The organism is Algoriphagus iocasae (assembly GCF_014206875.1).
Lineage (GTDB): Bacteria > Bacteroidota > Bacteroidia > Cytophagales > Cyclobacteriaceae > Algoriphagus > Algoriphagus iocasae.
This window is the reverse complement of record NZ_JACIJO010000003.1, coordinates 935,674-1,051,016: the sequence shown is the minus strand read 5'-3', so window position 1 is coordinate 1,051,016 and position 115,343 is coordinate 935,674. Positions and strand designations below refer to the sequence as shown.

Below are 115,343 nucleotides of genomic sequence, written 5' to 3'. Positions count from 1 at the left end.
AAACTAAACGAATAATTTTCTTCCGTTTTAAACTTAACGCCTAAAATCATATGAAACCATTAACTAGAGCAGAAGAAGAGATCATGCAGATCTTGTGGGAAATCGAAAGAGGATTTGTGAAGGACATCCTTGCAGCAATGACTGAACCAAAACCTGCTTACAACACTGTTTCGACAATTGTAAGAATTCTGGAAAGAAAGGGATTTGTAAGTCATAAATCTTATGGAAAAAGTCACGAGTATTTTCCGATTGTTTCTAAAGATGAATACAGAACCTTTATCATCAAAAAAATGCTTGAAGGTTACTTCGAAAATTCTTTTGGAAAACTTACTTCTTTCTTCAAAAATGATGAGACTTTAAATACAAAGGATTATCAGTAAGAAAATAAGCCTCAAAAAAAACCTGACCATGGAAATGGTCAGGTTTTTTATTGAATAAGAGTTTTAAAAACTCATCCCAGACACCAGTTTATTTTTGGACATCTTTCATTAACTCTTCAATTGCCTTTTCTAATTGCTGATCTACCCCTTGATCGATTTTCCCAGGCATATTTTTTACAATAAATTGAGGTCTGGTTTCATTGTTTTCTAACCACTCTCCTGCTTTATTCTTGGCAGAGATCGGTACAGCTCCCCATCGTCCTCCATCAGGCAAACCTTCCCATCCTGCAAATGAACAAGTACCTGGAGTTGGCATCCCCACTGTTTTTCCAATTTCTAAATCTGTATAGCCACAAGCAAAACAGTGTCCGTCAGAATAATTGGCTTCATTAAACATCGCCAAGGTAGGTTTTGTCCATCTAGCTGTTGGTTCGTAACCCACTTCTTTTGCTTCTGTCGCATAGGTCAGAAACTTTTCTCCGGTAAAGAACATCGCCAAATCTGCAACCAAATCTCCCCCACCGTTAAAACGAGTATCCACGATTACTCCTTCAGTATCGTGATACTTACCCATCATTTCTTCATAAACATTTCTATAAGGCCCATCGCTCATACCCGGAATATGAACATAGCCCAATTTGCCATTGCTTAAGCTATCTACCTCAACTTGGTTTTTCTTCACCCAACGCTTGTATAAAAGCTGATTTTCTGCACCTAAAGTAATTGGCTTAACAGTGATTTGTTTAGAATCTCCATTTCCAGGATTTAGGATATCCAGCAATGTGAATTTGTCTGCTTTTCGATTGAGGAATTTGGCAAAATCCTGATCTGCTGAAACAGGTATTCCGTCAATTTTCTGAATCACCATTCCTGGTTCAATCTCTAAATCTGCTTTGTCCAAAGGACCTCCGGCAATTATTTCCTTTATTTTGATGCCTTCACCATCGTATCCATAATCCCAGAAAATCCCTAAAGAAGATGTAGCATCAGCCATTGGAATACTTCTGGAATATCTAGCTCCAGCATGGGAAACATTAAGTTCACCGATCATTTCTGAAATCATCTCAGCAAACTCATAGCTATTTCCGATACTAGGAAGATACTTTTCATAAGCAACCTTTGCTGCTTCCCAATCCACTCCATGCATATCCGGGGTATAAAAAATCCCTTTTGTCCTCAGCCAGATATGTTCAAACATGTATTCTCTTTCTGCAATGGCATCAAAAGTCATTTCACCAGAAATCTGAACATTCTCCTTTTTCATGGATTCTGGGTTGATTTTTGAAATACTCCCGTTGGAAAGCAAAAAGAGGTTTTTCATATCCTTATCCCAAGCCAAACTCCCATAATTCGCTCCAAGAGCAATTTCCTGTTTCGTTTCTTTGGTTCTAAGATTGGTACTCCAAAGGTTCATTCCTTTCTCAAAGCTGGTCAAATAATACAGCTTCTCACCGTCCTTTGACAACACAGCATCACCTAAATTTGAAGAATGGATCGTCAATCGAGCTTTTCTTTCATCGATTCCATCCCAGTCAAACTGAAGTAGTTTAACCTCTTTTTTCTCATCCTTTTTATCGGTTTTAGACTTATCTTCTTCCTCTTTTTTATTCGACTTTTCGATCTCTTTCATCAAATCAAAGTCTTCTTTAGAAAGTCTGAATTTATCCCAAGCTTCTTTGTCAAAAAACAAAGTGTAAACATCATCTTGGCTTTGTCCGCTAGTCGCGTAACTTCTCAAACCATCACGATTAGAAAACCATAGCATTTGTTTCCCATCATTCACCCAAACGGCCTGATTGTCTCCGTACCCACTTTTTGTCAAATTTCTCATAGGCAGTTTTCCAGAAGCATCCAATAATACCACTTCAGAATTTGCCATGGTTGGTCTATATGTTGCTAAAAGCCATTTGCTATCCGGTGACCAAGTAAAATATTGATCTCCATCTCTCATGTGGAAAAGCTCGTCTGGAGTCAACAGTGTTATTGTTTCCTTACTGGCAACATCCAAGATTTTCACTGATCTTCTATTTTCTATATAGGCTATTTTCTTTCCGTCAGGAGAATATTTACCCACATAAGCATCGACATCTAAAGATATCAATGGCTTTTCCTCTACCAGAGTAGCTGCAAAGAAAAATGGCTCCTCTTCCCTTACTATGGAAGATTCATAAATACTCCACTTTCCATTTCTTTCACTGGAATAAATCACGGATTTGCCATCAGGGGCAAATTCCACGAAACTTTCTTGCTCAGGGGTGTTGGTGATTCTTTTGGTAAGTGATCCATCCACTGAAGTAACAAAGACCTCTCCCCTTGCTATAAATGCAATTTCCTTTCCATTTGGGGAAATAGCCATCTCTCTAACACCTCCATTAATTGCAATAAACGAGTCAGAATTACTGATTGCCTGAGTCTGAATACTTACTTCTAATTTCTTTGGAGTTTCACCTTTTCTTAAGGTGTAAAGTTCTCCATCATAACCAAAGCTCATCAATCCGTCTTTTGAAATGGTTAAAAACCTTACAGGAAAACCTTCAAAATTGGTCAAAGCAGTCGTCTGTTTAGGATTGGAAACAGGCATTGAGAACACATTAAAACTTCCATTTTGCTCGCTCAAATAATAAATCTCATTCTCATCCGGTGAAAAAACAGGGTTTCTATCTTCTCCATAAAACTCTGTCAGCATGGTATGGGAATTATTTTGGGCATCATAGATCCAGATATCTCTAGCAATACCCGATTGGTGATGCTTTCTCCATTCGTTTTCACCACCTTTTTTATCATGGTAAATGATCTTACTACCATCTTTGCTTGTCTGAACGTATTCAGCAGGAATCGTCCAAACCTGATCTACACGGCCAACTTTCCTTGGAACTTGATACAACTCAGGTTGAGATCCTGTCGGGTATTGTCTATGCTCCGCAATATCCATTCTCGTAGCTCCAAAAATGACTTGCTGATCATCCGCTGAGAAATCAAAAGGCTGTTCATCATTAGAATGGTAAGTCAATCTAGTTGCAGGACCTCCAGTAGCATCCATTATGAACACATCAAAATTCCCATATCTATCAGAAGCAAAAGCTATCTGATTCCCATCCTTACTCCAGACAGGCTTGTAATCATGTGCCTCATGAAAAGTGATTTGTTTTGCATTTCCTCCAGCACTGGAAACTAAATAAAGATCACCTTTGAAGGTAAAAGCAATCTGAGACCCATCCGGGGAAATCGCTGGGTAACGCAACCATTTTGGTGTGGTCTGCGCAGAAGTTTGAATTCCTAAGGTTACCATTAGGAAAAGGGATAAAGAATAAAATATTGATCTCATAGAAGATGAATTGATTTCCCATAAAGTAAATAAATTTTTCACTGTCATTTCAGTAGGAAATTTTGAATGGAGAAAGTTTTGTTTGGTCGTACAAATATTTATTACCTGAAAAAATCTGGATTCGATTCTCCTTTTTTTCCTCGCTTCGATCAGGAAAGCTATATTTGCCACTCGAAAAAATCAGAAGACTTAGATGAAACCATTTATAGAGGAATTGCGCTGGAGAGGAATGCTCCAAGATATGACTCCAGAATTAGAAGAACATTTGGCAAAAGGAATGGCTTCTGCATATCTGGGATTTGACCCGACAGCCGACTCTTTACACATTGGTCACTTGGTAGGTGTAATGACTCTTTTGCACTTCCAAAGAGCTGGACATAAGCCATTTGCTTTAGTGGGTGGAGCTACCGGAATGATAGGCGACCCTTCCTTCAAATCAGCCGAAAGAAACCTTTTAAATAAGGAAACGCTGGATCATAATGTGGCTTGCATTCAGTCTCAACTATCAAAATTTTTGGATTTCAGCGGCGACGGCGGAAATAAAGCTGAATTGGTAAATAACTATGACTGGATGTCTCAATTCAGTTTCTTGGAGTTTATCAGAGATGTTGGAAAGCATATCACGGTCAACTACATGATGTCCAAAGATTCTGTCAAAAGAAGATTGGAAGATGGAAATGGCCTTTCATTCACTGAATTCAGTTATCAATTAATTCAAGGCTACGATTTCTACCATCTTTGGAAAAATGAAAATTGCTCGATCCAGTTAGGTGGTTCTGATCAATGGGGTAACATCGTGACTGGAACTGAATTAATCCGAAGAATGGGTGGCGGAAGTGCTTATGCCTTAACCGTTCCTCTCATCACAAAAGCTGATGGAACTAAATTCGGTAAAACTGAAGGTGGTTCTGTATGGCTGGATCCAGAGAAAACTTCCCCATATGCTTTTTATCAGTTTTGGTTGAATGTATCCGATGAAGATGCATCAAAATACATCCGCATTTTCACTGTTTTGGATCAAGAAACAATCGAGAAATTAGAAGCAGAACATGCCGAAGCTCCACATTTGAGAGTTCTTCAAAAAGAGATTGCCAAAAATGTAACCATCATGGTCCATAGCCAGGAAGATTATGAAATGGCAGTGAAAGCTTCTTCAATTTTATTTGGCAAATCCTCTACAGAAGATCTAGCTGCTTTGGACGAAAGAACTTTCCTTCAGGTATTTGATGGAGTTCCTCAAGTTCAGATAAGCCAATCTGAATATCCAAGCTTTGAAACAGTTTTGGATATTTTCGGAGAAGCTAGCCAAGGAGTAATTTTCTCTTCAAAAGGTGAAGCTAGAAAAATGATCCAAGGTGGTGGAGTAAGTATCAACAAGGAAAAGTTAACTGATCCAAACGCAGGTATTTCATTCGAATTATTGCAAGGAAAATATTTGCTGGTGCAGAAAGGAAAGAAAAATTACTACATCATAGAAATCAAGTAGTTGAACAAAATTCAAACTTTAAAAAGGCCTTAATTTTAAAATTGAGGCCTTTTTTTTATTTTTTCTCTAGAATAATAAATTCCTTTTCCTCATACTTTGACCGAAGTTTAATATCTTTGAGTATTAAGAAACGAACTCAAAATATTAATGGCCGGAGAAAAAAATAACAAGGAAAAATTGATTCTGGATTCCGCTGTTGCACTTTTTACAAGCAAAGGATTCCAGGCGACGAGAATGGAAGATGTGGCAAAAAATGCCGGAATCAGTAAAGGTCTGACCTACTTTTATTATAAGAATAAAGAAGATCTTTTTATGGCTTTGACAAAGAAAGCTTTTGATCAATTTAAGGATGAATTCAGGGAAGTGTATCGTAGCAAAGGAAAAAATGGCCTAGAAATGCTAAGTGAATTGGTCATTAAAATCCCTGCATTTGCCAAAGCAAATCAAGTCTATTACGATTCGATTCTTAACTTTTTGGACCTGATGAAAAAGTATAATAATCCAGAAACCAGAGATCAGATCAATCCTTTGATTTTAGAATCAACTCATTTTCAAAAATTATTAGAGATCCATCATGAGCCTGCTAAAATTGGTGTAATGATGGTGAGTCAAGGAATAAAAGACGGAAGTATACGAACTGAACTTCAGCCTGAAATCACATTCTACACGGTTTGGAGTATGATCATCGGCTATGAAAAAATGATGGGGCCAATCGAGTATGAAGGAAAGGAAATCAAGATCAATCCTTCCAATTGGCAACCTGGCTTCCAAAAATTACTTCAGGACATGTTACGGGGAACCATCCAAGCGGTGAAACCTGTCAACGTTCAAGGATCCCTTTTCTGATGAAAAAACTACTTTATATCTGTTTCGCAGCTTTTCTTCTTAGCTCCTGTCAAAAGAAAGAAACGGTTGACATATTGATTTCAGATGTTTCTGTCATCAATCTCACAGACGGGAAAGTGATTCCCAACCAATATGTCGCAATAAAAGGAAATTCAATTCTTGATGTGGGTGATGCCTCACTATTGGAAATCTTTCAAAGTAACTCTGAAGTGGATGGTAAAGGTAAATTCCTTATGCCAGGACTTTGGGATAATCATGTGCATTTTGGAGGTGCTGAATACATAGATGAAAACGAACAATTGCTTCCACTTTATCTGGCATTCGGTGTGACCACAGTCAGAGATGCGGCTGGAGATATTAGCTTAGAAGTCCTAAAATGGAGAGATGAAATCAATTCTGGAAAAAGATTGGGTCCAAAGATTCTCACTTCCGGACCAAAGCTAGAAGGAATTGAATCAATCTGGCCAGGAGATCTGGAAATCGGTACAAAGGAAGAACTCGAATTATCACTTGATTCTTTAGAGAAACTTAAAGTTGATTTTATTAAAATCACTGATAATACTCTAAAACCAGAGCTATTTCTGGAAGCAGTAAAAAGGGCACATGAACGAGGCTGGAGCGTTTCAGGACATATTCCTGCTGCATTAACTATCGATCAGGTTTCAGTCGCCGGTCAAAAAACAGTGGAACATCTTAGCTATCTCATGAGAATGACCACTCCAATGGAGGAAGAAATCAGCGCAGGAAGAGGAAATGGAACAATGACAGCAGCAGAAGCATCACAACTTCAAGCTGAAACCAGAGATGATTCTTTGACATTGGTAAAATTTAAAAAGCTGGTTGCCCAAGGTACAGGTGTAGTCCCTACCCTTTTGATTAGCTCCAACATTGCATACCTGGAAGAAGATAATTTTAAAGAGGATACCATTTTGAATTATTTGGGACCTAAGTTGAAAGAAAGTTATCAATGGAGAATTCAGAGAATGGCGAATGATACTCCTGAGGATAAAGAAAATAGAAAAAAGAGCTTTGAGGCCACGGCCAACTTAATTCCATTAGTAAAAGAATCAGGAATGAAAATCTATGCTGGGACAGATGCTGGGTATTTAAATACTTATGATTTTCCAGGATTGGCAATTCATTTAGAGCTTCAAAAACTAGTGAAATATGGCTTGACTCCCCGCGAAGCATTAAAGGCCTCAGTGATCAATGGCCCTGAATATTTTGGGCTTGAAAAGGAATACGGATCTGTAGATAAAGGCAAGCGCGCCAACCTTGTTCTTCTTAATGAAAATCCATTAGATCACATTGAGGCAACTTTAAGTATTCAAGATGTCATCATTGATGGTCAATTATTAGATCGCCAGAAACTAAATCAAATGCTTTCTGACATAAAAAATTGGGTGGCAGAAAAGGAAAAGCAATAAAAAAGGGAAGTCAGTTTTGACTTCCCTTTTTTATTTTATTCAATTTTTTGATTAATGAACTTCGCCCATCATCTTTCTGATTATTGGCTTCAATAAGAAAAGAAGCACTGCAGAACCAACGACAGTGTAGACAATCAACATGTATTGATCTGGCATTTGTAACAAAGCTTCTTCTGTACCACCACTGGCCTCTCCTGCAATCAGCCCAGCGATTAGATTTCCTAGGGCAACAGAAAGGAACCATATACCCATCATTTGTCCACCATAGCCATTTGGAGCCAATTTGGTCACTAAGCTCAATCCTACTGGGGATAAGCTCAATTCACCGAAGGTGTGCAGCATGTAAGTTAGAATCAACCACGTTGGCGCAGCCAATTCTCCTGAAGCAGCAATTTTCGCTGCGAAATACATCACAAAGAAACCCAGACCCAACAGCAACAAACCAAAAGTAAATTTCAATGGAGAGCTAGGCTCAAGATTTCTTCTACCTAGCCATACCCAAAGAGCACCAAAGAATGGAGCAAAAATGATAATGAATAATGAATTGATGGACTGGAAATAACTTGCTGGAATTTCCCAACCCAAAACTGTTCTATCTGTAAATCTTTCTCCGAAAAGGTTCAACGTAGAACCCGCCTGTTCAAAACCTGACCAGAACATCGCTGAGAATAAAAACAAAATTGCGATTACTCCTACTTTATTTTTATCTGACTTGCTCAAACCTCCAAAAGCTATCACATAGCCTAAATAACCAAAGGCCACTAATGCAATCACAGTTCCTGAAGCGCCGGCAATAGCAGAAACATTAATAGGTATAAACCCCATAAAAAGTACTGTGATAATTGCTATCAAACCAACCCCAATCCAGGATACAGAGGATTTAAGTTTCTTTTGACTTTCGATTTCAGTAGGAGTTTCTACTACTGGAGGTTCACCATATCCATCGATATTCTTTGCTGTTAATTTGTATTGAATCAAGCCTAAAAGCATCCCGAATCCAGCTAAACCAAATCCCAAGTGCATATCATAAGTAGCTAGAGTACCACAGGCAATTGGTGCAATAAAACCACCTAAGTTGATTCCCATATAGAAAATAGAGAAACCTGCATCACGTTTTGTACTTCCTTTCGGATATAATTGACCAACGATTGAACTGATATTTGGCTTTAATAATCCTGTACCAATAACAATCAAAATCAAACCTAAGAAGAACGTGCTGGTATCTAATGTTGAAAGTTCTGTTTTCGGGCCATGATTTCCTTCTACTATAGCCATCACTCCTGGAACGGCCATCATGAAGTGCCCAATCGCAATGATTATCCCTCCATACCAAACAGATTTTTTCAATCCAAAAAGTCTATCTGCAAGCCATCCTCCTGGTAATGCTAGTAAATAAACACCCATAGTATATAAACCATAGATCGCTCCAGAGGTAGTATCATCAAACCCTAAACCTCCATCTGCAATTGTTTTTGTCATGAATAAGATCAGCAAAGCACGCATGCCATAGTAGCTGAACCGTTCCCACATTTCTGTAAAAAACAAGGTCATCAGACCTTTTGGATGACCAAAAACGGTAGGTCCATCAAATTCCGGAGTAAGTTGTTTTTCCAAGGAGTTAATTATTTGGGTGAATATTTAATTTACAATGATAATCGTTTTTAGGACTTTATGCCAAGAATCTTTGATTTATGGAGAGAATCATAATTCTGAATTTTTAAGGAAAATCTACTTTTACGATACTGAATTTCAAGTCAAAGAAACAACCGCCAAATAAACTACTGTTTTTTCTTCGTAATCGATTGAAAAGCCAAAAAACGCACATTTTATGGTTTTTTATCTAAGCTTTTTCTTAATTTTGAGCAGACTTATTTCAGTTTGTAAACCCAATATTTTATGCAGAACAGCGTTCTGGAAAACCCAAATTCCTCTGAAGGGCTTATGGATATAAGAACTTCAGGAAATGTCTATCTCAATTTACCACCAGCTTCACTAGTTGAACAATCTTTAGAACGAAGTGAGGGATTTCTCACTTCGACTGGTGCATTGATGGCCGATACCGGCAAATTCACAGGAAGATCCCCACAGGATCGATTCATTGTTTTAGATTATAAAACAAGAGAAAGTGTGTGGTGGGGAGACATCAACATTCCTTTTGATTCAGACAAATTTGATTTGCTGGAGCAAAAAATGATGTATTTCCTAAGTGAAAAAGATCTATTTGTCAGAGATGCTTTTGCCGGTGCAGATGAAAATCACAGATTAAAATTGAGAGTCTACAATACCTTGGCTTGGCACAATCTATTTTGCCACAACATGTTTTTGAGACCAGGAAAAGAGGAATTGGAGAATTTTGTTCCTGATTTTAAAATCATCTGTGCACCGGATTTTGAAGCAAATCCAGAAACTGACGGCACTAAAAATCCGAATTTTGCTATCCTAAACTTGAGCAAACGAACCATTTTAATCGGGGGAACTGCTTATGCAGGAGAAATGAAAAAAGGGATATTCTCTGTGCTGAACTTCCTACTTCCACATGATAAAGGCATACTTTCCATGCATTGCTCTGCAAACATTGGTAAAAAGGGTGATACAGCCATTTTCTTCGGACTATCCGGTACTGGAAAGACTACTTTGTCAGCAGATCCAAATAGAAATCTCATTGGAGATGATGAGCATGGATGGACGGATAATACTGTTTTCAATTTTGAAGGAGGTTGCTACGCTAAAGTGGTAGATCTGAGTAGAGAAAAAGAACCTGAAATCTGGGACGCGATTAAGTTCGGGTCAATAGTAGAGAATACCAGATTCATTCCTGGAACCCGAGAGGTAGATTATTCAAATATTGAAGTCACTCAAAACACAAGAACTGCTTATCCTATCCATTACATTCCAAATGCACAGAAGCCATCTATAGGAGGAATTCCTAAAAACATTTTCTTCCTGACAGCGGATGCTTTTGGAGTCATCCCTCCTATTTCGAGATTAAATAAAAGTCAGGCGATGTACCATTTTATTTCTGGATATACAGCAAAAGTTGCCGGAACAGAAATGGGGGTCACAGAGCCAAAGTTGACTTTTTCTGCATGCTTTGGAGCTGCTTTCCTTCCCCTACACCCAACAGCATACGCACAACTATTTGGGGAGAAAATGGAAAAACATGAGGTGAATGTTTGGCTTATTAATACTGGCTGGACTGGAGGACCTTATGGTGTTGGTTCACGAATGAAACTTCCTTATACAAGGGCAATGATAACAGCTGCACTTGAAAACAAGCTAGATCAAGTAAGTTTCATCAAACATGAGGTGTTCGGATTTGAAGTACCTCAATCCTGTGAAGGAGTTCCATCAGAAATTCTAAACCCTAAAAGCACCTGGAAAAACCCAGATGATTATACCATTCAGGCAAAGAAGCTGGCAATAGCGTTTGTAGATAATTTCAAAAAGTTTGAATCTTTTGCAAATCAGGACATTATGAACGGAGCGCCTGAGATATGTTAAGATTGATAGGGAGTATATACTCCCTATCATTTTTTCACGAAATTATTCAATTAATCTACTATTTTTGCATTATAATTTTTAATAAAACAAAGCGCAATACCTTTCTATTTATCTTAAAAAAATGAGAACAGCGGAAATTATTACTGAAAAAGGAACTATGAAGGTGGAATTCTATGAGAAGGATGCTCCTATTGCAGTTCAAAATTTTATTGATTTATCTAATAAAGGCTTTTACGATGGTCTGACTTTCCATAGAGTTATCCCCAACTTTGTAATCCAAGGTGGATGCCCAATTGGAAATGGCGCTGGAGGTCCTGGATATAAAATCAAATGTGAACTGGACGGAGACAATCAATATCATGACAGAGGAGTTTTATCCATGGCCCATGCAGGAAGAAATACCGGTGGATCACAATTTTTCATTTGTCATAGCAGAGATAATACCGCACATTTAGACAGAAACCACACTTGTTTTGGAAAGGTGGTTGAAGGTCTCGATGTCATTGACTTAATCAGAGCCGGAGACAAAATTGAAAAAATTGTCGTAAGCGAATAAAATTCAATGCCTTTCAATTCTGGAAGGCATTTTTTTTACACTTTTTTAAAGATTTAAGAATTGGAATAATTCTTGGACAAAGGCACATCCATTAAAAAGCCTTTACATGAGATTCAAGTTTTATTCAATTCCAATCATTTGTTTTTTGCTTCTAATATCCAATTCGATTTTCGCACAGAAATATGGGAATGCTGTCGGTATCAGACTTGGCAACAACCAAATCAGTAGACAATTTGGAGTAACTTTTCAGCAGAGAATCATGGAAAGAACAAGTATAGAAGGGATTCTACAGACAGACTTTTCCAGAAATTCCAGCTTGAGTGTTTTGCTAGAAAAGCACAAACCAATTATCTCAAAACGCCTTAATTATTACCTAGGTGCAGGAGTCGCTTTTGGAAATGAAGAGAGTTTTAGAAAAAATGAAATAGAAAAAGAGATCGTTCAGACTTATGGCAATAAGACCATGGGAATTGAAGCTATTGGAGGAATAGAATTTACAATAGCCAGCACTGTTTTGTCTTTGGATTATAAGCCGAATTTCAACATCGCCGGCCGTGAAGAGTTTTTTAGAGGCCAAGTTGGTTTTTCAGCAAGGACTGTTCTAACCAAAAGCAAGGATCAAAAGAAAAGACAAAGGCAAAGAAAAAGGTCAAAAAGAAAATCCGAACAGGTTCCTTTTGGAGAAAAAGTAAAATCGCTTTTCTCTAAGAATTAAAGTCTAACTCACTTCAATCCTTGATAAAACGCCTTCTCATGAATATCTGAGTTTTTAACTACAGATTTATACCATTGCAGTTTCAAGACACTTTTTTCCTCATCTGCCAAATAAAAATCTGGTATGTTCTCGGTCTCTGCCGATTGAATCAAATGATGCAAAAATAAAGAGGCTGCAACTGAAATATTGAAACTTTCGGTAAATCCATGCATAGGAATATGTACCAATCCATCAGCATTCTCAATGACTTCCTGACTGACTCCTTCATGCTCATTTCCAAAAACCAGAGCGATTTTTTCGTTTGGATTAAGCTCTGAAATCGAAATGGAATCATCCACTGGACTTGTTGCAAAGATTTTGTACCCTTTACTTTTAAGTGTTGAAAAACAATCTTGGACACCAGATCCGTCTGGATTATGGTATTTATAAAGATCAACCCACTGAGAAGCTCCTCTTGTTACAAAAGGGTTCACTTTATACTCTTTTGTTTTCTCGATCACATGGACATCCTGAATCCCAAAACAGTCGCAGGTTCGCAAGACAGCACTTGCATTGTGTGGTTTAAAAATGTCTTCTAAAACCACTGTAAAAAATCGTGTTCTTTGGGACAACACACGCTCCATCACTGACTTTTTGTGTTGAGTAATGTATTGCCCCAAATAGTTAATTAGATTTTGGTCAACAGTATTTAATGGGTTTTCTTCCATTCAGGTTTTCTAAAATAATCCCAACTGCTCCTCATCATCTTTCTTTACAGAAAGATCAATCGTTTTTCCAACTTCTATCTGCTCGTCATCTTCTGCTTCTTCTTCAGAATCAACTGTTTCCTCTTGACTAGATTTTTTTGATTGAATCAAAGTGATTTCCTTAACCTCATGTGAGCTGAGCTTATTTCCAATAGCTTTCCAACCCTTCACATCAATCAACATATCCATGTCATATTCCATCACTTCCTCTTCTTTTCCTTTGAGGATTTTCACTGAAATCTGAGGTTGCTTTTCCGTAGAAACAACTTTTAAATAGGACTGCTTATGATCTGTGATAAAATTGAATTTCTTATTGAGTGTTGTAGTCTCAATCTGGAAACGCTTGACATAGAAGGTTTTGGTCCCTCCATCGAAATGAATTGCAGAAATGACCTTATCCTCATCAAATTTTTCTATCAATAATACATTGGAAGGTTCATAACGGTTTGTCAACTCAAAAGAGGTTAACTCATACTCTCCAGTTTTGTAGCAAACCAATACCTTATCATCACCCAGGAAATTCCCGATCAATTCACCTCTTTGATCTGTATTCAATCTTCCGACAATCGGATCGTAGTAGATATCCAAACCTCCCAAAGTGGAAACACCTTCCATTTTTAATTGGATTTTCCTTACTGGATATCTGGTCAGAATATTTCCTCCTGCTCCCCTACCTTTGATTTCAATCGTTGAAAAGTCAAAGTCAAACACTTTCACTCTTGCTTTTGCTCCTTGAGTGAGGTAAACCGTTACAATTTCAGCTTCACCATTTGAATTGGCAGTGAGATAAAGAGTTTTAGAGCCTTTTGTTCCTTTGGTTAGATCATATTCTTTATCTCTAGTAACAGCTAGAACCTGGAATCTTTTGACCATGACTCTTCCTGATCCACCATCAAGATAAATCAGGTTATAAACCATTCGCTCATCCCCTTTCCTGAAAACAGCAACATGTAGAATGTCCTTGCCCATGAAGTTCTTTTCCTGGATTTTAGACACCATACATTTACCGTCTTTTCGTATCACGATGATGTCGTCTAGATCAGAACAGTCACAAACAAATTCGTCCTTCTTTAACCCTGTTCCAACAAAACCATCGGCTCTGTTCACATAAAGTTTGGCATTATTTGCAGCAACCACAGAGGCTTCAATGGTATCAAATGCACGAATCTCCGTTTTACGCTCTCTGCCTTTTCCGTATTTGGCCAGCAGGTTTTCATAGTACTTGATTGCAAAATCAGTCAGATGACGAAGATTATAATTCACTTCTTTCAATTCATCCTGAAGGCGTTTCATCAATTCATCCGCTTTGAAAGCATCGAATTTTGAAATCCTCTTGATTCTGATTTCAGTAAGTTTAATTAAATCCTCTTGTACAATCTCTCTATAAAAATCAGGCTTGTATGGATCCAATCCACGATCGATCGCCTCTAGAACAGCTTCCCAAGTGGTACACTCTTCGATATCTCTATATATTCTATTTTCGATGAAAATCTTTTCTAATGAAGAGAAAAGCAATTTTTCCATCAGTTCAGCTTTACGAATCTCCAACTCTCGCTTCAAAAGAGCTTTGGTTTGCTTCGTATTGTAAGCTAAAATATCATTGACATTCAGGAAAACCGGCTTATCATCAATGATCACGCAGGCATTTGGAGAGATGGAAACCTCACAATCTGTAAATGCATATAAAGCATCAATCGTCACATCCGGAGAAACTCCAGGTGCTAGTTGAACAGCTATTTCTACATCCTTAGCAGTATTGTCTACTACCTTTTTGATCTTGATTTTCCCCTTGTCATTCGCTTTCAGAATGGAGTCAATCAATGAATCCGTAGTAGTACCATAAGGAATTTCTTTGATCAGAATAGTCTTACTATCTTCCTCCTCGATCTTGGCTCGGACTTTAACCTTTCCACCTCTTTGACCTCCATTGTATTCTGAGAAGTCAGCTAAACCACCTGTAATGAAATCAGGAAGTACATTCGTAGGATTACCTTTAAGAATCTCAATTGAACCTTCGATCAGTTCACAGAAATTATGTGGGAGAATCTTCGTTGAAAGTCCTACTGCAATCCCTTCTACCCCTTGAGCCAAAAGCAAAGGAAACTTCACTGGTAGGGTTACAGGCTCTCTCTTTCTACCATCGTAGGAAAGTTGCCATTCTGTAGTTTGAGGGTTAAAAACGACTTCAAGTGCAAATTTTGAAAGTCTTGCTTCAATATATCTGGCAGCCGCAGCTCTATCACCTGTACGGATATCGCCCCAGTTACCTTGAGTTTCTATTAAAAGTTCTTTTTGTCCAAGATTGACAATGGCATCACCAATGGAAGCATCTCCGTGTGGGTGATATTGCATGGATTGGCCGATGATATTCGCTACTTTATTGAATCGTCCATCATCCATTTCCTTCATGGCATGAAGGATCCTACGCTGCACAGGCTTTAGACCATCTTCAATAGCAGGAACGGCACGTTCGAGAATTACATAAGAAGCATAATCAAGAAACCATTCCTTATACATCCCGGTAACCGGAACAGAATCATGAAGGCTTCCGTCTTTTGTCAAATCATTTTCTTCACTCATGAAATAATCTTGGTTATTAGTCTAGCTAGCTGTGTTTAACCAGCGAGCTTTGACATGACTTTCTTAAAAGAAAGATTTAAGTTTTACTCATTTTATTAAACAGATCAGGCAGCCTCCTCCTCGCTGACACTTTCTGCTTTTGGATCTTCTAGTGCTAAATCTTTTTCGATCTTGAGGTTATCAATGATAAAATTCTGGCGAGTTGGAGTGTTTTTCCCCATATAGAAACCAAGCAAATCTGCAATCTTAGTCTCTTTGTTCAAAATAATAGGTTCCAATCGAATATCCTCTCCGATAAAGGTTCCAAATTCCTCAGGAGATATTTCCCCCAAGCCCTTAAATCGTGTGATTTCAGGTTTTGAACCTAATTTATGAATCGCCAATTGACGCTCCTCATCAGTGTAGCAGTAGATCGTTTCCTTCTTATTTCTCACTCTAAACAAAGGCGTGTCAAGAATAAATAAGTGACCATTTTTCACCAAATCTGGGAAAAACTGAAGGAAATAAGTCATAATCAACAATCGGATATGCATACCATCAACATCCGCATCTGTAGCAATCACGATCTTTCTGTATCGAAGATTTTCAATGCCATCTTCAATATTCAGTGCATGCTGCAAAAGATTAAACTCTTCATTTTCATACACCACTTTTTTGGTCATACCGAAGCAGTTCAGAGGCTTTCCTCTCAAAGAAAATACTGCCTGAGTCTGCACATCACGGGATTTTGTTATAGATCCAGAAGCTGAATCTCCTTCCGTAATGAAAAGCATGGTGTTATTTTTTTGATCTTCATTTGCCTTTGGATCATCGTAATGAACTCGGCAATCACGAAGCTTTTTATTATGCAAATTGGCTTTTTTAGCACGCTCATTCGCTAATTTCTTAATCCCTGAGATTTCCTTTCTCTCCCGCTCAGATTGCAAAATTCTCTTAAGAAGAGCATCTGCGACAGCAGGATTTTTATGTAGGAAATTATCTAACTCGGTTTTAATAAAGTCATTTACAAAAGTCCTCAACGTCGGTCCATCTGGCCCTACAGATTGCGAACCTAATTTGGTTTTGGTCTGAGATTCAAAAACAGGTTCTTGAACTCTCACTGCAATTGAAGCAACTACACTTTGACGGATATCAGAAGCATCGTAGTCTTTTTTGAAAAACTCCCGAATCGTCTTCACAATCGCCTCCCTAAAGGCTGCCAAGTGAGTTCCACCTTGAGTGGTATACTGGCCATTTACGAAAGAATAATATTCCTCACCGTATTGACTGGTGTGAGTAATAGCCACTTCAATATCGTTCCCCTTTAAATGAATAATCGGGTATCGAAGGCTTTCCTCATCTACTTTATTGGACAAAAGATCATAAAGTCCTTTATCTGAGAAGTACTTTTTCCCGTTAAAGTTGATCGTTAATCCAGCGTTTAGATAAGCGTAGTTCCAAATCTGGTTTTCCAGATATTCAGGAATAAAATGGTAATTTTTGAAAATGCTGGAATCAGGAGAGAAAACGACTTTCGTGCCATTTCTGTCCGAAGTTTTGGTGATCGGAGCGTCATTGGTCAAAATTCCTTTTTCAAATTCTGCAACTTTGGTCTCTCCATCTCGATATGCCTGAACTTTAAAAAAATCGGAAAGTGCATTCACAGCTTTTGTACCGACACCATTCAATCCAACAGATTTTTGAAAGGCTCCTGAATCGTATTTACCTCCGGTATTTATTTTAGAAACACAGTCGATCACTTTCCCCAAAGGAATGCCTCTTCCGTAATCTCTTACTTCTACTTTATGCTCAGAAATTTTCACTTCGATGGTCCTTCCATAGCCCATCATGTGCTCATCTATTGAGTTGTCAAGAACTTCTTTTACCAAGACATAAATACCGTCATCCTGGGCACTACCATCGCCTAGTTTCCCGATATACATCCCGGGTCTAAGTCTGATATGCTCTCTCCAATCAAGAGATCGAATACTGTCTTCGGTATATTTAACTGGTTCTGCCATAATTTACTTTGTGATAAAACCGCTTAAGATTTATTTTGAACTTGCTTGAATTTACCCACCATAATAGCGAATAATCCTATGATCCAAACGACAAAAAGCACAGGGATCACATAAAATAGGAAATCAAACTGCTGGGGAGCATCATCATCCATGTTATTGACTGCATGGGTATAGAAAATAAATAGTGCTAGACTGACATTGAGTATCCCTCCAAAGGAGTAAAACCATCCCAGATAGTAATCACGAAACTTATCCCCTACAGGAAATAATCTCACCAATCCTCGGTGGTTTTTGGTTTCCAATAATTTCGGAGGAAGTAGAACAATTGCATTAAAGAGAATAAAAACTCCAATCATTCCATAAAAAAATGATCCTCGGCTCATCTCTTTTAGAAGATTTCCTGATTCATCCTGACTAAAACTGATTTGCTCAGGCATCGCAGAATAGAAGTACAACAAATAAAAGACAAAGAAGAGGATACTTAGGAAATAGAAGGCTTTACCAAAGCGATAGTACATAATCTTGTAGAATTGAATGTGCTAATATAAAGGATTTGATCAAACTGATTTGACCAAATCGATGTTCATTTTATGTTTATATTTGACAAGTACAGTCCCAAAAAAGCCCAAATAAATGAACCTCAGTCCAGTAGTCATTGCCATCCCCATGTATTTCATATTGATGGCACTTGAGATGATCGTTCTCCGATTTCAAAAACACCCTGGTTATCGACTCAATGATGCCATTACCAATATCAACTGTGGAGTAATTTCTCAGGTTACCGGAGTTTTTATTAAGATACTATCGATTGGGATTTACACTTGGATCTTCCAGAATTTTTCAATTTTCACAGTCCCTAATAATGTTTGGACTTTCCTGCTTCTGTTTTTCCTATATGATTTCTGCTACTATTGGGCACATCGAATGAGTCATGAAATCAATTTGTTTTGGGGAGGCCATGTCGTTCATCATTCCAGCGAAGAATACAACTTATCCGTAGCCCTTCGCCAAAGTAGCACTCAGACTATCTGGACCTTCTTCTTTTATTTTCCTTTGGCAATTTTAGGATTTGATCCAGTAATGCTGGTTCTCGCCTCCGGATTGAATTTATTATATCAGTTTTGGATCCATACAGAAGTGATTGGCAAAATGGGATTTCTAGAAAAGTTCATGAATACGCCTTCCCATCATCGGGTTCATCATGGTAGAAATCCAAAATACATTGATAAGAATCATGGCGGAACATTTATCCTCTTCGATAAATGGTTTGGAACATTTCAGGAAGAAGAAGAAACTCCTACTTATGGAATCACTACTCCTGTGAGAAGTTGGAATCCATTTTGGGTAAATTTAGCTCATTATGCCACCATGAAAGAAGAGATCAAACAAATCAGATCATTTCCTGACAAATTAAAATACCTATTCAATAAACCAGGATGGCTCCCCGCTTACTTGGGAGGTTATCGTGCACCAAAAGAAATAGAAGCCGATTACCAAAAGTTTGAAACCGTAGTTCCTTCCACTATGAACTGGTATATTTTTGTTCAATATATCTTATTGCTTGTATTGACCGGGTTTTTCCTTTTTCAAGTAGAGCAATTTGATTGGTTCACAAAAACAGCAATCAGTCTTTTAATAATTTGGACCACAGTGAGTTTTTCGGGAATCTTTGAAAAGAGAAAGTGGTATTTTCCTCAGGAGTTTTTGAGGGTCCTAGTATTTTCATTGAGTATATACACGCTCTTCGAAATAAACATTTCTCAGGCTTTTCTGCTTTCTATCCTTGGAGTTTATACTTTTGCATCTTTCTTCTGGCTTTGGAAAAACCAAAAGCTCACATCTGAAATACCGAAAGTCTCCCTTTAAAGCTATGCGAAAGCATTTTCTACAATTCATTCCAGTCTTCTTACTGATTCTTTCCGCTTGCGGTGGGAAACTTGAAACAGGAAATATCAACATCGAAAACTGGAAAGCAGACAGATATGGCTGCAAGGGATTGCGAATCCAGGATTTAGACGAATTGGAAAAAATCAAAAACTCGTTTTTAGGAGAAAACAATCAATCCATCATTAAAACATTTGGAAGACCAGACCGAGTGGAATTAGTAGATAAAAGCCAAAGCTTTTTCTTTTACTTTTTAGAGCCTAGCCAAGATTGTGACGGTGTAAAACCAGAAAAAGAACCCCTTAGAGTTCTTTTTCGAATGAATGCGATCAGTAAAGTTTCAGAGGTGACTATTACAACCCTGAACCCATAAAACATAATGCAGCAGCTCCTAAAGTTCCTGCATTGTTTTCCAAAGTCGCTTTTTTAAGTTTTAAGTCTTTGACATAATAATGTGTCAAATATTGTCTGATGGTATGATCCAAAGATGGCATCATAAACTCCAAACCTGCGGAAATTCCTCCTCCAAAATAGACTTCAGTTACATCCAGAACACGAATCGTTGATACGATGGCTTCTCCGAGAATAGTCCCTACTTCTTTGAAAACCATTAAAGAAACTTCATTTCCAGCTTTAGCTGTATTTACCAATAAATGGGTTCCCAATTCCTTATTCACTAAGTCTCCGGCTTTTTCAGGATAAGCAGCAATCATTCTCTCCATAATTTTGAGAATTCCATCTCTACCCACCAAAGTTTCCAGTCTTGCATTTCCTCTGGAAAGCATATGCCCCATCTCCATGGCATTTCCCCTCGAACCTTTGAAAACCTCTCCGTCCAATACTAGAGCACTACCAATTCCAGTTCCCATGGTTACAAACAAGAAATTGGCACTGGGATCATCTTTTCCAAAGTAAAATTCACCGATGCCTGCAGCAGCTGCGTCATTTTCAAGGAAAAACTCATAGTCAGGATATGCAGTTTCGAGTCCGCCCTTTAAATTAAAGTCATTTAAACCGGGAATTGCCGGAATTTCCAGCGTCGTATTTCTGTCTTTGGAAATCAATCCTGGAAGTCCAATACCTACTTTTTTAACAGTTGGATACTTCTCAAGATATTTCCCAATTCCACTGATGAAACAGGGTCCAAAGCCATCAGGATGGTCACGAAAAGGAGTTGTATCTTCTTTCTGGAAGTCGATTATCTCTCCTTGCCGATCAATTAGTCCAATTTTTAAGTGAGTTCCCCCCACGTCCACTCCTAAAAAGTGTGTATCCTGATTATTCATGTTTATTGTTATAGGTTTGTCCTTCAAAAAAAAGCAAAAGAAATGGATTACTTTCTATATTCTTTGCCAATCTCTGAGAAAATTTTGAAAACTGCAGGGCAAACTAGAGTATTTCTGAGACTTAAATTTAATATTCCATGCATATTTTTTCTGTTGGTATGAGGATACTCTCTGCATGCTTTTGGTCTGGATTCGTAAACTAGACATTTGTTATCCTCATTCAAAAATGGACATGGCGATGAATTTAAAACAAAGTCCCCTTCCTCATCCCTGTGTAAATACTCATCGATAAATTGACTGCTTTTCATCCGAAATACCTTCGCCAGCCGATCGATATCTGTTTGTATAAAAATCGGGCTTGCCGTTTTACAGCAATTGGCACATTGTAAACAATCAGTCTCCTGGAAAACAGCTTCATGGGTGGACTCAAATTTCTGATCCAACTCTTTTGGTTTGACTTTCCTGAGCCTTTCTTTCAATTTTTTATTGGCAGGAAACTCAGATTTACTTTCTGATTGAAAACTTTTCAGGTCAATTTCCACTCTATTTTTTCTTTTTCAAGATTTAAATTTTCCAAAAATAATTTCATAAAATATAGATTATCAGTATATTATATAACAATAAATCCAAAATCCTATGAAAATGCACCCTTCAGAACTTTATTTCTATCATAGCCCTGACCAGGTGATAGATAAGCAGACTTTAGCATATGCCCACAGCGTAGCAAAGTTTATCAATCAAATCGATGTGGTCAAAGAAAGGATCACTACAACTCAATGGAATAGCATGCTTTTAAAATTAAATCTTCGGGCAAAAGATCTATTGAATAAAGCTCATCCTGAGTACCAGTTGAAGATCGCAGGAAAGAATTGGGATGAAGAAAGTTGGTTGAATATCCTGGTTAGAAATCCTCACCTCATCAAATCTCCCATTGCTATTTTAAGAAACAAGGCAATTTTATGTAAGACCCCAAGCGATATCTTTAAACTCAATTAGTAGAGTTTATAGAAATCCCATTTTCTAAAATCTGGATTTTACCAGCTTTATAAAGTTGACCAATACATTGCTTAAAATGCTTTTTACTCATTCCCAGCTCCCTCTGGATTTCTTCCGGAGCTGATTTGTCATGCAGTGGCAAAAAGCTTTTTTCCTCTAAAAGTGACAAAATCAATTCGGCTCCTTCATCGTACTTCACCCTGCCTACCGGTAAAAGCTGAAGATCGACTTTCCCATCATCCCTTCTTTTCTTCACAAAGAATTTGCGAAGGTCACCAACTTCCAAAGGTTGAAATACCTCATTTGCAAAAACCAATCCTTCGTATTTATCCTCAATCAAGACTTTGTATCCAAGGTCAGTTTTATCGAATACCAAACCGGAAACCTCTGTTCCGGGAACATAGCTAATGGGCGCTTCAGATATAAAATCTCTGTATTTATTTACTCCGATCAGTCGATTGGTCTGATAATCAATGCAGACTTTGATCAGATATTTCTTTCCTGGAACCATATTTTGGCCCATTTCGGCTTTGGGAACCAACAAATCCTTTGGTAAACCCCAATCCATAAATGCACCAAATGGCGCTATTTCCTTGGCTTCTAAAACAGCAAACTCATCCAATAAGGCTTTGGGACTTTCTGTAACAGCTACAGGTCTATCCTCACTATCTGTGTAGACAAATACGGCAATCTCCTCTCCCTCTTTTTCATCGCCGAGCAAATACCCTTTGGGTAAAAGCACTTCCTCACCTGAGCTCAAAGCTAAATATGCTCCGAAATCAGTAAATCGATTGATGGGAAGTGTACTTATCAAACCTAGTTCTTTCATGCTTCAAAGGTAGGCATTAATCCTATTTTGAAAGAGAAGAATTTATGACATTGAGAGTCAGAGTTGGAATTAAAAAAAATTGGAATTAGAAAGTGAGGGAACTAGTTTTGGATAATCCTCCAACTTAAGGATCGATCGTAAACCCAATACTAACTTAAAAATTACAGAGAAATGAAAAATATAGCTGTTATTGGATCTGGAACCATGGGAAATGGCATCGCACATGTTTTTGCTCAGCATGGCTACCAGGTATCATTGATAGACATCAAGCAGGAATTTTTAGATAAAGCGATTTCTACCATTCAAAAGAATTTAGATAGACAAGTCGCTAAAGAGTTGATTACCGAAAGCGACAAAACCACTGCTCTATCAAATATTTCAACCTTTACTGAATTATCAAAAGGGGTAGAATCTGCAGATTTGGTAATTGAGGCAGCAATTGAAAACATGAATATCAAATTGGATATTTTTCGCCAATTAGATGAATTATGTCCATCACATACGATTTTGGCTTCTAACACATCCTCTATCTCCATCACAAAAATTGCCGCTGCCACCAAGCGTCCTCATCAGGTAATTGGAATGCACTTCATGAATCCTGTTCCCGTGATGAAGCTTATTGAAGTAATCCGTGGATATGCAACCTCTGATGAAACTACCTCACTGATCATGGATCTTTCCAGAAAACTGTCAAAAGTACCAGTCGAGGTAAATGATTATCCAGGTTTCGTAGCGAATAGAATTTTGATGCCAATGATCAATGAAGCGATTTATACCTTATATGAGAATGTGGCCGGAGTCAATGAGATTGACACAGTAATGAAATTGGGAATGGCACATCCAATGGGACCCTTACAGTTAGCAGATTTTATAGGATTGGATGTTTGCCTTTCGATTTTAAGAGTGCTTCATGAAGGATTTGGTAACCCAAAATATGCTCCATGTCCCTTATTGGTAAACATGGTAGAAGCTGGCTTTAAAGGAGTCAAAACCGGCGAAGGTTTCTATCAATACACCAAGGGAAGTAAAGATTTGGTCGTTTCTCCAAGATTTTCCAATTAATCCTAATTCAAATGCACATCGCAGTTTCCGGAAATATTGGAAGCGGGAAGACGACGCTTACTGAAAAGCTTGCTAAACATTATGGTTGGAAAGCTGAATATGAAGCAGTAGACAACAATCCGTATTTGCCTGATTTTTATGCAGATATGAAACGATGGGCTTTCCATTTACAGGTTTATTTCCTGAATTCCAGATTTAATCAGATCAAGAAGATCCAAGAAAATGAGTATGATTTCATTCAGGATCGTACCATCTATGAGGATGCATACATCTTTGCGGCAAACCTGCATAAAAGCGGTTTAATGACTGATCGCGATTATGAAAACTATCAGAGTTTATTTGAAAGTATGATCGCACACGTCAAAGCTCCAGATTTGTTGATTTATTTAAGAGCAGATATCCCTAAGCTAGTCGGGCAGATTGAAAAACGAGGTAGAAGTTATGAAACGACCATGCGGATTGATTACCTCAAAAACCTAAATCAACATTACGAAGAGTGGATCAAAAACTATCAGGAAGGAAAGCTTTTGATCATTGATGTAAATCACTTGGATTTTGTTGAAAATCCGGCTGATTTCTCATTTGTGGTAGAAAAAGTAAACAGGGAAATTTTCGGCCTTTTCAGTTAATCAAGGTTATTCCAATTTTCTTAAAAACCAGTTGAGCAGCACTTTTCGCTGCTCTTCTTTTGGATTCATTAGCAATTGATCCAGCCTTTTTAAAGAGCCTCCTGTCATCAAGGTTTCATAAGGAGTCAGACGAATCAGTTTGTAGCCGTGAATTCTTGTCTGAATATCAATCTGGGCATCATTATAAGCCAATAATTTCCAACCTGAAGCACCATTGCCTGAAAAGTCTCCAGGTTCATTTGATTCACCAAAACTATGCTTGGCAACAGGAGGTCCATTCCAAACTCTTAATTGCATTCCGGCTTTCAGGCAATCTTTTTCATAAGTTCGGCATAATCTCTTCTGTGTCTCAAGAAACGGAACATTATTTTCTCTATAAAAATCTGACCTAAAGGAAATTAATCGATATCTATTAAAGTGTAACTCGTCATCGTATTGAACCAAAGTTCTATTGATTTTGAAATCAAACTTCAGTTTTTTCAGCAATGGAGATTCATTTAAGCCACTTAAATCTGAATAGATTTCCTCTAACCAGGTTTTTCCTTTCGCATCAAGAAATTTAGGGTTTAATTCCAGTTCAAAGTCTCTTTCGAACTCTAATTCCGCTTCTTTTAAAATAGATTCAAGTTGGCGGGTAATCAGATTATCCATCTGTTGATTTATTTTCTTGGACTATATCCCAAGTATGATCTGCTAATAATTTTACTTCGGCTAAAAACTTTGCAAAGCCTTTTTTTCTCCCCCATTCGTTTGGAGAAATCATGCTCAAAAAATCTGTTCCATCCTCTTTCTGATATAAAAAGTAATGATGATTAATTAGTGGTTCGAAAGAAACCTGAGCTTGATAAATCCGCTCGGAATACTGAACTCTAGATTGAATGGCCTTTGCTTGCTCAGCCAATAATTGCATTTGCTGGTAAATCTGAGACATCTGTATATCCGTTTGGCTTTGCATAGCTGCCAAAGCTCTCCCAGTTATTTTGCCTTGATCCTCGGGTTTTACGATGGCACTCCCTGTGTGATGGGCATATGGAAGAGTACCTGGATTTTCAGAAATTTTCTCTTTCATTTCATCCAGGTCGAGATTCTCAATATTTATCTTTTTACCAGCTTTCATTTTTCAGTTCCTTCTCCTGTTGTAATTCTCTCCTTCAAATTCCCCTTAGATCCGGGAAATGTTGTACGGGTAGAAATATCATAACCAATCCATGCGATAATTAACATGAAGATTATAAATAACACCAGAAAGATCTTCTTGTTCCGATTCATGATGAAGCAATCCTTTTTTTCAGGCTCAAAATTAGGGATTGTAAGGTAAGAAGCCATAATAAATCATAAGAGTTATCCTGACTTCAAACATTGAAAGGGTCAATAATTCTAAGAAAAATTATAAATTCAGGGAAAAGCATTTGTTTAGAAAGCAACAAATTGAAAATTGTTTTTAATTTTAAGCAGCGTGTACCAAACGAAGTTTTTTCAATTTATACCCTTTTAATTCCGACTATGTATCAAATCATAAATGAGCAATCTATTTATCAGTATTTTGGGGAAGATGACCCTGAAATGACGAGGGAGATGATTCAAATCATTTTGGATACAAATATCAAGGATTTAAAAGAACTGGATAAGTTTTATGAGCAAAAGGATTTTGCCACGATCAAAAAGAGATGTCATAAAGCTAAACCGACCATGAGCTATATCGGAGCTCTGAAAAGCAGAAAATTACTGGAAGAAATCGAAGCAAATTTAGAATCCTCTGAAAATTTGAATAAGTCATTGCAAGGCCATCTGAACCTGATCATCGAAGAGCTAAATGACTTCTTGATTTCATTAAAATAAATTTTAAAACCAACCTTCTATTTACTATGCAGCGAAAACTTCTTTTTCTGCCCCTCTTGTTTATTGCCCTATTTGAACTTCATGCTCAAAGCAGTTTATCTGTGGAGTATATTATGAGAGATCCGAAGTGGATGGGGACTTTTCCTTCTTCAGTAAGATGGGATGATGCAAGTCAGCAAGTGTATTTCAAGTACAACCTGGAAGGAGATCCTGCAGATTCATTATATAAAATCTCACTTTCGTCTCCCTCTGAAATAGTTAAAGTTCATTGGCCAGAGGAAAATTCTTTGAGAAAAAGCTCCTCTTCTTATAACAGTACCAAAACCCAACAACTTTATTTAGAAGATCAGAAAATTATCGTTGAAGACTTGGCAAAAAAATCTAAAACAGTGGTTTTAGAATGGTATCAGAACCTTTCCAATCCGAATTTCTTGGCGGATGAAAACTTGATTTCATTCGTTTCTGATGGAAATATCTTCATTGTAAATAGAACCACGAAAGAAGTAGAGAAAGTCACAAACATTAATTCCGGATCAAAACCTGCTGAAAAAAAATCAAATAATGGATCGGAAAATCTAGATTTTCTCGAAAAAGATAATCTCGACCTTCTTCAAGTAGTAAGAGAGCGAAAAGAGGCTCAAAAAGCCAGTAGAGCTTATCGGGAATCAATTTCTGATCAATCCGAAAAGGAGTTTACTTATTATACGAATGGAAAAAACCCTGTGAGCCTTTCACTTTCTCCTGATGCTAAATATGCCACTTTTGCCTATTACAACAGAGGATCAAGTAAAAACACCAAAGTTCCAGATTATGTAGATGCTTCTGGTTATACCACTGATTTGAATGCGCGATCAAAAGTGGGAAATGAACCAACGACTGTAGAAATAGGAATCTATGATTTAACGAGAGATACTGTTTATTTCATTAGTACTTCCGAACTACCAGGAATCAAAGATCTTCCAGATTATGTGAAAGATTACCCTGAGAAAACCTGGGAAGAAAAAGAAAGATCGGTGATTTTATCACAGCCTTATTTTTCTCAAGATGGCTCTAAAGCAGTTATTAATATCCGATCTAATGACAATAAAGACAGATGGATTTCTTTGATTGACCTAAAAACCGGTGAATTAAAAACACTTGACAGACAAAGAGATGAAGCATGGATTGCTGGTCCAGGTATTGGATGGTCTTTTTCAGGAGGAACACTTGGATGGCTTCCAGACAATAAACACATTTACTTCCAATCAGAAGAAACTGGTTATTCACATCTATACCTTATGGATGTAGAGTCAGGTAAAAAAACCGCCTTGACTTCAGGAAAATACGAGGTGTTTGATCCATTCATTTCTAAAGATCAGAAATCATGGTACTTGACCACTTCAGAAGTTGATCCAGGTGAAAGACATTTTTATAAAATGCCTCTCATGGGTGGGAAAATGGAGAAGCTTACATCCATGACTGGAAACAACGAGGTAACTCTTTCTCCAGATGAGAAGAAACTTGCGATTTTGTATTCCTATAGTAACAAGCCAACAGAACTTTATATTCAGGACAATAAAGTTGGAGCAAAACCAACCCAATTAACTTCTGGACAATCTGAGGAATTCAAATCCTATAACTGGAGAGATCCTGAAATTGTAAAATTCACTGCAGAAGACGGGGCTCAGGTACCGGCTAGATTGTATAGCCCAGATCCTTCTAAGAAAAATGGAGCTGCTGTCATTTTCGTACACGGAGCTGGATACCTTCAGAATGTGCATAAATGGTGGAGCAGCTATTTCAGAGAATACATGTTCCATAATTTATTAACTGATCTAGGTTACACCGTTTTGGATATTGACTACCGAGCAAGTGCTGGATATGGTAGAGACTGGAGAACAGGAATCTACCGTCATATGGGAGGAAAAGACCTTTCTGATCAGGTAGATGGTGCTAAATATCTTGTTTCTACTCAAGGTGTTGATGCAGACAGAATCGGTATTTATGGAGGAAGTTATGGTGGATTTATCACTTTGATGGCTCTATTTAACGCGCCAGATGTGTTTAAATCAGGAGCTGCATTAAGATCTGTAACTGACTGGGCACATTATAACCATGGATACACTTCCAATATTTTGAATACACCTGAAGAAGATCCTATTGCCTATAGAAGATCTGGTCCAATCTATTTCGCAGAAGGACTAAAAGGAAATCTGTTAATGGCACATGGAATGGTCGATGTTAATGTCCATTTTCAGGATGTTGTCAGACTTTCTCAAAGATTGATAGAGCTTGGGAAAGACAATTGGGAAATGGCGATTTATCCGGTAGAAGATCATGGATTTGTAGAGCCAAGTTCCTGGACTGACGAATACAAACGAATTCTAAAATTATTCAACACCACCCTACTTGAAGAATAATGATTAAATCAGTACGAGTGGCATCCGCTTTTTTAGCAGGTGCCACTTTTTTTATTGCAACAATCTCCTGTCAGGAGAAAAAAGAGACTTCTCCAAAAATCACTGGAACTATTGCAGAAAATGCAATGGTGGTATCTGCTCGGGAAGAGGCATCTAAAATTGGCTTGGACATCATCAAAAAAGGAGGAAATGCTTTTGATGCGATGATGGCAACAGAGATGGCACTTGCGGTCATTTACCCATTTGCAGGGAATCTTGGTGGTGGCGGATTTATGATATATAGAATGGCAGATGGAGAAACCGGGTCATTGGATTACCGTGAAAAAGCACCTGCTGCAGCATTTGCTGATATGTATCTGGATGAAAACGGAGATGTGATTCCTGGCTTAAGTACGAAAGGAGCTTTGGCTTCTGGTGTTCCCGGAACCATTGCAGGGATTTTTACCGCACAAAAGAAATTCGGGAAACTGAATCCTGAAGAAGTATTGGCTCCAGTCATCGAACTTGCTGAGAATGGTTATGTCACGACAGCTAACCAAGCGAATAGACTCCAAAGATTAAGAGAAACATTCATTGAGGTAAATGGACCGGAAACTTACTTTGCCAAAGAAGTGAATGAAGGTGACACCTTGAAATTCCCTGTTTTGGCTGAAACATTAAAAAGGATAGCCAAAGGAGGAATGGATGAGTTTTACAAAGGTGAAACAGCAAAAATCCTTTCAAAACATATCCAGGAAATGGGCGGGATTATTACTGAAGAGGATTTGGCAAGCTATCAAGCAGCATGGAGAGAACCGATAATTTTCAATTATAAAGATCTGAAAATCATATCCATGGCTCCTCCTAGTTCAGGCGGAATTACCTTGGCTCAGATATTCGGAATGATCGAACCGTATCCTGTGAATGAGTTTGGTCACCATAGTGCGGAGCATATCCAGCTTTTGGTAGAAGCAGAAAGAAGAGCTTATGCAGATCGTAATTATTTCTTAGGAGACCCTGATTTTGTTGATATTCCAAAAGCAGAATTAATGGATTCATCATATTTGAAATCCAGAATGGAAACATTCTCTTTTGATCAGGCTACCAAGTCAGAGGATATTGCTGAAGGTAAAATTGCTTTTGCAGAAAGTATGGAAACCACTCATTATTCCATCATCGATGCCGAGGGAAATGCAGTTTCGGTTACGACCACTCTCAATGGTGCCTATGGTTCAAAAGTCTACATCGACGAGCTTGGCTTTTTCATGAATAATGAAATGGACGATTTCAGCTCCAAACCAGGCGTACCAAACATGTTTGGCTTAATCGGTGCAGAGGCAAATAGCATTCAGGCAGGAAAGAGAATGTTGAGCAGCATGACACCTACTTTGGTCGAAAGAGATGGAAAACTATGGATGGTAGTCGGTACTCCTGGTGGATCTACGATTATCACTTCAGTTTTACAGACAATTTTGAATGTCTATGAATTTGATATGGGAATGCAAGAAGCGGTAGAATCGGCCCGTTTCCATCATCAATGGCTTCCAGATGTAGTCAGTTTCGAACCGGATTCTTTTGACACCACTTTATTGAATAATCTTAAATCTAAGGGATATATCATCCTTGAAAACAATAATCCAATCATAGGAAAAGTCGATGCAATTCTGGTTTTGCCTGACGGAAAATTGGAAGGTGGAGCGGATCCTAGAGGAGACGATAAAGCTGTAGGGTTTTAAAAACTTAAAATTCAAGACTAGAAGGGAAAATGAATTCTTACCTAACAAGAAAACATTTTCCCTTTTTCATTTTCCTATTCCTTAACTTTGCCCGAAGAGAACCAATTTGTTTCAATTGAAGTTTTCTAATCATCTGTAACCTAATGGACCTTGAATCCATTAATTATTACAACACATGAAAACAAAACCTAGAGTAGTCGTCGGCCTTTCAGGAGGTGTCGACAGTTCCGTAGCCGCTCATCTCCTACTCGAGCAAGGCTATGAAGTCATCGGGATGTTTATGAAAAACTGGCACGATGAGTCCGTTACCATTTCGAATGAATGTCCATGGATGGAAGATTCCACTGATGCCATGCTTGTGGCTGAGAAGTTAGGAATACCTTTTCAGGCGATCGATCTGAGTGAGGAATACCGAGAACGAATCGTAGACTACATGTTTGGAGAATACGAAGCAGGAAGAACTCCAAATCCAGACATTCTCTGTAACCGTGAAATCAAATTTGATATTTTCTTAAAAGCTGCGCAAAAGCTAAAAGCGGACTTTGTCGCCACGGGACATTATTGTCAAAAAGGTGAAATTGAGGTAGATGGAAAGCCAGTGTATCAGCTATTGGCAGGTGCCGATCCTAATAAGGATCAAAGCTATTTTCTATGCCAATTAAACCAAGAGCAATTGAGCAAAGCGCTTTTCCCTATAGGTCATTTGCAAAAACCTGAGGTTAGGAAAATTGCGAAAGAGTTGGATTTGATCACCGCAGATAAAAAGGATTCTCAAGGTTTATGTTTCATTGGCAAAGTGAGACTTCCTGATTTTCTTCAACAGCAATTGAAGCCTAAAAAGGGCAAAATCATTCAAATCCCTGAGAATCTAGAAGTATATGAGTCCCAAAAAATTCCTGCAGGAATTCCAGCAGAAGATTGGGATAAAGAAACTTTGGATGCGATCTCCATGCCTATTCATTACTCACAAGACCAAGGTAAAATCCTTGGAGAGCACAATGGAGCCCATTATTTCACTGTAGGTCAAAGAAAAGGCCTTCAAGTGGGAGGAACAGGAAAGCCCCTATTTGTGATCGGAACAGACACAAAGGAGAATGTTATTTACACCGGTTTGGGAGAAACTCATCCAGGTTTATTGAAATATGGGTTGTTTGTCAAAGAAGATCAAATCCATTGGATTCGAGAAGATTTAGCTTTAGGAATTGGTGAAAGTGCCCGGTACAAATCAAGAATCAGATATAGACAACCATTATCCTGGGCAACTTTGATCCGGAAAGAAAATGGTCTTTATGTGATTTTTGATGAACCTCAAAAAGGTGTTGCCTCCGGACAATTTGTAGCTTGGTACAACGAAGAAGAGTCAATCGGTTCGGGAACAATATTTTAATAACAAGTAATAAAGAGCCGACCGTATTCGGCTCTTTTCTTATCAACCAGATGGAATTAGAAATCCTTTTTGAAGATGAATACCTCATCGCAATCAATAAACCATCTGGTTTATTAGTCCATCGAACCTCTATCGCTGCACAGGAAACAGTTTTTGCCTTACAACTATTGCGGGACCAGATTGGCCAGCATGTATATCCTGTACATAGATTAGACCGACCAACAAGTGGAGTTTTGCTTTTTGCAAAGCAAGAAAAAGTCTTACCAGCTTTAAAAAACCTCTTTTCTGATAGAGAAATGGAGAAAATCTATCTCACCATTGTCAGGGGAATTCCTGCGATTCTGCAAGGTACAATCGATCATCCCTTAAAAAGTGAGCGATCAGGAAGATTGCAGGAAGCAAAGACAAATTATCAGGTTCTTTCAGAATCAGAAATGCCTTTTAACAGCACAGGAAGGTATCCGACCAGCCGTTATAGTCTTTTAGAAGTAAAACCCGAAACTGGAAGGACACATCAGATAAGGCGTCATATGGCTCATATTCGGCATTATATACTTGGAGACAAAAAACATGGCGATAACAAGCAGAATATTTTTTTAGAACGAGAATTTGGCTTACAAAACTTGATGCTACATGCGCAGAGCCTTTCGTTTACACATCCTGTAGGTGGTCAGCCAGTAAAGTTGACTTGTATGCCTCCATCTCATTTTCAAAGAACCTTACGTGATTTAAACCTTCAACTTTCCAAAAATTGAAGTATTAGAATTCATTTGGGGAAATTATTTTACTTTAGAAGAGCAAAAAATCCCCTTATGAAAAAATTAGCATTGAGCCTTGGACTGCTCTTATCACTTTCTTCCTTGACTTACGCGCAGGTAGAAGATGTTGAAAAGAAATTCAATAGAGAAGAAGCAATTTCTCATTTCACCTATTTAGCTTCGGATGAGTTAAAAGGACGCGATCCAATCCGACCTGAAATAGAAATGGCTGCAAAATATATTGCTTCAGAATTTGAAAAATATGGAGCCAAGCAACTTCCAGGTGCATCAGGTTATTTCCAGATCATCCCATTTATGATGTCTACTCCACCGAAAACAGGGGAAATCGTCATTTCAGGAGAAGCTTTTACACAAGGAGAAACTTTGTTGGTTCTAAGTGGAAATGATTTAGAAGGAACTTACGAACTAGTAGATGTTGGATTCGGAATGGAAGAAGATTACGAAGGAAAAGATCTGAATGGAAAAATCGCGGTAACCAGTGTTGGTGCTCCTGATCAAATGAGTCCAGGCGCTTTATTTTCTCTTGGCGCTCAAAAGACAAAAATCGCTCAGGAGAAAGGAGCTGTCGCAATTGTAGAAATGTTTAATATTCCATCTGTTCCTTGGCAGCTTGTTTCACGATACCTGAACAGAACTCAATTAGCTGTAGATCAAGGAACAGCAAGTGATCTTCCTTATATCTGGATAAAAGACCCAAAGAACAAAATCAAGTCAAATATGTCAAAAGCTTCTAGCACAGAAGCTAGATTCAAGATTGAGAAAAAGATAAATAAAGCGATAGAAGGAAAAAATGTAGTGGCTTGGATAGAAGGAACAGATCCTGAATTAAAAAATGAATATGTCATGCTTTCTGCACATTATGATCATGTGGGAGTTGGTGAACCAGATGCAAATGGGGATTCTATTTTTAACGGTGCGAGAGACAATGCTGTGGGCACAGTAGCTGTGATTAATGCTGCAAAATACTTTGCAGAAAATCCACCAAAAAGATCCATCCTTTTAGCTGCTTGGACTGCAGAAGAAAAGGGTTTGTTAGGAAGCGCTTACTTTGCTTCTCACCCATTGGTTCCAATCAAGGATATAATCTTCAATCTCAACATTGATAATGGAGGATATAACAATACATCTATTATCACGGTAATTGGTTTGGGAAGAACTTCGGGAGATCAGTTGATTACTGAAGCTGTTGAAGAAATCGGATTAAAAGCCATATCAGACCCTTCTCCAGAGCAGGGTTTATACGATCGTTCTGACAATGTAAATTTTGCCAAATTAGGTGTTCCCGCTCCTACTTTCAGTTTAGGGTTTACAGCATTTGATGATGAAATCAATAAATATTACCACAAGCAAGCAGATGGAGTTGAATCTTTCGACTTGGATTATGCAGTGAAATATTGGAAAGCATACATCTTATCCGCCCAAAAAATTGCCAATATGGCTGAAAAACCATTTTGGTTTGAAGGCGATAAATATGAAAGTGTAGGAAAAGAATTATATGGAATCAACTAATTTATCCGAATAACATTCCGGCAATCGTAGCAGTCATTAAACAGGCTAAAGAAGCCGCAAATAGAGACCTGAGTCCCAAACGGCTCAGGTTTCCTTGTTGATTAGGGGCTATGATGCTTATTCCTCCCAACTGAATTGCGATCGAACTGAAATTTGAAAATCCACAAAGTGCATAAGTCGAAATCACGATTGATTTGGCACTTAATGAACCTAACTCTTTCATTTCTGATAAACTCAAATAAGCTACGAATTCGTTGATCACTGTTTTCTGACCTAGCAAGCTTCCCACTTGAAGTGTATCAGCCCATTCCACTCCTATCACCCAGGCAAAAACTCTAAAAACCTGTCCAAATAGATATTCCAAAGAGAAACCTTGAAACTGTCCTCCAGTACTAGAAACCACAAAGGAATTCAATCCAGTATATTCTCCAATCAATCCACTCAAAACATAATTAACGGCAGCGATAACAGCTATAAATGCCAATAACATTGCTCCTACATTTAAAGCAAGTTTTAATCCCTCAGAAGCTCCTATAGACATCGCATCAATTAAATTGACGCCCATTGCTTCTTCATTCACCTCCAATTTATCTTGCTTGACTTCTTTTTCAGCTTCTGGAACAAACATTTTGGACATCACAATTGCCGCTGGTGCATTCATAATACTTGCACCAAGAAGATAAGCTGCAAACTTACTTTGCTCTTCTAAACTATCACCTCCCAAAAAGGCCACATAACCAGCCAAAACCCCTCCTGCTATCGTTGCCATTCCTCCTGTCATCAAACACATCAATTCAGATTTACTCATTTGAGGTATAAATGGACGCACCAAAAGTGGAGCTTCAGTTTGACCCAAGAATATATTTCCTGCTGCAGAAAGGCTCTCTGGGCCTGAAAGACGCATGGTTCTTGCCATAACCCAGGCGATGCCAAATACAATCTTTTGAAGTATTCCTAAATAATACAAACCAGCAGAAACTGTGGAGAAGAAGATAATTGTTGGAAGTACCTGAAAAGCGAAAATAAATCCGAAACTGTCACCGGCTAAATCGCCAAAAATAAACGCGGCTCCATCACGACTAAAACTCAGGAATTTCACAAATGCCTGACTCAATATTGAAAACCCTTCAGCGACTATTGGGACTTTGGTGATTAAGAACCCAAATACTAATTGTAAGATGATACCAATCCCGACTAATCTCCAGTCAATCTTTCTTTTGTTACTAGAAAAAAGAAAAGCTATCAAAACAATGACAGCAAGTCCTAAGATCCCTCTTAAGTAATCCATGAATCGCGGTTTAATAGAAAGCCAAAAATAGGCAAGTGAGCGTCAATAAAAAAGCCTGGAATGATCCAGGCTTATCGAGGATTAATTTCTCTTATTAATTTCATCTCTGATTCTGGCAGCTTTCTCGTAATCTTCATTACTGATCGCCTTATCCAGCATCTGATTTAATTTGTCAAGTGTGAAATCTTTCAGTGAATTCTCTTTTTTGGAACTAGTCTTTTGAGAGGATGGCTTTGTCGAAGATTTTTCTTCTTTCTTTTCTTCTTCTGAAAATTCGATAGAAGCTTCAGACATCACCTTTTCAGAGCAAAAAACCGGAGAATCAAAGCGTACAGCTATTGCAATCGCATCAGATGGTCTAGAGTCAATTTCTACTTCTGAAGTCTTGTTATGGCATTGAATTTTGGCATAAAACACGCCTTCCTTCATGTCAGAAATAATAATTTTATCTATTTCAAAATTAAAGCTATTCGCAAAAGACTTAAACAAGTCATGAGTCATGGGCCTATTGGGAATAATCTTCTCAATCTCAATTGCAATCGCCTGAGCCTCAAACATTCCTATTACAATTGGCAACCTTCTACTCCCATGAACCTCCCCCATTACCAGAGTAAATGACCCTGATTGGGAATGGTTAGATGACAAACCTAAAATCTCCAGTTCTACTAGTTTTTCCACAAAAATTATAATTCAGCTTTTAACGCTTCTGTAAGTTTTGGTACCACTTCAAATGCATCTCCTACAATTCCATAATCCGCAGCTTTAAAAAAGGGTGCTTCCGGATCTTTGTTGATCACGACAATGCATTTCGAAGAATTCACTCCTGCAAGATGTTGAATCGCTCCTGAAATTCCTATTGCAATGTATAAACTTGGAGCTACTTTTACGCCTGTTTGACCCACGTGCTCATGGTGTGGTCTCCATCCAATATCGGAAACTGGCTTGGAACATCCAGTAGCTGCGCCTAAAGTTTTTGCCAATTCCTCTAACATTCCCCAGTTTTCAGCTCCTTTCATCCCTCTACCTCCGGACACGACAATATCAGCTTCAGGAAGCAATACTTCGCCAGTTGCTCTTTCTGTCGCAGTGATTTTTGATGCAAAATCAGAATCTGCAAGTTCTACTTCAAAAGATTCAACAGAAGCTGGAGCTCCATCAGTTTTAAGATCAATAGAGTTTTTCTTAACTGCCAAAATCTTATTCTCTGTAGTTAGTTCAGTTTCAGCAAAAGCTTTCCCTGTAAATATGCTTCTCTTAACTTTATATCCAGAAGTGGTATCAGGAAGAGCAACAACATTGGAAACCAAACCGGCATTCAATTTAATAGCAAGTCTTGCTGCAACAGCATCACCTAATGAGGACTTCGCTAAAACCAGAGTCTTTGCTCCCACTTTAGAAAATGCCTGAGCAATAGCTGAAGCATGCGCTTGAATTAACCCTGCATCTAATCTAGAATCACCAGCATGCAATACTTTTGCTGCACCAGCAGTACCTACTGTAGCTAGTTCCTGATCATCAATAGAACCAAGTGCTACAGCCACAACATCTCCTTCTCCTGTTTGAGCCGCCAGAGCAGCAGCAAAAGAAACAGCTTCTAAACTGGTCTTTTTTACTTTTCCTTCTGATTGCTCTATATATACTAATATTGACATAATATCTTGATTTTTAAATTTTTAAAGACAATTTATTAAAGCACTTTTGCTTCGTTTTTTAGAAGCTTAACGAGCTCTGCTACATTATCTTTATCGATTAATTTAACAGCTCCTTTTGCCGGAGGCAATTCATAGGATGTGGCAACAGCCTGTGTTTCATCAGATACTGCTTCAACCACATTCAATGGTTTTGTCCTTGCAGACATAATCCCTCTCATATTTGGAATTTTCCACTCAGCAATCGGTTCTTGACATCCAGCGATCAAAGGCAAATTAGCTTCCAATGTCTCTTTTCCTCCTTCTATTTCTCTGGCCATGGTCACTTTAGTGCCATCTACATCCAGCTTCATCACTGGCGAGAAGGAAGGCATACCTAGAAGTTCCCCGACCATACCGTGAACCATTCCTCCGTTAAAATCAATGGATTCTCTTCCCATCAAAATCAAGTCGTAGCCACCTTCTTTTGCATAGTGAGCAATTTGCTTGGAAACGAAAAATGAATCTTTTGGATTGGAATTAACCCTAATCGCCTCGTCAGCACCAATAGCTAATGCTTTTCTTAAAGTAGGCTCTGTCTCTGACTCCCCAACATTTAATACGGTCAATTTACCTCCAGTCTGATCTCTCAATTCAACTGCTCTAGCCAACGCATAATCATCATAAGGTCCTATTATGAATTGAACTCCAGTGGTATCGAATTTTGTATTATCGGCAGTAAACTGAATCTTTGAGGTCGTATCCGGAACATGTGTGATACAAACAAGAATCTTCATTGGTTTAGAATTAGTTTATTTTAGATTTATTTCGTGTGAAATTAACAGTATAGAGCAAATTAAAAAAACTATTGATGGGCAATTTAGACCGTTTGGAGCTATTCAAACAATTCTCAAAAGAAGAACCGGAAAACCCGTTCAATTGGTATGCGCTTGCTTTGGAGTACAGTAAAACTGATACTATAAAGGCTGCTGAACTTTTTGAAATGCTTTTAACGGACTTTGAGGCCTATTTACCAACTTATTACACGTCAGCACACTTTTTCACAGATTTAGAGGAAATCTCAAAAGCCAAGTTGATTTATGAAAAAGGAATAGAACTAGCCCAAAATCAACAAGAGATTAAAGCTTTACAGGAACTTAAAAATGCCTATCAAAATTTTTGCTTTGAATACGATTTTGATTGAGATCAAATTTTAAAGTTATCCGGAAAATGCGAAAGCTTCACTTCTTGTTCTCCTGCCTGGTAGCCCAAATCAAATAATTTCTGACAGTTTTTTGCATTGTCCATGGCCGCCAAATCATCAATATCTGCTTGTTTGTAAGGTTTAGATGGTTTAAATCTTGTATTTAACTCATCTACATCCAGAATCACATTATATCTTAAATAGCTTATCAGCCCTTTCTTTCTTCCAGGTTCGTCAGTCAGTATATCATCTTGAAGAATCCCTACTTCTTGATCAATTTCTATTGATGTAGGAGAATTAGAAAGCCACTGCATCATCAACTGATTTTGCCAGCTGGCATCCTGCATAAACATGTCCGGAAGGCTTGAAGCCCAATTTAGAAGGGTATTTTTGCTGATCTTTTTAGGAAGCCGTTTCCATTTGGTCATTCCCGTGCCAACTGAAACCACCAGCATATTATCTTCTCCCATTGACCAGTGATATGGAAAGCCTTTCAAAGTTGCCACCATCAGCATCTGAAGAGCTGGGTTATTCGCCATACTTACTCCTCCATCAACAAATGCTGCAAAACTATTATCACCTCCCACATCAATGGATTGAGGTAAAAAATAAGTCGGTGCAGCAGCGCTTGCTCTTACACATTTCCAAACAGGAATAGACCTGTTATCTCCTTTTTCTGTGTCGTAAAACTTTCCCTTGGGATGATTATTTAGTGGCCAAACACTATTCGTATCTGCTCTTTTTGCCACAATAACCAAAGCTGTTTTGATCTTTTCCTGATCTCCTAAGAGGACATCTCCAAAAACATTTTGCAACTCGGACACCAAAGCCTTGTCATCGTATTTTGCTTTTAGAAGATCATCTATTTCAAATATTTTAAACCATTTATATTTCTTTCCAAAAATCTTGGTTCCAAGCTCAAAGTATTTCTGCTTGATTTCATCGACTGACATTCCGATGGCCAAAGCTGCCGCAATAATCGACCCAGTACTGGTTCCTCCAATCATATCAAAATAATCCGATAACAGTAGCTGATCATTTTGATGTTGTTTTCTTAAATGATTTTCGAGATGTTTAAGGTAACCTAAAGAAAGTGCGCCACGGATTCCTCCGCCATCCAATGCAAGTATTCTTTTAGGTCCTGTTGATTCAAATTTTTGGGCTAGAGTTTTCATAAAAATTAAATTTGAAAATGAATAAGAAAAGATTTGCCTATCAATTTACTAAATTGAATTTTCATCCCTTCAAAAAATAGATTTTTCCTATGATCACTCAGCAAGAAATGTTAAATCATTTTTTACCAATTTTAGAAGAAAAAGGCTCTATCTATCAAAAAAAGAGCCTTATAAAAGCTAAAAAAGCTGTTCCAGGAGTTGTAATAATCACGAGAACCAATGATGGGGATGAGACCAAAAACAAAGCTGAAAAAGGTGATTGGTTAGTAGAAAATCAAACTTCTTCTTCAGAGCAATACCTGGTAAAACCAGATGTCTTTGAAAAAAAATACACACTGATCCAATCCTTGGAGAATGGATGGGGTAGCTATCAACCTAAAGGAAAAATCATCGCCATTGAGGTCAAAATTGAAAATTTGAGCCATTTCACTAAAGATGAGAAAATGGAATTTCAAGCTCCTTGGAAGGAATTAACCCTTCTAAGAGTAGGCGATTTTTTGGTAGTCCCGCCAGAAAAAAACGAGATTTACAGAATTGCAAAAAAGGAATTTGGGGAGACTTACGAGAAAGCCTAAGGCACCAACACAATTTTGCCTAGTTGCTTTCCATCTTTCATTCTATCAAAAGCCTTGTCACAATCCGTAAATGGAAACACCTGATCGATTAGAGGTTTGATTTCCTGCTCCTTTACAAACTGAACCATTTCTTCAAAATCCTGATCAGAACCCATCGTAGTTCCTTGAATCTTCAATTGGTTCCAGAAAATTTTTCGGGCATTAAGTTCACTGATATTTCCTCGAGTCGCTCCATAAAAAATTAGCCTTCCCCCGGGATTCAACACTTGAAGCAAATCATTGAAAGTATTCCCAGCAGCACTATCAATAATTAAATCAATTCCTCCACTGGATTTTAGAGCCTTTTCTGCCCAATCTTTTTCTGAATAATCAAAGACATCTTCCGCTCCGAGTTTGGTAGCCACTGATCGTTTTTCTTTGCTACTGCTACTTGCAAAAACTTCTGCTCCAGCAGCCAAAGCATATTGAAATGCAAACTGAGCTACCCCACCTCCAAAACCAGTAATCAATACCTTTTCGCCATGCTTCACTTGTCCATGATAAAATAAAGCTCGGTAAGCCGTCAATCCAGCAAGTGGTAAGGCCGCCGCCTCTTCAAAGCTTAAATGCTCCGGTTTCAAAACCAATCGGTCAGCTGGAACAATAGCCTTTTCTGCCAACGTACCATTTCTTGGCATTCCCAAAATCTCAAATTCCTTGCTTTGAGCCTTTTGATCCTGACCCCAGTTGATAGCTGGATTTATAATCACTTCTTTTCCGACCCAAGCAAGATCTACTCCATCCCCCACTTCTTCTACAACTCCTGCCCCATCAGAACCAAGGATAATTCCATCTTGAATATTTGGATATAATCCTTTTCTGCACCATTCGTCTCGATGGTTTAAAGCAGCTGCACGAATAGAAACTTTAACTTCACCAAACTCCAATACTCTTTCTTGAACTTGAGTCAAAGACAACTTGCTTGGCGATTTACTGTCAAGGGTAATAGCTTTCATTAGAAGGATTTAAAAGTCGACTGGAGAATTTGGACGATTCAATAAATCGTCGGTATCATCAAAATCAGAATTTGCTTTACTCTGCATTTTGATGGTTTGACCAGAATCAAAAGAAGAAACTCCTGAGGATTGTTTAGAGAAATTTGAAGCGTATACGGGCTGATTCATCGCCGGAGATCCGAAATGATCCAAATCCTGGAACTTCGTATAACGACCAATAAATCGAAGTTTAACCGTATCCAAAGAACCATTTCTGTGTTTTGCAATAATAACTTCACCAACTCCTTGAGTTGAATTATGATCCTCATCTTCAGTAATACCATAATATTCAGGACGATAAAGGAACATTACCATATCCGCATCCTGCTCTATGGCTCCTGATTCCCTCAAATCGGAAAGCTGTGGTCGCTTATCTCCTCCTCTGGTTTCTACAGCTCTGGAAAGCTGAGAAAGTGCAATTACCGGAACACTCAATTCTTTCGCGATTTTTTTCAATGCCCGGGAAATACTCGCGATTTCCTGTTCACGGTTTCCGCCACCTCCGCCTTTGGAATCACCTGACATCAACTGCAGGTAATCAATCACGATCATCTGAATGTCATGTTGAGCTTTTAGCTTTCTACATTTTGCACGAAGTTCCAAAATGGACAAAGCCGGTGTATCATCTACAAACAAAGGAGCTTTGGAAAGTTTCGCCGTTTTATGGACTAGCTGAGCCCATTCATGCTCCTCCAAGGATCCTTTTTTAATTTTTTCTGAATCTAATTCTGCCTCCGAACTTATCAAACGATTAACCAATTGGACTGAAGACATCTCGAGAGAGAATATAGCTACCGGTTTATTGTGGTCCACCGCAGCATTTCTCAATACTGATAGAACAAAGGCCGTCTTACCCATAGCAGGACGAGCCGCAATAATCACTAAATCAGATTTTTGCCATCCAGAAGTAACTCTATCCAAAGCAGTAAAACCGGAAGGAACACCTGTCAGACCATCTTTTTGATCTCTTCTTGACTCCAATTCTATAATGGCCTCACGCATAATCGATTTCATATCGGAATAGTTTTTCCTGATATTTTTCTCCGAAATCTCAAAAAGTGACTGCTCCATTTTATCCAAAAGCTCAAAAACATCCGTAGTGTCTTCATAGGCATCTTTTTGGATTTCCGAAGAAATACGGATCATTTCCCGCTTAATGGACTGTTCAGTGATGATTCTAGCGTGGTATTCAATATTCGCAGCCGAAGCAACTTTAGAGGTCAATTCGGTCACATAAAACGCGCCACCTGCTATCTCCAAAGTCCCATTTCTACGAAGCTGATTCGTTACGGTCAATAAATCAATTGGCTGACTATCAGTAAACAAATCCAAAATTGCCTGAAAAATCACCTGGTGAGAATCTTTATAGAAACTCTCCACCTTCAAAATGTCAATAACATTCGTCAAAGCATCTTTCTCGAGCATCAATGCTCCAAGAACAGCTTCTTCCAAATCTACCGCCTGAGGAGGAACTTTCCCCATCATATTAGGAGTAGCTGGAGCAGGGTGTTTACGTGCAATTCGGGGATTGGTACTTTTTTCAGTCATATTAACAAATGTATGGTCTTCTGACCATGAGTTTTAAACAAGTTTTGCCAGACTTATCAACATCGATAAGCCACAAAAATCAAGCCTCGGATCTAATTGGGTGATTTATAATATACTCCATTTCTAAATCCTCTGAACATGCTACAAAGCATTGCCCATGAGAAATGCCATATCATCTCAGAAAGGGGGATATTGAATATTTTAAATCCTAAAATAGGTTGATTTAACATCCCATAGGTATCCCAATAGTGCGGAAATAATAAATTAAAATTGATGTAATAAATCAGCAAAGAAATACCCAAGGTGGCAAAAGCCGAAATCAAAGATAATTGAATTAAATCTGGTCTTTTGATCCAGATGTAGACAGAAAGGCATAGAAAAATCAAGAAAGTTACATATCCAGAATGAATTCCAAACCCTATACTAAACACAGTCAGGCAAATACATGCTAATAAAAAAAGATAAATAAATTCCTTATTGATGGGTTTAGAAACTTTTGAATAATCGATTTCCCGCTTGGTAAAAGACGAATAAATATATCCCCCCACTCCAAATAGGGCAAAACCTATGATGTAATCTTCCAAACCGACAACTCCTTCACCTAGGAGTGTTGGCGGTCGCCAGTAATCCCTGAAATACCAGACTTCCGCGACAATCCCCATCAGTCCTCCAGCTAAGCCGACTTTAATCATTCCATTTCTCCAAGGGCTTTTCAAATACACTATAAACCAAGGCACCATATACAATAAGGCGAGGATTAAATACGCGTATTTATCGTCTAACATAAAGTCAAAATTCCGTAATGAAAATAAATAAAATGTACCATCCTTAAAAAATTGTAGGATTTAAGAATCCATATAAATCGATGCAGCCAAATTTCTTTTTAAGTTTGACTATAAATCGAAGAACTAAACCCAACTATATGAAGAACTATCATTTCATAGCTATTGGAGGTGCGGTGATGCATAATTTGGCATTGGCACTCGTAGAGAAAGGATATCATGTCAGCGGATCTGACGATGAAATTTATGAACCTTCTAAATCCAGATTATCCAAAGCCGGAATTTTACCAAAGGAATATGGTTGGTTTCCTGAAAAAATCACCGAAGATCTGGATGGGATTATTTTAGGCATGCATGCCCGGATAGATAATCCTGAGTTGGAAAAAGCACAAGATTTAGGAATCCCAGTTTACTCGTTTCCTGAGTTTATTTTTAATCAAAGCAAGGATAAAAACCGGGTAGTCATTGCCGGATCTCATGGCAAAACATCCATCACATCGATCATTTTGCATGTTCTGAAAGATCAAAAAATCGATTTTGATTACCTGGTAGGTGCCCAAATCGAAGGTTTTGATTTGATGGTTAGATTATCGGATGCACCAATAATAATAATTGAAGGAGATGAATACCTTACTTCTCCATTGGACAGAACTCCCAAATTTTTCCATTACAAGCATAACATTGCCTTGGTATCTGGTATCGCCTGGGATCATTACAATGTCTTCCCAGATTTTGGCGAGTACAAGGATCAGTTCAGGAAATTCATGGAGACAACACCAGACGATGGTGAATTAATCTATTGTGAAGCAGATCAATTGGTAAAAGTTGCAGCTGAAGCACTAGAGATCAAAGCCAAAAAAACTCCTTATAAAGCTCACGCAGCAACAATCGAAAGTGGTAAAACCTACTTAAAAACTGAAGTTGGGATGATTCCAATTTTCATTTTTGGAGAACACAACCTTCAAAATCTTCAGGGTGCTCTGGACATCTGTCTTGCTTTAGGTTTGACAAAAGAGCAATTCTACGAATCTATCCAAAGTTTCAAAGGTGCAGCCAAGAGACAGGAATTAATCGCCGGAAATGATAATGCCTGCCTCTATCGAGATTTTGCCCATGCTCCTTCTAAATTGAAAGCAACTGTCAATGCTGTCAAATCCCAATTCCCAGAAAGAACCTTAATTGCCGTTCAGGAATTGCACACTTATTCTTCTTTAAACAAAGAGTTCCTTCCTAACTATGAAGGATCGATGGATTCGGCAGACATTTCAATCATTTATTTAAACCCTCATGCGGCTGCCTTAAAAAAACTGGAAGTTCTGGATGAGGAATCGTTAAGGGATGGTTTTAAAAGACCTGATTTAATTTTGTTTACCGATAGTCAAAAGCTTAAAGAGTACTTGCTACAACAAGATTATTCAAAAACGAATTTGCTTCTTATGTCTTCTGGAAACTATGACAATATGGATTTGGAAGAATTAAAAGCTAAATTCAAGTAAATTGAAACATTAAATTCTTTGCATTGACACCCTTTGTAAGGAAAAACAAAAAGATAGAATGAAATTAAATCTCAAAAACTCCATTGCATTTTTTGATTTGGAGGCTACGGGCACCAATATTTCCACAGATAGAATTGTGGAAATATCCATTGTTAAATTAACCATTGATGGAGGACAGGAAATATATACGAGAAGGGTAAATCCGGGAATTCCAATCCCGCTAGAGGCATCTCTTATCCACGGCTTATATGATAAGGATGTGAAAAACGAACCAACTTTTAAGGAAATCTCCAAAGAAGTGCATCAGTTTATCGGTCAGTCTGATCTCTCTGGTTTCAATGTCTTGAAATATGATATCCCTTTACTTGTTGAAGAATTTTTGAGAGCAGGAATTGAATTTGACTTGGATAAGCGTAATCTTCTTGATGCCCAAAAGATTTTTCATCTGATGGAAAAAAGAAATCTTACTGCTGCTTACAAGTTTTATTGTGGAAAGACTTTGGAAAATGCCCACAGCGCCGAAGCAGATACATTGGCTACTATGGATGTTTTTAGAGCGCAGGTAGAACGCTATCAAGGGGAAGAAGCTATCGACTTACAAGGAAATAAACTTGGAGTGTTTGAAAATGACATGAAGAAAATTCATGATCTGGTCAATGAAAAAATGGTTGACCTTGCAGGTCGGTTTGTTTTTAACTCTCAGGGAGAAGAAGTCTTCAATTTTGGGAAACATAAAGGAAAGCCAATCGAACAGGTTTTTAAGGAAGAGCCAGGATATTATGATTGGATGATGCGTGGGGATTTTCCTTTGGATACAAAAAGGAAATTGACTCAGGTAAAACTTAGAGGCTTCTCAAATAGATAAAAAATAAACCCGGAAGTGATTCTTCCGGGTTTTACTTTTATTGAGCGTTATAATATTTAAGCGCATCAGGCATCCATTCATTTAGCTTTTTAATTCTATTTCTTGGATCCGGGTGAGTAGATAAAAACTCCGGTGGAGCTTGTCCATTACTTTGTGCTTGCATTCTTTCCCAGAAAATTGGTGCTTCTCTTGGATCATAACCTGCAATCGCCATAAATGTCAACCCAAGTTGATCAGCCTCTGTTTCATGCTTTCTTGAGAAGCTTAACATTCCCAGTTCAGAACCGATACCCACAGACTGCAAGAAGATGGATTGAGTTAATGATGGGTTTTGACCGATAGCAGTTGATAAAAGTCCTACTCCAAAGTTTGCTATCAAACCGTTTGACATTCTTTCTCTGGAATGTGCCGCTACCGCATGGGCAATTTCATGACCCATCACCACTGCGATACCTGTTTCAGTTTGAGTAATAGGCATAATTCCGGTATAGAAAGCAACTTTACCTCCTGGCATACACCAAGCGTTTACTTGTTCACTTTCTATCAGGTTAAATTCCCAACTGAAATCATCTGCCAGTTCAGCATATCCGGAATCTCTTAAATAGGACTCCACTGCTGCCGCCATTCTTTTCCCCACTTTGAGAACTTTCTGCCCGTCTGCTGAGCCTGTAACTACCTTATTTTCCTTTAGGACTTGATCGTATTGTTCATCTACAAGAGGTTGAATTTCTTCGCTTGATACCAATGCTAGCTGAGATCTACCAGTCAAAGGCACTTTAGCACAGGCGTAGAAAATCAATCCTAATCCAAATATTAATGCTAGTTTTTTCATTTTGTTGGTTGTTTTTCAAAATCTAAATTCAAATAAAATACCAAATTCAATACTCTTTGATATTTATGTTATTTTGAGGTCAAATATAATTTTCATGAATCCTAAAGTTTCAAATTTCGAATTAAATCCAACAGCAAAATCCTACATCAGCAAAATGTGCAATCCATTCATCTTTTGGTGGTATATGCTGGTCAAACTACCTTCTGCGGTTTTTTGGAAACTTCGGGTCAAAACTTTGATTCTTGAAAAGTGTGAAATAACTATCCCCTACTTCTGGCGAAGCCAAAACCCCTTCAGATCTATTTATTTCGCTGCTTTGGCTGGTGCTGGTGAATTGAGCACAGGATTACTAGCCCAATTGGCATTAGCGGGAAAAGGTGATTTCAGCATGTTGGTGGTAGATTTTAAAGCGGAGTTTAAGAAAAAAGCAAATCAAAAAATCACGTTTTCCTGTGATCAAGGAATTGAGTTAAATGAATTGATAAATAGATTACAAGTTGGGGAAAGCGGGCAATTGCAAATGATCTCCAAAGGACTGAATGAGGATGGAGAACTAGTCGCTCAGTTTTTTATCACTTGGTCATTTAAGCGCAAATCCTAATTGGACCAATCCTTTTCCCATTCGATAAACTCCCTTAACCGGGCATATACTTTTTCACTGGACCAATCCAAAAATTCATGATGCGCATGCATTTGATTAAATTTAATGATCAAAGGATCCCACTCATCATCGCTTATCTTATAATCCTTTTCCAAAACTGTTTTAATGGAATCGGAATCAATAATCTTTAAATACCCTTCTCTTCTCTTTAAATATTCTAGTTTCTTCGCGTATTCCCGGGCATTTTTCGACTTTTTGGTGAAATAGGATATTACACCTCCGATCGCCACACCACCTTCGGGAGAATCCCGAAATCCTGCTGTTACCTGACCTTTAGCCGACAATGGTTTTTCCTCATTTGGATCAACAATCACAAGCTTTCCATCTTTAAAACGGAAAGAATAAGGTTCTGCTTTCACTTCAAATGTGGGTAAAAGCCGAGCTTGATCTTGAATCTGAATCTGAATAAATCGCTCTGAAGAAAGGATGATTTTTTGATCAATAAAACCAGGAAATGTCACTTTTAGCGTATCCCCTTCTTTTGCCTGAACATTAAAATAACCTCTGGCATTGGTAGAATCAGCCTCATTTTTACCTATAACTTCTACTGACACTCCCTCTAAATACCTTTTATCATTGGCATCGAGGATATTTCCAGAATAAGACAACTGGGCGTATGATCCTTGGAAAACCAGAAATAGAATAAGTGAAAGGAGTATTGGTTTCATTCAGATGCCAAGATATTTCAGTAAGTCGGAAGAGGAAAATCTTCCTCGTTAAATAAACTTAAGAGCATCTTACCTAATTTCCTGAAGTTTATCAGTACCTAAAAATTCTGGCTTTTCTGTTCTATACCAAGATCTGTTTGCCGGGATTTTCATCGAAGAAAAAGTTACCTCATCATTTAAATAGATGATTTCTCCAACTTGATTGGGCTCGTCTTTATAGAATTTATAAGCATGCATCCGGTAATTTTCTGGATCAAAATAGAAGTACCAAGTATCCTCTGGATAAGCCACTCTTGCCACTAAATATTCTTTACCATCGAGTGTCTCGGTTTTTATTTCCTCATCAATTCTTGTCCCAGGATCCTTCAGTTTCATTGGCAATCCCCAGAGATAGGTATAATAATTCCTCATTCTCAATGCCCTTTCATTTTCCACATCTCCCTTTTTCACGATCACCGAATCCTGCCTAACTTCATATTCTAGGTTTTGAATTGAATAGGTCATTTTAGAATTCAAATTATCCACATAGAAACTATAATTTCTTGATTCTCTTCCATTGGGCAAGCTATCTATGATATGAAATGTAGCATTCAAAGAAGCCCATTCACCTTTTGGATCATGATATTCAATTGATTTTTCTACAAGGGCAATTCCGTTTTTTGGAGCTTGCTCTTGACAGGAAATCATTCCTATCAAAATAAGTATTGAAAAAAGAAGCCTTGCTGATGGTTTCATTGATGAAATTTTTTCCAATCTAACTAATTTGGCGGAATGGAACTTCAACTCACCCGTCTTGCTCCGACTCCTAGCGGTTTTTTACATCTGGGAAACCTCTATTCTTTTTTGATTACCAAAATTCTGGCAGAGAAAAACGGTAGTAAAATTTTACTTCGAATAGATGATTTGGACAGGGATCGATACCGTCAAGAGTATGTTCAGGATATTTTTGACACTTTGGATTTTATGGAAATCTCCTACGATGAAGGGCCAAAAGATTTGAGAGATTTTGAGTCCAATTGGTCTCAGATTCATCGTATGAATTCCTACCTGGAAGCTGTAGAAAACTTGAGAAAGGAAAAAGTCCTTTTTGCCTGTGACTGTACCAGAAAAAAGATTCAACAACTGGATTCCTCTGGATATTATCTGGGTTATTGTCTGGATAGAAGAATCCCTCTGGATCGGGCAGAGACTGCCTGGAGGTTTAATACTTTCAATACTGATTTCATAAAAATCAAAGAATATCCTGATAAAGTAGCTACTTATACCCTCCCTGAAGATGGGGCATTTTTCATGGTTAGAAAAAAGGATCGACTTCCTGCCTATCAACTTACTTCTGTAATTGATGACATTCATTTTGGAGTGGATTTTATCGTCCGTGGAAAAGACCTGCTAAGTTCCTCTCTGGATCAAAAAATACTAGCAGAATCGCTGGGAGAAAATTCATTCAACCAAGTCACTTTTCACCATCATGGCTTGATCAAAGGTCCAAAAAATGTAAAACTGTCTAAATCTGATGGAGCCACCTCAATTCAGTTTTTAAGAAAAGAAGGAAAATCCACAGCCGACCTCTACCAACTTCTAGGAGAACTCATAGGATCCGACAGTCCGATCCGTACTTACGAAGAGTTTAAAGCTTTCGTCAATCTATAACAAAAAAGGGTCTGAAATCACATTCAGACCCTTTTTCTATTTTCCAGAAAATCTTAATCGTACTTAGCAGGCATTCCCGGCGCTACTTTTGATTTTTCGATAAACTGTCGGATATCTTCATTTGAGGTTACCAAGTCTTCAGCTCTCAAATACATCATATGACCACTTCTGTAACCTATCCAAGAAATACGGTCAGCCATTCTACCTGTTGGATCAATCTGCCACATATTGTATTTGGCATTAAAGAAATCTGTTCCACCATCGTATAATCCAGATTGAACCATCACATGAAGAAATGGATTTTGGCGCATAGCAGTGCCTAAATCATAGCCTGTGTTTTCATTTGATCTATCCCATGGATGTACAGGGCCGAAGAGATTGTAAGTCAAATCAGTATTGTATTTCAATGTCTCTTTGGCATAAATATTAAATGCTGGCGCAAAAGCATGATTCCAAGCAGTTAAAGCAGGGTCAAAATCAGGTCTGGATCCTGTGCCTGCCTGATCAAAACCTTTGTATCTACTATCCAATCTACCAATAGTCATTCCTTGATCTCTCAATAATTCTTTCCAGAAGAAATTGGTTGGAACCATCAGATTATGTTCTAAAACCACTTTTTTATCCAATCCAGAATAATGAGCAAATTTGGTAGCTATCGCATCTCTTTCAGAAGCAGGAAGACTTCCTCCTTTTACAACTGCTGGGATAAGTTCATTGATTGTAAATACCTCTACTTCAGGTAAAATATCATCTAGGTCCTTACTTTGAAGATCTGCATCCAAAGCTTTGTGATACCAAGCTGTGGCAGCATAGTATGGCAAATAATTAGCGGTTTTTATTTGAGAACCTCTATCAATCCCAAGATCAGTTGGAGACACCATGATTACACCGTTGAAATACATCCAGTGTGCTCCTTGAAGTTGTGCAACCAAACCCGCTACTCTGGTGGTACCATAACTTTCACCAATCAAATATTTTGGAGAAGCCCATCTCCCTTGTCTAGTCACAAAGGTATTTACCCAATCTGCCAGATACTTGATATCTGAATTGATTCCGAAGAATGTTGATCTTGGAGTTTCAGGATCCACAATTCTTGAATAACCCGTATTGACAGGATCCACATAAACGATATCCGCAACATCCAAGATAGAATTTGGGTTGGACTTTGTACCGTAAGGTTGAACTGGATATCCTTCATCATCTATGTTTAGAATGACTGGACCAGTATAGGCCAAATGCATCCAAATAGAAGCTGATCCAGGACCTCCGTTAAATGAAATCACCAATGGCCTTGTTGTCTTATTCGAGATATCGGTTCTTTCATAATAAGTATAAAACAATGAAGCCATAGGCATTCCCTCTTCATTCCAAACAGGTTGGGTTCCAGCAGTTGCTTTGTAAGGGATTTTCTTTCCTTTAATGGTGGTTTCGTGAGTGCTTTCTACTTTGGATTCCACCTCAATATGACGCTCTGTTTGTGCCCAGGCAAAGCTGACACAGACCATCATCATGATCGATAGATAAATTTTTCTCATAAGGTAAGTGGTATTTTATGTGCTTTGAAAGTACAATTCATTCAAGAAAATACCCTAAAAAATTACACAGATGGACAGGAATTCCTGATTAATTCTTTCCTGAAGCAACAAGTCTGGCAATAACCACAGCAGGATATAAAATCCCCACCGTTGATAGGAAAACTGACAACATTTTGGTCATGATATGGGTGGGATATAAATCTCCAAAGCCCACCGTGGTAAGTGACACCAAACTAAAATAAATGTATTGGGTATAATCCTCGTCCATTCCTCTCAATTCGGATGCTCCTGCTATACCAGTGCCAGTAAAAAGATATATAATTTCAAAAACGAAAGCACCTAAAATAGCCACTAATAAATAGACATTGATTGCACCAATTACTCTGTAAATATTGACCTCATTATCTCTAAATAACAATCTAATATTCAGAAATATAAATACCAACATATTAAGTATCCCTACAAATCTTTCTGACAAATAAAACTCAAAATCGAAATCACTGAATCTAAGGATTCTCAATCCTAATTGAGTGAAAAATAAACCTGATGTTAGAAAGACCAAAAACTTTTCTCTGGAAGACCAAATCCCTGTGAAAAACAGAAACAGGAAAACAGTATTGACGAATATAAAATGAACATGACCGTACTCAATCAGGATCGGAAGAATGAAAACCGTAAAGAGTAGAATCAAGAGAAGCAACCCAAAACTGGCATCAGTCAGCCAATATTCCGTGAAGTTTTTAAATGCCTTTTGGACCGGCTTATTTTTAGTTTTGGTTGCTTCTGTGCTAGACATAAGATTAAATATCTAAATTCCCAGATAATACCTGTACTGCTTGTCCTTTGATGATGACCCGATCATCATGCTTCTCTAAGTGCAGAATCCCTCCTCTTTTTGAAGCTTGATAAGCTTTTAAAGAAAACTTGCCTGTTTTCTGATACCAATAATCCATCAATGCACAGTGGGCAAAACCAGTAACAGGATCCTCATTAATCCCTACGTTTGGACCAAAAAACCGACTATATATATCAAAAGGCTCTTTCCCTTTGGCGGTGACAATAATTCCTTCTTCAGATTGAGCGGCTATTACCTGAAAATCTGGGCTGACAGACTCCACAGCTTCATGATCCTCCAATTCGATAATCCAGTTTTTCCTCAATTCAGAGATCGCAACAATCTTCTTTCCGAAAAAGTCCTCTTTAAAGTATGGATGAGGCTCGGTGAATGTTGGAAGTAAAGGAAAATCCATTTCTATCCATTCTCCGTCTCCTTTTACTCGTAACTCCCCACTCCTAGTCATAAACCGGATTGTATCTCCCGGAATGGCACAGCCAGCATGCATCATTTGAAATGCCGAAGCCAGAGTGGCATGTCCGCAAAGATCGATTTCCAAAGTTGGAGTAAACCAACGCAAACCAAACACTCCCATTTCATCCGTCTTTTCCACAAAAGCAGTTTCGCTCAGGTTCATTTCCATGGCGATGGTCTGCATTTGTTCGGCAGTTAGTGGCTCATTTAAAAGACAAACTGCTGCAGGATTTCCACCAAACGGTTTATTGGTAAAAGCATCTACTATTGCAATAGGAAGTTTCATGGTTTAATATTTATCTAAAAAGATTTGATAATGATGTTTAAAATGTCCCGGAATGATCCATAACAAAGCTCGGGGCGTGATTGGGTTTCCACTGGCCTGGCCCACAAAGTCCAAGGTTTCTTCAGGCAAAATAGAAATCATAGACAGTAAAGCCATTCTTTGTGCCTTAAAATCATCCAAAAGGTTTTGAATCGGAACTTGACTAAACCTTGCATTCAAAACATAAGGATCCTGATCAAACCCAGGAAGTGCCGATTTTTCTCCTCTGGCAAAGCAAAGTGCTCGAAAAGTCATGATTCTTTCTGTGTCGATCATATGGCCCAACACTTCTTTTGGTGTCCATTTACCTTCTGCATAAGCTTTTTCAGACCATTCAACACCTTTACTTTTGAAAAGGTCATTTAAAAGTTCAATCTGATCCAAAATGATTTTTTCGTACTGATCTCCACTCACGAGATTTAAATAGGTGGAGAAAAAATTAGAATAATCGCCTTTTTTGGGTTGGTTTAATGTCTTCATGTAAAAGTTATCTTGATTCACAATATTATGAGATAAATTTAAGCTGAACCTTAAAACTAAAACCAAACATGAATAAATTTTTACTCACCCTTGGTCTGATTTTAATTTACGGAAGCTCAATTTCTCAAATCGCAATCAACAGAGATCCTGAAATAGCGAAAATGGTTTCCGAAATTTCTTCAGATTCCTTAGAAAATTACATTCACAAGCTGGTGTCTTTTACCACCCGACACACCCTTAACACCAATAACAGCACAGGGATGCCAGCTGCTCAAGAATATGTCCTTTCCAAATTCAATTCTTTTGCGGAAAAATCAGGAGGGAGAATGACTGCAGAAATCGAAAAGTTTGTGATCCCATCTGATGGAAGAAGAATTACCGAAGACTCACCTGCTGCCAATGTCATTGCAACTCTGAAAGGAACCGACCCAAATGACAAGAGAATTTTTATCATTTCTGCTCACATGGATTCTAGAAATAAAGATGTAATGGATGCAGAAGGAATTGCTCCAGGCGCAAATGATGATGGAAGTGGAACTGCCGCGGTCATTGAATTAGCAAGAGTAATGGCATCAAGATCGTTTCCTGCGACAATTCTATTTGTAGCCTTTACAGGTGAAGAAGAAGGTTTGAAAGGAGCAACTTATTTGGCTGATAAAGCGAAAGAAGAAGACTGGGAAATCGGAGCTGTTTTAAATAATGACATTGTTGGAAACAGCAGTTCGTCTGGAACTCTCATAAAAGACAATCTGAAAATGAGAATATTTTCTGAAACAATTCCAGCCAATGAAACAGAAGAAATGGAGCGAATCAGAAAGTACACAGGGGCTGAAAATGACAGTAAATCCCGACAACTGGCTCGTTATGTAAAAGAAATCGGCGAGCGATATGTTGATCAATTTGAGGTGAAATTAATCTACAGAGCAGACAGATTTTTGAGAGGTGGTGATCAAACCGCATTCGCAAGAAATGGATTTACAGCTGTAAGAATGTCAGAAATGAATGAAAACTTCTATCATCAACATGAAAATGTACGAGTTGAAGATGGAATCCAATATGGTGATTTGCCTGAGTTTATGGATTTTGAGTATTTAAGAAAAGTTGCTGCAGTTAATATTTCCTCCCTGGCAACATTGGCACAAGCACCATCTCAGCCTGAGGAAGTTCAGATCAGCGTCAGAGGTTTAAGCAATTCATCCACCCTACTTTGGAAAGAACCTGCTACAGGCAAAGCAAAAGGTTATTATGTGTTGATGAGAGAGACCTCCTCTCCTATGTGGGAAAAGAAATTCTTTACAACTGACATGACTCTGACTTTACCTTATTCTAAAGACAATTATTTCTTTGCCGTACAGGCAGTAGGAGAAAATGGAGCTGAATCTTTACCGGTTTTCCCAACTCCTAGCAACAGGTAACCTATTTTAAATTGTATCAATTACAAATAGGAAAAAGGGATAGTTTAAAGGAACCGAAAGTCGTATTTTTAGTTTAAACAGTAATACAACTCTTGAAACTATGAAAGCAAAAGAAATAGTAACACTTCAGCGCTCTTTGCTGGTCGATACAGAAAAATTACTTAACAAACAGGTAGAAATGGAGGGTAAATCCTCTGCTTATTATCTATCTATGGCCTCTTGGTGTCACATGATGGGTTATGAGAATGCGGCGAAATATCTATATACCCATGCAGATGAGGAAAGAATGCATATGATGAAGATTTTCCGATATATCAATGAGGCAGGCGGTCATGCCATGCAGCCAGAGATTACGGACATCAGACACAATTTCAACTCTTTACGTGAGGTCTTCGAATTGATTTTAGAACATGAAATTAAGGTCACCAAAGCAATAAATAACATTGTTGACCATGCATTTTCTGTAAAAGATTTCGCTACGTTCAGCTTCATGCAATGGTATGTCACTGAGCAAAGAGAAGAAGAAACCATGTCAAGAAGAGCATTGGAATTATTCGATATTATTGGAGAAGATGGTGTGGGACTTTGGACAATCGACCAGGAACTGGGCAAATTACATGATGCATCAGTTCAAGGTGAAGCGTAATTCCATCATTTAAAATTCATAAAAGCGGCAGTAGCCGCTTTTTTTTCTTCTGTAAGTGGTATTAAAGTTAAAATCCGAACCTAGTTCCTTCAAGAAACCCATTCGATTTCAAAAACCTAATCACTCTTTATACTGCATTTCTACTCGATTCTTATTAATTTTCAATCATAAATAAGATATGATGCATTTCAATAAAATATTATCTCTCCTTTCAGGAATTGCTATTATCACCTCATTTTCATCTTGTCAGGAGGAAAAAAAAGAAACCCAGATCGACGAAGAAAAAATGGTGGTGTCCGAGACTCCGGCTCCAACTGAAAAAATTGACGGGATGGTCTGGATACCAGGGGGAGAATTTGTGATGGGAACCAATGAAGCTGAAGCTTATGCAGCAGAAAAACCAGCTGTTAACTTAAAAGTAGATGGTTATTGGATGGATACTCACGAAGTTACCAATGCCGAATTTCAGGAATTTGTAGACGCAACAGGTTATGTGACAGTTGCAGAGAGAAAACCTGAATGGGAAGAATTAAAAAAACAATTACCTCCAGGTACCCCAAAACCAGATGAATCTGTTTTGGTCGCAGGCTCGATGGTCTTTTCCCCTCCTCCATACAAAGTACCTTTACAGGATATTTCACTTTGGTGGGTATGGGTAAATGGAGCAAACTGGAAACATCCCGAAGGACCAGATTCTGATATTGATGGTAGAGAAAATCATCCTGTTGTACATATTTCATACGAAGACGCTGAAGCGTATGCAAAATGGGCTGGGAAAAGACTTCCAACTGAAATCGAATGGGAATTTGCAGCAAGAGGTGGAGTAAATGGGAAACGATTTGCTTGGGGTGACGAGTTGACTCCAAATGGGCAATATTTAGCCAATACTTTTCAGGGTAATTTCCCAAATGAAAATCTGGGAAATGATGGTTTTGTAGGAACTTCACCAGTGAAATCTTTCGCTCCAAACACCTTCGGACTGTATGATATGATTGGAAATGTCTGGGAACTTACTGGTGATTGGTACGATGCTTTAAAATATGCAAGGTTAGCTGGTCAGGCTCCAAAACTGGATAAAGACATGAATCCATGCTACAATCCTGACAATCCATTTGCCATGGAACGAGTAATCAAAGGTGGATCTTTCCTTTGCGCAGAGAATTATTGTGTCAACTATAGACCATCTGCAAGACAGGGTCAGGCATTCGATTCTGGAACTTCCAATGTAGGATTCAGGTGCGTAAAAGATCCTGAGACGAAAACACTGAGCATGAAATAAGCCAATAGATAAAAACGAAAAAAGGCTGGAAATTTAAACTTCCAGCCTTTTTTTGTATCAAAATCTAGCCTTTCGGATAGCCATTGACTATTCTGGCAATGTATTTACCAATGATATCAAATTCCAGATTGACCAAGTCCCCTACTTGTAACTGATGGAAATTCGTATGATCGTAAGTGTAGGGAATTATCGCCACAGAAAATTTACCAAGACCTGAATTAAAACAGGTTAGGCTTGTTCCATTAATTGTGATTGAGCCTTTTTCCACTGTGACATTTCCTAGACTCGGATCATACTCAATATCAAAAAGCCAGCTTCCATCTTGGTCAGAAATATTTTTAACTGTACCTGTTTGATCTACATGACCTTGGACTATATGTCCATCAAACCGACCATTGGCAGGCATGCATCGCTCTAGATTAACTTTCATTCCTTCTGACCATTGAGAAAGATTAGTCTTCTTGATCGTCTCATCTATGGCCGTGACACGATATGAATTTGGTTTGGTTTCTACCACAGTAAGGCAAACTCCATCGTGAGCCAAAGATTGATCGATTTTAAGCTCAGCTGCCAAAGAGGATTCCAGATCAAAATGAACATTGGTACCTTCTTTGGTTATTTTTTGAATCGTTCCAAAAGATTCTATGATTCCTGTAAACATGAGATTTTTTAAACTTCGGGCTTTCAATGAGTAAGCAAAAATTGACTTTTGAGAGTTCAAATTAAGCCAATTATTCTTTTATCTTCGATCACAGAATTTAAATAGTACGATCAAAAATGCTGAAACTCGAAGATACCTACCTCCATAAAGGCAAAAGAAAAGCTCTAGTCGCTTTGCTAAAGGAAAAGGGAATCAAAAGCGAACGTGTTTTAGATGCAATCAATCAGCTTCCCCGTCATTTTTTCTTTGATTCGGCGTTGATTTCACATGCCTATGAGGATAAAGCTTTTCCAATTGGAGAAGGTCAAACTATCTCACAACCATATACTGTCGCTTTTCAAACAGAATTGTTAGACATTCATCATGGTGATAAAGTTTTGGAAATCGGCACAGGATCAGGCTATCAAGGAAGTATTCTTCATCTCTTAGGTGCTCAGGTTTTTACTATTGAATACCAAAAAAAGCTATACGAAGGAACCAAGCGTTTTTTGTCAAGACTGGGTATCGAAATGAATTTATTTTATGGAGATGGGTCTGAAGGACTGCCTGCATATGCGCCATATGATAAAATTTTGGTAACTGCTGGAGCTCCTGTTGTCCCAACTGCCTTATTGAAACAACTGAAAGTCGGTGGAATTTTGGTGATTCCTGTAGGAGATAGAAGACGACAGACCATGCTTAAGCTGACCAAAAAATCTGAAAAACAGGTCTTGAGAGAAGAGTTTGATGGGTTTGCTTTCGTGCCACTTTTGGGTAAAGACGGCTGGAGATAGATAGTGAATATCAACAGAATATTATTCTGATTTTTCTATTAAAATTACCTTTTTCAAAATTTTATATCTAATTTTAGATCAAATTTAATGTTATGCCGAAAAAGAAATTTGCAAAAGAGTCTGCAACGATCATGACCGAAATGGTCCTTCCTAATGATACAAATACCCTTAACAATCTTATGGGGGGCAAATTGATGCATTGGTTAGACGTCGTAGCTGCAATTGCTGCGCAGAAGCATTCCAATAGAATCGTAGTAACCGCATCAGCCGATAGCATTTCATTTAAAGAACCTATCGCCTTGGGAAATGTAGTTACTTTAAAATCTCAAGTTACAAGAGCATTCAATTCTTCAATGGAGGTATTCATTGAAGTGATCGCAGAAGATATTCCTGCGAATAAAAAAATCATGACTCACAGGGCATTTTTCACTTTTGTAGCGGTGGATCAAAATGGAAAACCAATTGAAGTTCCAGAAGTAGTACCTGAGACTCCTGAAGAAAAGGAACATTATGAAGGAGCATTGAGAAGAAGACAATTGAGACTCGTTCTTTCTCAGCGAATGAAACCAGAAGATGCAGTAGAGTTGAAATCTATTTTCAATTTGCCAGGCACCAATTAATCTAAAAAAATCAAAAGGGACAGAAGTATTTGTCCCTTCTTTTTTTGCGAACAGGCATTTTTTAGCCAATTTCCCATCATGGAAAATCAAAGTCTCCAAGAACTTCAATTCTTTCTCGAAGAGGATCTATTTTTACTTCAAGAAGACAAAAACAAGTATGCTGATCCAGGAGCTGGTATTGAACAAAAAGCTCACTCTAAACCTCTAGAAAATACAGTGGAAGATTCTTCTGAAAATTATTCTACCGAATCAGCTCCAGTAGAAATTCAGCCTATCACGATGAAAGGAAATTTCACGAATGGATTGCTGATCATTCATGAAGAAGATGAATTATCCGACCAAATCATGGATATGCTTGTGAAGATGATCAATGCGGTAGGAAGGTCCATGAATGAAGTAGGAATCATCTCTTCCGCCAATCTGGAAGGGAGAAGTTTGGAAGATTTCGAAGCATTAAATGCTCATGTCGTTCTGAAATTTGGCAGAATCAAACATCCTGTCAATTCCGTCCCAGCTATACCATACGAAGTATTTACAGATCAAGAGACCCAATACCTTTTTGCGGATGCTCTTAGTCAAATTACCGAAAACAACGAAATGAAACGCAAACTTTGGAATGCGCTTCAGGTCGTATTTAATATTAAAAAATAACATGAGTTTAACTCCAGAACAGCATAAGTGGGCAAAACGATTTCGATGGATCAGCCTGATTGAAGGAATTTCATTTTTGGTCTTGTTGCTTTTTGCAATGCCTTTAAAATACATTTTCGGATTGCCTTTGGCAGTAAAATATGTGGGTTGGGCTCATGGTATTTTATTCATTCTTTACATCTACACGGTATTTCCTACTGCCCATAAATTGAAGTGGAAATTTAGCCGTACATTCTTTGCTTTGATAGCTTCGGTACTACCTTTTGGACCTTTTATTTTTGATAGAAATCTGAAGAAAAGTCAACACGTGGATTTTTAGCCTATGGCGCTAATCAGCAAAAAGAAGAAGATTTACCCAATCAATTTGGGGTTGCGAAAGTATCTGGTCAAATACTCTAGAGAGGTGGATATTCCGATTCACTACCATGAGTTGCTCCGATATTCCAACTCCATTGCATTGTATGATTCAAAAGAGCAGGACACCCTTTGGGAAACTGTATTCTATGATGAATCAGACCGGGAGGAAATTCATCTTAATGTGAAGAAAATCTATGCTTTGCTGAAAGCTGGTGGTGATATGTCTGTCATGGAACATCTATATGTAGATCGGATTGACTTATGTATTTATGGAAATACCCAGCCATTTCGTGTGAGGATCGTGAATAGAATCAATGATAACTTTGATTACTTCTACATCAAAAATGCGGATGCTTCCCGAGTTTACGGATTAGAATTAGAACATTTACTTTCCCCGAATAGAATCAGTTATCTCGTTCACCAGAACACTTTAATCGAAGAACATATCGCTGGAATTCCAGGGGATAAATTTATGCGTTTGCATATGGCTGATCCCCATTTGAATCCCATTCGACTGGCAAAAGAGTTTGTAAAATTCAATGAGCGATGCTTTGTCCGCCTTTTGGGAGATATGCATTCAGCCAATTTCGTGATCGATGTAACTCCTGATTTTGAAGAAACGCATTACAGAATCAGAGCGATAGATTTTGACCAGCAATCTTATGAAGGCAAGAAGTCTGTTTATTTGCCACAATATTTTAAAGAAAACAATGTGTTGATTCAGTTGGGGATGAAATACATCACTCCAGAGTCCATGCGTCAATATCAAAAAGAAGAAAGAGCGTTGATTGCTCATCGATTAAAATCCTCCCAACGAGGAATTGATGATATCTTGCGAGCCATGGAACATGATAAAATCTCCCTTCCGGAAAACATTGATTCTTTGAAAAAAGAATTGGCTAAACATTACGGAAACCCAACTTTTTTGGAGTGTACTAACATGGGCCAAATACTTCGCAAAAGCCTTGACTTACTCTTTCCTAAAAAAAATCCAGATCAATAGCCTTTTTTTTATTTTGTTGGTTCTCACTCAGTAGGATAAAAACCTTAACTTCTGAGTTCAATTATTAAAGAGCCACCAAACGATATCATCCATGAAAACACGTTTTTTAACGGGTTTGATTCTTGGCGTTTTTATTTTCCAGTCCTCCTTTGCGCAGCAAATAGATGAAGACTATAATGCCAAAATCAAAGAATACACAACAGACCCGAGGTTTTTACCATCTTCAGTTTTAGGAATCGTAGACCATCCTGAGATTCCCTCACCAAAAACCCATTTTGGTCAGATCATCGGAGCACCGATGGAAATGCACAGCACGAGCGAAATTTATGGCTATTACAAGCTATTAGCTGAAAAATCACCGCATCTATCCATACAGCAACTAGAAACCACAGAGGAAGGCAGACCTATCTATATGGTGGTAATCGGAGGTGATGACAGCATGGAGCGATTGGATCATTACAAAAGCCAAATGGCGAAACTCGCTGATCCAAGAATCACCAATGCTGAAGAAGCTGAAGCAATCATTGCTGATGCCAAACCGGTGTATTATCTAAACGGGGGAATGCACTCGACAGAAATGGGATCACCTGAAATGCTGATGGAATTATCATATCGTTTGATTACCAGCGAAGACAAGTCTATCCAGTACATCCGCGAAAATCTTATTGTCCTCATCAATCCGGTTTCCGAACCAGATGGAAGAGACAAACAGGTTGATTGGTACCATCGATACACCAAGGCCAGAACTGATTGGGATGATGGATTTCCTAGATCAACTCCCTACTGGGGACAATATGTTTTCCATGATAATAATCGGGATGGTCTTCAGGTTTCCCAAGCTATTACAAGAGGAATTTTCAAGATTTTCTTCGATTGGCATCCATTGGTCATGCTGGATTTGCATGAGTCCGTACCCCTACTCTACATCTCTACAGGAACAGGTCCATACAATGAGCAAGTAGATCCGATTACCATTGGAGAATGGCAAATTATGGCCAATAGTGATATCGCAAGTTTGGCAGCACAGGGAATGCCTGGAGCATTTACATGGGCATTTTACGATGGATGGTGGCCAGGTTATGGAATTTGGGTGGCTAATAATCATAACGCCAATGGACGTTTTTATGAGACTTTCGGAAATGCAGGCGCCAATACCTATATGAGAGATTTGTCAAATGCCAGATATGCAGGCGATCCTGCAACTAGTAGAGAATGGTATAGACCAGATCCACCGACTCAGAAAGTTTATTGGTCAGCAAGAAACAATGTCAATTACATGCAAGCTGGAGTTTTGGCATCCCTTACCTATGCTGCCCATAATGGTGACCAACTTCTGAAAAACTTTTACCAGAAAGGAGTCAATTCGATCCAAAAAGGAAAGACCGAAGGTCCAAAGGCTTTTGTCATTCCAAGAGATCAAAAAGATCCTGTGATGGCTGCATATTTGGTTAATCAGTTGAGAGCACAAAAAATCGAGGTTCATCAAGCTACTTCAGGAGAAAACGAGGGAGATTATGTGGTTTTATTGGATCAGCCATATAGAAATCTTGCAGTTAACCTTCTGACTGAGCAGAACTATCCAAAAGAGGCCAAATTCCCTCCTTATGATGACATCGCTTGGACACTTGGCTATTTGTATGGCGTCGAAGTAGAAAAAACCGATAGTATCGCTTATCAAATGAGTGACTTGACTATGGTCGAGGAAGAAGCAACTTATGCTGGAAAAGTAAAGGGAAGTGGAAATGCATATTACCTTTCCTATCAAGCTCAAAACATGGTGTTGCCAGCTTTGTATTGGTTGAAAGAAGCTAATAGTAAAGTAGAGGTTCAGGTTTTAGAAAAAGAATTTATTCTGGATTCTGATACTTTGGCGCTGGGTTCTCTTTATTTCAAAGGACTTTCTCAAAAGCAAGCAGACCAAATCAATGAGGAATTTGGTCTGGATTTAATCAAAGGAAATAAAACACCTGAAGCAAGCGATATTCATTCAGTTTCTTTACCAAAGATTGCCATTTATCATACTTGGTTCAATACGCAGGATGAAGGCTGGTCCCGATATACTTTTGAGCAGCGAGGCATTCCTTACACTTCTATTGACAAAGATGATTTAAAAGCTGGAAGTTTAAGAAGCAAGTATGATGTGATTTTGGTGCCAAGAGCAAGAGGAAATGGCTCTGATTTCATTCATGGAGTCAGCACCGAATTTGGTCCATTGCCATTTACCAAAACTGCTGAATATCCTTCCCATGGTTTCCCTGATTCCTCCAATGACATCACTGGAGGGCCAGGGTTTAATGGAATTGAAAACCTGAAAAAGTTTGTGGAAGAAGGTGGTTTGATTATCACTTTGGACAACTCCACTAACATGGTCTCAGAAACTGGAATTGTAAGAAATCTAGAATCATATTCAGCTTCTGGCTTATTCCACCCAGGTTCCGTAGTAACAGTCAAAATCAAAGATTCTCAAAGCCCATTGGTCTATGGTTTCCCAGAGACATTCCCGATTTTCAGAGGAAATGGCCCTCTTTATCAAGTAGATTTAAAAGACAGAAAAGCAATGGTTCTTCAGTATGGAAACAAGCCTTTGAAAGATGAAATTGAATATACCGGCCCGATCATGGGAATGCCAGATAAAGAAGTGGAGGAGAAACCTAAATCAGAAACAGGTAAGGATGCCCCTTATGTAAGGTCAGGAATGGTTAGAAATGAACAGACGATTATTGGGCAAGGAACCATCTTTAACCTGCCAGTAGGCAAAGGTAATGTGGTTGCATTTACATTTGATCCATTGCATCGCTACTTAAATCACCATGATGCACCTTTGGTTTGGAACGCAATTATCAATTGGAATCATCTTAGATAGTCAGCCTCAATAATAGGATCAGCCCCTCGAAAATATCTTCAAGGGGCTTTTTTATTTAAATCCATTGAATAAAGTATTTTTTAAATAAGATGTTTTCAAAAAATAGAAGGTTGATTTAGCCAGGGTAACAAATACGTCAAATGCCTTATTCTTTTGAAGAAAGAGAAAATCTAAGTTTGGTTCATAATCTAAATCAAAGAATTATGAAACTATTCAGATCAAACCTTTGGATCTTTTTGCTAGCATTCAGCGTGTATTTTTCATCCTGTAGCTCCGATGATGATAACGATCCGACACAAGCTCAAAGCGCAAATGTCACCCCAGAAACTCCAGGTGATGCAGATGCAGTCTTAGCTGCTATCAAAGTCAAATCAAATGTTCCCGGTGCTGCTCCCGTTCCTGGGCTTGGGGATATTTTGATAGATGTTGCTTCAGCTAATTTCTACTCTTCTGCTGGAGGTGGTAGCTTGGCAAAAGCTGGAGACGTCATGATCAATGACTTTACTTTAAAAACTGTAGGCAACTCCTACATCAACAATGCGACTGACATCTCTTTAGGGTTGAACTCCGGTCAGGGAAATGACTGGTCTGTTTCAGGAGGTAGTGGATTTGATGCATTTACTTATTCCACTTCTAAGAAAATGCCAGGCGTGATCCGTTTAAACAACGTTCCCGATGCTATTTCTGTAGCAGGTTCGGTAACTGTCGCCATTGAGGGGATTCCTGCCAACTGCGATAATATCATCTGGGTCATTTCTGATGGAGATAAAGTAGCCACAAAAACAACAAAAGCCACTAGCGTAACTTTCTCTTCTTCTGATCTATCCGGTATGAAAGCAACTTCCACTGGAATTGTTCAAGCTGCAGCATACACCACTGAATCCCAAACTTTTGGAGGCAAAAAAGTATATTTTATCAATGAAACCCTTGACTCAAAATTTGTAGAAATCAACAAATAAGAATCAGATAAAATGAAAAAGGATTGGAAGCATAAATTTCCAATCCTTTTTTTTATGAGACTAGCCTTCTCAAATAAGCTCCATACCCACTTTTTCCTAGCTTTTCGGCAGCTTTGAGTAGTTCTTCTTTCCCAATGAATTTATTTCTATAAGCGATTTCTTCTATACATCCGATTTTCAATCCTTGACGCTCTTCGATTACTTCCACAAACTGAGCTGCCTGAAGCAACGATTGATGAGTGCCCGTATCCAGCCAAGCCGTTCCTCTATTTAAAATCGCTACCTGGAGCTTTCCTTTTTTCAAATATTCATTGTTGATATCGGTTATTTCCAGCTCTCCCCTTGGGCTTGGTTTGATGTTCTTTGCTATTTCCACCACATCATTGTCATAGAAATATAAACCTGGAACAGCAAAATTAGATTTTGGCTCTGTTGGCTTCTCCTCGATACTGATCGCTTTTTGAGCTTCATCAAACTCTACAACTCCATATCTATGAGGGTCATTGACATGATAGGCAAAAACAACGCCTCCTTCAGGATCTGTGTTTTCCTGAAGAGTTTTATGCAAGCCCGAACCATAAAAAATATTATCCCCTAATATCAATGCGACTTTATCATTCCCAATAAATTCCTCTCCAATGATAAATGCTTGAGCCAATCCATCAGGGCTTGGCTGAACCGCATATTGGAAATTACATCCAACCTGAGATCCATCACCCAATAGTTTTTCAAAAGCCTGATTATCTTCTGGAGTCGTGATAATCAAAATATCTTTAATACCAGCCATCATCAAAACAGACAATGGATAATAAATCATAGGTTTGTCGTAAACAGGCATCAATTGTTTACTTACCGAAATGGTCAATGGATAAAGTCTTGTTCCAGACCCACCTGCCAGAATGATTCCTTTCATGTGGTAAATTAATTATTTTCAAGGGTCATATGGAATCTCGCAATTCAATTAAACTTCCAAAAATGGCGTTTATCACAAAGCTTGATTTCATATAAATATTACAAAAATCAAAAGTAGATTGAGGTGACAAAACTACAGATTGAAGTACAGATTAAAAAATACCTTCTAATTGAGCATTTATTAAATCACTGGCACTCGTTTTTTTCATTAGGGAGAAAAACCAATTCACTGAGTAAAAACAAAAAAAACCAATGAAAATCCTATTAGTTTCCTTAGGCACAAGAGGAGATGTTGAACCATTTTTAGCACAGGCCGAAATACTTACTCATGCTGGTCACCAGGTGGTTTGTTTATTTCCGGAGCAGTTTAGAGAAGTCGTGGAACAATTAAACTATCCGTTTATTGGTTTCGATAAAAGGTTTTTGGAAATGCTTGAAACCCAAAGTGGAAAATCCGTCATGGGTGGTGGAGGAAATGGATTCGCCCAGTTAAAAGGTTACCTCCGACTGATCAGGGATTCGATGAAAGTACAAGGGAAATTAATAGAACAGCAACGAGAAGTCCTTCAGGAAATCAACCCTGACAAAGTATTATTCCATTCAAAAGCACTCTACTTTTATCTCTGTGCAAAGCAAAATCCTAAGAAATTCATCTTGCTTTCTCCTCTCCCCTGTCTTATTCATCCCTCCGAAAATTACCCGCACATTGGTTTGGCAAAATGGGGACCATTCTCTAAAAAGTGGAATCTGAAAAGCTACGGTTTTGTAAATGGAGCTAGGCATAAAGCAATGAAACGATTGATGAAAAAATATTATTCTGATTTTATCGATCCAGATTTTTCATCTAATGCCATGAAAGATTTTGAGAGAAAAGACTTGAGAACACTTTACACCATTTCACCTACTCTTTTCCCAAGGCCGGAAAATTGGCCAAATACAGCAACAATAACTGGTTACTTTTTCAGGAACCAGACCAAAGAATATCAAATTGATCCTAAACTAGAAGATTGGCTGAAATTACATCCAAAAGCTGCGCTTCTCACTTTTGGCTCTATGAGTAACCCTAAACCAAAACAACATTCAGAAACAATTATAAAACTTCTGATCCAGCATCGAATCCCTACCATTGTCAATCTTTCCTGGGGAGGTTTAGAAAAAATCGACATTGATTCTGATCTGATCTTTTATGTAAACCAGATTCCATATGATTGGATTTTACCAAAAATCTATGGTATAATCCACCATGGAGGCTCAGGAACGACCCATCAGGCGGCTCATCACGGTTGTGTCCAATTGATCATCCCTCACATTATAGATCAATACTTTTGGAACCAACTTATTGAGAAAAGACAAATGGGTCCGAAAGGAATCAGCATTCATAAACTTAAAGCTGATAAATTTGAAAAGATTTTACTTGAATTCTGGAACAACCAAAGTTTTAAAGAAAATGCTTTATCCTTGGCAGAGGACATGAAACCCGAAGCCAATAAACAAGAGATCATTGAGTACATTACCCAAAATTAACTTTGCATGAAATCCCAACAACTTTCACCTTTTTTACTGGCTATGTCTCTTATTTTTTCCTGCACCCAAAAAAATGAGATCATTTTTAAAGACGATTCAATAGAAAAATTTCGACCAGTTTACCATTTCACACCTGAAGAAGCATGGATGAATGATCCAAATGGGATGTTTTTTTATGAGGATGAATACCATCTTTTTTACCAACATTATCCTGACAGCACAATTTGGGGACCGATGCATTGGGGTCATGCAGTTTCCAAAGACTTAGTGAATTGGGAACATTTACCAATTGCCATTGAACCAGATAGTCTTGGATATATTTTCTCTGGATCAGCAGTAGTGGATTTGGAAAATACTTCTGGATTTGGCTCAAAGGAAAATCCTCCAATCGTGGCAATCTACACCTACCATGATCCTGTAGGTGAAAGAAATGGCGAGATTGATTTCCAAACTCAGGGTATTGCCTATTCTTTGGATAAAGGAAGAACTTGGACGAAATACGAGGGAAATCCAGTTTTAAAAAATCCGGGAATCAAAGACTTCAGAGATCCCAAAGTCTCCTTACAAAAAGATGATGCTGGAAATCCAATTTGGGTAATGACTTTGGCAGTTGCCGATCATATAGAATTTTTCAGTTCAGAGGATTTAATACATTGGAAGAAAAGCGGGGAATTTGGAAAGGGAATTGGCGCTCATGGAGGCGTTTGGGAATGTCCAGACCTAATTCTGATGAAAACTCCATCTGGGGAAGATAAATATGTCCTTTTGGTCAGCATTAATCCAGGAGGACCACAAAAAGGATCAGCAACCCAATATTTCATTGGTAATTTCAACAATGGAACATTCACTCCCGACGACACCATGATTCGATGGATGGATTATGGACCTGATAATTATGCTGGCGTCACTTGGAGTAATATCCCATCATCCCAAAATAGAACTTTGATGATAGGATGGATGAGTAATTGGCTTTACGCCAATCAAGTTCCTACTGAAAAATGGAGATCGGCCATGACTATTCCCCGAGAGTTAAGCTTGTTTGATATTGACGGCACTTTGCTACTGAAATCTGTGCCTGCAGAAGAATTAGCAAAGTTAGAACAAGGATGGTATGAGTTTTCCGAATCCTCAAACCTACCAGGAATAGCTGTTGAACTTAAAGCAGAACTCAAAGATCAAGATGAATTTTCAATAAAAATCAGCAATGAGTTAGGTGAACAAATCATTATTTCAAAAGAATTTGGTTTGGTCTCCATAGATCGATCTCAAAGTGGCATTTCCAATTTCAATTCTGACTTTGCTACGATCCATTCTGCCCCTATGAGCTGGAAAGCAGAAAAAATACAAATCTTTCTGGATGCCCATTCCGTTGAACTCTTTGTAAACGAAGGAGAGTTGGTAATGACTTCAAACGTTTTTCCAAATAGCCCATGGAAGAAAGTGGAGCTCTCCGAAAACTTAAAAAATGCAAAATTATTCCCTTTGGAAAAATAGTTTGATCAACGGTTTGACTATTTAAAATTTAATCTCCAAATTTTCATTGAATATTCCTCAAAATGAAAAGCAAGTACCTCCATAGCACAGTCTTAGCATCAGGTCTTTTCCTGTTATTGCTTTCTGTTTTTTCGCTTGGTACTTCCAGTCCAGAATTTCATCAAGAAAGTAATTCAGAAGATGGTTGGCATCAGCCCACCTATTCTTCTTCTCCAATTGCATTAAACACCATACTGGAAGAATCAGTTGAGATCCCTGGGATTCAAACGGTTCTTAAGCTGATTGGATCAGTTACAAATTCATGGATTCCATTCCATCTAGATTCGAGAACCAATGCTGTTCTTTCTGCTAAATTCAAAAAATCAGTTCCTCTTTTTGATGTAAAGCAGACCTATTTCCATTTTTTCTATACTTGGTAGTGTTGATTAAATCCCGATAGCTTAAAAAGCTGGATTTCAATTTATTAACACTAACCAAATACAACATGATACACTCAGAATCAGTGAACCTTATGGTTTCATTTTTCCTAGTCGTGGGCTTAGCTATACCTTTTGCCTACACCAAATTCAATTTTCAAAATCTTCCTAAAACAGTAAACTTTCAGGATTTTATAACCCAAAATAATTTTAAACTATCCAAAGTCGAAAAATGGAAAAACCATCAGATGGGTTTTGACTCAGAAAACAACAAACTCATTTATTTCCGCAATGGCAATTATCCATTGCAAACCATTATCGATTTGAAAGAGGTGAAAAACATCAGTATTCACGAGCATTCCCATAGCATTGGAACTGGACGATTGAAGCATGAGGTCATAGATTACCTAGGGGTAAAACTTCAATTTCTGGATACAAATCACCCAGCCAAAATGCTGGAGATATACGACCAAAAACTTTTCCCTTCTATGACAGCTGAAAAGGCTATCGCTAAGAAATGGATAGGAATCCTACAGGATAGAATCAGTAAATAAGCTGGTGAAAATGTAATTCCAATTCATCAAAAAAATCAAAAAGCAGCTTCATGGTTTATGTCAAAAATGCTCTTCGCTTCTGGCAGGAGCATTTTTTGTTTTCCCTAAAATCGTTCTGTAGAAATGCTGTTAAACCCATTTGGGAGTGACATTTGTTACCAATTTGGAAGCTTAACAAATTTTAATTTTGTAATTCAAATCCATAATTAAAAAATTTTCGTAATAAATACCAATTCACAGAAACACTTACAACTATCTAAACCAATCTACTATGAACCAACAATTTACTGTATTAAAAAAGGCCATTGAGGTATTTCATTCTTATGGAATTTATCTGGCAGGAAAACAGAAAAATGCCAACTTTATCCAGCAATTAAATATGGATCCCATTTTCATAAATGGATTGATTTTCGAGTTGGAATTCCAACTTCAGGTCATTTTTCAAGATGAATTACTTGGAGAGGTAAAAACACCAAAAGACTTAATCGGGCTGTTGTTAACAATCCCTCAAGACAATTAAAATTTATATGATTATCCGCAATGGTACCAGTAGTTAATAAATGAGTTTAGAAAGTCGCGGATTATCGTCCACCGACAAAAGTCCTCAGTACAAAGCACGTTGAAATATACTTCTAACCTTTTTTTCTTTGGCTAATGATAAGAAAGCGGATCTACATAAAAATTTAAGAGAACAAACCAACAAAAAAGGCTGCCATCGTGATCGAGGCAGCCTTTATTTTTCTTTTACAAAAATCGTTTCATCCAAACATATCGCATTTGGAGGGCATATATAATGCAACTCTGTAAAATTAGATTGTATAAGATAATCTGAGCTTGCGGATCTAGTTTGTACTAAAACCAATTGATCCCGATTGTCAAATAATTTACCTGCCTCCCCAACTTGAAAGTAAGATTCTTGAAAAATAGAGATCACATCTTCCTCTATCGTGTAAGTTCCGGTGAAGTAATAATTAAACCCTAGATCCTCTGACTCTTCGCTATTCTGTATTATTCCAGATCCAACAACATTCCCTCCAGGTTTAAGGTCTATACTATTGATCAAATCAAAACTGCTCCCTTTGATTTCAAATACATATTTGCCCAAGACTGCAACATTGGCATCTAATTCTTTTTTCTCCTCAATACATGAAAAAAGTACTGAGCCCAATAGTAAAAAATAGAGAGAGTTTAGTTTCATGATCTGTTCTTTGTTAAAAGCTAGGGTATTTTCCTGAAAATCAGAAACCAATTGAAAAATAAAAAAGCTGCTTTCATTTCTAAAAGCAGCTTCATAATTATTGTTTACCCACTAATTGGCGGGACTTTAACAAAGGGAACCGGCGGTGCACAAAACGCATTAGGTGGACATATATAACTTAATTCCTGGTAATCTTCTGAAACCTTATACCGATCATCTAAAGTAAAATCCCTTTCTATCTGAGGCAATTCCTCTTTAGGAACATAAGTAATATCCGGATCAGATAATACGAAAGTGTTTTCATAATCCATCACCACAACATCGTCTTCCAAAGTGTAAGTGCCTTCGAAATAAAACTGGTATCCTAATATTTCAGACTCCCCTTTTTCCCTAAAAAAACCTTGAAAAACAACCTTATTTCCAGCTTTTAATTCAAAGGTTCTAAAAAGGGATAATTCATCATTAAAGTCCACGTCAACTTTTTGATATACACCCAATACAGCTTTTGAAGGACTTAGCTCATCTTCATTCTTACAAGAAGACAGCAGCGCAATAAGAGCAATCAGTATGTAAAACCTGTTTTTCATAACTTATTTATTAATTGAGTTTTTTATAAACCACATTTAAACAATTTACATTGGCTGGACAAATAATCTGAAGTGTTTGAAACTCATCCTTGATGAAATATTCTTCTGATGCCATTCCTCCCTCTTCATAAACTAAATCACTTTTAGGAGCAAAGAAAGTATCCATCAAATTATTATGAAAAGATTCTGTGGATGTAATGGTAACTTTTTCATCTTCAATTTCATACTCTCCATTGAAATAGTACCTATACCCGAGTACTTCTTCTGTGCCAGCTTTAGTAGTAAAAGCTTCTCCATAAACGGTTCCATCAGATTTAAAGTCAAGCGTATTCACGAAGTCCATCTCGTAATTATTGCCAACTTTTTCCAACTTAAATTCATATTTCCCCTGCAACTGATTGCTTGGAATAATATCATCTTCTTTATTACAGCCAAAGGCAAAAAATAAAAGAAGTCCAGTAAATAGTAAATTTTGTTTCATATGAAGAGTTTGATAAAAAAGGATAAAAAACAAGAGATTCACATCTCATAACTAACTACGTAACTAATTATAAAACGCTACAGAATTTTCTAAATAATCATGAAAATTTTAATTGTAGAGACATTGATCTACTAATTTTGGGTATGAGTAGAAATTCACTTACAGGAAACATCAGAAAGAACATACAGATAGGTGATGAGGTGAGCATTGTCCAAAAACATCATCAACGATCCGGCGAATTAACAGAAGGTTTTGTCAAAAGAATATTGACCAGCTCCCCTTCCCATCCACACGGCATCAAAGTGATGCTCGATACAGGTGAAGTAGGAAGAGTCAAGGAAGTTTTTCCAGAAGAAGATTAATTTGGTCTATAAGTCAACTGAAGACCTCTTAAGAAATTACGCAAAACCTGGTCTTTGCAATCTCTGTATTGGCTCTGGCTAGGATTTCTGAAAAAAGCACTCAATTCATGTTTGGAAAGTCTGAATTCGGCTGTCTTAAGAATATTCAGCATATCCTCATCGATCATATTCAAAGCAATTTTCAGCTTTCTCAAAACTTGATTATTGCTTAGACTTTTTTCATTTACGGGATCTTGCCCATCTTTTTTACCACGTTTTAGGATGATAAAGCCATTCAGGAATGCAGCTAAATCTTTATCGTAAATAGGCTTAAACTCCTCATCGTCATCCTTTTTCAACCAACTGGAAACTGTAGGTCGATCCACTTCTACTCCTGCCATTCCAAAAATTTCAATCATTAAAAAATCATTTAAATCGAAGGTGTAGCGAAGACTTCTGAAGATATCGTTGTTGCTCATGGTTTTATTTTGATGCGAAATTAAGGATTTTAAATAGAAGCTCAGGTTCTTTTCTAAACCAGTTCTTTTTCTAAATCTTCCAATGATTTACCTTTTGTCTCAGGCAAAACCAAATAAACCACAACAAAACCAAAAGCACAGATCAATCCATACAACCAGAAATTATTGGCCCAGCCAAGATTTTCTTTAATCGCCGGAAAGAAATAAGTCAATGTAAAATTTCCAACCCAATGTGCCAATGCCCCTATTGAAATGGCTGCACCACGAATTCTTGTTGGAAAAATTTCGGATAGAACTACCCAAAGCAAAGGAGCCAAAGTGAAAGAGTAAAACATCACGTTAGTCAATACTAGCAATACGATGACCCAACCTCCCTGATCAACAGAAAAGGAGTATCCGATTAATCCATATAAAATAGCCATCGCTCCTGTTCCAATTAAGAGGAGCTTTTTCCTGCCAAATTTATCTACCGTGAAAATTGTGATAAAGACAGAAAGCACCATCACTCCACCAATTACGACAATATTCAACATCATCTGCTTTAGGTTATATCCTGCAGCCTGAAAAATATCCGCAGCATAATAGATCACTACATTGACTCCGGACCATTGTTGTAGAAAGGCCAGAAAAATCCCAATTCCTATCAATTTTGGAAGAGGTTTTTTAAGCAAATCTTGAAAGTGAACTTTTCCTAAATCGCCTTCTGCCAACGTAGTTTTAATCTCAGAAATGGAAATATCGCTGTAACTTCTCCCGCCAATTTTTTCTAAAACCTTTCTGGCTTGTTCTTCTTGGTTATTCTTTACCAACCAACGAGCACTCTCTGGCACTAAAAACATCAATAGAAAAAACAACATCGCTGGTATAATTTCAGCTCCAAACATCCATCTCCAACCCGTTTGACCGCTCCAGCTGGCAGCTATTACCTCAAAGTTGGCATTTTCAGGAAGACTGGTATCTACTAATGAAATCTGCCAATTACATACTTGAGCCAATAGCACTCCAATCATCACGAGAAGCTGATTGATAGTCACAAACATCCCTCGCTTTTCTGGAGGAGAAATCTCGGCGATATATAAAGGGGAAAGATTGAGGGCGATTCCCATCGCAATCCCTCCTATAATTCGATAAGCATTAAACCACCAAAATGTTTCTGATAGAGCTGTTCCAAAAGCAGAAAGTGAAAACAGAAATCCAGAAAAAATCAAAAGCCTTCTCCTTCCTAATTTATCACTGAGGATAATGCATAAAATCGCTCCTAGCATACACCCTACTAAAGCCGAACTTGTACCCCAGCCTTGGTCAGATACAGAAGTTATATTGAAATATGGCTCATAAAATGGTTTTGCTCCTCCGATGACCACCCAATCATAACCAAATAAAAACCCTCCTAATGCAGCTGTCAAACTAATTAGCCAGATATATCGCTGGTTATATTCGAATAATGGGTAGGAAGGCGCTGGGTTCGACATAGGTTTTTGGGTTTGGTCTAAAAAGATAAGGATTCAGTTTAAAAATTCAGTGAAATATCCTTTTGACCATCCTGAACTATCGGGTTGAATACTCCTAAATAGAAAAATTGAGGACCATCTTTATACCTCCATGGTCTTCCACTTTCCTTTTCTGAAGAAGTAGAGTGCTACCAAAGCATGAAAAGAATGGGCAAAAGCAATGGCTATAAATATTCCCAAATAACCTAGTTCGAAAGAAAATGCTAGTACATAGGCCAGAGGAACTTCTAAAAACCAAAGCACTCCAATATTAATATATGCGGGGGTTTTGGTATCTCCGGCACCATTAAATGCCTGTGTTAGAACCATTCCAACCGCAAAAAACACATAGCCCAAAACAATTACCCAAAGGCCTTGAGCAGCAATTGCCTGAACTTCTGGAATATCTGTAAAAAAACCAGCGAGTTGGGTATGAAATAGTAAATAAATTCCAGTGACCGAACCCATAAATATCACTGTGTATTTGGTAGTGAGCCAAACTGCTTTCTCAGCCCTATCGATTTGCTTGGCACCCAAGTTTTGTCCAACTAAAGTTGCTGCGGCACCAGATAGTCCCCATGCAGGCATCAAGGTAAACATCAAAACCCTAAAGGCAATTGTATAACCTGCAAGCGATGATGAACCGAATTCTGCATTCATTCTAGTCAAAGCAATCCAAGAAACAGAATCAATTAAAAATTGTCCCATTCCACCGATAGCGATGTCCATGATTTTTTTGACCAAAGCCCAAGAGATCATCATATTTTCCTTGATAATGGTCAGCTTATGTTTGCCATTAAATAAATGATAGAGTTGGTAAATAACTCCCAAAGATCTTCCAAGTGTTGTAGCTATGGCCGCTCCTTCTAGGCCCCAGCCTGTCCAGTTGCCAAAACCAAATATGAAAATGGGATCCAATATTATATTGAAGCCATTCGAAATCCATAATGAACGCATGGCATGATGGGCCTGCCCAGCACCTCTAAAAGCTCCATTTAGCATAAAAAGTAAAAGAATGGCAATATTTCCAGCAAAAACAATTCTGGTAAAATTCACACCTGAATCAATCACATCTTGCTCTGCTCCCATCAATCCTAAAATATCTGGCGCAAATATCCATCCAAGGCCACCTAATAAAATAGCGATTGTTCCTCCTACTACTAAAAGTTGAAAAGCAGCAGCACCTGCTTCTTTGTATTCCTTTTCTCCAAATCTTCTTGCCACCAATGCCGTTGCGGCCATACTGATCCCAAAGCCCATGGCATAAACAATTACAATAACTGATTCGGTAAGTCCGACTGTTGCAATTGCATTTTCTCCAAGTTTAGCCACAAAAAAGATATCCACGATAGCGAAGAGTGACTCCATCATCATCTCCAAAATCATTGGAATCGCCAAAACGAAAATTGCTGTTTTTAAAGAAAGTTTGGTATAATCCTGCTCTTTCCCCTGGATCGCATCTTTGATTAACTGCCAGGCTTTCATGGGTGGTGATTTAAAAATTTTAAGGCGCAAGAAAAGTAAATTTTGAAAGAAGGAAAAATACCAGTATTGAAATAAATGCCCTACAAATTAAATATTAAGAAAAAATCGAAAAAAAAATCATCGGAATTCAGAAATCTAGGCTAAAACAATATGGTAGAAAACTTATAATTTCTTCAGATAGTTATATTTATTTGTCTTAAACCAAGACAATTAGAGAAATTCTAAAAAATCAATTGAAAAAGGCTTCTTTAAGGGTTTTAAAGTTACTATTATTACTAACTGGGAGTATAAGCCCATCAACCTATTATTACAATTTTAAACAAAAAGCTATTATGAGCAGATTTAAAGAAGTGCAAGACCTGGTTAATTCTTTAGAAACAGATTTTGAAAAATTCTATGAAGCAGGTAACAAGGCTGCTGGAACCAGAGTTAGAAACGGCATGCAAGCTATTAAAAACCTTGCACAAGAAATCAGAGCAGAAGTAACTGCAAAGAAAAACGCTGCCAAGTAAAACAAAAAGCCCTGTGATCTTAAAGACCACAGGGCTTTTCAATTATTCTTTAATCTTACAGACTGTCGATAAAGCTTTTTACGTCTTCTTTAGTCTTTCCTGTTTTTTTCTGGATTTGACCAATCAATTGATCTTCTTGGCCTTCTTCATATAACAAATCATCATCGGTTACTTCAGCATATTCTTGCTTAATTTTACCTTTGATTTCATTCCAGTTTCCTTTGATTTTATCTTTTGTAGCACTCATAATAGTTGGTTTTTAGTGAAATAATCATTTACACTTCTTATAAACCATAAGTGGTGCCGAAAATAGATTTAAATCAAAAAATTCAGATAATATACTGTTATACAACGTATTACATCATTTCATCAATTTGCTTTTCTAAAATTAAAATCCTAAAAAAAGAATAGTTTCAACAGATCGGGGAAATTAATCCCTGAGTCTATATTAAATCTTTAATGAGATGGATATAATCTGAAGGAATAGGTTTGAATCCATTTTCGCGAAGCAGTAATGCAATTTGTCCTCTATGATAAGTTCCATGATTGACAATATGGGTAAGAATATCTGACACTTTGCTTTTATAGGAATTGCCTAAAGAATTTGTATAGCTCTTTATCGCCTCTAAATCGACTTCATCTAAAATCTTCATCGTGCATTCCATATTTTCCTTTTCTCTTTCGAGTAATTCGGAAATTGGAAAACTATCCCAAGGCTTGGTATCAATTGACTTTCCCATAATCCTTGAATTCCAGATAAAATGCGCATTAGAAATATGGCAAGCCAGCAGAATTATCCTCTCTGGCATTTGATCAGTATGGGAAAGTAGATATTCAGCCAGAAGTTGGTTGATGGAATTATTGTATTTGAATAGGTTTTTAAAATGTTCGGAAAGAATTGAATTTTTCATGGCTGTATTAGAGAAATTTAGGAATGAATAGGCTAAATATCCTGAATCTTTTAGGATCACAATAAATCCAAAAAAATATATTGCCTATCTTTAATCTAAGTATTTAAATAAAAACACAACTCTATTCACTTTAGAAAACCCTATAAACTCCTATTATTCAATTTTTTACTTGATGTAAAAAGCAAGTAATAGGTTAAACTCAAAATCAAAAAAGGTAAAATTAGAGAATGAATATTTTAGTAATCGACATCGGAGGATCTAATATTAAAATCCTTGCTACAGGTCAGCCTGAGCGAATTAAAATTCCATCTGGCATTGATTTTTCACCTGAAGAAATGATTCCATTGATTAAAGAAAATGCTGCAGATTGGAAATATGATGCGATATCTATTGGTTTTCCTGGGGTAGTAAAAAACAATAAAATCATCACCGAACCTGTCAACTTGGGAGATGGTTGGAAAAAGTACGATTTTGAAAAGTCTTTTGGTTGTCCTGTCAAAATCATAAACGATGCCGCCATGCAGGCACTAGGCGGATATGAAAACAAAAAGCTTTTATTTCTTGGATTTGGTACAGGACTAGGGACAGCGATGGTGGTTAACAAAACCATTATCCCTTTAGAGGCTGGACACCTACCTTATAAGAAAGGCACATTTGAAAACTATGTAGGCAAAGAATTTTTAATAGAAAGAGGTTCAAAGAAATGGGAAAAACACGTACATAATTGTATTGAAAAATTCTCTCATGTCTTTCAGCCTGATGATATTTTACTTGGAGGGGGTAATTCAAAACTAATCTCCTATGTACTGGAAGGTTGCAGATTGGGCACCAACCAAAATGCATTCCGAGGAGGATTTAGATTATGGGAAGAAGATTTTAACATCTAATATTTCCAAATAATCACAAGTCTCTATTCTTCTAATATTCATAGGAACAAGTTAAAAAAGACAATTTCTGCAGACATTTATCTTTTCGAAATATTTTTTGAAAAACATATAATTGGTTTTCATCATTAGCCTTTTGTTATACATCCCAAATTGAATTTTTAAAGGGGATATTATTTTGATAATTGTATTAATAAAGCTAGATTTCAATCTATCTTATTGAAAAATTTCAATGATTTATTATTGTAATTTCAATGTAGATCTAGACTACTTCAATTATCATAATTAATTCAGATTGAATACTGTGTATGAAATTAGGTATCATTGGTGGAACGAATCTTTCTAATACTTTAGGTAAAAAGTATATAGAAGCTGGTCTTAATGTAGTGTTTGGAGTAAGAAATGATTTCGATACTCAATCAATAGAGTGGAAACAACTCAATAGATTTTATGATCGAATTTGTCCTTATGAATCAGCAATAATTCAATCCGAAATCATTCTGATTTGCTGTGAAAACGAAAACCTAAAACAAGTTTGTGAAGCACTAAAATCAGTAGATTTAGAGGACAAAATAATCATTGATTGTACCAATGGAACTTCGAGCACAACATCCAATTCAAATACGGATTTAATCAAAAAATCTACGCCTAATAATCTGATTTTTAAAGCATTTAACAACCTAGGATTGGACTATCCAAAATCTGATATTTTAGGGATAATCAAAGAGACATATTATTGTGGGGATGATGAAATTACTAAATTGAGAGTGAAGCGATTGATCGAACTTATAGGATTCAAAGCAATAGATGCAGGACAAATACATAATGCCTATTTATTAGAAGCTTTTTATCATCTAAGTAAAGAAATCACTTGGCAAAACAGAGAGAAATCAAACTATCATTTTAAATTAATTTCTGTTTGAGTATATTTTAAATATTCTATTTTTTTTAAATAAAAAGAACCTCCCTAATGATAGGTTTAGATTTAATTTATTTTTATCACATTAAATATTTTCAAGAATAATCATTTTAAACATCCAAAAAACTACTTTTTGATTTAATATAAATATCGATAATTCATTTTATTTAATATTCTAATTCGATGTAATTGAAGCTCAATCGAAAAATTACTAAGATTTATGATTAGCAGCACTTTAGAAAAACTGAGAGAAATACAACTAAATCTTATCAAATTCTGATTTACCTTTTCGAGGCTATTTAATTAAAAAAAGCCAAGCACTACCTGATCATTTTGGAGCAATTTCTGAATAAAAGAAAAACACTGAGTAAAAATTACAATTCGTAGAGGATAAAATTACTTTTTGTTTCAAAATGAAAGTAGTTTTATAATTTCAGCAATTATAATCAATCGTCCTTTTAAAGAAATCAAAGATTTGTTTCAACAAAGTCTGAGTCTGAATTATTCTTTCTCTCAATCACAGAAAAAAATGATCAAATATTTTCAAGTTCTATTTATAAGTTGTTTTTGTCTTCAGGCAGTTAGTTCCGTAAATGCTCAAATTTTCAGAGCTCCCCAGGAATTCACCCATCAAGATACGCTTCGAGGTTCTAATACTCCTGACCGAGCATGGTGGGATTTATTTAAGTATCAATTGAATTTGAAAGTTGACCCCACAACCAAGTCAATTTCTGGAAGTAACCTCATGACTTATAAAGTGATCGATGATTCCAAACGTATTCAAATTGAGCTACAAGAACCCATGAAGCTCGTAAAGGCAATTCAGAATGAACAGGAATTGTCCATAGAAAAAGATGGATACAGTTATTTCATCACTCCTACTTCCAATCAGGAAATCGGAAAGTCTTATCAAATCAACTTAATCTTTGAAGGCTCTCCAGTGATTGCTGTTCGCCCGCCCTGGGATGGCGGCTTGACTTGGAGTCAGGATAGCAATGGTTTACCATTTATAGCAAATTCCAATCAGGGAATTGGTGCAAGTATCTGGTGGCCAAATAAAGACTATGCAGCAGATGAACCTGACAATGGAGTTTTGATGGCTGTGGAAGTACCAGAAAACCTAATGGATGTATCCAATGGCAGATTAATCAAAACAGATCACGACAAAAAAGCCAAAACCAAGACCTACCATTGGGAAGTAAAAAACCCGATCAATAACTACGGAATCAACATCAACATTGGAGATTATGTCCATTTCGGAGAAAAGTTTGAAGGAGAAAAAGGGACTTTGGACATGGATTATTATGTGCTCAAAGAGAATCTAGATAAGGCAAAAAGTCAGTTCAAAGATGCTCCTAAGATGATGAAAGCCTTTGAGCATTGGTTTGGTCCCTACCCTTTTTATGAAGACAGTTACAAATTGGTAGAAACTCCCTATCTGGGCATGGAGCACCAAAGCTCAGTGACTTATGGGAACAATTATGCCAATGGATATTTAGGAAGAGACCTAAGCGGAACCGGCTGGGGATTGAAATTTGATTTTATCATCATCCACGAGTCTGGTCACGAATGGTTTGCCAATAACATTACTTACAAAGACGTGGCAGATATGTGGATTCATGAAAGCTTTACTGCCTATTCAGAAAACCTGTTTCTTGACTACTATTACGGCAAAGAGGCCAGTAGTGAATATGTGATTGGAACCCGTAAAAACATCAACAACGACATTCCAATTATCGGCCCATACGGAGTCAATCAAGAAGGGTCCGGAGACATGTACTATAAAGGAGCTAATATGCTTCATACCATTAGGCAAATAGTGAATGACGATGAAAAATGGAGAATGATTTTAAGGGGCTTGAATGAAGAATTCTACCATCAAACTGTGACAAGCAAACAAATAGAAACCTATATCAGCGAGAAAGCAGACATCAACCTTTCTTCGGTTTTTGACCAATACCTTCGTGATATCAGAATTCCTATTCTCAGCTATTACGTGCAGGACAACAAGCTATTCTTCCGTTGGGAAAATGCAATACAAACTTTTACAATGCCTGTCAAAGTAAAGATCAATTCAGAAAAAGAGGTTTGGCTAAACCCTACAACCAGATGGGATAATATGGAGCTTCCAGCTTCAAAAATCCAGCTAACTGTCGATCCAAACTTTTATGTAGGAACCTTAAATCTTACAGGAAAATAAAAAAAGCGGCCCCATAATTTGGGGCCGTTTTTTTTATACTTAATTCATCAACAATTCAATCAACTGATAAGGAGCTTGCACCGTATTGACTTTATCGTCATTGATTTCTTTGTGAAGCTCATATTCCAGATCGAAAATCAAACCAGAAATAAAGACTTTATCCATCCGTAGATCTTCTTCAAATCGATCGTATTTCCTCTTTCCTTTGAGAGATATTCCATATTGTTGAAACACCTTTTCTATTTTTTTTAGCTCACTATTCGTTTTCATAAGCTTCTGATTTTCAGTAATTATTCAAAGTTGGTTTATTAATTTATACGTAAGCAGCAGCTTCAGATTCAAACTCCTCCACGTTGGTATCTTCCAGTTCGATATGCTTTTTCTCAGCCTTTCCGATTCTTGCCATAAATCTGTCAAACAAGTAATAGATCACCGGCACCACGACTAAGGTCAAGAACATGGAAGACATCAATCCACCGATAATTACCCAAGCCAATCCATTTTTCCACTCGGCTCCTGCTCCACCTGCCAAAGCAATCGGAAGCATACCAATTACCATCGCCAAAGTGGTCATCAAGATCGGTCTAAATCGGATTTTCACAGCTTTCTCCAATGCAGCTTTCACTTCTACTCCAGCCTCTTTCAACTGATTGGTAAAATCGACCAATAGAATGGCATTTTTCGCTACCAAGCCCATCAGCATAATCAATCCCATTATACTGAAAATACTCAAAGTACCTTTTGTCAAAGCCAAGGCCAACAAAGATCCAATCAAAGCCATCGGCAAAGAGAACATCACAACCAGTGGATAAACATAGGAATCATACAAGGCTACCATGATCAAATAAATCAAAATGATAGATGCCAAAAGAGCAATTCCAAGGCTACCGAAACCTTCACTCTGGTTTTTCATATCGCCATCGTAATTGATCTGAACCTGTTGCGGCAAAGTCATTTCATTAATAGCTGCTGTTAACTCCGCTCCTACTGTTCCAGAAGGAACACCTGCCACTTGCGAGGTAATTTTTACAGATGAAACCCTGTCTCTTCTTTCCAACTTCGTCGGTCCTTCTGATTGAGTGACTGTAGCAAACTGGGATAGTTTCACCTGCTGTCCTTTTCTATTCAAAAACGCCAGGTTCTCAACATCTGAAATTGATTTTCTGTCAAATTCATTCAGTTTCACCATGATGTCGTACTCATAATCTCCATCGGTGTATTTGGAATCATCATTCCCATTAAAAGCCACTTGTAGCGCTCCACCCACCATGTCCATAGACAAGTTCAACTCATTCATTTTATCACGATCCACCTCGATTTTAATTTCTGGGTTTCCTGCTTCCAATGAACTTTCAATTTTTCTTGTACCTCTCAAATTCGCCAGAATTGACATGATCTTTTCAGAAGTTACACGGATACTGTCTTTATCAGGACCCGATACAATCACTTGAATCGGAGCATCATTCGCAGTACCCATGATAGAGATTGGAACAGCCGTATACTCAGCTCCAGTAATCGTTTCTTCCAGAGTATTCTCGACCTGTCTTGCATAGTCAGGACCTGACATGGTTCTGTGTTCAGGATCCACCAATTTCACAGAAATTTCAGAAGTATAAGGTGAGGATTGTGAGCCTGTAAACTGCCCGCTGGAAACCCCTACAGTGGTAAACACCTCAGTCACTTCTGGAAGTGTTCTTAAGTAATCTTCCACTTCTCTTGTCTTGAAATTAGTTTGCTCTAGCGTAGCATCTTTTGGTAGTTCCAATCTCAAAATAAATTCACCACGATCTCCTTCACTGACAAACTCACTTCCGATAAACCCTTTGATTACCAAGAAGAATGAAGAGATAAATAACACGAAGGTGATTCCCAAAAGGGCAAATTTATGGGCAAAACCCCATCTTAGAATATCTACTAACCAATCCACAAATCCATCAAGAGCACTTTCAAAACCATAGACAATTTTGCCAAAGAAGGAGTTTTTGTCCAGGTGCTCCAGCTTAGAAAAGCGGGAAGTCAACAGTGGAATTAGAGTAAATGCCACCAGCAAGGAAATCAATGTAGCCGTGGCGACCGTGATACTGAATTGGGTAAGAATACCCGCAATCAGTCCACCGGTCATTGCCAACGGTACAAACACAACAATAATAACTAGGGTGATAGAAACAACTGTTGATCCTATTTCTCGAATACCGTCATAAGATGCCTGAGCAATGGATTTTCCCATTTCCAAGTGACGATAAATGTTTTCAATTACTACAATGGCATCATCGACCAGAATACCCACCACCAGAGACAAGGCCAATAAACTCATCAAGTTCAGCGTGAATCCCGCCAAAAACATGACCGTAAATGTTGCCACGATAGAAGCTGGAACGGCGATCATTACGATGATAGCATTTCTAATACTGTGAAGGAATAACAACATGATCAAGGCTACCAAAAGAATTGCAATTCCAAGGTCTTTGATCACATCATTAGCAGCTTCCAAAGTAAACTCTGAGGTGTTTTGGGAGATCTCAAAAGAAAGACCTTCCTTACCATAGGTATTCTCCAAAATGGTCAATTCATGCTCGATCAATTCAGAAACTTCCACCGCATTGGCATCTGATTGCTTTTGAATTGTCAGACCAATAGCCGCTTTGCCATTCAATCGAGTCAAAATTTCCTCGTCTTTGTAATCATCCAATACTTCCGCCACTTCTTTTAACTGAATCGGAGATTGATCGTCACGATAAGCAATGATCAGGTTTTCGATCTGCTCCACAGAAGAAAACTTCCCAGCTAAACGAATCAAAATCTGGCTGCTTTCATTCTTTAATCTTCCTGTAGGAAAGTCAAGATTACTGGCATTGATAGTCTGAGCGATAGTAATTGGAGAAATGCCATAGGCTTCCAATTTGTTTCTATCCAAATTGACCTTGATCTCACGCTCTGTACCACCAAGCATATTTACCTGAGCAACTCCACCAATTTTGGCGATAGAAGGTTGGATTTTATTCTTGATCAAATCATAAAACTCAGAAGGATTCAGATTGGAATAAACCGCCATTTGCGTGATCGGCAAATCGTCCAAATCAAACTTTCCTAAGCTAGGAGGATCTGCATCTTCAGGTAAATCACCTAAAATCGCATTGATTTTTCTTTGGGCATCCTGAAGGGAAAGATCCACATCCTGACCAGCTTCTATCTCGATCGTGATGATAGAAATACTCTCCTGAGAAATGGAATTCATTGATTTAATTCCTTCCAGAGATGCCACTGCATCTTCAATTTTCTTCGTCACAGAAGTTTCAACTTCTGAAGGGGCTGCACCAGGGTAAATCGTGGAAATGGTGACCACATTGGTTTCCATTTTCGGCAAAAGCTCGTAAGACAATTGCGAATAGGAAAAAATCCCAAGCAAAGTCAAAACCGTGAAAAGGACGACGACCATGGTCGACCTTTGTATAGATATTTTGGTTATCTGCATCTTACTGAACTTTTACTTTTGTTCCTTCTTTGATATTGATCAGACCAGATGAAATCACTTCCTGACCTTCGGTCAAACCCTCTAATACCTCAACAGTACCTTCGTCTAAAGTATTGATGGTCACAGGCTGATAAACTGCCTCACCTTTTTCAATCAAATAAACACCTGGGTTTTTCAAACTCCCCACGATGGATTTTCTGCTGATCTGAAGCACTTCCTCATTCTGAGAAAATTCAAATTTTGCAGTACCAAACATCCCTGCTTTAATCTGATCAGCATCTTTTCCGGTCATTTCTAAAATGACTTCGTATTTAAAAGAAGCATCAGCTTTATCAGAAATAAAATCTACTTTTCCGGAAAACTCCTGACCATTAATGGCATTTACCTCCACTGGAATCATATCCCCTCTTTTCACTTTGGCGATCTCACTTTCACTTACTTTCACGGCCAGCTTCAATGGGTTTTTATTGATGATATCTGCGATTGGCATTCCAGGTGAAACCAAGGTTCCCAATTCGTAATAATCTTCATTGATAAATCCGGAAATCGGAGCGGTAATCTGTGTATCAGCCAATCTCTTCTTCAAAGCACTGAACTGTGCATCGGCGATCTTAAATGCTTTTTCATTTTCTTCGTATTGCTTTTTAGTGATCGCATCAGTAGCTGCCAAATTTGCATAGCGCTGCAAATCCTTTTCTGCCTGATCTCTGTTTAATTTTGCGATTTCGTAATCTGCACGGATCAAACGATCATCAATCTGCACGATCAAGTCTCCACGCTTCACGTAGCTACCCTTCTTTTTTAGAATTTTGACAATCGATCCAGACGTTTCTGACATCAGCTTCAATTCCTGATGCGCTTCAAAAACACCATTTGCCTCAAAATTCCTGTTGACAGTTTTCTTAGCTACTTTTTCTGTCGTGATGGAAATAAACTCACTGGACTTCATGGCCAAATTTGCCGCCTCATTCATCTCAGTTTTGTTGTTGTATAGTGTGTAGGCGACTGCACCCACTGCCATAAAAAGAAAGAAAATTATTATTGCCTTTTTCATTGTTGCACGTGTTTCTTTTAGTTTAATAGGTTGGTTATTTGTCCAGTGGAATTCAAAATTTCTAATTGGGCAATTCTCACCTGAATGATCTGATTATTGTAGTTTGCCTGGGCGGTTCTTTGGGTAGTCTCAGCATCCAAAAGGTCTGTCAATGGACTCAATCCCTCTTTATAAAGCAATTCAGAGTCTTTCAAAACATCATTGGATAATTCCAGATTATCTTTTAGAGATGCCAGCGTACTCAAGGAATTGTAGTACTTGTTGACTGCAGTATTGTATTCCAACTCCGCCGCATCTTCTGCCTGCATTCTGTCCAGGTTTAATTGCTGGGCATTTACTTTTGATTGGGCAGCTTTTGATTTGGTTTGCAGTCCATCAAAAATTGGGATCTGAAGTTTTAGTCCAATCAAAAATCCTTGGTACCAGACTTTATTCTGACTTAAAAAGTCAAATTCCTGAGCAAAAGCATTTTTGTTCCAATCTGCAAAACCCACAAGCTGTGGCTGATGCTGAGCTTTGATATTCTTGTATTCGTACTCGTATAAGGTCTCTTGAACACCCAGTAATTGAATGTCTTTTCTATCGAATATATTGAAATCCGCTACTTGAAAATCCTGAACTTTCTCGTTCATATCAGCCACTGATTTGTCCAGTTTTAATTCTGTATCTACCGGAATACCCATTACCAACTTTAGGTATCCTTCTCTCTGGTAAATAGAAATCTCCAAGTTTTCAAGCTCACTTCTGACTGAACTCAAATTCACTTTTACTCGATTGAGATCCACTTTTCTCGCCAGGTCATTTTCATATTGAGATTGAAGGATCTTCTCCAGACTTTCCAATTGATCAATATTTGCCTGCAAGTTTTCTCTTTGAAGATGAAGCTGGATTGCTCCGAGATAATTCATGGAAATCTCATGAATCACATCCTCCTCAGATTGTTGCGCGAGAAGTCTATAAAACTCCTCCCCTGTTTTGGCAGCTTTCAACCCAATCAGATAGGAATTACTATAAATCAACTGACTCAATTCAAATCCTGCCTTCAATGATTGCGGTACGCCTAGGGAAATCACCTGAATATCATTTGGGTCTCCTCCAAAAATCCCTCCCGGTACAGCCTGTGGAAAAACATCAAGGAAGTTATTATACTGACCATAAGCCGAAAACTGCGGCAAACCAGCACCTCTGATTTCGTCTCTATTGTACTTGGCTTTGGTCTCATCCAAAATTGCCTTTTTCAAATTCCGGTTGTTTTCAAGACCGATCTCGATACTTTGCCTCAGTGTCAGGGTATCTGGATACGTGACCTTTTCTGTATTCAAATCCCCCTGACCAAAGGCTCCTAAAGGACTTACCAGAAACATCAGATATGTAAAATATTTTCTGAACATGGTATTAAATAATAGTTAATTTATAATATTAAAGTTGATTCTGTTTTTAGTGAACTAATAATTCAAATTTTTTTAAGCTTGCTGCTTCTTAAATCTTTCAAATAAGGCTGGAATCTCCTGCTTGAAGAAGCATAGGAAATTTGAAAAGTCTCTCATTCTACAATTGAATTCTGGGTTCTTTTCAGTTCTTACCTCCAAGACCTCATCGATAAATTTTTGTATTTCGGCTATGTTTTGGAGTTCCTTTTCAAAATCTTCTCTCCAATCACTCACCTTCAAAGCAAAATATCTTTTCCTGTCACCAGGTCTAGTGCTGTAAACACATCTACCTTTTGCTTGTAAAAATGTCAAAGCATTACTCACCGCACTTTTACTTACTCCTAATTGCTCTACAATTTCGTCGAAGGAAACCTCGCCTTCATCATGAACTAAAAGCAATCCGATAATTCTTCCAACCAAAGGCTGCATTCCCTTGTGCTCATGGAAAACTCCAATTCGCTCAATTAATTCCTTATGCTTTTCAGTTAATACCATCGCTTCGTATTTTCAGTTATGGGTTTATAACGGCACAAATATAAACAAAGTTCAGTTAGTTCTGCAAATACAGAACTAAAAAATTTCTTTTTTGAGCAATAGCCCATATATTTCATATTGAAACAATAACAATCAACTCTTTTTACTATGCTTCAGCTTGTAGAGAACGCGAAGTCTACACCCAATAAAATAGCCATTGTTGAAAAAGACAATTCCTTCACTTTTCAAGAATTATTTGATCGAAGTAAAGAGATTGCTACTTTTTTATTGAAAGATAAAAGTGATTTATCGGAAGCGCCGGTGGCATTTATGGTCTCTCCAGGTTTCGAATATGTAGCAACACAATGGGGAATCTGGAGAGCGGGTGGTATTGCTGTTCCTTTATGTATTATCTATCCTCTACCCTCTCTTCAATACGTCATTGAAGATACCGGAGCCAACATAATTCTGGTTGGCGAAGAGTACGAAGAAATTCTAAAAACCTATAAAAGCGATCCATCTAAAACTTTTGCAACAGTCGCTCAAATAACAAATTCCAAAGAAGCCGACTTACCGGAAATTGAGAAATCAAGAGGTGCCATGATACTTTATACCTCGGGCACCACTTCACTTCCTAAAGGTGTTTTGACAACGCATTCTAACATAGAATCCCAAATTTCCACTTTGGTAAAAGCATGGGAATGGAGTTCCGATGATTATATCCTGGAAATATTACCCCTTCATCACGTTCATGGCATCATCAACGTTCTGTGCTGTGCATTATGGTCAGGTGCTACTGTTGAATTTCTAAATCAATTCAGTGCCAAAGAAGTCTTTAATATTTTCCTGCAAGGGAAATTAAATGTCTTTATGGCCGTTCCAACAATTTATTTTAAACTCATAGCTGAATGGGAAAAACTGACTGAAGAGGAGCAAAACGAACTGCATCAAGCCATGTCAAATTTCAGATTGATGATTTCAGGTTCTGCAGCTCTTCCTGTCTCAGTCATGGAAAAATGGAAAGAGATTTCTGGTCATTATTTATTGGAACGTTATGGAATGACCGAAATCGGAATGGCTGTCAGCAATCCTTATAATGGAGAAAGAAGAGCTGGACATATCGGTCAGCCTTTGCCTAGAGTTGAATTGAGAACTGTAGATGAAGAAGGCATAGAAGTTAAGGCAGGAGAACCTGGAGAAATTCAGATAAAAAGTCCATCGGTATTTAAAGAATATTGGGGAAAACCGGAGGCTACTGCCAAAAGCTTTACAGCGGATGGATGGTTTAAAACTGGAGATATTGCCGTTTTGGAAGATGGATATTACCGCATTTTGGGAAGAGATTCTATTGATATCATCAAATCCGGAGGATATAAAATTTCAGCTTTGGAAATCGAGGAGGTGCTAAGGAAATATCCACAAATCAAAGATTGCGGAGTGGTGGGAATCACAAATGAAGAATGGGGAGAATTGGTTGTAGCAGCTTTGGTTGCGGATGAGGAGTTTGATACTGATCAATTGAATATCTGGATGCGAGAAAGAATGCCAGCTTACAAAACACCAAGGAAATACATTTTCATCCCAGACCTTCCAAGGAATGCCATGGGAAAAGTGACTAAAAATGAATTGAAAAAGCTATTCTGATAGATTATGATAATTTACGGTTTAGCACTTCTTTCATTTTCATATCTCGTGGGTCAGTGGATTGGTGAGCTTTTAGGAAAACTTTTGGGCATCAATTCCAATGTCGGAGGAGTTGGTTTCGCAATGCTGATTCTGATGGTTCTCAAAGAGGTTTTTGAGCGAAAAGGTTGGTGGAAAGAGGATTTGATTCTGGGAATTGATTTCTGGAATAAGATGTATATCCCTGTCGTCATCGCTATGGCTGCAAGCCTAAATGTCAAATCTGCCATTTCAAGCGGAAACCTGGCCATTTTGGTTGGAATCATTCCTGTATTTTTAGGATTTGCTTTCTTCCCAGTTTTATTAAAAAGCTTTAAGCAATAATCAAATGGAAGAATTGCTAAAAGTGATTGACAAAAATGGCCTGATTGTAGGATTTCTATGTGTGGGACTTTTAACCCTTGGATCCAACTTTGTCTCAAAGAAATTTTTCAAATCCAGAATCCCTGGTTCTGCTATTGCCATTTTCTTGGGCTTAGTCTTAGGGTACTTAGGAGGATATTTTACCGGAGGGAACAAAGGAATCTCAGATATAGAAATCTTTAAAGGAATCGGAGTTTTAGGAGGATCCATGTTCCGGGACTTTGCCATCGTAGCGACTGCTTTGGGAGCAAGCTATTTATTGGTCAAAAAATCCGGGCTTCTCGGAATGATATCATTACTGTTTGGCATCCTAATTTTCTTTATCGCTGGAGTTGCAATTGCTTTTGCATGGGGATTTCGTGATCCCATCAGTCTTTGCACCATAGGAGCTGGAGCATGTACGTACATTGTTGGACCAGTTACTGGAGCTGCACTAGGAGCAAGCTCTGAGGTAATCGCTTTAAGTATTGGGGCCGGACTGGTCAAAACGATCGCGGTAACGATATTCACTCCTATTTTCGCTAAAAAAATCGGATTGGATTCACCCGGATCTGCCATGGCTTTTGGAGGCATTATGGGAACTTCCAGTGGAGTGGCAGCAGGTTTGGCAGCAACAGATCCAAAATTGGTTCCTTATGGCGCAGTTACTGCAACATTTTATACAGGTTTGGGATGCCTGATTTGTCCTTCTCTTTTCTTCTTGATTTTAGAAATGATTTTTGCCTGATTACTTCTCGATGTTTTCAGGTTCTTTATCAAAGTTGAACACTTTTATCCGGTGGTTTTTGCCCCAATCATACAGGGCGCCAATTACATCTTTCAGTGTTTCACCATATTCGGTCATGGTATATTCCACAGTCACAGGAAATGTATCATAGACCGTTCTTTTTACTAGGTGATTCATTTCTAGATCCCTCAATTCCTTAGAAAGCATTCGGTCCGTAATTCCAGTAACCTCCTTTGAAATCTCGGAAAATCGCTTCACTCCATGAAGCAAAGCTATAATGATTGGTAGTTTCCATTTACCACTCAGAATCTCCAACGCATCTTGAACAGGCAAAATTCTAAGCTTACATTCCCCTTTTTCTAATCGCTCTTCATTTTTCATGGGACAAATCTGGTGAAATAGACAAAACTATACAATAGTATAGCACTATACTTCAGTATAGTACTTACAAATGTATAGTGACTCACCCTACTTTTGAGAAAAAATAAACTAAACCATGAAATCAAGCATGACGCAAGGGCCATACTTTGGCATGATTGTCATCCATGCGAGATTCCATCTGGCCTTTGAAAACAAAATTACAAACAGATGAAAAACAAAATTATTTATTGGACAGCCACAGGATTGATATCATTGATGATGTTAATGAGTGCATTTGCGTATTTCAATGATCCTGCTGTTTCAGAAGGATTTACTTCAATGGGATTCCCTGACTACTTCCGGGTAGAATTGGGATTGGCAAAAATATTGGGTGTTTTGGTATTGCTACTTCCATTTTCTCCCAAGTTTCTAAAAGAATGGGCTTATGCGGGATTTGCAATCACATTCATTTCAGCATTTATTGCTCACTTTGTAAATGGACACCCTTTTTCGGCGATTATAATGCCGGTAGTAGCAGCTGCCTTGTTGATCACTTCAAGGATATACCTCAGTAAGCAATCAGCTTAAATTAAAACTAATCCAACTAGACCCAGAGCCAATCCTCTGGGTTTTATTTTTGAGAATTTTTGGAAACCTAGCTTCTTACACAATATACTAAGGTGTATGTGGAATAATCTCCAAATTTTCAAATTGATTTTAAACCATTCACCAAATAAAAAATCAAAATTACAAAGTGCGTATCGTAATTTTGATTAATGTCAAGAATCGGCCCTCTCTGTTTTTTTGTATTTCTGAATTTATTTTTCAATTCACTAATAGCAAATGCTCAATCCAGCATTTCAGGGATTGTTCATGATGCAAAAACCAATATTCCATTAGAGTTTAGTAGCATTTCTATTTTATCAGCTGGAGATAGCAGTTTGATTGATGGAAGTATTTCTGATGTAGGTGGGTTATTTCTCCTTGAAAAACTCAAACCAGGATCTTATTTCTTAAAAGTCAGCTTTATCGGATACCAAAGCAAAGCAACACCAATCTTTGACTTGGCAAAAAACGAGAACCGGAATTTAGGAATCATCAGCTTGGAACCTGATGAAACCATGATGGAAGGAATTGAAGTCCAAGGACAAAAGATTTCAACCAACTTCCAACTCGAAAAGCAGAGTTATTCTGCTGAAAACTTCCAAGCTGCACAGGGAGGAAATGCTGCCGATATCTTAAAAAATCTCCCTGGAGTTGCCATTAATGTGGATGGTCAGATTTCTATTAGAGGCACTAGCGGATTTGTGGTGATGATCAATGGAAAGCCTGTTCAATCAGACCCCATGATGATTCTAAGTCAATTGCCTGCCAACAGTATTGAAAAAATAGATTGGATCTCATCTCCTTCTGCACAATACGATTCTGAGGGAAAAGCCGGGATGATCAACGTGATTACAAAATCAGGAACTACTGATGGTCTCTACATGCAGTTCAATACCAAACTGGGAATGCCACCAATCGAAAATTATGGAAATGCAGAACGTGCGAAACGGTATGGAGCCGACTTTAACCTGAACTACCTTAAAGGCAAATGGGATATTTCCGTTGGAGCCAGTTTTCAACGAAATGACATCGCAGGAAGAAGAGTTGGGAATGTGATGACCATGTCGGGTGATACAACCACCTATTTTCCTTCCGAAGGTGAAAGAAGTATCGACGAAAAAAACTATTCCGGAAGATTTACAATTGGATATAATCCTTCCGAAAAAAGTGTTTTTAGCCTAGGATTTTATGGTGCTGTTAGAGACAAACTCCGAACTGCTGATATCTTGTATTATGACAATCACGCCATTGCGAACGGTCAGGAACTCTACAATTTTCAATATTTCAATGCCAATGACCAAAGACGAAGAGGTGATGTAGTTTTGGGAAGTTTAGACTATTCGCATGTTTTCGAAAACGAATCAAAAATCAGCACTTCCTTTCTCTATGAGTACAGTATGCTAGGTGGTCCAACTTCCAATCTAAACTTGGGTTATCCCGATCTTAGCAAGGTGTATCAGGAAGAATACAATACCAATGATAATCCATTGAATGGTATTCGATACAACCTGGATTATACCTTTCAACCATTTTCTTTCGGCCAGTTATTAGCAGGGTATCAATTCAGAAAACTCGATCATAAAGGTGACTTCCTATATGAAAGGAAGAACAATGAAACTGGTGAATTTGAATTGGTTCCAGACTTTTCCAGCAATGTGGAATTGAAAAGAAATATCCATTCGGCCTATATCCAACTTGACAAGAAATTGGAAAAGTTGAGTTATGGGTTGGGTGTCCGAGTGGAAAGTATGGACCGAAGTTTTGACCTAGAGGACAAGGCAGGAATTGTTGATACGGTTTACCAATACGATTTTATACGCCCATTCTTTAGCGGAAATTTAGGATATCAAGTGAATGAAGGGCTTCAGTTGAAAGCTAATTTCACCCAGCGTGTGGAGCGTACCACCACATTTAAAATGAATCCTTTTCCAGAAAGAGAGCATTCAGAAACCTTAGAGCAGGGAGATCCAAACTTGCTTCCTGAATTTATAAATCTTGCTGAAGTTGGCCTGATCAAAACCTGGAATGCTTCCAGTTTTTATGCGACAGCCTACCACTCCAGAGTGAAAAATCTGGTAAACAGAGTAAATACTGTTTACAATGACACGATTTTGAATAGAATCTATTCCAATGTTGGAACAGGAAAATCCACGGGAATTGACTTGGGACTTGAAATATTTCCAACCAGCTGGTGGAAAGTCTTCGGAGGATTAAACCTTTACCATTATTCTATAAAAGGCAGTTTTGATGATCGCCCAGTAAATACGGAGAGTTGGGTTCACTCGATCAATATCAACACCACTTTCACGCTCCAGAAAAACTGGAGTATCCAGGGAACTTTAAATTACCTATCGGAAAGAGTGACAGCTCAGGGAGAAGATTCTAGATTTTACACCCCGAGTATTGTCATCAAAAAAACTTGGCTGGACAACAGGCTCTCTGCCAATTTGATTTGGCAAAACATCGATATGGGAATTTTGGATACGAATGAACAACGAATTACCACTTATCGGGAAGGCGAATTCTATACGACTACAAATTATATCCAGGAAGTGGACATGGTCATACTGAACCTTTCCTATACGCTCAACCGTTCCAAGAACAAAGCTAAATTCGTCAAGAGTGAGTTTGGCGAGAAAGAGTTTTAACCAATTGGAATGAGCGATTCAAAAGAGATCTTAATTAAAAACATGGTCTGCCCAAGATGTATTGAGGCAGTAAAAAGGACAATGAATAAGTTGGACATCTCATTTCAATCAGTGGAATTGGGAAAAGTTATCCTTCAGGAAACTTTAACTGAGAAGCAAGAAGAGCTGCTTTCCTCTAAATTAGATAATCAAGGATTCGAACTTTTGAAAGGCGAAAAATCAGCGATTATTTCACAGATTAAATCCATTTTAATTGATCAAATTCATTATTCAAATGAACCTCTTCAAACCAACTATTCTACTTTTCTTGCAGAAAAATTAAATCAGGAATACTCCCATTTATCGCGGTTGTTTTCATCTGTTGAAGGAATCACGATAGAGAAATTCATCACCAAACAGAAAATCGAAAAGATCAAAGAGCTACTCATCTATAATGAGCTGACTTTATCCGAAATCGCATTTCAAATGGATTATTCCAGCGTAGCCTACCTTTCTACTCAATTCAAAAAAGAGACTGGGATGACTCCCTCTGAGTTTAAAAAAGACAAAAAATCAATTCGCAAGGGCCTTGACCAATTGTAAATTCATTAAGCGAATTCCTTACATTTAAAGATGGAAAAAACACAAGGTTTCCCCTCTTTACTCGCTTATTTTAGGGCAATTCAGCCCATTTCGGAAGAGGCAGCTGAAGCCTTAAATTCCATAGCTTTCGAAATAAAAACTCCCAAAAACAAACATGTCCAAGAAATTGGGCAAACTTGTCGCACCTATTATTTTGTCAGTTCAGGACTAGCAAGAATCTATTATTTGAAGGATGGAATTGATGTCACCGAATATTTTGCTTTTGAGAATGACATGATCATCCGAGCCGAAAGTTTGTTCTCTGGAAAGCCCAGCAAAAAGGCCATTCAAGCTATTGAAGACACCGAACTTATCGGAATTCCAGCGGCAAAATTGGAAACCTTATTTGATTCTTATCCGGAAATAGAAAGGCTATTTAGAAAAATGATGGAGATGTCCTACGTAGCTTATGTCAATAGAATTGAAAGTTTGCAATTTCATAGCGCTGATGAAAGATACCGACAATTACTAAGCGATTTCCCTTCGCTTTTGGAAAGAATCCCATTAAAACATATCGCATCTTTCCTTGGTATCACCCAAGTAAGCCTCAGTAGAATCCGGGCGAGCATCCGATGATTATTTAACAAATGTAAAAGGATCAGGAAGCAGGGATAGTGACCTTTGTGTCAAATTCTTATCTCTTGGCAAATCCTGTTTTAGGTCTTAAAGCAAACTGGAAACAATTCTTTGTCCTAGTCATTGTCAACGCTTTGGTTGGATCAATGCTGGGAATGGAACGTTCAATTTTCCCTCAGTTTGCTTCTGAAGTTTTCGGTCTGAGTTCCAATTTTGCTTTTTTATCTTTCATCACAGCATTTGGCTTTTCCAAAGCTATAACCAATTACCTGACAGGAAAATTTGCCAATAATTTCGGTCGAAAGAAGCTCTTGATTTTAGGATGGATTTTAGCCATTCCAGTTCCAATTCTTTTGATTTTTGCTAGCAATTGGAATTATGTTATTCTAGCAAATGTCCTTTTAGGAGTCAGTCAAGGCTTGACTTGGGGAAGTACGGTCATCATGAAAATCGACTTAGTCGGGGAAAAAGACAGAGGTTTTGCGATGGGGATGAATGAGTTTGCCGGCTATTTATCCTTGGGAGTCAGTGCCTATTTATCCGCGTACTTAGCTGAGAAATTCGGAGTATCCCCCACTCCGTTTTACATAGGAGTTGTCGTTTCAATTCTAGGATTACTCCTTTCTATTTTTCTGGTCAAAGACACCCATCACTTTGTGAAAAAAGAGTCAGAAACAGCAACATTAGAAAAAGTAGAACGAGTTTTCCTTCAGACCTCAATCAAAAACAAGACCTTAAGTAGCATCACGCAAGCTGGATTGATCAACAACCTTAATGACGGAATGGTCTGGGGACTTTTGCCGGTTTTATTATTATCCAATGGATTCAGTCTAAACCAAACAGGTGTAATTACTGCTACCTATCCTTTGATTTGGGGAATTGGTCAGCTTGGAACAGGGAAAATGGCAGATCTATTTTCTAAAAAGAAGATGATTTTTGGCGGAATGCTCCTTCAAGGTTTGATCCTCTTGCTTCTTCCAAATTTGATGAATTACCATCTTCAGATTTTATTGATGGTGCTTTTGGGTTTTGGAACAGCCTTGGTTTATCCCACATTTATGGCAGCAATCGCTGATCATACCCATCCAGTACAACGAGCAGAAAGTATTGGCACATTTCGATTATGGAGAGACCTGGGATATGCTTTTGGAGCCATTTTATCAGGAATTCTTGCTGACCAATGGGGAATTCCAACAGCTATTTTTTCCATTGGAATACTGACCATCGCTTCATCAGTTATCATAAAATTGAGAATGGAGGAAAGCTCTCCAGTCGACAAAATCTTATAAAAGAAGCTCAAAATTCCATAACAAAATTGGATGACATAATTCCGAAGTTTGTAAAGTCATTAGACCACAACAAATCATGTCAACCACTACAAGTAATATAGAATTAGTAAAAAACACTTTCCCAGTCACTGGGATGACTTGTGCATCCTGTGCCAATAGTGTTGAAACCATCTTATCCTATACTGATGGTGTAAAATCTGCTTCGGTCAATTTCGCATCCAATTCTGTTTTAGTGGAATATGATCCCAGCCAAATTCAACCTGAGGGTTTAAATGAAGCTTTGACCGAGATCGGTTATGGTTTGGTCGTCACTGAAGGAAATTCAGAAGAAGCCGGAGAGAAAGCACAGCAAGAATATTACGAACAAGTAAAGAAAAGAACGATTGGAGCAGCAATTCTGACCCTTCCGATATTTATTCTTGGGATGTTTTTTATGGATTGGGAACAGGGAAAATGGATTTCTATGGTTCTAGCCATTCCTGTTCTCTTCATTTTTGGTAAAAGCTTCTTTGTAAATGCCTGGAAGCAAGCCAAACATGGCAAAGCAAATATGGATACGCTGGTAGCTTTGAGTACTGGAATAGCCTTTGTTTTCAGTGTTTTAAACACGTTATTTCCGGAGTTCTGGACTGAAAGAGGGATTATGCCTCATGTTTATTTTGAAGCGGCTACTGTTATTATCACTTTTATCAGTTTTGGTAAGCTTCTCGAAGAAAAAGCAAAATCCAATACTACTACGGCTTTAAAAAAGCTGATGGGGCTCCAACCAAAATCGCTAAAAGCGATTATCGATGGAGAGGAAAAAGAAATCCCAATTTCAGAAGTCCAAAAAGGCTATGAAATCATCGTTAGACCTGGAGAAAAAATCCCTGTAGACGGGAATGTAATCTCTGGAAGCTCTTTTGTCGACGAAAGTATGATTTCTGGCGAACCAGTTCCAGTAGAGAAAAAAGAAAAGGATGCAGTCTTTGCAGGCACGGTCAATCAAAAAGGAAGCTTTCATTTCAAGGCTGAAAAAGTAGGTAGCGAAACCCTCCTTTCCCAAATAATCAAACGAGTTCAGGAAGCTCAAGGCAGCAAAGCTCCAGTACAGAAATTGGCGGATAAAATTGCGGGGATCTTTGTCCCTACAGTAATTCTGATTTCTATTATAACCTTTGGAGCTTGGATGTTTTTTGGTGGAGATGAGGCATTTACCCATGCGCTTCTGACTTCCGTGACAGTCTTGGTGATTGCATGTCCTTGTGCTTTGGGCCTTGCCACCCCTACCGCTATCATGGTGGGAATTGGAAAAGGAGCAGAAAACAATATCCTGATCAAAGATGCCGAAAGCTTGGAATTGGCGCACAAAGTAAATGCGATTGTCTTAGATAAAACTGGAACCATCACAGCAGGAAAACCAAGTGTAAGCAATGAAAAATGGCTTTCTGAAGAAAATAAAGGGAATTTCAATCCAATTCTTCTGGCTATTGAATCCAAGTCAGAGCATCCATTAGCGGAGGCAGTTTCTAAGCATTTGGTAGAAAGCCAGGTCAAAAAATCCACTATCAAGAATTTCCAAAGTATCACTGGGAAAGGAGCCAAAGCAGAGGATGAATCAGGAATGACCTATTTCGTCGGGAATCAAAGATTGTTGGAATCCGAAGGAATTTCGATTTCAAATGAGTTTGAGAAGAAAGCGAATCAATGGAAATCAGAGGCCAAAACCGTGATTTACTTTGCCAATAAAAATGAACTTCTTGCAGTTTTATCCATTTCTGATGAAATCAAGCCTAGTTCAAAAAAGGCAATCGAGGAGCTAAAAAACCAAAAGATCGATGTCTACATGCTTACTGGAGATAATCAGCAGACAGCGGCAGAAGTAGCCAAGCAAGTTGGTCTGACTGATTTTAGATCGGAGGTTTTACCTTCTGACAAATCAGAATTCATCAAGGACCTTCAAAGCCAGGGAAAAGTCGTCGCGATGGTCGGCGATGGGATAAATGATTCCGAAGCTTTGGCACAGGCAGATGTCAGCATTGCGATGGGTCATGGATCTGACATTGCTATGGATGTGGCTAAAATGACCATTATATCTTCCGATTTAGAGGCAATTCCAAAGGCTTTAAGGCTTTCAAAAATGACTGTTCATGGAATTCATCAAAACCTATTTTGGGCATTTATTTACAATCTGATTGGGATTCCGATTGCAGCTGGATTGCTTTATCCAATTAACGGATTCTTGTTGGATCCGATGATTGCTGGTGGAGCAATGGCATTCAGTTCCGTCTCGGTAGTTTTGAATAGTCTTAGGTTAAAGGGTAAGAAAATCTAGCATTTGGTACAAAGTACAATGTCTAAAGTACCAAGTTGAGTAAATCAACCTTACAACTTTACAACCTTTCAACACAACTATTGATTTAAACCCATTTTAAAACATTGAATAGATATAAAATAGAAATAGGATTTTCAAATTTGTCAGTCCGAGCGGAGTCGAGGACCCGGCTTCGACTCCGCTCAGCCTGACATTTAATATTTTTACTAGAAAAAATAGAAAGTCCTCAAACTGATTAAATATTAAATTAATACTGATCCATTATGAAAACTCAAAAATTCAAAACCAACATCAATTGCGGTAATTGTCTGGCTAAAGTCACTCCAATGCTAAATGCAGAACCTAAAATCCAATCCTGGAATGTAGATCTGGAGAGTGATGATCGCATTTTAACCGTAGAATCTGAGGATATTACTCCCGAAGAAGTCTTTAAAACGGTGATCAAAGCAGGATTTATTGCCAAACCTGAATAAATTGCAATTGAATTGAAATTTCAGGAATGCGAAAAATCTTATTGTTCTTTCTGCTTTTTACCTTAATTGCCAGTGCAAAAGCACAAACAAATTTGGCATTGCCAGTGGTCAAATCAAGTATTAAAGGGATCAATGTCTACGGAAAACCTATAGACAACCAAACCAGATGTCAGCATTGGCATTCTGATTTGGATATTATTGCGATCAAATTTAAATGCTGCGAAAAGTATTATCCATGCTATTCTTGCCATGAGGAAACTGCAGATCATGATCCTAAGGTTTGGCCAAAATCTGAATTTGATTCGAAAGCAATTCTTTGCGGAGTTTGCGGCACAGAATTGTCAATAGCTGATTATCAAAGCAGTAACAACACCTGCCCAAATTGCAAAGCAGCATTCAATCCTGGATGTAGTAACCACTACCATTTGTACTTCGAAACAGATAAGAAGAAAATAGAATAACCTAAATCATAAAAAAAGCATAATTTTACAGCGTTGAAAAAGACTATTTCCATAGCACTATCCTTCATCCTGCTTTTCGTAAGCATTGGGATGGCTAAATCCACTCATTTCTGCGGTGGAATGGAGATGTTGAGTGAAATGTCTATTAAAGCGTCTCACATCAATTGTGGGATGGAGCAGAAAACTCCAGATTGTGATTCTGACGAAGACCATCCAAATCATTTCAAGTCCTCCAATTGCTGTGACAATGAATTTGAGGTAATGAATATGGATGAAGATTTCAGCTTTGCAAAAGCTGGGATCAATCTTCATCTCGATTTCGCTGTCGCATTTGTACATACTTTTATTTTTAACGGAAACATTCAGGAAACTTCAATTGCTGAATATTCCTATTACACCCCTCCCTTTCTGAAACAGGACCATCAAGTTTTGTTTCAAACTTTCCTTATTTAATACTGTGATGCTCTGAGGTGAAAACCTCAATCCTTTCCAAACCTTGTAAATCAAGATTGGTCAATTCCTATTCTGGTCATTTTATCAGATACATCACATGTTAAATTCTATCATCAAGTACTTTCTTGAAAATAAACTGGTAACAGTTATCCTTTTGATCGCTATGATCCTTTGGGGAATTATTACCGCTCCATTTGGTTGGGAAGTAGGTTCATTACCTTCTGATCCAGTGCCTGTGGATGCTATTCCGGATATCGGAGATAACCAGCAAATTGTTTTTACCAATTGGCCGGGAAGATCTCCTCAAGATATTGAGGATCAAATTTCCTATCCTTTGACCACCTATTTATTGGGAATTCCGGGGGTAAAATCCATCCGAAGTTCTTCCATTTTCGGCTTTTCCAGCATTTACATCATATTCAATGAAGACACTGAGTTCTATTGGTCAAGGTCAAGAATTCTTGAAAAACTGAATTCCTTGCCTTCGGGATTATTGCCTGAGGGAGTTCAACCAGCTCTTGGTCCTGATGCAACCGCCTTGGGTCAGGTTTATTGGTATACCCTTGAAGGCCGGGATTCCAACGGAAATCCAACCGGAGGCTGGGATCTACACGAAATCAGATCGGTTCAGGATTTCTATGTTAAATATGCTTTGAATGCTGTCGAAGGAGTTTCGGAAGTAGCATCTATTGGGGGCTATGTGCAAGAATATCAAATCGACGTAAATCCTGATGCGCTAAAAGCATTCAATATTCCTCTGACGAAAGTCATGGAAGCGGTAAAGAAATCTAACCGTGATGTTGGAGCCAAAACCATCGAAATAAATCAAGCTGAGTATTTGGTTCGAGGCCTGGGATACATCAAAAATCTAGAAGATATAGAAAAGGCAGTGGTTGCTGTACAGGACAATGTCCCTATCCGAATCAAGGATATAGCTGTTGTTTCTTTGGGACCTGCCAATAGAAGAGGAGCTTTGGATAAAGACGGAGCAGAAGTCGTTGGCGGAGTTGTTGTCGCAAGATATGGAGCTAATCCACTTGCTGTGATTCAGGATGTCAAGGGGAAAATCTCAGAAATCAGTTCCGGTTTACCTAAGAAAACATTGGCAAATGGCACCGAAAGCCAACTGACCATAGTGCCATTTTATGACCGTTCCCAGTTGATAAACGAAACCTTAGGAACTCTAGAAGAAGCTTTGACTTTGGAGCTCTTGATCACCATTTTGGTAGTTATTGTGATGGTTTATAACCTTCGGGCTTCACTATTGATTTCCAGTTTATTACCAATATCCGTTTTGATGGTATTCATTGCCATGAGGTATTTTGGTGTGGATGCTAACATCGTAGCATTATCGGGGATTGCCATTGCCATCGGTACCATGGTCGATCTGGGAATTATACTTTCCGAAAACATCATCAAACACATCGATGAGGCACCTGAGGAACAAAAACTAATTGACACCATTTACAAGGCATCCTCAGAAGTAGCAACAGCTATACTGACAGCTGTTTCCACAACGATTGTCTCCTTTATTCCGGTATTTACATTAGAAGCGGCAGAAGGAAAGTTGTTTGGGCCTCTTGCTTTTACGAAGACTTTTGCTTTGGTAGCTGCATTAATTGTCTCCCTTTTGATTTTGCCTAGTTTGGCGCATTTCTTTTTCGGGATCAATCTTAAAAAATCAAAATTCCAGAAATTCATCCCTGTAGCCCTTTTGGTTTTAGGAGTCATCAGTTTGTTTTTCGGATACACCTGGGCTGGTGTAATGCTTATCTTATTCGGAGCATTGAGTTTTGGAAAGTCCTATATGAAGACTTCAGGAATTCCATTAAGCAAACGAACAAACAGCATTGTAAAAAATGCGGAACTCTATCTGGTGGTGATCGGGGTGGTTTGGCTACTAGCAAAATACTGGCTTCCACTTGGACCTGCAGAGAGTCTATTAATCAATTTCATCTTTGTAGCCTTTCTTGTTGGATTGATTTTAGGTGCTTTTGCTATTCTAGAATACTATTACAAAAGTATCTTGAAATGGTGCCTCGACCATAAAAAAGCATTTCTGAGCATTCCTGCAATCCTCATTCTGCTTGCTGGAAGTATATGGTTGGGAGTAAATGGCATATTTGGATTCATCCCGAAAGGATTTGATGCCATAGGTGTGAATATTCGACCAACCAAAGTTTGGGCTTCATTGACCCATACTTTCCCTGGAATAGGAAAAGAATTTATGCCATCCTTGGATGAAGGAAGCTTCTTGTTGATGCCAACATCCATGCCTCATTCAGGAATTGAATTCAATGGCAAAGTCGTTTCTCAGCTAGATATGATGCTGACTAATATTCCAGAAGTGGAATTAACAGTCGGCAAGTTGGGTAGGGTTGAATCGGCATTGGACCCCGCTCCTATCTCCATGTATGAAAATGTGATCAATTATAAGCCTGAATACATTTTGGATGAAGATGGGTATCGCTTAAGATTCCAAACCGACGACAATGACCGATTCATTTTGAAATCCGGAGATACATTATCCAATCAGGATGCCATCGCAAAAGGAATTAAAAAATCACAATTGATGCCAGATGAGGATGGCTTGTACTATCGAAACTGGAGAAGCCATGTGAACTCCCCAGATGATATTTGGAATGAAATCCTCAAAGTCACCAAAATCCCGGGAGTGACTTCAGCACCAAAATTACAGCCAATAGAAACGCGCTTGATCATGCTTCAAACTGGCATGAGAGCTCCTATGGGAATCAAAGTATATGGACCTGATTTACAGACGATTGAAAATTTTGGATTAAAGTTAGAAAGCATCCTGAAAGAAGTTCCTTCTGTCAAAGCAGAAGCAGCTTTCGCAGATAGAATTGTCGGCAAACCTTACTTGCTTTTGAATATCAAAAGAGATGAAATTGCCCGCTATGGATTAAACATCGAGGATGTACAGCAAACGATAGAAACTGCGATTGGAGGAATGAATATCACCAACACGGTGGAAGGTAGAGAGCGATTCCCTGTAAGGGTTAGATATCCGAGAGAGCTTAGAGATGATCCAGAATCATTGGGAAAAATCTTGATTTCTACACCTACCGATGCTCAGATTCCATTGGCACAGATTATCGATTTTGAATATCAGAGAGGACCTCAAGCCATAAAGAGTGAGAATACGTTCTTGGTAGGATATGTCTTGTTTGATAAAAGAGATGGTTTTTCCGAAGTCACAGTAGTCAATGATACACAAAGGATGATTCAGGAAAGAATTGATTCCGGTGAATTGGAGGTCCCTGCAGGAATTAACTTTAAGTTTTCCGGAAGTTATGAAAATCAGGTTCGAGCAGAAAAACGTCTCTCGATCATTGTTCCTGTGGTTCTGGGGCTGGTATTCCTAATACTTTATTTCCAGTTCAAATCCGTGACTACCTCCATGATGGTATTTACCGGAATTGCGATGGCATTTAGTGGTGGATTTATGATGCTCTGGTTTTACGGACAAGATTGGTTCGCAAATTTCAGCCTCTTTGACACCAATATCAGGGAATTATTCCAGATGAAAACAATCAACTTGAGCGTGGCTGTTTGGGTAGGTTTTATCGCATTATTTGGAATTGCAACGGATGATGGCGTGTTGATGGCGACTTATTTGGATCAAAGTTTCGAAAGAAACAAAACGGATAACCTGAAAGGAATCAGAGAAGCAATCATTGAAGCGGGCCAGAGACGGATCAAGCCAGCTGTCATGACTTCAGCCACCACAATCATCGCCTTACTACCTATTCTCACCTCTACAGGTCGGGGATCGGATATTATGATTCCAATGGCCATTCCTGCGTTTGGAGGGATGATCGTCGCGGCAATTACCTACTTCATTGTACCTGTCCTTTACAGTATCAGAGAAGAGTACAAACTCAAAAAAATCAGCAAATGAAAAATCATATGAATAAATGGATCTTCTCTTTGCTCCTTGTGATTTTCACTGGCATTTCAGCTTATAGCCAATCACTGAATGACTATCTGAAAATTGCAGCCGAAAATAATCCAGGTCTGAAGGGAAGTTACAAGGAATTTGAAGCTGCTTTAGAAAAAGCGGCACAAATCCGAAGTCTGGCTGATCCTACGATTTCTTTTGGATATTTTATTTCTCCAGTAGAAACACGCGTAGGGCCACAGCGGGCAAGACTTTCACTAAACCAGATGTTTCCATGGTTTGGAACATTGAAATATTATGGAAGAGGTTCTGAAGCTTTGGCGGAAGCCAAATTCCAATCCTTTCTCAATGCAAAGAATAAACTTTATTACGATGTCAGTTCCGCTTATTACCCACTTTATGAGTTAGAGCAATTCATCGAAATCGAAAAGGAAAACATAGAGATCCTTCAAAACTATAAAGCATTGGCTACCAATCAGTTTTCGAATGGAAAAGGATCGATGGTCGATGTATTAAGGGTCGACATCATGCTAAAAGACGCTGAAACGAATCTCAGCATCTTGGAAAAACAAAGAAAACCATTGCTCTCAGCTTTCAATAAGCTGCTAAATCGAGATGAAAATGAAGTCGTAGAAATTGAAGACTTCCAATATGGAGAAAATATTCCTAATGAATATAGAAGAGATTCTCTGCTGGAATCCAATCCAATTCTTCAGGAATTTGATTTTAAAATTGCCGCTGCAGAATCCAATGAACGCACAGCTGCTAGCCAGTCTATGCCAAAAATCGGCGTGGGTTTAGATTATGTTTTCATTGGAAAGAGAGAAGACATGATGGTAGATGATAACGGAAAAAATGCCTTTATGCCAATGGTTTCAATGAGCTTGCCGATTTTCTCAGGAAAATATCAAGCTGCAAAAAAAGAAGCTCAGCTGATGCAAGAGGCCTATCGATATCAAAAAGAGGATTTTGAAAACCAATTGATAAGCTCCTATGAGAAGTTGGATTTTGGGATTACCAAACAGCAGGAATTGATCGAATTGTATGAAGAACAGATGGAGCAAACTAACCAATCATTGGAATTGCTTTATACTTCCTATTCCAATTCCGAAAGTTCCATCGAGGATGTGCTGCAAATGCAGCAACAGTTATTGAAATATCAAAAATTAAAAGTGACTGCAGAGACAGCACTAAAAATAAACATTGCGGAAATAGATTATCTCACTGCAAAATCATTTGACCAATGAAAAAGCTACAAAAACATGTTCTGATCATATCCATCGGAATGTTATTCACAGGGCTGTTGGCTGGGTATCTTATTTTTGGAAATTCGAATTCCCAAGAGGAGCATCAACATGACCTGACCGAAGTTAATGGCGTCTGGACCTGCTCCATGCATCCCCAGGTGAAACAAAATGAACCCGGAAGCTGTCCCATTTGCGGAATGGAGTTGATTCCTTTAGAAAGTGATGATGAATCTATAGATCCACTTGCCATCAGCATGTCCCCTACTGCCATGCAATTGGCCAATGTGCAGACTGCAATCGTAGGAAATTCCGGCGGCAATAAATCTGTAAAACTAAGTGGGAAAGTTCAAGCTGATGAGCGTCTCAACTATACTCAGACTTCCCATATTCCAGGGCGAATCGAAGAATTAAAAGTGAATTTCACCGGTGAATTTATCAGCAAAGGTCAGGTGATCGCAAGTATCTATTCTCCTGAATTGACTACTGCTCAAAATGAATTATTGCAGGCCTCGAAAATTCAAGATTCACAACCTGAACTATTCCAAGCTGCCAAAAACAAACTGAAAAACTGGAAAGTATCTGACGAGAAAATTTCAGAAATCCTTAACAGAAATACGATTTTGAGAAACTTCCCAATCAGAGCCAATGTCTCTGGGTATGTGACCGCGAAATTAGCCAACCTCGGTGATCACCTCATGCAGGGACAGGCGATATATGAAGTGGCTGACCTATCTCGGGTTTGGGTCTTATTTGATATTTATGAGACGGATCTTTCTTGGATTCAAGTAGGCGATGAAATTGAATACAGTATCCAATCTTTGCCAGGAGAAACATTTAAAGGCAAAATCAGCTACATCGATCCTTTGATTGACCCAGCTTCAAGAGTTGCCAAAGCGAGAATTGAAGTTTCAAATCCTAAGGGAAAACTAAAACCTGAAATGTTTGCTTCTGGAACCATCAAAGCAGGTTTAAAAGCAAATTCAGCAACTCTTTCCGTTCCAAAATCAGCCGTATTATGGACTGGAAAAAGATCGGTTGTCTATGTAAAAAACACCTCGGAAAATGGCATCAGCTTTAAACTAAGAGAAGTAACATTAGGACCATCACTTGGAGATACTTATATAATTGAAGATGGTTTAGAAATTGGAGAAGAAATCGCTATCAATGGCACTTTCAGCATTGATGCAGCAGCACAACTCGCAGGGAAACCTAGCATGATGAGTCCTGATGGAAATGAAGTTTTGACCGCAAGTCAAAACCCCTCAGTTTCTACAATTTCTATTTCAAAAGAAGATAAAAATGATCTAAAACCAGTTTATGAGAACTATCTAAAATTAAAGGATGCTCTGACCAATGATGAAATGGATAAATCCAAGGAAGCTGCAAAATCAATGAAAGAATCAATTAAAGAGGTTAATATTGCTTTATTTTCAAGAGATGCTCAAGCCAAATGGAAGAATATTAAAAGTAATCTCAAAAGTGGATTACTGGCTGCAAATTCTGCCAAGAGCATTGAAGAATTAAGGAAAAGTTTTCTGGATATTTCTAATGAAATGATCAAAATGACAGAACAATTTCATGCTTATTCTGGAACTTTGTATGTGCAGCATTGTCCAATGGCTGATAGCAATAAAGGAGCAGATTGGCTGAGTTTAGAACAGAATATTGTCAATCCATACTTTGGAAAAGCCATGCTGACCTGCGGTGAAGTCACCAAAACATTGAAATAAGCTCATTCTTTTACCAAATTCCTATGCGTAAAAACAATCAATATTATACCCGAAGGATTCATCGTTTCCTTGGCGTGTTTATTGGGATCCAATTCTTCTTTTGGACCCTGAGTGGTTTGTATTTCAGCTGGACCGATATAGATGAAATCCATGGAGATCACTTTCACTCAGAACACATGATGCATCAATCGGTGAATGATTTGATTGAGCCTAGCAAATTGGATTCTACCTTACAGATCTCCACCATGGAGCTAAGGTTTGTCAACCATCAGCCTTATTATTGGATAAACTCTAAGCAGCTCTATAACGCCCAAACTGGTGAGCTCAAACCTGAAATTACTGAAGAAGAAGCCAAGGAAATTGCTCAAACCTATATCAAGGGAGATTTAGGAATCAAATCAGTAGAATATCTAACTGAAACTGGATCGCACCATGAATTCCGAGGTAGCCCCTTACCAGCCTATGCTATCCATTTTGACCAAGCTGAAAACCTTGTTGCTTATATCGATGCGAAAAGCGGTGCCTTTCAAAAAGTAAGACATAGAAGCTGGAGATGGTTTGATTTCCTCTGGATGTTCCATACCATGGATTATGCCGGTCGAGATGATTTCAACAACCTCCTTTTGAGAGCATTTTCATTATTCGGGATGGCAACAATCGCATCAGGCTTTACCCTCTTTTTTATGACGATGAAAAAGAAAAGAAAAAACTATAAATAAAAATTAAGTTAAACATGAGGATTCTAACTAAAACCCTGTTATTTACATTATCTTTCAGTTTGGCCTTTGCCTGTAAGCAAAACAACCAAAATGAAAAAACTGAGGAGACTCTTCTGGTACAAAATGAACAAATGGAACTTAGCTCTATACCATCTGCTACGGTTTCTTTTGAGAATAAAAATGTCTCTGCTATCGTAAAGTCTTATTTAGCTTTAAAAGATGCTTTGGTAGAAACTGATGGAGAAAAAGCAAAAAGTGCAGCCAGTGAGTTGGTTTCAATTCTTGCAAGTTCCAACCTAGAAGGAATTTCAGAATTGGAAACTGAAGCAAAGAAAATTGCAGAAACGACTGACGCGGAAGTTCAGAGAACATCCTTCGATGTAGTTTCTAATCAAATGGTACAATTGGTAAAAAGCTCAGTTTTGACTGAAGGCAAACTTTATAAACAATATTGCCCCATGGCAAAAAACAATGAAGGTGCCATTTGGTTAAGTACTTCTAGCGAAATAAGAAATCCATATTTTGGCGATAAAATGCTGAAATGCGGATCAGTTGAAGAGGAAATCTAATTTCTAGTTTAATTTGCTTAACGCTCGGCCCCGGAGAAATCTGGGGCTTCTTTTTTTACAAAGAAAAACGAACACCCAAAAACCCTCTGATGCCTTGATTTGGGGCAAAAACATAAGTAGGGTCAAAAGTCAAAGCGTTTGGATTTTCAGGAGTTGGCAGGACAGTGCCGTCAGGATTAAAAACCACTTGCTTATCAAAAGGATCAAAAGATCTGGCAATACTGTTTGCTGGAGGAGTGAAATTCAATAGATTTTTTACACCTCCATAAACTTCCCATCGGTCTCCAAGCTCCTTTGTCAATTGAATATTTTGGATACTCCACCATGGAGAATAGGCATCTCGATCATCCAACTCTCCTAAAAGTGGCAATCTCATAGGACTATAAACATTGCCTGTATAATCGATTGTTAAATCCCAATCTGCAATTTCATAACCTATTGACCAAACTCCAGAAAACCGCTCTGTGAGTAGCTGACGGGTTTTAATTCCTTCCTCTTCTTGCGATACATCCATCAAAGTGGCACCTGCTGTGATAGTCAATCCATTTGCCCAAGCAATATCGACGTTAGTAGAAATCCCTTTTGAAACAGCAGAACCATCCAAATTAGCATAGATGATTTGGTTGGAGTTAGTCTCATAGTCAGGGATGATTCTATTCGTGAAGTACGTGTAAAATGCAGTGGCATCAACTCCTACAAAAGTGCCTTTATCGGAATAAAATTTCTTGACCAAATTGATGTTTGTATTCCAGCTTTGCTCTGGCTTTAACTCCTCCGCAAAAACTACTTCACGAGCCCCTGTCAATGCAGCATGATCTTCTGTAAAGACATTAGCTACTCTAAAACCATTGCCTAAAGAAGCTCTCAAAACCATGGATTTATCCTGGGATGAAATCTTAAAGTTTACCCTTGGAGAAAAAATAGATCCATGAACAGAATTGTAATCGTATCGGAGTCCTAATAATAAACTCTGGGTTTCTTTGAATTTGATTTCATCCTGAACAAACGCACCCGGAAGATGGATTTTAGAAGGTTGATTAAATCTACCGTCTTCAGTAGCGGTTACCGGGGTATTATCATCATAGAATGTGTAGCGATACGCTAAACCTGTCAACAAATTATGCTTTGAAAAATTCTCCGTCCAAGTCAACTGACCAAAGCCAATGTATTGGTCTGCTATATAAACAGTCGTTCCGTAAACTGAATTTTGATGATGACCATTGGCAGAAAACATAAAATTCAAGGATTCTGAAGTTGGCAACTGATACGTCCCAAAAGTCTCCCATCGACTGGTATAAATACTTTCACCATAAACCTCATCTCCTCCTCTAAAACTCTTATCCCAATTCATTTGACCTCCCCATCTGTCTTCATACACGTACCTTCCAGCTACATTGAAAACTCGGTTTTCAGGTCTCTCCACATTGATTTTTTGAAAAAGTGAAATCCTTTTGGATAATGTCAAATCAGTGAATCCATCCTGATTGTTGTCTATAGGATTATCATAATAAAACCCATTGATACCAGTTAGAGCCTGGACTTTCGATCCAAGATTGCTTCGAAAACCTAAATCAAGATTTACTTCCCCCCAGCCTGTTCCAAAAGCATCCACAGAAAGTGCAGGAGCAGAAATAGGATTTTTGGTAATGACATTAATCAATCCTCCAACCGCTTCAGAACCATACAATGTTGAAGCAGGACCTTTCACCACTTCCATCCTATTGATAAGCGATTGTGGGATTCCTGTCAAACCATAAACCGTGGCCAAACCGGAAACAATCGGCATTCCATCTATCAAAATCATGGTATATGGTCCTTCTAGACCATTGATATGGATGTCACCGGTATTACAAACGTTGCAGTTAATTTGGGGACGGACGCCATTGACATTTTGAAGAGATTCAAAAACGGAAGGAGTTGGATTAGCCCTGAAGAAATTGGCTGAATAAACCTCTACAGGAACAGGGCTTTCAAGCTTTGAAACTTCCTGCATGGTGCCACTGACTACCACTTCATCTAAACCTGAGTCCATATTTTCCAATTCAAAAATCAAGTTTTCAGCTTCCTTGGAAGGAACAGAAATGGATTTAGTCACAGTACGAAACCCAATTCTGGAAATCTGAATCTGATAACTACCAGCTGTTTTGGCATCTATTCGGAATACTCCACCTGCATCAGTAACTGCTCCTATGCTTGTGCCTTTCAAAAGAACATTGGCAAATTCCAGTGGCTCACCTTCGGCAAATACTTTTCCGCTTAAGAAGATTCCTTGCGAAAATGAATCTACATAAACACCTGAAATAAAAAGAAATAGAAGTATTGTCCGAAGCATCAATAAAAGCCTAATTTTTGTTTTAGATATTCAAAAGTAAAAAGTTAGAACTATCTAACAAAATTGTTTTCTAAATATTTTATTTAATATTTGAAGACTAAATCATTAAACATGGCTTCCCAGACAGAAGAAAATTATTTGAAGTCTCTTTTCAACATGGCAAATGAGGCTGGAGAGGTGAATATTTCTGAATTGGCCCAACAGATGCAGGTCAGCATGCCCACCGTCAATAGCATGGTAAAAACGCTGCAAAAAAATGGTTGGTTGATATATGAAAAGTATAAACCGGTCATTTTAACCTCAGAAGGAAAGAAAGAAGCGGCCTTGGTTATTAGGAAACATCGATTAACCGAAATGTTTTTGGTTAATAAAATGGGATTCGGATGGGAAGAAGTCCATGAAATTGCTGAGCAAATTGAACATATTCATGCGCCCAAGTTTTTTGAAAGAATGGATGAAATGATGGGACATCCGACCGTGGACCCTCATGGCTCTCCTATTCCGGATAAACTGGGCAGAATCCAGGAAGTAAATTATTCCACGCTTTCCCAATGCAAAACCGGCCAGTTGGTAGTTTTGGCAGCATTAACAAACTCATCCACGGAGTTTTTGGAATTTTTGAACAGTAGAGAGTTAAATTTAGGAAAGGAACTGAAGATCCTTTCTAAAGAATCCTACGACCAAAGCATGGTAGTAAGCTTTAAGGACCATGCTTCTGAAACATTAAGCGAAAAAGTCTGTGACAGATTATTGGTTAGAGTCGTGGGTTGAGAAAAGAACCTTAAAAATCGAATTCAAATATGACCACTTTCATTTTATTTCTTTTAGGCTTTTTAATTGGAGTTTTCATCCTTCAAAAGGTTTTTAGAAAGAAGGGGAATTAGGTCCCTCTACCCTTTCCAACCCCGATTTGCCTTTTTCTCAGAGTGAAGCTTTTTAGCTTTCAATCGTTTTTCAATCGCACCTTTTCCAGGTTTGGTAGCCTTTCGGCTTTTTCTTTTTTCTAATCCTTTTCGGATCAATTCATAAAACTTCTTGATCGCAATTTCTTTGTTCTGCAATTGAGATCGTTTTTCCTGAGATTGGATCTGAAGTATTCCTGAATCAGTAATTTTTGATTTCAACTTCTCTTTCAGTGTGTTTTTCTCTTCCTCTGTGAGCACCTGTGAAGCTTCCAGATCAAAGTTTATCTGCACTTTGGTCTCAACTTTATTTACATGCTGACCTCCAGCTCCTCCCGAGCGGGCCGTCTGAAAACTTAATTCAGGTAAAAAAGCTCCTGATTCTATTCTTTTTAATATTGAAGTTGACATGAAAATTTACATCCTACATTTAATTAACCAAGTTATCAGCTTTCATTCAAATGAAATAATTACCAGCTATATACTCATTTGCTGAAAAAGTCCTTTTTAAAAGCAAAATTTCAGAAAAGTGCTAATTTGTTTTCCAATAAGTTATCTCTCCCTAGCAAAACCCCAAAATTTCCATGAAAAACAGAAGAGAATTTTTAATTAAATCTGCATTAGGTGCTGCTGGATTAGTAGCAGCTCCAGCTTGGCTTCAAGGTGCTCCATCCATTCTCAAATCTTATAACAAGCCTAACTCCTTAATCAATGGCGTTCAGGTTGGTTGCATTACCTATTCTTTCCGATCGATGCCAGATCAAAGTGCTGAAGCGACTTTGAAATACGTCACTGACTCAGGCTTGAGCGCGATCGAACTGATGGGAGATCCTGCAGAAAGCTTTGCAGGAATGCCTGCTTCACCTGTGAACCGAATGAGAATGTTTCAGCTCATGGGCAAACAAAGGCAAGGAACTGAACTCACAAGTGATGAAAAGTCTGAGTTGGCCGAAATGAGAGCAGCAGGAGAAGCTTATGGCAAAGAAGTGGCAGAATGGAGAGCAAAGGTGGACATGAAGAAATTTGAAGACCTTCGTAAAATGTATAAAGCAGCTGGAGTAAGTATCTATGCTTTCAAGCCGAATGCTTTTGGCAAGAACAATTCCGATGCTGAGATCAATTATGGTATGAAAGCCGCAAAAGCTCTAGGCGCTTCTCATGTGACTTTAGAACATCCATCTGATGATGCACATACTCTGAAATTGGGTAAAATGGCAGAAAAGAATGGGATTTCAGTCGGTTATCACGGCCATGAGCAGGAAACTTTTACCTTCTGGGATACGGCGATTGCACAAAGTCCTAAAAACGGTTTAAATCTAGATGCAGGACATTACATAGCTGCAGGAAATACCGATTTGATTCCGTTGATTGAAAAGCAACATGCTCATATTTTAAGCATGCACACCAAAGACCGCCAGACACCTGCAAATGGAAAAGGCAATTTGGCTTGGGGCACTGGAGACACGCCTATTCCTGATTTATTAAAATTGATACAAAAGAATAAATACAAATTCCCTGCAACGATCGAATTGGAATATCAGATTCCAGAAGGATCGGATGCCGTGAAAGAGGTTCAAAAATGTGTTGAGTTTTGTGAGAAAGCACTTTCCTGAAATCTCAACTCTCATCCATAAAAAAAACCGCAGCTTTCACTGCGGTTTTTTAATTTGGTTGTGTTTGGCAATCGATTATTTAGCAAACATGGTAAACATCCACATTCTTTTTTCAAGATCGCCTACAAAAGCTGTCAACATATCTTCAGTCGCAATATCACCAGCTTCACCGGCTTCTTCAGCCACTTTTCTATGGGATTGTGCCAATACTCCTAGTCCATCGATTACGTGCTTCACACAGTCGTCACCGTTACTTACATCGGTAATTTCTTTGTGAATACTATTTTTCAAGTAATCAGAATATGCATGAAGTGGCTTGAATCCAATTGTTACAATTCTTTCCGCCAGATCATCGATGTTCTGGTATAGCTTGGTATATAATTCTTCAAACTTCACATGTAAATCGAAGAAATTCTCACCTTTTACATTCCAGTGAAAACCTCTTACATTTTGATAAAAAACATGGTAATCTGAAAGTAGATCATTCATGTTACCAGCCAAGCTTTTCATGGCTTTATCATCCAATTTCAAGTGATTTGCGAGTGTTGCTTTATTAGTAGTCATTGTATTAGTGTTAGTTAAGTTATCCATGCCATATATAGTGCAAGCAGGAAGCCAACATATGGCTATCCTTAGATTTATCGTTAAAAAGCTTTAGTTCACAAGGAATATTTGGTTTAAGACATGTAGACCAAAATCATATTTTGAACTCGAAAATCACCTCACATTTGGGTCGTGTTTTTGACAGAAAAGAATTCCCCAACCTGTTGATTAGTCTGCACAAAAAAATAGCTCTCGGATTAGGAGAGCTATTTTCTATGAGTGTTGAAACTTGTTATAGATCGTACTGTTTCATTTTATTGAAGAGTGTTTTTCTATCAATTCCCAATTGCTTTGCAGCTTTTGTTCTATTGTATTTTACTTCCTCTAAAACCTTTCTCAAGACTTCCGCTTCTGCTTCGGCTGCAGCATCTTTTAGATTTACCGGAGCTTTGGAAGTTGAATGGGAGACTCCATTACTTTCAGATCCTGAATCCGTAAAGTTGAATTTTCTTGCATAAACAACTTCTGGAGGTAATGCAGAAACTGTCATTTTTTCTCCATCCGTCAGCAAAGTTGCTCTTCTAATGACATTTCTCATTTCACGAAGGTTTCCAGGCCAAACATATTCTTGGAATACCTGCATTACTTCCTCATCAAACTCTTCTACATCTTTGTTTAATTCTTCATTTGAGAGACTTAAAAAATGATTTGCAAATGCTTCAATATCATCCTTTCTATCTCTCAATGGTGGTACAGTAATGCTAAATTCATTAAATCTAAAATATAGATCCTCTCTGAATTTATTTTCCTGGACTGATTTTCTAAGGTCTTCATTTGAAGCCACGATAATTCTGACATCAATTGCTTTATCCTTAGTTCCTCCAATTCTTCTTAGTTTTCTTTCCTGAACCAATCTCAAAAGTCCAACCTGAACCTCATAGGATAGGTTAGCGATCTCATCCAGGAAAATTGTACCCCCATCAGCTAATTCAAATTGTCCAGGCTTTTCGGAATGTGCTCCGGTAAAGGATCCTTTTTCATGACCCCAAAGCTCACTTCCTGCCAGTTCTTTGGTCAAAGCACCACAATCTACGGCAATGAATGGCTTTCCGGCCCGTTCACTCTGATCATGGATCAAGCGGGCGATATTTTCTTTACCTGCCCCGCTTTCACCATAAATCACGACACTTAGGTTGGTTGGTGCTACGAGCTTAACTTCTTTATATAGTTTTTTGGATTCTTTACCTGTTCCTTTAAGGAATTTCGAATTGGAATCTGATTCCTGACTTTTCTTCTTCGCCTTTGCATCTGGCTTTTCAAAAGTGACAGATTGTACTTTGGATTCTTTCTGAACAGCCAATGCACGCTCAATCAAACTGATAATTTCATCTGGAATCAAAGGCTTTGTCACATAATCAAATGCTCCTTTTTTGATTACCTCTACAGCGATTTTAACATCCGCATAACCGGTAATAATTGCAACATGCGTTCCTGGTGATATGATTCTAACTTTCGCCAACACATCCCTTCCTTCCATATCACGCAATTTGAAATCGCAAAAAATCAGGTCATAATAAGTGTTTTTTACCATGTCAAGTCCAGTTTTACCTGAGATGGTGGTTTCGACATCGTAGCCTTTTTTTGTTAAAAAACGCTCCAGCAATTGGCAAATGTCAATATTGTCATCGATTACAAGAATCTTTGCCATGGGATAAGATTAATTGGTTGATATTTGTTTTTGAATCAGCTGATCAAGTACCGCAAGATTAAATGGCTTGCTCAAGAAATGGATTGCTCCAGAACTTAGAGCTTCATCCCTTGCTTCTTGATGGTCAAATGCGCTCATCATGATCACTTGAAGTGAATCAAAGTCATGAGACCATTTTTTTAATTCTTTCAGACCATTTCCATCAGGTAAATTAACATCAAGGAAAATCAGATTAGGGCTTCTTTCGTCCACCAATCTTCTTCCTTCAGTTAATGTTCCTGCAGAAAATACTTTAAAACCTTTTCTAGAGAGAAATCGAGATAAAAGTGCTCTGATTTCTAATTCATCATCCACTACAAGGATCACTTTATTCTTCATCACAGATCGTCTTTTGGAATTGTTTTCAGAGTACTCAACTCAAATTTATTCTAGTTAATTTATTTTTTGGGCTTACTACAGAGTAAATATGAAAAGGTACAATCATCAATTGTACCTTTTCAAGTTTGAAA

At 38.1% G+C, this 115,343-nt stretch carries 110 protein-coding genes; 63 read left to right on the top strand and 47 right to left on the bottom strand.

Annotated elements, in window-relative coordinates; translation table 11 throughout:
- Positions 1-50: 50 nt before the first annotated feature.
- Positions 51-380, top strand: coding sequence for a BlaI/MecI/CopY family transcriptional regulator (locus tag FHS59_RS18705; RefSeq protein WP_184496940.1), 330 nt, complete (start codon positions 51-53; stop codon positions 378-380).
- A gap of 88 nt (positions 381-468) precedes the next feature.
- Here the strand turns inward: FHS59_RS18705 and FHS59_RS18700 are convergent, their stop codons facing one another.
- Entirely contained in the window at positions 469-3,705 is a 3,237-nt protein-coding gene (locus FHS59_RS18700) for a S41 family peptidase (protein WP_184496939.1), read from the bottom strand.
- A 193-nt stretch (positions 3,706-3,898) separates the two neighbouring features.
- On the opposite strand from FHS59_RS18700, the gene tyrS reads away from it, so the two are divergent.
- The 3 genes from tyrS (at position 3,899) to FHS59_RS18685 (ending at position 7,464) form a co-directional block, all read left to right on the top strand.
- Positions 3,899-5,191, top strand: a complete 1,293-nt coding sequence (gene tyrS, locus FHS59_RS18695; RefSeq protein ID WP_184496938.1) for a tyrosine--tRNA ligase — start codon at positions 3,899-3,901, stop codon at positions 5,189-5,191.
- A gap of 147 nt (positions 5,192-5,338) precedes the next feature.
- The gene (locus tag FHS59_RS18690) at positions 5,339-6,037 is read left to right on the top strand and encodes a TetR/AcrR family transcriptional regulator (protein ID WP_184496937.1); all 699 of its coding nucleotides are present in this window, start codon (positions 5,339-5,341) and stop codon (positions 6,035-6,037) included.
- Complete coding sequence (locus FHS59_RS18685) at positions 6,037-7,464, top strand: amidohydrolase family protein (RefSeq protein ID WP_184496936.1); 1,428 nt, start codon at positions 6,037-6,039, stop codon at positions 7,462-7,464. Before FHS59_RS18690 ends, FHS59_RS18685 begins: the two co-directional genes overlap by 1 nt.
- A gap of 51 nt (positions 7,465-7,515) precedes the next feature.
- Here the strand turns inward: FHS59_RS18685 and FHS59_RS18680 are convergent, their stop codons facing one another.
- Entirely contained in the window at positions 7,516-9,015 is a 1,500-nt protein-coding gene (locus FHS59_RS18680) for a peptide MFS transporter (protein WP_246388542.1), read from the bottom strand.
- A gap of 345 nt (positions 9,016-9,360) precedes the next feature.
- Between FHS59_RS18680 and pckA the strand changes: the two genes are divergently transcribed.
- From pckA to FHS59_RS18665, 3 genes are all read left to right on the top strand, one after another.
- Positions 9,361-10,965, top strand: a complete 1,605-nt coding sequence (gene pckA / locus FHS59_RS18675; protein ID WP_184496931.1) for a phosphoenolpyruvate carboxykinase (ATP) — start codon at positions 9,361-9,363, stop codon at positions 10,963-10,965.
- 121 nt (positions 10,966-11,086) lie between these two features.
- Positions 11,087-11,521 carry a peptidylprolyl isomerase gene (locus FHS59_RS18670; RefSeq protein ID WP_184496929.1) on the top strand — a complete coding sequence of 145 codons (435 nt, stop codon included), beginning with the start codon at positions 11,087-11,089 and terminating at the stop codon, positions 11,519-11,521.
- Positions 11,522-11,666: 145 nt separating this feature from the next.
- Positions 11,667-12,236 (top strand): hypothetical protein, encoded by a 570-nt coding sequence (locus FHS59_RS18665; RefSeq protein WP_246388513.1) that lies wholly within the window; start codon positions 11,667-11,669, stop codon positions 12,234-12,236.
- An 8-nt stretch (positions 12,237-12,244) separates the two neighbouring features.
- On the opposite strand, the gene FHS59_RS18660 is transcribed toward FHS59_RS18665, so the two are convergent.
- From FHS59_RS18660 to FHS59_RS18645, 4 genes are all read right to left on the bottom strand, one after another.
- Positions 12,245-12,943: a TrmH family RNA methyltransferase gene (locus tag FHS59_RS18660; RefSeq protein WP_184496925.1), complete on the bottom strand. Its 699-nt coding sequence runs from the start codon at positions 12,941-12,943 to the stop codon at positions 12,245-12,247.
- A gap of 9 nt (positions 12,944-12,952) precedes the next feature.
- Entirely contained in the window at positions 12,953-15,562 is a 2,610-nt protein-coding gene (locus FHS59_RS18655; RefSeq protein ID WP_184496923.1) for a DNA gyrase/topoisomerase IV subunit A, read from the bottom strand.
- A gap of 104 nt (positions 15,563-15,666) precedes the next feature.
- Positions 15,667-17,562, bottom strand: a complete 1,896-nt coding sequence (locus tag FHS59_RS18650; RefSeq protein ID WP_184496921.1) for a DNA topoisomerase IV subunit B — start codon at positions 17,560-17,562, stop codon at positions 15,667-15,669.
- A gap of 23 nt (positions 17,563-17,585) precedes the next feature.
- Complete coding sequence (locus tag FHS59_RS18645; protein WP_184496919.1) at positions 17,586-18,080, bottom strand: DNA topoisomerase IV; 495 nt, start codon at positions 18,078-18,080, stop codon at positions 17,586-17,588.
- Between the two features lie 115 nt (positions 18,081-18,195).
- Here FHS59_RS18645 and FHS59_RS18640 point away from each other — a divergent pair, with 115 nt between their 5' ends.
- Both FHS59_RS18640 and FHS59_RS18635 read left to right on the top strand, forming a co-directional pair.
- Entirely contained in the window at positions 18,196-19,428 is a 1,233-nt protein-coding gene (locus FHS59_RS18640; protein ID WP_184496917.1) for a sterol desaturase family protein, read from the top strand.
- 4 nt (positions 19,429-19,432) lie between these two features.
- Positions 19,433-19,819, top strand: a complete 387-nt coding sequence (locus FHS59_RS18635) for a hypothetical protein (protein ID WP_184496915.1) — start codon at positions 19,433-19,435, stop codon at positions 19,817-19,819.
- Here FHS59_RS18635 and FHS59_RS18630 read toward each other — a convergent pair.
- Both FHS59_RS18630 and FHS59_RS18625 read right to left on the bottom strand, forming a co-directional pair.
- On the bottom strand, positions 19,800-20,732 hold the full coding sequence (locus tag FHS59_RS18630) for an ROK family protein (protein ID WP_184496914.1): 933 nt from the start codon (positions 20,730-20,732) through the stop codon (positions 19,800-19,802). The genes FHS59_RS18635 and FHS59_RS18630 overlap by 20 nt on opposite strands.
- Positions 20,733-20,779: 47 nt before the next feature.
- Positions 20,780-21,274 (bottom strand): YkgJ family cysteine cluster protein, encoded by a 495-nt coding sequence (locus FHS59_RS18625; RefSeq protein ID WP_317168213.1) that lies wholly within the window; start codon positions 21,272-21,274, stop codon positions 20,780-20,782.
- A gap of 94 nt (positions 21,275-21,368) precedes the next feature.
- Between FHS59_RS18625 and FHS59_RS18620 the strand changes: the two genes are divergently transcribed.
- Entirely contained in the window at positions 21,369-21,728 is a 360-nt protein-coding gene (locus tag FHS59_RS18620) for an arsenate reductase family protein (protein WP_184496912.1), read from the top strand.
- Here the strand turns inward: FHS59_RS18620 and FHS59_RS18615 are convergent.
- Entirely contained in the window at positions 21,721-22,557 is an 837-nt protein-coding gene (locus FHS59_RS18615; RefSeq protein ID WP_184496910.1) for a CvfB family protein, read from the bottom strand. The genes FHS59_RS18620 and FHS59_RS18615 overlap by 8 nt on opposite strands.
- Before the next feature lie 171 nt (positions 22,558-22,728).
- Here FHS59_RS18615 and FHS59_RS18610 point away from each other — a divergent pair, with 171 nt between their 5' ends.
- Together FHS59_RS18610 and FHS59_RS18605 are read left to right on the top strand one after the other, a co-directional pair.
- Entirely contained in the window at positions 22,729-23,619 is an 891-nt protein-coding gene (locus FHS59_RS18610; protein ID WP_184496908.1) for a 3-hydroxybutyryl-CoA dehydrogenase, read from the top strand.
- A gap of 11 nt (positions 23,620-23,630) precedes the next feature.
- On the top strand, positions 23,631-24,248 hold the full coding sequence (locus FHS59_RS18605) for a deoxynucleoside kinase (protein ID WP_184496906.1): 618 nt from the start codon (positions 23,631-23,633) through the stop codon (positions 24,246-24,248).
- A gap of 6 nt (positions 24,249-24,254) precedes the next feature.
- Here FHS59_RS18605 and FHS59_RS18600 read toward each other — a convergent pair whose 3' ends face one another.
- Positions 24,255-24,899: a DUF7255 family protein gene (locus tag FHS59_RS18600; RefSeq protein ID WP_184496904.1), complete on the bottom strand. Its 645-nt coding sequence runs from the start codon at positions 24,897-24,899 to the stop codon at positions 24,255-24,257.
- The gene (locus tag FHS59_RS18595; protein ID WP_184496902.1) at positions 24,892-25,365 is read right to left on the bottom strand and encodes a DUF2452 domain-containing protein; all 474 of its coding nucleotides are present in this window, start codon (positions 25,363-25,365) and stop codon (positions 24,892-24,894) included. The genes FHS59_RS18600 and FHS59_RS18595 overlap by 8 nt, the downstream gene beginning before the upstream one ends.
- Before the next feature lie 386 nt (positions 25,366-25,751).
- Between FHS59_RS18595 and FHS59_RS18590 the strand changes: the two genes are divergently transcribed.
- The 6 genes from FHS59_RS18590 (at position 25,752) to FHS59_RS18565 (ending at position 33,876) form a co-directional block, all read left to right on the top strand.
- Positions 25,752-26,087, top strand: a complete 336-nt coding sequence (locus tag FHS59_RS18590) for an Hpt domain-containing protein (protein WP_184496900.1) — start codon at positions 25,752-25,754, stop codon at positions 26,085-26,087.
- A 26-nt stretch (positions 26,088-26,113) separates the two neighbouring features.
- Positions 26,114-28,486, top strand: a complete 2,373-nt coding sequence (locus FHS59_RS18585) for a S9 family peptidase (RefSeq protein WP_184496898.1) — start codon at positions 26,114-26,116, stop codon at positions 28,484-28,486.
- Positions 28,486-30,201, top strand: a complete 1,716-nt coding sequence (gene ggt, locus FHS59_RS18580) for a gamma-glutamyltransferase (RefSeq protein ID WP_184496896.1) — start codon at positions 28,486-28,488, stop codon at positions 30,199-30,201. Before FHS59_RS18585 ends, ggt begins: the two co-directional genes overlap by 1 nt.
- A 175-nt stretch (positions 30,202-30,376) precedes the next feature.
- Positions 30,377-31,588, top strand: coding sequence for a tRNA 2-thiouridine(34) synthase MnmA (gene mnmA / locus FHS59_RS18575; RefSeq protein WP_184496894.1), 1,212 nt, complete (start codon positions 30,377-30,379; stop codon positions 31,586-31,588).
- Positions 31,589-31,638: 50 nt separating this feature from the next.
- A complete protein-coding gene (locus FHS59_RS18570) occupies positions 31,639-32,343 on the top strand; it encodes a pseudouridine synthase (RefSeq protein ID WP_184496892.1) in 705 nt (234 codons plus the stop codon).
- 57 nt (positions 32,344-32,400) lie between these two features.
- Positions 32,401-33,876, top strand: coding sequence for a M28 family peptidase (locus FHS59_RS18565; RefSeq protein ID WP_184496890.1), 1,476 nt, complete (start codon positions 32,401-32,403; stop codon positions 33,874-33,876).
- Between the two features lies 1 nt (position 33,877).
- On the opposite strand, the gene FHS59_RS18560 is transcribed toward FHS59_RS18565, so the two are convergent.
- The 4 genes from FHS59_RS18560 to FHS59_RS18545 form a co-directional block, all read right to left on the bottom strand.
- Positions 33,878-35,164, bottom strand: coding sequence for a NupC/NupG family nucleoside CNT transporter (locus FHS59_RS18560; protein WP_184496888.1), 1,287 nt, complete (start codon positions 35,162-35,164; stop codon positions 33,878-33,880).
- Between the two features lie 81 nt (positions 35,165-35,245).
- Positions 35,246-35,842: a bifunctional nuclease family protein gene (locus FHS59_RS18555; RefSeq protein ID WP_184496886.1), complete on the bottom strand. Its 597-nt coding sequence runs from the start codon at positions 35,840-35,842 to the stop codon at positions 35,246-35,248.
- Between the two features lie 5 nt (positions 35,843-35,847).
- On the bottom strand, positions 35,848-36,816 hold the full coding sequence (locus FHS59_RS18550; protein ID WP_184496884.1) for an electron transfer flavoprotein subunit alpha/FixB family protein: 969 nt from the start codon (positions 36,814-36,816) through the stop codon (positions 35,848-35,850).
- 35 nt (positions 36,817-36,851) lie between these two features.
- Entirely contained in the window at positions 36,852-37,589 is a 738-nt protein-coding gene (locus tag FHS59_RS18545; RefSeq protein WP_184496882.1) for an electron transfer flavoprotein subunit beta/FixA family protein, read from the bottom strand.
- Between the two features lie 74 nt (positions 37,590-37,663).
- Between FHS59_RS18545 and FHS59_RS18540 the strand changes: the two genes are divergently transcribed.
- Entirely contained in the window at positions 37,664-37,996 is a 333-nt protein-coding gene (locus tag FHS59_RS18540; RefSeq protein WP_184496880.1) for a tetratricopeptide repeat protein, read from the top strand.
- A gap of 2 nt (positions 37,997-37,998) precedes the next feature.
- Here FHS59_RS18540 and FHS59_RS18535 read toward each other — a convergent pair whose 3' ends face one another.
- Complete coding sequence (locus FHS59_RS18535) at positions 37,999-39,171, bottom strand: patatin-like phospholipase family protein (protein WP_184496878.1); 1,173 nt, start codon at positions 39,169-39,171, stop codon at positions 37,999-38,001.
- 89 nt (positions 39,172-39,260) lie between these two features.
- Between FHS59_RS18535 and FHS59_RS18530 the strand changes: the two genes are divergently transcribed.
- Positions 39,261-39,746, top strand: a complete 486-nt coding sequence (locus tag FHS59_RS18530; protein WP_184496876.1) for a hypothetical protein — start codon at positions 39,261-39,263, stop codon at positions 39,744-39,746.
- On the opposite strand, the gene FHS59_RS18525 is transcribed toward FHS59_RS18530, so the two are convergent.
- The 3 genes from FHS59_RS18525 to FHS59_RS18515 form a co-directional block, all read right to left on the bottom strand.
- A complete protein-coding gene (locus FHS59_RS18525) occupies positions 39,743-40,741 on the bottom strand; it encodes a quinone oxidoreductase family protein (RefSeq protein WP_184496874.1) in 999 nt (332 codons plus the stop codon). The two genes, FHS59_RS18530 and FHS59_RS18525, sit on opposite strands and share 4 nt — an antisense overlap.
- A 9-nt stretch (positions 40,742-40,750) precedes the next feature.
- Positions 40,751-42,328: a replicative DNA helicase gene (dnaB, locus tag FHS59_RS18520; protein WP_184496872.1), complete on the bottom strand. Its 1,578-nt coding sequence runs from the start codon at positions 42,326-42,328 to the stop codon at positions 40,751-40,753.
- Between the two features lie 92 nt (positions 42,329-42,420).
- Positions 42,421-43,113, bottom strand: coding sequence for a lycopene cyclase domain-containing protein (locus FHS59_RS18515; protein WP_184496870.1), 693 nt, complete (start codon positions 43,111-43,113; stop codon positions 42,421-42,423).
- A 137-nt stretch (positions 43,114-43,250) separates the two neighbouring features.
- On the opposite strand from FHS59_RS18515, the gene FHS59_RS18510 reads away from it, so the two are divergent.
- Entirely contained in the window at positions 43,251-44,606 is a 1,356-nt protein-coding gene (locus tag FHS59_RS18510; protein ID WP_184496867.1) for a UDP-N-acetylmuramate--L-alanine ligase, read from the top strand.
- Positions 44,607-44,664: 58 nt separating this feature from the next.
- On the top strand, positions 44,665-45,471 hold the full coding sequence (locus FHS59_RS18505; protein WP_184496866.1) for a 3'-5' exonuclease: 807 nt from the start codon (positions 44,665-44,667) through the stop codon (positions 45,469-45,471).
- A gap of 37 nt (positions 45,472-45,508) precedes the next feature.
- Here the strand turns inward: FHS59_RS18505 and FHS59_RS18500 are convergent, their stop codons facing one another.
- The gene (locus FHS59_RS18500; protein WP_184496864.1) at positions 45,509-46,303 is read right to left on the bottom strand and encodes a M48 family metallopeptidase; all 795 of its coding nucleotides are present in this window, start codon (positions 46,301-46,303) and stop codon (positions 45,509-45,511) included.
- A 94-nt stretch (positions 46,304-46,397) separates the two neighbouring features.
- Here FHS59_RS18500 and FHS59_RS18495 point away from each other — a divergent pair, with 94 nt between their 5' ends.
- Positions 46,398-46,904 (top strand): DUF4442 domain-containing protein, encoded by a 507-nt coding sequence (locus tag FHS59_RS18495; RefSeq protein WP_184496862.1) that lies wholly within the window; start codon positions 46,398-46,400, stop codon positions 46,902-46,904.
- Here the strand turns inward: FHS59_RS18495 and FHS59_RS18490 are convergent.
- Together FHS59_RS18490 and FHS59_RS18485 are read right to left on the bottom strand one after the other, a co-directional pair.
- Positions 46,901-47,632 (bottom strand): carboxypeptidase-like regulatory domain-containing protein, encoded by a 732-nt coding sequence (locus FHS59_RS18490; RefSeq protein ID WP_184496860.1) that lies wholly within the window; start codon positions 47,630-47,632, stop codon positions 46,901-46,903. The two genes, FHS59_RS18495 and FHS59_RS18490, sit on opposite strands and share 4 nt — an antisense overlap.
- Positions 47,633-47,701: 69 nt before the next feature.
- Positions 47,702-48,367, bottom strand: coding sequence for a DUF6503 family protein (locus FHS59_RS18485; RefSeq protein WP_184496859.1), 666 nt, complete (start codon positions 48,365-48,367; stop codon positions 47,702-47,704).
- 36 nt (positions 48,368-48,403) lie between these two features.
- Here FHS59_RS18485 and FHS59_RS18480 point away from each other — a divergent pair, with 36 nt between their 5' ends.
- Positions 48,404-49,282 (top strand): glutamate--tRNA ligase family protein, encoded by an 879-nt coding sequence (locus tag FHS59_RS18480; protein ID WP_184496858.1) that lies wholly within the window; start codon positions 48,404-48,406, stop codon positions 49,280-49,282.
- Between the two features lie 53 nt (positions 49,283-49,335).
- Here the strand turns inward: FHS59_RS18480 and FHS59_RS18475 are convergent, their stop codons facing one another.
- The 4 genes from FHS59_RS18475 to FHS59_RS18460 all read right to left on the bottom strand — a co-directional run bounded on the left by FHS59_RS18475 (position 49,336) and on the right by FHS59_RS18460 (position 52,931).
- Positions 49,336-50,817, bottom strand: coding sequence for a S10 family peptidase (locus FHS59_RS18475; protein ID WP_184496857.1), 1,482 nt, complete (start codon positions 50,815-50,817; stop codon positions 49,336-49,338).
- Between the two features lie 88 nt (positions 50,818-50,905).
- Entirely contained in the window at positions 50,906-51,613 is a 708-nt protein-coding gene (locus tag FHS59_RS18470) for a potassium channel family protein (RefSeq protein ID WP_184496856.1), read from the bottom strand.
- A gap of 4 nt (positions 51,614-51,617) precedes the next feature.
- The gene (locus FHS59_RS18465) at positions 51,618-52,412 is read right to left on the bottom strand and encodes a PhzF family phenazine biosynthesis protein (RefSeq protein ID WP_184496854.1); all 795 of its coding nucleotides are present in this window, start codon (positions 52,410-52,412) and stop codon (positions 51,618-51,620) included.
- Positions 52,413-52,415: 3 nt separating this feature from the next.
- Positions 52,416-52,931: a DinB family protein gene (locus FHS59_RS18460; RefSeq protein WP_184496853.1), complete on the bottom strand. Its 516-nt coding sequence runs from the start codon at positions 52,929-52,931 to the stop codon at positions 52,416-52,418.
- A gap of 68 nt (positions 52,932-52,999) precedes the next feature.
- Here FHS59_RS18460 and FHS59_RS18455 point away from each other — a divergent pair, with 68 nt between their 5' ends.
- From FHS59_RS18455 to FHS59_RS18445, 3 genes are all read left to right on the top strand, one after another.
- Entirely contained in the window at positions 53,000-54,346 is a 1,347-nt protein-coding gene (locus FHS59_RS18455; RefSeq protein ID WP_184496851.1) for a M20/M25/M40 family metallo-hydrolase, read from the top strand.
- Positions 54,347-54,446: 100 nt separating this feature from the next.
- Positions 54,447-54,992 carry a ferritin gene (locus FHS59_RS18450; RefSeq protein ID WP_184496849.1) on the top strand — a complete coding sequence of 182 codons (546 nt, stop codon included), beginning with the start codon at positions 54,447-54,449 and terminating at the stop codon, positions 54,990-54,992.
- Positions 54,993-55,170: 178 nt separating this feature from the next.
- The gene (locus FHS59_RS18445; protein WP_184496848.1) at positions 55,171-56,271 is read left to right on the top strand and encodes a formylglycine-generating enzyme family protein; all 1,101 of its coding nucleotides are present in this window, start codon (positions 55,171-55,173) and stop codon (positions 56,269-56,271) included.
- A gap of 64 nt (positions 56,272-56,335) precedes the next feature.
- On the opposite strand, the gene FHS59_RS18440 is transcribed toward FHS59_RS18445, so the two are convergent.
- Entirely contained in the window at positions 56,336-56,932 is a 597-nt protein-coding gene (locus tag FHS59_RS18440; protein WP_184496846.1) for a riboflavin synthase, read from the bottom strand.
- 116 nt (positions 56,933-57,048) lie between these two features.
- Between FHS59_RS18440 and FHS59_RS18435 the strand changes: the two genes are divergently transcribed.
- The 7 genes from FHS59_RS18435 to FHS59_RS18405 all read left to right on the top strand — a co-directional run bounded on the left by FHS59_RS18435 (position 57,049) and on the right by FHS59_RS18405 (position 64,158).
- On the top strand, positions 57,049-57,705 hold the full coding sequence (locus tag FHS59_RS18435; RefSeq protein WP_184496844.1) for a protein-L-isoaspartate(D-aspartate) O-methyltransferase: 657 nt from the start codon (positions 57,049-57,051) through the stop codon (positions 57,703-57,705).
- Positions 57,706-57,797: 92 nt separating this feature from the next.
- A complete protein-coding gene (locus FHS59_RS18430) occupies positions 57,798-58,325 on the top strand; it encodes an acyl-CoA thioesterase (protein WP_184496842.1) in 528 nt (175 codons plus the stop codon).
- 78 nt (positions 58,326-58,403) lie between these two features.
- The gene (locus FHS59_RS18425) at positions 58,404-58,976 is read left to right on the top strand and encodes a hypothetical protein (RefSeq protein WP_184496840.1); all 573 of its coding nucleotides are present in this window, start codon (positions 58,404-58,406) and stop codon (positions 58,974-58,976) included.
- 1 nt (position 58,977) lies between these two features.
- Complete coding sequence (locus FHS59_RS18420; protein WP_184496838.1) at positions 58,978-59,295, top strand: DUF3817 domain-containing protein; 318 nt, start codon at positions 58,978-58,980, stop codon at positions 59,293-59,295.
- 3 nt (positions 59,296-59,298) lie between these two features.
- Positions 59,299-60,336: a hypothetical protein gene (locus FHS59_RS18415; protein ID WP_184496836.1), complete on the top strand. Its 1,038-nt coding sequence runs from the start codon at positions 59,299-59,301 to the stop codon at positions 60,334-60,336.
- Between the two features lie 91 nt (positions 60,337-60,427).
- Positions 60,428-63,199, top strand: a complete 2,772-nt coding sequence (locus FHS59_RS18410) for a M14 family zinc carboxypeptidase (RefSeq protein WP_184496834.1) — start codon at positions 60,428-60,430, stop codon at positions 63,197-63,199.
- A 203-nt stretch (positions 63,200-63,402) separates the two neighbouring features.
- Complete coding sequence (locus tag FHS59_RS18405) at positions 63,403-64,158, top strand: hypothetical protein (protein ID WP_184496832.1); 756 nt, start codon at positions 63,403-63,405, stop codon at positions 64,156-64,158.
- A gap of 52 nt (positions 64,159-64,210) precedes the next feature.
- Here FHS59_RS18405 and rfbA read toward each other — a convergent pair whose 3' ends face one another.
- Positions 64,211-65,071, bottom strand: a complete 861-nt coding sequence (gene rfbA / locus FHS59_RS18400; RefSeq protein ID WP_184496830.1) for a glucose-1-phosphate thymidylyltransferase RfbA — start codon at positions 65,069-65,071, stop codon at positions 64,211-64,213.
- A gap of 251 nt (positions 65,072-65,322) precedes the next feature.
- Here rfbA and FHS59_RS18395 point away from each other — a divergent pair, with 251 nt between their 5' ends.
- The 5 genes from FHS59_RS18395 to FHS59_RS18375 all read left to right on the top strand — a co-directional run bounded on the left by FHS59_RS18395 (position 65,323) and on the right by FHS59_RS18375 (position 69,578).
- Positions 65,323-66,594, top strand: coding sequence for a glycosyltransferase (locus tag FHS59_RS18395; RefSeq protein ID WP_184496829.1), 1,272 nt, complete (start codon positions 65,323-65,325; stop codon positions 66,592-66,594).
- 6 nt (positions 66,595-66,600) lie between these two features.
- A complete protein-coding gene (locus FHS59_RS18390) occupies positions 66,601-68,088 on the top strand; it encodes a glycoside hydrolase family 32 protein (protein WP_184496828.1) in 1,488 nt (495 codons plus the stop codon).
- Between the two features lie 62 nt (positions 68,089-68,150).
- Positions 68,151-68,507 carry a hypothetical protein gene (locus FHS59_RS18385; RefSeq protein WP_184496827.1) on the top strand — a complete coding sequence of 119 codons (357 nt, stop codon included), beginning with the start codon at positions 68,151-68,153 and terminating at the stop codon, positions 68,505-68,507.
- 65 nt (positions 68,508-68,572) lie between these two features.
- Positions 68,573-69,058, top strand: a complete 486-nt coding sequence (locus FHS59_RS18380; RefSeq protein ID WP_184496826.1) for a hypothetical protein — start codon at positions 68,573-68,575, stop codon at positions 69,056-69,058.
- Between the two features lie 271 nt (positions 69,059-69,329).
- Positions 69,330-69,578: an acyl carrier protein gene (locus tag FHS59_RS18375; RefSeq protein ID WP_184496825.1), complete on the top strand. Its 249-nt coding sequence runs from the start codon at positions 69,330-69,332 to the stop codon at positions 69,576-69,578.
- Between the two features lie 213 nt (positions 69,579-69,791).
- On the opposite strand, the gene FHS59_RS18370 is transcribed toward FHS59_RS18375, so the two are convergent.
- From FHS59_RS18370 to FHS59_RS18360, 3 genes are all read right to left on the bottom strand, one after another.
- Entirely contained in the window at positions 69,792-70,256 is a 465-nt protein-coding gene (locus FHS59_RS18370) for a hypothetical protein (protein WP_184496824.1), read from the bottom strand.
- 104 nt (positions 70,257-70,360) lie between these two features.
- Positions 70,361-70,843: a hypothetical protein gene (locus FHS59_RS18365; protein WP_184496823.1), complete on the bottom strand. Its 483-nt coding sequence runs from the start codon at positions 70,841-70,843 to the stop codon at positions 70,361-70,363.
- A 10-nt stretch (positions 70,844-70,853) separates the two neighbouring features.
- Entirely contained in the window at positions 70,854-71,324 is a 471-nt protein-coding gene (locus tag FHS59_RS18360; RefSeq protein WP_184496822.1) for a hypothetical protein, read from the bottom strand.
- A gap of 143 nt (positions 71,325-71,467) precedes the next feature.
- Here FHS59_RS18360 and FHS59_RS18355 point away from each other — a divergent pair, with 143 nt between their 5' ends.
- Complete coding sequence (locus FHS59_RS18355; protein ID WP_184496821.1) at positions 71,468-71,686, top strand: YwbE family protein; 219 nt, start codon at positions 71,468-71,470, stop codon at positions 71,684-71,686.
- On the opposite strand, the gene FHS59_RS18350 is transcribed toward FHS59_RS18355, so the two are convergent.
- The 3 genes from FHS59_RS18350 to FHS59_RS18340 form a co-directional block, all read right to left on the bottom strand.
- The gene (locus tag FHS59_RS18350) at positions 71,683-72,144 is read right to left on the bottom strand and encodes a YehS family protein (RefSeq protein WP_184496820.1); all 462 of its coding nucleotides are present in this window, start codon (positions 72,142-72,144) and stop codon (positions 71,683-71,685) included. The genes FHS59_RS18355 and FHS59_RS18350 overlap by 4 nt on opposite strands.
- 53 nt (positions 72,145-72,197) lie before the next feature.
- A complete protein-coding gene (locus tag FHS59_RS18345) occupies positions 72,198-73,616 on the bottom strand; it encodes a sugar porter family MFS transporter (protein WP_184496819.1) in 1,419 nt (472 codons plus the stop codon).
- A 120-nt stretch (positions 73,617-73,736) separates the two neighbouring features.
- Complete coding sequence (locus tag FHS59_RS18340) at positions 73,737-75,119, bottom strand: MATE family efflux transporter (protein ID WP_184496818.1); 1,383 nt, start codon at positions 75,117-75,119, stop codon at positions 73,737-73,739.
- A 332-nt stretch (positions 75,120-75,451) separates the two neighbouring features.
- Here FHS59_RS18340 and FHS59_RS18335 point away from each other — a divergent pair, with 332 nt between their 5' ends.
- Positions 75,452-75,631, top strand: a complete 180-nt coding sequence (locus tag FHS59_RS18335) for a histone H1 (protein ID WP_184496817.1) — start codon at positions 75,452-75,454, stop codon at positions 75,629-75,631.
- A gap of 55 nt (positions 75,632-75,686) precedes the next feature.
- On the opposite strand, the gene FHS59_RS18330 is transcribed toward FHS59_RS18335, so the two are convergent.
- Entirely contained in the window at positions 75,687-75,878 is a 192-nt protein-coding gene (locus FHS59_RS18330; protein ID WP_184496816.1) for a CsbD family protein, read from the bottom strand.
- A gap of 196 nt (positions 75,879-76,074) precedes the next feature.
- Positions 76,075-76,542, bottom strand: a complete 468-nt coding sequence (locus FHS59_RS18325; RefSeq protein WP_184496815.1) for a DinB family protein — start codon at positions 76,540-76,542, stop codon at positions 76,075-76,077.
- Between the two features lie 227 nt (positions 76,543-76,769).
- Here FHS59_RS18325 and FHS59_RS18320 point away from each other — a divergent pair, with 227 nt between their 5' ends.
- From FHS59_RS18320 to FHS59_RS18310, 3 genes are all read left to right on the top strand, one after another.
- Positions 76,770-77,429 carry an ROK family protein gene (locus FHS59_RS18320; protein ID WP_184496814.1) on the top strand — a complete coding sequence of 220 codons (660 nt, stop codon included), beginning with the start codon at positions 76,770-76,772 and terminating at the stop codon, positions 77,427-77,429.
- A gap of 305 nt (positions 77,430-77,734) precedes the next feature.
- Positions 77,735-78,349 (top strand): NADPH-dependent F420 reductase, encoded by a 615-nt coding sequence (locus tag FHS59_RS18315; protein WP_184496813.1) that lies wholly within the window; start codon positions 77,735-77,737, stop codon positions 78,347-78,349.
- A 525-nt stretch (positions 78,350-78,874) separates the two neighbouring features.
- Positions 78,875-80,545 carry a M1 family metallopeptidase gene (locus FHS59_RS18310; protein ID WP_184496812.1) on the top strand — a complete coding sequence of 557 codons (1,671 nt, stop codon included), beginning with the start codon at positions 78,875-78,877 and terminating at the stop codon, positions 80,543-80,545.
- A gap of 39 nt (positions 80,546-80,584) precedes the next feature.
- Here the strand turns inward: FHS59_RS18310 and FHS59_RS18305 are convergent, their stop codons facing one another.
- The 5 genes from FHS59_RS18305 to FHS59_RS18285 form a co-directional block, all read right to left on the bottom strand.
- Positions 80,585-80,815, bottom strand: a complete 231-nt coding sequence (locus tag FHS59_RS18305) for an acyl carrier protein (RefSeq protein ID WP_184496811.1) — start codon at positions 80,813-80,815, stop codon at positions 80,585-80,587.
- Between the two features lie 43 nt (positions 80,816-80,858).
- Positions 80,859-84,017, bottom strand: a complete 3,159-nt coding sequence (locus FHS59_RS18300) for an efflux RND transporter permease subunit (RefSeq protein ID WP_184496810.1) — start codon at positions 84,015-84,017, stop codon at positions 80,859-80,861.
- Position 84,018: 1 nt separating this feature from the next.
- The gene (locus FHS59_RS18295; RefSeq protein WP_184496809.1) at positions 84,019-85,071 is read right to left on the bottom strand and encodes an efflux RND transporter periplasmic adaptor subunit; all 1,053 of its coding nucleotides are present in this window, start codon (positions 85,069-85,071) and stop codon (positions 84,019-84,021) included.
- Positions 85,072-85,088: 17 nt separating this feature from the next.
- On the bottom strand, positions 85,089-86,462 hold the full coding sequence (locus FHS59_RS18290) for a TolC family protein (RefSeq protein WP_246388512.1): 1,374 nt from the start codon (positions 86,460-86,462) through the stop codon (positions 85,089-85,091).
- 72 nt (positions 86,463-86,534) lie between these two features.
- Positions 86,535-86,996: a GbsR/MarR family transcriptional regulator gene (locus FHS59_RS18285; protein ID WP_184496808.1), complete on the bottom strand. Its 462-nt coding sequence runs from the start codon at positions 86,994-86,996 to the stop codon at positions 86,535-86,537.
- Positions 86,997-87,143: 147 nt separating this feature from the next.
- On the opposite strand from FHS59_RS18285, the gene FHS59_RS18280 reads away from it, so the two are divergent.
- The 3 genes from FHS59_RS18280 to madM are packed head-to-tail and all read left to right on the top strand — an operon-like array spanning position 87,144 to position 89,748.
- Positions 87,144-88,619 (top strand): acyl-CoA synthetase, encoded by a 1,476-nt coding sequence (locus tag FHS59_RS18280; protein ID WP_184496807.1) that lies wholly within the window; start codon positions 87,144-87,146, stop codon positions 88,617-88,619.
- 6 nt (positions 88,620-88,625) lie between these two features.
- Positions 88,626-88,982, top strand: coding sequence for a malonate transporter subunit MadL (madL, locus tag FHS59_RS18275; RefSeq protein ID WP_184496806.1), 357 nt, complete (start codon positions 88,626-88,628; stop codon positions 88,980-88,982).
- A 4-nt stretch (positions 88,983-88,986) separates the two neighbouring features.
- Positions 88,987-89,748, top strand: coding sequence for a malonate transporter subunit MadM (madM, locus tag FHS59_RS18270; RefSeq protein ID WP_184496805.1), 762 nt, complete (start codon positions 88,987-88,989; stop codon positions 89,746-89,748).
- Here madM and FHS59_RS18265 read toward each other — a convergent pair whose 3' ends face one another.
- On the bottom strand, positions 89,749-90,129 hold the full coding sequence (locus FHS59_RS18265) for a winged helix-turn-helix transcriptional regulator (protein ID WP_184496804.1): 381 nt from the start codon (positions 90,127-90,129) through the stop codon (positions 89,749-89,751).
- A 207-nt stretch (positions 90,130-90,336) separates the two neighbouring features.
- Between FHS59_RS18265 and FHS59_RS18260 the strand changes: the two genes are divergently transcribed.
- The 14 genes from FHS59_RS18260 (at position 90,337) to FHS59_RS18195 (ending at position 107,736) form a co-directional block, all read left to right on the top strand.
- On the top strand, positions 90,337-90,696 hold the full coding sequence (locus FHS59_RS18260) for a DoxX family protein (RefSeq protein WP_184496803.1): 360 nt from the start codon (positions 90,337-90,339) through the stop codon (positions 90,694-90,696).
- A gap of 188 nt (positions 90,697-90,884) precedes the next feature.
- On the top strand, positions 90,885-93,362 hold the full coding sequence (locus tag FHS59_RS18255) for a TonB-dependent receptor domain-containing protein (protein ID WP_184496802.1): 2,478 nt from the start codon (positions 90,885-90,887) through the stop codon (positions 93,360-93,362).
- A 9-nt stretch (positions 93,363-93,371) separates the two neighbouring features.
- On the top strand, positions 93,372-93,944 hold the full coding sequence (locus FHS59_RS18250; protein ID WP_184496801.1) for a helix-turn-helix domain-containing protein: 573 nt from the start codon (positions 93,372-93,374) through the stop codon (positions 93,942-93,944).
- Positions 93,945-93,974: 30 nt separating this feature from the next.
- Positions 93,975-94,559, top strand: coding sequence for a Crp/Fnr family transcriptional regulator (locus FHS59_RS18245; RefSeq protein ID WP_184496800.1), 585 nt, complete (start codon positions 93,975-93,977; stop codon positions 94,557-94,559).
- Positions 94,560-94,624: 65 nt separating this feature from the next.
- Positions 94,625-95,848: an MFS transporter gene (locus FHS59_RS18240; protein WP_221444536.1), complete on the top strand. Its 1,224-nt coding sequence runs from the start codon at positions 94,625-94,627 to the stop codon at positions 95,846-95,848.
- A 76-nt stretch (positions 95,849-95,924) separates the two neighbouring features.
- Complete coding sequence (locus FHS59_RS18235) at positions 95,925-98,162, top strand: heavy metal translocating P-type ATPase (protein ID WP_184496798.1); 2,238 nt, start codon at positions 95,925-95,927, stop codon at positions 98,160-98,162.
- 263 nt (positions 98,163-98,425) lie between these two features.
- Entirely contained in the window at positions 98,426-98,635 is a 210-nt protein-coding gene (locus FHS59_RS18230; protein ID WP_184496797.1) for a heavy-metal-associated domain-containing protein, read from the top strand.
- 26 nt (positions 98,636-98,661) lie between these two features.
- Positions 98,662-99,096 (top strand): CHY zinc finger protein, encoded by a 435-nt coding sequence (locus tag FHS59_RS18225; RefSeq protein WP_221444535.1) that lies wholly within the window; start codon positions 98,662-98,664, stop codon positions 99,094-99,096.
- 33 nt (positions 99,097-99,129) lie between these two features.
- Positions 99,130-99,549, top strand: a complete 420-nt coding sequence (locus FHS59_RS18220) for an HYC_CC_PP family protein (RefSeq protein WP_184496796.1) — start codon at positions 99,130-99,132, stop codon at positions 99,547-99,549.
- A gap of 97 nt (positions 99,550-99,646) precedes the next feature.
- Positions 99,647-103,471 carry an efflux RND transporter permease subunit gene (locus FHS59_RS18215; RefSeq protein ID WP_184496795.1) on the top strand — a complete coding sequence of 1,275 codons (3,825 nt, stop codon included), beginning with the start codon at positions 99,647-99,649 and terminating at the stop codon, positions 103,469-103,471.
- Entirely contained in the window at positions 103,468-104,718 is a 1,251-nt protein-coding gene (locus FHS59_RS18210) for a TolC family protein (RefSeq protein ID WP_184496794.1), read from the top strand. The genes FHS59_RS18215 and FHS59_RS18210 overlap by 4 nt, the downstream gene beginning before the upstream one ends.
- A complete protein-coding gene (locus FHS59_RS18205; RefSeq protein ID WP_184496793.1) occupies positions 104,715-106,448 on the top strand; it encodes an efflux RND transporter periplasmic adaptor subunit in 1,734 nt (577 codons plus the stop codon). The genes FHS59_RS18210 and FHS59_RS18205 overlap by 4 nt, the downstream gene beginning before the upstream one ends.
- Before the next feature lie 23 nt (positions 106,449-106,471).
- Positions 106,472-107,167, top strand: coding sequence for a PepSY domain-containing protein (locus FHS59_RS18200; RefSeq protein ID WP_184496792.1), 696 nt, complete (start codon positions 106,472-106,474; stop codon positions 107,165-107,167).
- A gap of 14 nt (positions 107,168-107,181) precedes the next feature.
- Positions 107,182-107,736, top strand: coding sequence for a DUF3347 domain-containing protein (locus tag FHS59_RS18195; RefSeq protein ID WP_184496791.1), 555 nt, complete (start codon positions 107,182-107,184; stop codon positions 107,734-107,736).
- A 55-nt stretch (positions 107,737-107,791) separates the two neighbouring features.
- On the opposite strand, the gene FHS59_RS18190 is transcribed toward FHS59_RS18195, so the two are convergent.
- Positions 107,792-110,068, bottom strand: a complete 2,277-nt coding sequence (locus FHS59_RS18190) for a TonB-dependent receptor (RefSeq protein ID WP_184496790.1) — start codon at positions 110,066-110,068, stop codon at positions 107,792-107,794.
- Positions 110,069-110,179: 111 nt separating this feature from the next.
- On the opposite strand from FHS59_RS18190, the gene FHS59_RS18185 reads away from it, so the two are divergent.
- On the top strand, positions 110,180-110,839 hold the full coding sequence (locus FHS59_RS18185; RefSeq protein WP_184496789.1) for a metal-dependent transcriptional regulator: 660 nt from the start codon (positions 110,180-110,182) through the stop codon (positions 110,837-110,839).
- A 119-nt stretch (positions 110,840-110,958) separates the two neighbouring features.
- Here the strand turns inward: FHS59_RS18185 and arfB are convergent, their stop codons facing one another.
- The gene (arfB, locus tag FHS59_RS18180) at positions 110,959-111,381 is read right to left on the bottom strand and encodes an alternative ribosome rescue aminoacyl-tRNA hydrolase ArfB (RefSeq protein WP_184496788.1); all 423 of its coding nucleotides are present in this window, start codon (positions 111,379-111,381) and stop codon (positions 110,959-110,961) included.
- Between the two features lie 173 nt (positions 111,382-111,554).
- On the opposite strand from arfB, the gene FHS59_RS18175 reads away from it, so the two are divergent.
- The gene (locus FHS59_RS18175; RefSeq protein WP_184496787.1) at positions 111,555-112,583 is read left to right on the top strand and encodes a sugar phosphate isomerase/epimerase family protein; all 1,029 of its coding nucleotides are present in this window, start codon (positions 111,555-111,557) and stop codon (positions 112,581-112,583) included.
- 75 nt (positions 112,584-112,658) lie between these two features.
- Here the strand turns inward: FHS59_RS18175 and FHS59_RS18170 are convergent, their stop codons facing one another.
- From FHS59_RS18170 to FHS59_RS18160, 3 genes are all read right to left on the bottom strand, one after another.
- Positions 112,659-113,147: a Dps family protein gene (locus FHS59_RS18170; protein ID WP_184496786.1), complete on the bottom strand. Its 489-nt coding sequence runs from the start codon at positions 113,145-113,147 to the stop codon at positions 112,659-112,661.
- Between the two features lie 271 nt (positions 113,148-113,418).
- On the bottom strand, positions 113,419-114,834 hold the full coding sequence (locus FHS59_RS18165) for a sigma-54-dependent transcriptional regulator (protein WP_184496785.1): 1,416 nt from the start codon (positions 114,832-114,834) through the stop codon (positions 113,419-113,421).
- A 9-nt stretch (positions 114,835-114,843) separates the two neighbouring features.
- Complete coding sequence (locus tag FHS59_RS18160) at positions 114,844-115,212, bottom strand: response regulator (RefSeq protein WP_184496784.1); 369 nt, start codon at positions 115,210-115,212, stop codon at positions 114,844-114,846.
- Positions 115,213-115,343: the final 131 nt, after the last annotated feature.

Excerpts from the sequence above, each read along its gene's own strand:
- FHS59_RS18705 (WP_184496940.1), top strand. The coding sequence starts at position 51 with ATGAAACCATTAACTAGAGCAGAAGAAGAGATCATGCAGATCTTGTGG.
- FHS59_RS18700 (WP_184496939.1), bottom strand. The coding sequence starts at position 3,705 with ATGAGATCAATATTTTATTCTTTATCCCTTTTCCTAATGGTAACCTTA.
- tyrS (WP_184496938.1), top strand. The coding sequence starts at position 3,899 with ATGAAACCATTTATAGAGGAATTGCGCTGGAGAGGAATGCTCCAAGAT.
- FHS59_RS18690 (WP_184496937.1), top strand. The coding sequence starts at position 5,339 with ATGGCCGGAGAAAAAAATAACAAGGAAAAATTGATTCTGGATTCCGCT.
- FHS59_RS18685 (WP_184496936.1), top strand. The coding sequence starts at position 6,037 with ATGAAAAAACTACTTTATATCTGTTTCGCAGCTTTTCTTCTTAGCTCC.
- FHS59_RS18680 (WP_246388542.1), bottom strand. The coding sequence starts at position 9,015 with ATGACCTTGTTTTTTACAGAAATGTGGGAACGGTTCAGCTACTATGGC.
- pckA (WP_184496931.1), top strand. The coding sequence starts at position 9,361 with ATGCAGAACAGCGTTCTGGAAAACCCAAATTCCTCTGAAGGGCTTATG.
- FHS59_RS18670 (WP_184496929.1), top strand. The coding sequence starts at position 11,087 with ATGAGAACAGCGGAAATTATTACTGAAAAAGGAACTATGAAGGTGGAA.
- FHS59_RS18660 (WP_184496925.1), bottom strand. The coding sequence starts at position 12,943 with ATGGAAGAAAACCCATTAAATACTGTTGACCAAAATCTAATTAACTAT.
- FHS59_RS18655 (WP_184496923.1), bottom strand. The coding sequence starts at position 15,562 with ATGAGTGAAGAAAATGATTTGACAAAAGACGGAAGCCTTCATGATTCT.
- FHS59_RS18650 (WP_184496921.1), bottom strand. The coding sequence starts at position 17,562 with ATGGCAGAACCAGTTAAATATACCGAAGACAGTATTCGATCTCTTGAT.
- FHS59_RS18645 (WP_184496919.1), bottom strand. The coding sequence starts at position 18,080 with ATGTACTATCGCTTTGGTAAAGCCTTCTATTTCCTAAGTATCCTCTTC.
- FHS59_RS18640 (WP_184496917.1), top strand. The coding sequence starts at position 18,196 with ATGAACCTCAGTCCAGTAGTCATTGCCATCCCCATGTATTTCATATTG.
- FHS59_RS18635 (WP_184496915.1), top strand. The coding sequence starts at position 19,433 with ATGCGAAAGCATTTTCTACAATTCATTCCAGTCTTCTTACTGATTCTT.
- FHS59_RS18630 (WP_184496914.1), bottom strand. The coding sequence starts at position 20,732 with ATGAATAATCAGGATACACACTTTTTAGGAGTGGACGTGGGGGGAACT.
- FHS59_RS18620 (WP_184496912.1), top strand. The coding sequence starts at position 21,369 with ATGAAAATGCACCCTTCAGAACTTTATTTCTATCATAGCCCTGACCAG.
- FHS59_RS18615 (WP_184496910.1), bottom strand. The coding sequence starts at position 22,557 with ATGAAAGAACTAGGTTTGATAAGTACACTTCCCATCAATCGATTTACT.
- FHS59_RS18610 (WP_184496908.1), top strand. The coding sequence starts at position 22,729 with ATGAAAAATATAGCTGTTATTGGATCTGGAACCATGGGAAATGGCATC.
- FHS59_RS18605 (WP_184496906.1), top strand. The coding sequence starts at position 23,631 with ATGCACATCGCAGTTTCCGGAAATATTGGAAGCGGGAAGACGACGCTT.
- FHS59_RS18600 (WP_184496904.1), bottom strand. The coding sequence starts at position 24,899 with ATGGATAATCTGATTACCCGCCAACTTGAATCTATTTTAAAAGAAGCG.
- FHS59_RS18595 (WP_184496902.1), bottom strand. The coding sequence starts at position 25,365 with ATGAAAGCTGGTAAAAAGATAAATATTGAGAATCTCGACCTGGATGAA.
- FHS59_RS18590 (WP_184496900.1), top strand. The coding sequence starts at position 25,752 with ATGTATCAAATCATAAATGAGCAATCTATTTATCAGTATTTTGGGGAA.
- FHS59_RS18585 (WP_184496898.1), top strand. The coding sequence starts at position 26,114 with ATGCAGCGAAAACTTCTTTTTCTGCCCCTCTTGTTTATTGCCCTATTT.
- ggt (WP_184496896.1), top strand. The coding sequence starts at position 28,486 with ATGATTAAATCAGTACGAGTGGCATCCGCTTTTTTAGCAGGTGCCACT.
- mnmA (WP_184496894.1), top strand. The coding sequence starts at position 30,377 with ATGAAAACAAAACCTAGAGTAGTCGTCGGCCTTTCAGGAGGTGTCGAC.
- FHS59_RS18570 (WP_184496892.1), top strand. The coding sequence starts at position 31,639 with ATGGAATTAGAAATCCTTTTTGAAGATGAATACCTCATCGCAATCAAT.
- FHS59_RS18565 (WP_184496890.1), top strand. The coding sequence starts at position 32,401 with ATGAAAAAATTAGCATTGAGCCTTGGACTGCTCTTATCACTTTCTTCC.
- FHS59_RS18560 (WP_184496888.1), bottom strand. The coding sequence starts at position 35,164 with ATGGATTACTTAAGAGGGATCTTAGGACTTGCTGTCATTGTTTTGATA.
- FHS59_RS18550 (WP_184496884.1), bottom strand. The coding sequence starts at position 36,816 with ATGTCAATATTAGTATATATAGAGCAATCAGAAGGAAAAGTAAAAAAG.
- FHS59_RS18545 (WP_184496882.1), bottom strand. The coding sequence starts at position 37,589 with ATGAAGATTCTTGTTTGTATCACACATGTTCCGGATACGACCTCAAAG.
- FHS59_RS18540 (WP_184496880.1), top strand. The coding sequence starts at position 37,664 with ATGGGCAATTTAGACCGTTTGGAGCTATTCAAACAATTCTCAAAAGAA.
- FHS59_RS18535 (WP_184496878.1), bottom strand. The coding sequence starts at position 39,171 with ATGAAAACTCTAGCCCAAAAATTTGAATCAACAGGACCTAAAAGAATA.
- FHS59_RS18530 (WP_184496876.1), top strand. The coding sequence starts at position 39,261 with ATGATCACTCAGCAAGAAATGTTAAATCATTTTTTACCAATTTTAGAA.
- FHS59_RS18525 (WP_184496874.1), bottom strand. The coding sequence starts at position 40,741 with ATGAAAGCTATTACCCTTGACAGTAAATCGCCAAGCAAGTTGTCTTTG.
- dnaB (WP_184496872.1), bottom strand. The coding sequence starts at position 42,328 with ATGACTGAAAAAAGTACCAATCCCCGAATTGCACGTAAACACCCTGCT.
- FHS59_RS18515 (WP_184496870.1), bottom strand. The coding sequence starts at position 43,113 with ATGTTAGACGATAAATACGCGTATTTAATCCTCGCCTTATTGTATATG.
- FHS59_RS18510 (WP_184496867.1), top strand. The coding sequence starts at position 43,251 with ATGAAGAACTATCATTTCATAGCTATTGGAGGTGCGGTGATGCATAAT.
- FHS59_RS18505 (WP_184496866.1), top strand. The coding sequence starts at position 44,665 with ATGAAATTAAATCTCAAAAACTCCATTGCATTTTTTGATTTGGAGGCT.
- FHS59_RS18500 (WP_184496864.1), bottom strand. The coding sequence starts at position 46,303 with ATGAAAAAACTAGCATTAATATTTGGATTAGGATTGATTTTCTACGCC.
- FHS59_RS18495 (WP_184496862.1), top strand. The coding sequence starts at position 46,398 with ATGAATCCTAAAGTTTCAAATTTCGAATTAAATCCAACAGCAAAATCC.
- FHS59_RS18490 (WP_184496860.1), bottom strand. The coding sequence starts at position 47,632 with ATGAAACCAATACTCCTTTCACTTATTCTATTTCTGGTTTTCCAAGGA.
- FHS59_RS18485 (WP_184496859.1), bottom strand. The coding sequence starts at position 48,367 with ATGAAACCATCAGCAAGGCTTCTTTTTTCAATACTTATTTTGATAGGA.
- FHS59_RS18480 (WP_184496858.1), top strand. The coding sequence starts at position 48,404 with ATGGAACTTCAACTCACCCGTCTTGCTCCGACTCCTAGCGGTTTTTTA.
- FHS59_RS18475 (WP_184496857.1), bottom strand. The coding sequence starts at position 50,817 with ATGAGAAAAATTTATCTATCGATCATGATGATGGTCTGTGTCAGCTTT.
- FHS59_RS18470 (WP_184496856.1), bottom strand. The coding sequence starts at position 51,613 with ATGTCTAGCACAGAAGCAACCAAAACTAAAAATAAGCCGGTCCAAAAG.
- FHS59_RS18465 (WP_184496854.1), bottom strand. The coding sequence starts at position 52,412 with ATGAAACTTCCTATTGCAATAGTAGATGCTTTTACCAATAAACCGTTT.
- FHS59_RS18460 (WP_184496853.1), bottom strand. The coding sequence starts at position 52,931 with ATGAAGACATTAAACCAACCCAAAAAAGGCGATTATTCTAATTTTTTC.
- FHS59_RS18455 (WP_184496851.1), top strand. The coding sequence starts at position 53,000 with ATGAATAAATTTTTACTCACCCTTGGTCTGATTTTAATTTACGGAAGC.
- FHS59_RS18450 (WP_184496849.1), top strand. The coding sequence starts at position 54,447 with ATGAAAGCAAAAGAAATAGTAACACTTCAGCGCTCTTTGCTGGTCGAT.
- FHS59_RS18445 (WP_184496848.1), top strand. The coding sequence starts at position 55,171 with ATGATGCATTTCAATAAAATATTATCTCTCCTTTCAGGAATTGCTATT.
- FHS59_RS18440 (WP_184496846.1), bottom strand. The coding sequence starts at position 56,932 with ATGTTTACAGGAATCATAGAATCTTTTGGAACGATTCAAAAAATAACC.
- FHS59_RS18435 (WP_184496844.1), top strand. The coding sequence starts at position 57,049 with ATGCTGAAACTCGAAGATACCTACCTCCATAAAGGCAAAAGAAAAGCT.
- FHS59_RS18430 (WP_184496842.1), top strand. The coding sequence starts at position 57,798 with ATGCCGAAAAAGAAATTTGCAAAAGAGTCTGCAACGATCATGACCGAA.
- FHS59_RS18425 (WP_184496840.1), top strand. The coding sequence starts at position 58,404 with ATGGAAAATCAAAGTCTCCAAGAACTTCAATTCTTTCTCGAAGAGGAT.
- FHS59_RS18420 (WP_184496838.1), top strand. The coding sequence starts at position 58,978 with ATGAGTTTAACTCCAGAACAGCATAAGTGGGCAAAACGATTTCGATGG.
- FHS59_RS18415 (WP_184496836.1), top strand. The coding sequence starts at position 59,299 with ATGGCGCTAATCAGCAAAAAGAAGAAGATTTACCCAATCAATTTGGGG.
- FHS59_RS18410 (WP_184496834.1), top strand. The coding sequence starts at position 60,428 with ATGAAAACACGTTTTTTAACGGGTTTGATTCTTGGCGTTTTTATTTTC.
- FHS59_RS18405 (WP_184496832.1), top strand. The coding sequence starts at position 63,403 with ATGAAACTATTCAGATCAAACCTTTGGATCTTTTTGCTAGCATTCAGC.
- rfbA (WP_184496830.1), bottom strand. The coding sequence starts at position 65,071 with ATGAAAGGAATCATTCTGGCAGGTGGGTCTGGAACAAGACTTTATCCA.
- FHS59_RS18395 (WP_184496829.1), top strand. The coding sequence starts at position 65,323 with ATGAAAATCCTATTAGTTTCCTTAGGCACAAGAGGAGATGTTGAACCA.
- FHS59_RS18390 (WP_184496828.1), top strand. The coding sequence starts at position 66,601 with ATGAAATCCCAACAACTTTCACCTTTTTTACTGGCTATGTCTCTTATT.
- FHS59_RS18385 (WP_184496827.1), top strand. The coding sequence starts at position 68,151 with ATGAAAAGCAAGTACCTCCATAGCACAGTCTTAGCATCAGGTCTTTTC.
- FHS59_RS18380 (WP_184496826.1), top strand. The coding sequence starts at position 68,573 with ATGATACACTCAGAATCAGTGAACCTTATGGTTTCATTTTTCCTAGTC.
- FHS59_RS18375 (WP_184496825.1), top strand. The coding sequence starts at position 69,330 with ATGAACCAACAATTTACTGTATTAAAAAAGGCCATTGAGGTATTTCAT.
- FHS59_RS18370 (WP_184496824.1), bottom strand. The coding sequence starts at position 70,256 with ATGAAACTAAACTCTCTCTATTTTTTACTATTGGGCTCAGTACTTTTT.
- FHS59_RS18365 (WP_184496823.1), bottom strand. The coding sequence starts at position 70,843 with ATGAAAAACAGGTTTTACATACTGATTGCTCTTATTGCGCTGCTGTCT.
- FHS59_RS18360 (WP_184496822.1), bottom strand. The coding sequence starts at position 71,324 with ATGAAACAAAATTTACTATTTACTGGACTTCTTTTATTTTTTGCCTTT.
- FHS59_RS18355 (WP_184496821.1), top strand. The coding sequence starts at position 71,468 with ATGAGTAGAAATTCACTTACAGGAAACATCAGAAAGAACATACAGATA.
- FHS59_RS18350 (WP_184496820.1), bottom strand. The coding sequence starts at position 72,144 with ATGAGCAACAACGATATCTTCAGAAGTCTTCGCTACACCTTCGATTTA.
- FHS59_RS18345 (WP_184496819.1), bottom strand. The coding sequence starts at position 73,616 with ATGTCGAACCCAGCGCCTTCCTACCCATTATTCGAATATAACCAGCGA.
- FHS59_RS18340 (WP_184496818.1), bottom strand. The coding sequence starts at position 75,119 with ATGAAAGCCTGGCAGTTAATCAAAGATGCGATCCAGGGGAAAGAGCAG.
- FHS59_RS18335 (WP_184496817.1), top strand. The coding sequence starts at position 75,452 with ATGAGCAGATTTAAAGAAGTGCAAGACCTGGTTAATTCTTTAGAAACA.
- FHS59_RS18330 (WP_184496816.1), bottom strand. The coding sequence starts at position 75,878 with ATGAGTGCTACAAAAGATAAAATCAAAGGAAACTGGAATGAAATCAAA.
- FHS59_RS18325 (WP_184496815.1), bottom strand. The coding sequence starts at position 76,542 with ATGAAAAATTCAATTCTTTCCGAACATTTTAAAAACCTATTCAAATAC.
- FHS59_RS18320 (WP_184496814.1), top strand. The coding sequence starts at position 76,770 with ATGAATATTTTAGTAATCGACATCGGAGGATCTAATATTAAAATCCTT.
- FHS59_RS18315 (WP_184496813.1), top strand. The coding sequence starts at position 77,735 with ATGAAATTAGGTATCATTGGTGGAACGAATCTTTCTAATACTTTAGGT.
- FHS59_RS18310 (WP_184496812.1), top strand. The coding sequence starts at position 78,875 with ATGATCAAATATTTTCAAGTTCTATTTATAAGTTGTTTTTGTCTTCAG.
- FHS59_RS18305 (WP_184496811.1), bottom strand. The coding sequence starts at position 80,815 with ATGAAAACGAATAGTGAGCTAAAAAAAATAGAAAAGGTGTTTCAACAA.
- FHS59_RS18300 (WP_184496810.1), bottom strand. The coding sequence starts at position 84,017 with ATGCAGATAACCAAAATATCTATACAAAGGTCGACCATGGTCGTCGTC.
- FHS59_RS18295 (WP_184496809.1), bottom strand. The coding sequence starts at position 85,071 with ATGAAAAAGGCAATAATAATTTTCTTTCTTTTTATGGCAGTGGGTGCA.
- FHS59_RS18290 (WP_246388512.1), bottom strand. The coding sequence starts at position 86,462 with ATGTTCAGAAAATATTTTACATATCTGATGTTTCTGGTAAGTCCTTTA.
- FHS59_RS18285 (WP_184496808.1), bottom strand. The coding sequence starts at position 86,996 with ATGGTATTAACTGAAAAGCATAAGGAATTAATTGAGCGAATTGGAGTT.
- FHS59_RS18280 (WP_184496807.1), top strand. The coding sequence starts at position 87,144 with ATGCTTCAGCTTGTAGAGAACGCGAAGTCTACACCCAATAAAATAGCC.
- madL (WP_184496806.1), top strand. The coding sequence starts at position 88,626 with ATGATAATTTACGGTTTAGCACTTCTTTCATTTTCATATCTCGTGGGT.
- madM (WP_184496805.1), top strand. The coding sequence starts at position 88,987 with ATGGAAGAATTGCTAAAAGTGATTGACAAAAATGGCCTGATTGTAGGA.
- FHS59_RS18265 (WP_184496804.1), bottom strand. The coding sequence starts at position 90,129 with ATGAAAAATGAAGAGCGATTAGAAAAAGGGGAATGTAAGCTTAGAATT.
- FHS59_RS18260 (WP_184496803.1), top strand. The coding sequence starts at position 90,337 with ATGAAAAACAAAATTATTTATTGGACAGCCACAGGATTGATATCATTG.
- FHS59_RS18255 (WP_184496802.1), top strand. The coding sequence starts at position 90,885 with ATGTCAAGAATCGGCCCTCTCTGTTTTTTTGTATTTCTGAATTTATTT.
- FHS59_RS18250 (WP_184496801.1), top strand. The coding sequence starts at position 93,372 with ATGAGCGATTCAAAAGAGATCTTAATTAAAAACATGGTCTGCCCAAGA.
- FHS59_RS18245 (WP_184496800.1), top strand. The coding sequence starts at position 93,975 with ATGGAAAAAACACAAGGTTTCCCCTCTTTACTCGCTTATTTTAGGGCA.
- FHS59_RS18235 (WP_184496798.1), top strand. The coding sequence starts at position 95,925 with ATGTCAACCACTACAAGTAATATAGAATTAGTAAAAAACACTTTCCCA.
- FHS59_RS18230 (WP_184496797.1), top strand. The coding sequence starts at position 98,426 with ATGAAAACTCAAAAATTCAAAACCAACATCAATTGCGGTAATTGTCTG.
- FHS59_RS18225 (WP_221444535.1), top strand. The coding sequence starts at position 98,662 with ATGCGAAAAATCTTATTGTTCTTTCTGCTTTTTACCTTAATTGCCAGT.
- FHS59_RS18215 (WP_184496795.1), top strand. The coding sequence starts at position 99,647 with ATGTTAAATTCTATCATCAAGTACTTTCTTGAAAATAAACTGGTAACA.
- FHS59_RS18210 (WP_184496794.1), top strand. The coding sequence starts at position 103,468 with ATGAAAAATCATATGAATAAATGGATCTTCTCTTTGCTCCTTGTGATT.
- FHS59_RS18205 (WP_184496793.1), top strand. The coding sequence starts at position 104,715 with ATGAAAAAGCTACAAAAACATGTTCTGATCATATCCATCGGAATGTTA.
- FHS59_RS18200 (WP_184496792.1), top strand. The coding sequence starts at position 106,472 with ATGCGTAAAAACAATCAATATTATACCCGAAGGATTCATCGTTTCCTT.
- FHS59_RS18195 (WP_184496791.1), top strand. The coding sequence starts at position 107,182 with ATGAGGATTCTAACTAAAACCCTGTTATTTACATTATCTTTCAGTTTG.
- FHS59_RS18190 (WP_184496790.1), bottom strand. The coding sequence starts at position 110,068 with ATGCTTCGGACAATACTTCTATTTCTTTTTATTTCAGGTGTTTATGTA.
- FHS59_RS18185 (WP_184496789.1), top strand. The coding sequence starts at position 110,180 with ATGGCTTCCCAGACAGAAGAAAATTATTTGAAGTCTCTTTTCAACATG.
- arfB (WP_184496788.1), bottom strand. The coding sequence starts at position 111,381 with ATGTCAACTTCAATATTAAAAAGAATAGAATCAGGAGCTTTTTTACCT.
- FHS59_RS18175 (WP_184496787.1), top strand. The coding sequence starts at position 111,555 with ATGAAAAACAGAAGAGAATTTTTAATTAAATCTGCATTAGGTGCTGCT.
- FHS59_RS18170 (WP_184496786.1), bottom strand. The coding sequence starts at position 113,147 with ATGACTACTAATAAAGCAACACTCGCAAATCACTTGAAATTGGATGAT.
- FHS59_RS18165 (WP_184496785.1), bottom strand. The coding sequence starts at position 114,834 with ATGGCAAAGATTCTTGTAATCGATGACAATATTGACATTTGCCAATTG.
- FHS59_RS18160 (WP_184496784.1), bottom strand. The coding sequence starts at position 115,212 with ATGAAGAATAAAGTGATCCTTGTAGTGGATGATGAATTAGAAATCAGA.